Below are 102,729 nucleotides of genomic sequence, written 5' to 3'. Positions count from 1 at the left end.
ATGGCCGATGGCGGCGGGCCCACGGAGCAGGACCGGAGTGAGGGAATGCCGAGCCTAAGCGAGGCACCGTACGTCAGGGGCGCAAGCGCTTGGTTACTTGGCGCTTTTCCAAGTAACCCGCCGTCAGGGCGGAACCAATAGCCGCCGTTACCCCAAAAACGGATATGTCCCCAACCCCAACCCCAACCCCAACCCCACCCCCAAAACCGCCACCATTCAAGACGCCAGACTCTTGCGAAACCGCATCAACGCAATCGCAAAGAACAGCAGCCCGATGGCGCTCAATGCCAACAGGTCCGGCCAGACCACGCTCAGCCCGGCATCGCGAAACAGGATGGCGGCGCCGAGGCTGACAAAGTGCGTTGATGGTGACCCCTGCATCACCCATTGCAGCCATTGCGGCATGCTGTCGAGCGGCGTGCTGCCACCGGACAGCAACAGCATCGGAATGATCACCGGAATGGCCAGCAGGCCGAATTGCGGCGTCGAGCGAGCCAGGGTCGCGAGGAAAATCCCCAGCGCCGTGCTGGCGAACAGATAAACCGCGGTGACCATCAAAAACAGGCTCATGGAGCCCGCCAATGGCACGCCCAGTGCGCCTTTGACGATCACTTCCAGCGAAATCCAGGTGCACACCACCACCACCAGCATGTTGCTCCAGATTTTCGCCAGCATGATTTCCAGCGCGGTCAACGGCAGCACCAGCAAATGGTCGAGGGTGCCATGTTCACGCTCGCGCAGCAGTGCCGTGCCGGTCAGGATGATGGCCAGGATGGTGATGTTGTTGACGATCTGAATCACCGCCAGGAACCAGCCACCTTCCAGATTGGTATTGAACAGCGAGCGGGTGGTCAGCAGGACAGGTGCCTGATTGGCGGGATCGTTTTGCCCACCGTAGTTGAGCAGTTCGCGCTGGAAGATCCGCCCGATGTAACCCGCGCCCATGAACGCTTGGCTCATGGCCGTGGCATCAACGTTCACTTGCACCGCCGGTTGGCGACCGGCCAACAGATCCGCCTGGAAATTCGCCGGCACATTGATCACGAAGGTGTATTTCCCGCTGTCCATGACCTGATCGAGTTGCGCGTAAGGCAACAGCACCGGTCGCTGGAACTCCGGCGGTTGCAGGGCTTGCGCCAGTTGGCGGGACAGGTGGCTGTGATCTTCATCCACCATCGCGACGCTGGCGTTGTGCACGCCAATCACCGAGCCGGCGGCTGGCATATAGATCGCCACGGTAAAGGCGTAGAACAGGAACACCAGCAACACACTGTCGTGCCGCAGGCTGGTCAGCTCCTTGAGGCCCAGCCGAAAAATATGCGCAAGCTTGTGCATCAGGCCTCCTGCTTTTTCAGCATCACCAGGCTCAGCCCGGTGAAGGCAAGAAAGAACCCGAACAGCGCCAGGCATTGGGGCCATAACTGTCGCAGGTCGAGCGCTTTGGTGAAGGTGCCGACGGCGATATCGAGAAAGTAACCGGCCGGAAACAGCATGCCCATCACTGCGGCGGCGCCTTCCAGGGAGGAGCGCGGCACGATCAGTCCGGAAAACTGGATAGTCGGCAGGCTGGTGATGATCATCGTGCCGAGGATGGCGGCGATCTGGGTGCGGGTGAATGCCGAGATCAGCAGGCCCATGCTGGTGGTTGCCAGCACATACAGCAGCCCGCCGAAGGCCAGGGTCAGGCCGCTGCCCTTGAACGGTACGCCGAACAACCAGCGGTTCATGGCTGTCAGCACCGCCAGGTTGATCAGGCTGACCGCCAGGTACGGCGCTTGTTTGCCGAGCAGGAATTCCAGGCGTGTCAGCGGCGTGGCGTAGAAGTTGGTGATCGACCCCAGCTCTTTTTCCCGCACGATCCCCAATGCAGTGAGCATGGCCGGAATGAACGCGAGAATCAGCGCCATCACCCCGGGGCCGATGGCGTTGACGCTGACGACATCCTGGTTGTAGCGGAATCGGGTTTGCAGTGTGGCCGCGGCTTGTCGATTCAGTGCAGGGCTGCTCTGTTCGGCCAACTGTTCAATGTTGGCCTGATGCACCGCCTCCACGTAATTGCGGCTGGTCTCCGCGCGAAACGGCATGCCGCCATCAAGCCAGGCAGCCACGGCCGGTTGACGTCCGGCGTACAAATCCCGGCCAAAACCTGGCGGCACTTCCAACGCCAATTTGATTTCCGAGCGCTGAAGGCGTCGATGCAGCTCTTTGGTGTCGCGAATCGGCGCTTGTTCGGCGAAGTATCGCGAGCTGCGGAACGCTTCCAAATAGGTGCGGCTTTGCGGCGTCTGGTCCTGATCGAATACGGCGAACGCGAGTTTTTCCACGTCCAGGGAAATCCCGTAGCCGAAGATCACCATCATGAAGATCGCCCCGAGCAAAGCGAACGCCATCCGCACCTTATCGCGCAGCAACTCCTTGGCTTCGCGGCTGGCCACTGCCACCAGGCGAGCGACACTGAAACCACGTTGCTTCATCGGTGGAGGCGGTGCGACGGCTACTTCGGTGGGCACCGCAGGCGCCGGTGCTTCGCTTGTGCCTTGGGCCTGTTCCAGGCAAGTGACAAACGCTGCTTCCAGGGTTTCGCCCTCGAACTGTTGTTGCAAGGCCGCCGGGGTGTCACAGGCCAGTACCTTGCCGGCGTGCATGAACGAGATGCGGTCGCAGCGCTGGGCTTCATTCATGAAATGCGTGGAGAGGAAAATGGTCACGCCTTGCTCGCGGGACAGTTCGATCAGCAATCGCCAAAAGTCGTCTCGCGCGGCCGGATCCACGCCGGAGGTGGGTTCGTCGAGGATCAGCACTTCCGGGCGATGCAGCACCGCCACGGCCAGCGACAGTCGCTGACGCAAACCCAAGGGCAGGGCGCCGGACGGCTGATCGGCGACACTGTCCAGGTTGAAGCGATGGATGAGTTCGTCAATGCGCCGGGCGCTGTCGGCCTTGGGCAAATCGAACAGTCGCGCATGCAAGTCCAGGTTCTGTCGCACGCTGAGTTCGCCATACAGCGAGAAACTCTGGGACATGAAACCGACCCGTTTGCGGGTGGCCAGGTCTTTAGCGTTTACCGGATTGCCCAGCAGGGTGGCGCTGCCCTCAGTGGCGGGCATCAACCCGGTGAGGACTTTCATGGTGGTGGTCTTGCCGCAGCCGTTGGAGCCGAGAAAGCCGAAAATCTCACCGCGACCGATGGCGAAACTGACGTTATCCACCGCAGTGAAATCGCCAAAGCGCAACGTCAGGCCGTGGGCCTCGATGGCGATATCCGTGCTGGCGCCGGTCCTGGGTGGTATCACCAGCGGCAGGTTGTCGTGGCCGCTGGCGCCCTGAAAGTGAGTGAACGCTTCGTCGAGTTTGCCGCTGGGTGTCGCGGCGGCCAATTCGCTGCTCAGTCCCGTGGCAATCAGTTTGCCGCCGTCGAGCATCAGGCAATGTTCGAATTGCTCGGCTTCTTCCATGTAGGCGGTGGCGACGAGCAATGTCAGTTGCGGGCGTTGGCGGCGTACGTCGTCGACCAACTCCCAGAAGCGTCGACGGGACAAGGGGTCTACGCCGGTCGTCGGCTCGTCGAGAATCAGCAGGTCCGGTTCATGGATCAACGCGCAACACAGCCCGAGTTTCTGTTTCATGCCCCCCGAGAGCTTGCCCGCCGGGCGATCGGCGAACCGCAGCAAATCGGTGGCCAGCAACAGGCTGTGCATGCGCTCATCGAATTCAGCTTTCGACAGGCCGAACAGGGTGGCGAAAAAGTGGATGTTCTCGCTGATCGACAAATCAGGGTAAAGGTTGCCGCCCAAGCCTTGGGGCATGAAGGCGATACGGGCATAGAGACTCGTGCGGTGGCGGCGATCCTGGATCGAGCCGCCCAGCACGTTCAGTTGTCCGTTCTGCAGGGTTTTCACGCCTGCGATCAGTCCCAGCAAGCTCGACTTGCCGGCACCATCGGGGCCGATCAACCCGCAGCGGGTGCCCGCCGGCAGGCTGAACAGGATGTCACTGAGCGCGTGCTGCTTGCCGTAACGGTGGTTGATGCCGGTCGCTTGCAGCGCCAGGTTGGTCATTGCAGGTTGGCCGGCCAGTTGATCGGCGCCGTGCGCACGTAACCGGCACCCGGCATGCCCGGTTTAGCCTGGGGCAGGGCGCTCGGATCGGTCAGGCGCAACTTGACGCGGAACACCAGTTTTTGCCGCTCGTCGCGCGTCTCGACTTCCTTGGGGGTGAATTGCGACTTGGCCGCGACGAAGCTGATTTTTGCCGGCAGCGGATGGTCGGGCAGGGCGTCGAGAAGGATTCGCGCTTCTTCGCCGACCGCCAGGCGTCCGGTGATGGAGGCCGAGAGGTAAAGGTTCATGTATTGGTCGCTGGGGTCGATCAGCAACAGCACCCGTCCGCCGGCACCCAGCACTTCGCCGGGTTCGGCCATGCGCAATTGGATCACTCCGTCGATGGGCGCGCGCAGGCTGCTGTCATCGATTTCGCTGGTCAACATGGCGACCTGGGCCTGCGCCGCTCCGATCGCTGCGCCGACCGCCGAGACTTGCGCTCGGGCCGCTGCGACCGCAGCACCGCCGGTGTCCAGGCGTGCTTGCTGCTGATCAATGATCTGGCCGCTCACGAAACCATGTTTGAACAGTTCCTGAGACCGTTTCAGTTCCTGTTGAGCGAGCAGTTGTTCGCTCTGGCGCAGTTGCACGTTGGCCTGGGCGGCGGAGAGGTTTTCCCGGGCGCGCAACACCTCGGCCAGTGCCTGATCGCGCTGGGCTTCGAGGGTGCGCGTGTCCATCCGGGCCAGCAGTTGGCCTTTGCTGACCTTATCGCCTTCATTGACCAGCACTTCGGCCAGTCGGCCAGGGGTTTTGCTGGCGATCTGCACTTCCGTGGCCTCGAGCCGGCCGTTGCCGACATACAAGCCTTCGGGCAACCGGTCATGCATCGACTTCCAGTAACCGAAGCCCCCGGCGGCCAGCAGTAAAACCAGCAAAGCGCTGGCGAAAAGAATCGAAGAGCGGCTGTGAGTCGACATGCTGGCATCCTGCGGCTATTGCGTCCTAGTCTGGCAGAGCAAACGCCGGGGCGAGTTGATGCCAGTCAACTGGGACACAGGCTAACCCGGTTCTGCACGCAAAAGGGATGGCGAAGTGGTTTTGATTTTTTAGCGTAGATCGAGAACGGCCGCCCACTGCTCGGCTGTCACCGGCATGACCGACAATCTCGAGCCTTTCTGCACCAACGGCATCTGTTCCAACGCCGTTTGCTGCTTCAGATAATCGAGCTTCAACACCTTGGCAAACGTCTCGACATGCGCGACATCAATGGCGCTCCAGGCGTTTTTTTCTGCGCTGGCCTTCGGGTCGTAGTAATGGCTTTCAGGTTCCAGTGCCGTCGGGTCCGGGTACGCGGCTTCGACAATCTTGCCGATTCCGGCAATCCCGGGCTCGGGGCAGCTGGAGTGATAGAAGAAAAACTCGTCGCCCACCGCCATTGCACGCAAAAAGTTGCGCGCCTGATAGTTGCGAACCCCGTCCCAGCGCGCTCGACCCAGCTTCTCGAGGTCTTTGACCGAGAGCTCGTCGGGCTCGGATTTCATCAGCCAGTACGCCATCGTTTTTGCTCCTTGCGAGGTGGTTGGGCAAGTTATCGGGCGATTTTATGACAAACCGACGGTCGGTTGACGCCAGCGTTTGCGTGTCAGTTCACGTTGTCGCAAAATGCCGGCCTTCTAAGCTTGACGCTGCTGCACGGCCTACACCTACAACGGAAACCGCTGCTGTCATCGTATTGATGTGCCTTTGGGGGGCAATCGATGAAACGCAAACCGGATTTACTATGGATTTTGGTTATTTTGTTCGGCCTCGGCGTCGTGACCACTGGCTATGCCCAAAGCTTGTGGAGCAACAAGACCGACGCGCCAATCGAAATCGCCCAGCAAAAACCCTCGGCTTTCAAACGCTGAATCCGTCTTCGGACGCCGCTGATACCAGTGGCGTCTAGCCTGCGAAATACCACGCCCTGTCTGTCACCGTTCCTTGCAACGGCACATCCCAGCTCGCTTGAGCCAATCGTTCGACTTTCTGACATTCATGGGCCAGTCCCAGCAGCGTTGGCTTGCGCCAGGTTTGGCGGCGCGCCATATAGGCCAGGCTCCGGTCATAGAAACCACCGCCCATGCCGAGGCGTCCGCCGACGTCGTCAAACCCTACCAATGGCAGCAACACCAGGTCCAGCGCCCATACCTTGCGTTGCCGGGCGATGTTGGCCCGGGGTTCAAGAATGCGGAAACGGTTGGGTTTGAGTGTCTCGCCGGGACGGATCCGCTGGAACACCATTTTAGTCCGAGGCCAGGCACTGAGCACCGGCAGATACGTCGCCTTGCCCCGGCGTTGCGCGGCGCGCAGCAACAGGCGCGGATCGATTTCACCGTCGGTGGGCAGATACAGGGAGATGTGTTTTGCGCGGCGAAACAATGGCTGCTGGGCCAATTGCTTGTACAACCCGCGAGCAGCCTGGCGCTGCTGACTGGGCGTCAGTGCGCGGCGGGCCTTGCGCAGCATGCGTCGAAGTTGCGGGCGGGGTAGCTGCGCAGGTTCGTTCATGAATTCAGGCTTCTGCAGGACGAGTACATAAAGCGTACCCGTAAAAAAGCCGATGCCGGTAATTAAACCGGCATCGGACACAAATCAGGCTCCCCGGATGAACCGCTGCTGACTTAGCCCTTGAACCCGAAAGTTCAAGGTGGAAGATGCAGTAGGCTTTAAGGCTTTCCGTCTAGCGGACATGCACACCAGCCCAACGTGCAACTTCCAGGGTAGTGCGAATCGGCTCAGGGACGTGGTCAACTGGCAAGCACCCCAGGGAGTGATGCGAGTATAACCCAAGCCGCCAGCCGAATCAGCCCTTGGTGACGTCCGGATCAGTGGCGAGCACCAGATCGACGCGATCGAGCAGGTCGCGAACCTGCTCGCGAGTCGAACCGCTGGCCTGTACATCCGGGCGTTCTTCCTTGTGCAGAAGATCGTGGGTGATGTTCAGTGCGGCCATCACGGCAATACGGTCGGCGCCGATGACTTTGCCGCTGCTGCGGATTTCGCGCATCTTGCCGTCCAGATAACGGGCGGCGCTCACCAGATTGCTGCGCTCCTCTTGCGGGCAGATGATCGAATATTCTTTATCGAGGATCTGCACGGTAACGCTATTGCTTGAACTCATGAGTCTTGCTCCAGGGCCTTGAGGCGCGAAATCATTGATTCGACCTTACGCCGGGCGATTTCGTTCTTTTCAATGAGGTGAGCGCGTTCCTCGCGCCAGGTTTTTTCCTGAGCTAATAGGAGTCCGTTTTGACTCTTTAGTTGCTCGACCCGATTAATTAGCAGTTCGAGTCTTGCCATCAGCGCTTGCAGGTCGGTGTCTTCCATTGTGTCCACTGAATTCGGTCTGATGGAGGGTAGATGGCGGACAGCCTTTAATAGTCTTGGCGAGTCTGTCGATGTAGGATACAAGGCCTTCATTCTAGACATAGCGCCGTCTGGCGCCTAGCTGCCCATGCCCATTCAGAATTCCCCGTACCAAGCCTTCGCCACCCTGCTGACTTCCAGCGGTCATAACGTCTCGCCTGCCGAACTGCACGGCCTGTTGCTCGGTCGCAGTTGCGCCGGTGCAGGTTTCGACGCCGAAGGTTGGCTGGTTGATGCTGCCGAACTGCTCGAAAACGAGCCACAGGACAATGTCCGCAACGCCCTGATCGGCTTGCAGGAAATGGTCAAGGGCGAGCTCACCGGCGACGACGTGACCGTCGTTCTGCTGCTGCCGACCGATGACGAACCATTGGCTGATCGTGCCGTAGCACTGGGCCAATGGTGCCAGGGTTTCCTCAGCGGTTTCGGGCTGAACTGCCGTGACAGCAGCATGCTGAGCACCGAGGCCACCGAAGTGTTGCAGGACCTGGCGGCGATTTCCCAGGTGCAAGACGCCCTGGAAGAGTCCGAAGACGGTGAAAGCGACTACATGGAAGTGATGGAATACCTGCGGGTCGCGCCATTGCTGCTGTTTTCCGAAACCAAAAAAGCAGATGCGCCGGCCGCGGCCAAACCGTCGCTGCATTAATCGTTTGCCAGGGAAAGCCATCTGCCCATGATTCATATCCCGAAATCGGAATACAGCCGTCGCCGCAAGGCCTTGATGGCGCAGATGGAACCCAACAGCATTGCCATCCTGCCCGCCGCCGCGGTAGCCATCCGCAACCGCGACGTCGAGCATGTCTACCGCCAGGACAGCGACTTCCAGTACCTCAGCGGTTTCCCCGAGCCTCAAGCCGTCATCGTCCTGATGCCTGGCCGAGAGCACGGCGAATACGTGCTGTTTTGCCGTGAGCGCAACGCCGAGCGCGAGTTGTGGGACGGTCTGCGTGCCGGCCAGGAAGGCGCGATCCGCGACTTCGGCGCTGACGACGCGTTCCCGATCACCGACATCGACGACATCCTGCCGGGCCTGATCGAAGGGCGCGACCGAGTCTATTCGGCCATGGGCAGCAATCCGGAATTCGACCGTCACCTGATGGACTGGATCAACGTGATCCGCTCTAAAGCGCACCTCGGCGCGCAGCCACCGAACGAATTCGTTGCCCTGGATCATCTGCTTCACGACATGCGCCTGTATAAATCGGCGGCAGAAGTGAAGGTGATGCGCGAAGCCGCGCGGATATCCTCCCAGGCGCACATCCGCGCCATGCAGGCCAGCCGGGCCGGGCTGCACGAGTTCAGCCTCGAAGCCGAACTCGATTACGAATTCCGCAAGGGCGGGGCGAAGATGCCGGCATACGGTTCGATCGTCGCGTCCGGGCGCAACAGCTGCATCCTGCATTACCAGGAGAATGATGCGGTGCTCAAGGATGGCGATCTGGTGCTGATCGATGCCGGGTGCGAGATCGACTGCTATGCCAGCGACATCACCCGCACCTGGCCGGTCAACGGCAAGTATTCACCTGAACAGAAGGCGATCTACGAGTTGGTGCTGGCGTCCCAGGAAGCCGCATTCGCCGAGATCGCCCCGAACAAACACTGGAATCAGGCACACGAAGCCACGGTCCGGGTGATTACCGCCGGCCTGGTGAAGTTGGGCCTGTTGCAAGGCGAAGTCGACGAGTTGATCGCCAGCGAAGCCTATAAAGCCTTTTATATGCACCGCGCCGGCCACTGGCTGGGCATGGATGTGCATGACGTCGGCGATTACAAGGTCGGCGGCGAATGGCGCGTGCTGGAAGTCGGCATGGCGCTGACCGTTGAACCGGGGATCTACATCTCGCCGGACAATCAGAACGTAGCGAAGAAATGGCGCGGCATCGGCGTGCGCATCGAGGATGACGTGGTAGTGACCAAAACCGGTTGTGAAATCCTGACCAACGGCGTGCCTAAAACCGTCGCCGAGATCGAGGCCTTGATGGCCGCTGCACGGACGCACGCGGCATGAGCCGAGTCAATCTGGCGATTATCGGTGGTGGCCTGGTGGGCGCCAGTCTGGCGTTGGCCTTGCAGGCCGGGGCGAAGGCGCGCGGTTGGAAGATCGTACTGATCGAGCCGTTTGCTCCCGGCCATACTTATCAGCCGAGCTATGACGCCCGTTCTTCAGCGTTGTCCTACGGTGCCAAGCAAATTTATCAACGGTTGGGCGTGTGGCAGGAAATCACCCGTCGCGCTGAGCCGATCAAGCAGATTCATGTCTCCGACCGTGGCCGTTTTTCCACTGCGCGCTTGTCCGCGATGGAAGAAGGCGTTCCGGCCCTAGGCTATGTGGTGGAAAACGCCTGGCTAGGCCAATGCCTCTGGCAAGGCCTGGACAAGGACGTGGTCACTTGGCGTTGCCCGGCGGAAGTGACGCGGATGGAACCGTTGACCGATGGCTATCGCCTGACCCTCAACGACGAAACCACACTGGAATGCGACCTTGCGGTACTGGCCGATGGCGGCCGTTCCGGCCTGCGCGAGCAGTTGGGGATCGGCATCAGGAAGCGCCCGTACAACCAGAGCGCCCTGATCGCCAATATCACCCCGAGTGAAGCCCACAACGGCATGGCATTCGAGCGTTTTACCGACGACGGCCCGATGGCGTTGCTGCCGCTGCCGGAAAACCGCTGCGCCCTGGTCTGGACCCGCCTGGGGATGGACGCGCAACGGTTGGCGGCGCTCGATGAGCGCAGCTTTCTCAGTGAATTGCAGGGCGTGTTCGGTTATCGCCTTGGCACCCTGAAACAGGTGGGCGCGCGGCATCTGTACCCGCTGACGCTGATCGAGGCCGAAGAGCAGGTGCGCCCGCACCTGGCGATCCTTGGCAACGCCGCCCACAGCCTGCACCCGATTGCCGGCCAGGGTTTCAACCTGTCCTTGCGTGATGCCCAGGCGTTGGCCGATGCCTTGTTGGCCAGCGAGAAAGCGCCCGGCGACTTTGCGACTTTGCAGGCTTACCGCGAGCGCCAGCGCCTGGATCAGAACCTCACCGTGGGCTTCTCCGATCAAGTCACCCGATTGTTTGGCAGCACCCAGCCGCTGGTTTCGCTGGGTCGCAACATCGGCTTGCTCGGCCTCGATCTGCTGCCACCGGCCAAGCGCTGGTTCGCCCGGCAAGCCATGGGTCTGGGTACACGTCCCGATGCTTAAGTGGCTGACCGACACGTTCGGCAAAGCGCGGTTGATGCGCTGGGTCATGACCTTCTACCCGCCGTATCTGGGGGCCGGGGTTCGGGTTCAGCACATCAGCGATGATTTTCGCGACATCAAAGTGTCCATGGGCCTGAGCTGGTACAACCGCAATTACGTCGGCACCCAGTTTGGCGGCAGCCTGTATTCGATGGTCGACCCGTTTTTCATGCTGATGCTGATGGAAAACCTCGGTCACCGTTACATCGTCTGGGACAAGGCCGCCGACATCGATTTCATCAAGCCGGGCAAAGGTCCGGTGTTCGCCCGTTTCACGATCGACGACACCTTGCTCGACGAGATCCGCCGGCAGACGGCCAATGGCGAAAAATACCTGCCGCAGTTGCAGGTCGATATTCATGACGGCGCCGGTCACCTGGTGGCGCGGGTCGGAAAAACCCTTTACGTGCGGCGCAAGCCGCAAGCGAGACAGGCTTAAAGCATGGAAATGCGCGCAGATCTGCTGATTGTCGGGGCCGGAATGGTCGGCAGCGCCTTGGCGCTGGCGTTGCAGGACAGCGGGCTGGAAGTCCTGCTGCTCGATGGCAGCCCGATGAGCGTCAAACCCTTCGACGGGCAAGCACCGTTCGAGCCACGGGTGAGCGCCTTGTCGGCTGCCAGCCAGCGGATTCTGGAACGCCTCGGCGTGTGGGACGGCATCGCCAACCGGCGCAGCAGCCCGTACACCGACATGCATGTGTGGGATGGCAGCGGCACCGGACAAATCCACTTCTCGGCTGCCAGCGTGCATGCCGATGTGCTCGGGCATATCGTCGAGAACCGCGTGGTTCAGGACGCCTTGCTCGATCGTTTGCACGACTGCGACCTGGGGATGCTGGCCAATGCGCGCCTTGAGCAGATGCGCCGTTCCGGCGATGACTGGCTGCTGACCCTGGCCGATGGCCGCACGTTGCGTGCGCCGCTGGTCATTGCGGCTGATGGCGCCAACTCAGCCGTGCGGCGCCTGACCGGCGTGGCAACGCGCGAGTGGGACTATCTGCATCACGCGATCGTCACCAGCGTGCGCTGCTCCAGACCGCATCAAATGACCGCGTGGCAGCGTTTCACCGACAACGGTCCGCTGGCGTTTCTGCCGTTGGACCGCGACGGACAACAGGATTGGTGTTCGATCGTCTGGTCGACCACGCCGAGCGAAGCCGAGCGCTTGATGGCGCTGGACGATGAGGCGTTCTGCCGCGAGCTGGAGCGAGCCTTCGAAGGCCGGCTCGGCACGGTTCAAAGCGCCGATCCGCGTCTGTGCGTGCCATTGCGCCAGCGTCATGCCAAGCGATACGTGGCCGAGGGCCTGGCTTTGATCGGCGACGCTGCCCATACCATCCACCCGCTGGCCGGGCAGGGCGTCAACCTGGGCTTCCTCGATGCCGCCGTCCTGGCTGAAGTGCTGTTGCAGGCTGCGGAACGTGGCGAGCGGTTGGCGGATGTGAAAGTGCTCAGTCGCTATGAGCGTCGGCGCATGCCGCACAACCTGGCCTTGATGGCGGCGATGGAAGGCTTCGAGCGCTTGTTCCAGGCCGATCCGTTGCCGGTTCGCTGGTTGCGTAACGCGGGCTTGAAGATGGTCGATCAGATGCCCGAGGCCAAGGCGCTGTTTGTGCGTGAGGCGTTGGGGTTGATCGGGGATCTGCCGGCGCTGGCCAAGGCCTGATCACTTCATTGCGGCTGATGGCCCCATCGCGAGCAAGCTCGCTCCCACATTGGTTTTGTGAACACCGAAGATCCCTTGTGGGAGCGAGCCTGCTCGCGATAGGGCAGGAACATTCCACCGCCAATTTCGAGCGGTGCAACATCTGGTAACTCCTCCGCGAACTGTTTGATTGAGAAGCTAAATGTGAGTCCTTATCATTTGGCCTCATTTTTTCAATCGTGAGATCGCTCCCATGTTGGCACCGAAGCGTCTACTGACCGCACTCGCCCTGACCCTGATTGGCAGCACCGCTGCTCAGGCCGCTGACGAGGTGGTGGTTTACTCCTCGCGTATCGACGAGCTGATCAAACCGGTCTTCGATGCCTACACCGCGAAAACCGGTGTGCAAGTGAAGTTCATCACCGACAAGGAAGCGCCGCTGATGCAGCGCATCAAGGCCGAGGGCGAGAACGCCACCGCCGACCTGTTGCTCACCGTCGATGCTGGTAACCTCTGGCAAGCCGAGCAGATGGGCATCCTGCAACCTTTCACCTCCAAGGTGATCGACGCCAACATTCCGCTGCAATACCGCTCGTCCGCCCATGCCTGGACCGGCCTGAGCCTGCGCGCGCGGACCATCGCTTACTCCACCGATAGGGTGAAGCCGGGCGAGCTCACCACCTACGAAGGTCTGGCCGACAAGAACTGGGAAGGACGCCTGTGCCTGCGCACGGCGAAGAAGGTCTACAACCAGTCCCTGACCGCCACCATGATCGAAGTGCACGGTGCCGACAAAACCGAGAAGATCCTCAAGGGCTGGGTCAGCAACCTGTCTACCGACGTCTTCTCCGACGACATCGCGGTACTGGAAGCCATCAATGCGGGCCAGTGCGACGTCGGCATCGTCAACACTTACTACTACGGTCGTCTGCACAAGCAGAAACCTGATCTGGCGGTGAAGCTGTTCTGGCCAAACCAGGGGGATCGGGGTGTGCACGTCAATCTGTCAGGCATCGGCCTGACCAAGCATGCACCGCATCCAGAAGCCGCCAAAGCCTTGGTGGAGTGGATGACCACGCCGCAAGCGCAGCGGATCTTCGCTGACGTGAACCAGGAATTCCCGGCCAATCCTGAGGTTCAGCCCTCCGCGGAAGTCGCGAGCTGGGGCAAGTTTGTCGCGGATACCTTGCCAGTGGAAATTGCCGGCAAGCGCCAGGCCGAAGCGATTCGCATGATGGATCGGGCCGGCTGGAACTGAGACCCGCGCTGATCGTTCCCACGTCGAGGCGTCGAACCGTCTGCGTGGGAATGCGTCCCTCGACGCTCTGCGTCGAAGCGTGACGCAGAGCGTCACAAGATATGTGCCCACGCAGAGCGTGGGCACAATCATTTAACATTCTCTAGAGATCCCCTGTGGCCCACCCCGCCCAACGCCGCTGGTATCCCCTGGTCTTCGCCATCGCCGCGCTCGTCCTGCTGCCACTGAGCGTTCTGTTTCTTTCCTGGCAAACCATCGATCATCAAATCTGGTCCCATCTCTGGGACACCCAGATGCCGCGCTTGCTGGGCAACACGCTGACCCTGGTGCTTGGCGTCGGTGTCGGCGTAACACTGTTGGGCGTCAGCCTCGCCTGGCTCACCAGTCTCTGCGAATTCCCCGGCCGGCGCTGGCTGGATTGGGCGCTGATGCTGCCCTTCGCCATTCCTGCCTACGTGCTGGCGTTTGTCTTTGTTGGCCTGCTGGATTTCGCCGGCCCTGTGCAAACCCTGATGCGCGAATGGTTCGGCATCGGCCTGCGGTTGCCTCGAGTGCGCTCCACCGGCGGCGTAATCATCGTTTTGGTGCTGGTGTTTTATCCTTACGTTTACCTGCTGGCGCGCAGCGCGTTCCTGGCCCAGGGCAAAGGCTTGATGGAAGCGGCGCGGGTCTTGGGCCAATCCCCGTGGCAGGCCTTCTGGCGAGTCGCCTTGCCGATGGCGCGCCCGGCCATCGGCGCTGGTGTGGCGCTGGCCTTGATGGAAACCCTCGCGGATTTTGGTGCGGTGTCGGTGTTCAATTTCGACACGTTTACGACCGCGATCTACAAAACCTGGTACGGATTCTTCAGTCTCTCCAGCGCCGCACAACTGGCCAGTCTGTTGCTGTTGGTGGTGATGCTGGTGCTGTATGGCGAACGCAGGGCTCGCGGGGCCAATCGGGCGAGTAACGAACGGCCGCGGGTCAAGGCGCTGTATCACCTGCGTGGTTTTAAAGCCGTGGCGGCCATGAGCTGGTGCGGTCTGGTGTTCGCCTGCGCCTTCGTCATTCCGATGCTGCAACTGGTGGTGTGGTTCTGGCAGCGTGGGCGCTTCGATCTGGATGAGCGCTACGCCGGACTGATCGTCCACACCCTGTACCTGGGTGGCATGGCGGCGTTGATCACCGTCAGCGTTGCCCTGGTGCTGGCGTTTGCCCGGCGCCTGGCGCCGACCCGGGCGATCCGTATCGGGGTCAGCCTGGCCAATCTCGGCTATGCGCTGCCGGGTTCTGTGCTGGCGGTGTCGATCATGCTGGCGTTCAGTTATCTGGACCGGGAGCTGGTGATTCCGCTGTCGGGTTGGCTCGGCGGAGCAGGCAAGCCGCTGTTGCTGGGCAGTCTGTCGGCGTTATTGCTGGCCTATCTGGTGCGTTTCATTGCCGTGGCCTATGGGCCGTTGGAAAGCAGTCTGGCGCGAATACGGCCTTCTTTGCCCGAAGCAGCACGTAGTCTTGGGGTCAGTGGGCCACGACTGTTTTTCAAAGTGTATCTGCCGTTATTGCTGCCCGGCACGTTGAGTGCTGGGCTGCTGGTGTTCGTCGATGTGCTCAAGGAAATGCCCGCAACCCTGCTGATGCGCCCGTTTGGCTGGGACACGCTGGCCGTACGGGTATTTGAAATGACCAGCGAAGGGGAGTGGGCGAGGGCCTCGCTGCCGGCCTTGACGCTGGTTTTGGTCGGGCTTCTACCGGTCATCGGATTGATTCGACGTTCGGCGCATCGAAACGCCTAGGTGCCAGTCCTACACCTTGAGGCTACAATGCGCGGCATTCGGTGCGGTCCGTCCTTCGGGCCCGGTAGCTGAGATCGGCTGCAAGCCTTGTATTTAAAGGCTTTCAGTGGTCAAGCACCTTCCCGCACCTTCGCCACGCCCGGAAGGAGAAACCCATGGGACAGCGTACGCCTCTGTATGACCTTCATCTCGCCCTCGGCGCGAAGATGGTCGATTTTGGCGGTTGGGATATGCCTTTGCATTACGGCTCGCAGGTCGAGGAACACCATCAGGTGCGCCGCGATTGCGGGGTTTTCGATGTATCCCACATGACCGTGATCGATGTCAGCGGCGCCCAGGCCAAAGCCTGGCTCCAGCATTTGCTGGCCAATGATGTCGCGCGCCTGCACAGCCCCGGCCGTGCCTTGTACAGCGCCATGCTCAATGAGCGTGGCGGTATTGTCGACGACATGATCGTCTACCGGCTCGAGGACGGTTATCGGTTGGTGGTCAACGCCTCCACCCGCAATCAGGACCTCGCCTGGATGCAGGCTCATCTCGACGGTTTTGATGTGCAGCTCAACGAGCGCTCCGAATTGGCAATGCTGGCCATTCAGGGGCCCCAAGCCCGGCATAAAATCTCCGAACTGGTGACTCAGTCACGCAGCAACCTGATCCAGATGCTCAAACCCTTTGAAGGGCTGGCTGACGGTGACTGGTTCATCGCGCGTACCGGCTACACCGGCGAAGACGGGCTCGAAATCGTTCTGCCGGCCAATCAGGCACCGGGTTTCTTCAACGATCTGGTGGGCGCCGGGATTTCGCCAATCGGCTTGGGCGCGCGCGACACCTTGCGCGTGGAAGCCGGCATGAACCTGTACGGCCAGGACATTCATCAAGACGTTTCGCCACTGGCCTCGAACATGGCGTGGAGCATTGCCTGGGAACCGGCCACGCGCCAGTTCATCGGTCGCACTGCCCTGGAAGCCGAGCGGGCGGGTGGCGTTCAGCACAAACTGGTCGGTCTGGTCCTTGAGGAGCGTGGTGTTTTGCGCGCTCATCAAGTGGTCCGCATCGCCAATGTTGGCGAAGGAGAGATCACCAGTGGTAGTTTCTCTCCTACGCTTAGCAAGTCGATTGCACTGGCGCGCGTGCCGATGGCAACTGCCGACCGCGCAGAAGTGGAAATCCGTGGCAAATGGTACCCGGTCCGAGTGGTCAAACCGACCTTCGTACGCCACGGCAAAACCTTGATCTAACCTTTTTTGGCGGGCAATGACCGCTGACAATTTTCTTGAGGATACAGAACATGAGCGATATCCCTGCCGACCTGCGTTTTGCCGAAAGTCACGAATGGGCCCGTCTGGAAGCCGATGGCACCGTCACCGTGGGCATCAGCGATCACGCTCAGGAAGCCTTGGGCGACGTGGTGTTCGTTGAACTGACCGAAGTCGGCAATGTGTTTGCTGCCGAAGATCAAGCCGGTGTGGTGGAGTCGGTTAAAGCCGCCTCTGACATCTACTCACCGATTGCCGGTGAAGTGATCGCGGTCAACGAAGAACTGAGCGGTTCGCCTGAATTGCTCAACTCCGACCCGTACGGCGCCTGGATCTTCAAGCTCAAGCCAAGCAACGCGGCTGATCTGGACAAGCTGCTCGATGCCGCAGGCTACAAAGCCGCCATCGGCGAGTAAGCCCCAGACAAGCAAAAGCCTCGATCACTCGAGGCTTTTTTTGGGTTTTTTTCAGGCGGCTTGCAAAACCGTCTTCACCGCTGCCACCGATCGTTCGACGTCCGCTTTGCTCATGGCCGTAAACATCGGCAATGAAACAATCAGGCGTCCAACCCGTTCTGCTACCGGAAACATGCCTTCCTTGAATCCGCGCTCGCGGTAAAGGCTCAGCAGATGAATCGGCGGGTAGTGATAGCCAATACCGACACCCAATGCCTGCATCTGCTCCATGAACGTGGCCCGCGCCGGGAGACCGTCCTTGCGCTCCGGCAGCACCAGCTGGAATAAATGCCAATTGCTGTTCTCGAAATCTGCCGGGGGCAGTTGAGCGCCGTATTGGGCTTCGAAGTCCTCGCCAAAGCAGGCGAAATAGTGCTTGGCCAGCTCACGGCGATGAGCCGTAATCGCTTCGATGTGAGCAAATTGCCCCAGACCAATAGCCGCCGCGACATCGGTCATGTTGAATTTGCCGCCCAGCACATCCACGTCCAGCCCATCGAAACCGGTGCGGGTTACACCCTGTAATCGGTATTTTTCCGCCAGTCGGGTTTCTTCGGCAGTGTTCAGCACCAGGCAACCGCCCTCCGAAGAGGTGACGTTTTTGTTTGCCTGAAAACTGAAGGACACGAAGTCACCGGTTGCACCGATACGCTGTCCATTCCAGCTCGAGCCCAGCGCCTGGGCCGCGTCTTCCACTATCCGTAAACCGTGCTTTTTCGCCAGTGCGTAAAGGCGCGTCATGTCCACCGGCAGCCCGGCGAGGAACACCGGGATGATGGCTTTGGTGCGCGGGGTAATGGCGGCTTCAAGCTGATCCAGGTCGATGTTGCGAGTGACCGGGTCGATGTCGGCAAACACTGGCGTCGCGCCGACCTCCAGAATCACGTTGGCGGTGGCTACCCAGGAGATCGGTGTGGTGATTACTTCATCGCCCGGTCCGATCCCGGCGATGCGCAAGGCGATTTCCATGGTGCAGGTGCCAGAGTTGAAGGTGCGCACAGGGCGCCCACCGAAATATTCCGAGAGTTGCGCTTCAAAGGCCTGAACCTTGGGGCCGCTGGTAATCCAGCCTGAACGCAAGACATCGCCGACAGCAGCGATTGTGGTCTCATCAATGGTGGGTTTGGAGAAGGGCAGAAAAGGCAGTTGGCTCATAAGTATGGACACCGATCAGCGGACGTAAGGCATGCGCCGAACATGATGATGCGAATTGGCCAACCGCGCTACGCCCTCCGCATGTTTATCGACTGCTATGCTGCTTTGATCGTGTTGCATCGACGTTGAGCGCCAGTCAAGAGAGAGCCCGTCATGTCCCAGTTGCCGTCCTTGAGCCAGTTACGCGATCCCAATGCCTTTCTTCGCCGCCACTTGGGGCCCGATGCCGCCGAACAGCAGGCGATGCTCGATAGCCTCGGCCTGGGCAGTCGAGTGGAGCTGATCGAGCAAACTGTGCCGCCGGGAATCCGTCTGAACCGGATGCTCGATTTGCCGCCCGCCCTCGACGAAGAAGCCGCGCTGGCCAAGCTGCGTGGCTACGCCGAACAGAACCAGGTCTGGACCAGCCTGATCGGCATGGGTTACCACGGCACGCTCACGCCGAACGTCATTGCGCGCAACGTGCTGGAAAACCCTGGTTGGTACACCGCCTATACGCCTTACCAACCTGAAATCGCTCAAGGCCGGCTAGAGGCGCTGCTCAATTTCCAACAATTGACCATCGACCTTACGGGGCTCGAGCTGGCCAATGCTTCGTTACTCGATGAGGCCACGGCCGCCGCGGAAGCCATGGCCTTGGCCAAACGTGTCGCCAAGTCTAAGAGCAATGTGTTCTTCGTCGACGAGAACTGCCATCCGCAGACTATTTCCGTGGTGCAGACCCGTGCCGAAGGCTTCGGCTTCGAGTTGATCATCGATGCACTGGATAATCTGAAAACCCACCAGGTATTCGGCGCGTTGCTGCAATATCCCGACACCCACGGCGAAATTCGCGACCTGCGTCCATTGATCGATCACCTGCATGCCCAGCAAGCCCTGGCGTGCGTCGCAACAGACTTGCTGAGCCTGCTGTTGCTGACGCCACCGGGAGAACTGGGTGCCGACGTGGTGTTCGGTTCATCTCAGCGTTTCGGCGTGCCCATGGGGTACGGCGGTCCTCACGCGGCCTTTTTCGCCAGTCGCGATGAATACAAACGAGCCATTCCCGGGCGCATCATCGGCGTCTCGAAGGACGCTCGCGGCAACACCGCGTTGCGTATGGCCCTGCAAACCCGTGAGCAGCATATTCGCCGGGAGAAGGCCAATTCGAATATTTGTACCGCGCAAGTGCTGCTGGCCAATATCGCCAGTTTCTATGCGGTTTATCACGGCCCCGAGGGCTTGAAGCGGATCGCCCAGCGGGTGCACCGGCTGACCTGCATCCTCGCGACCGGTCTTGAACGCCACGGCATCACCCGGCTCAACAAACACTTCTTTGACACCTTGACCCTGGAGGTTGGAGGCACGCAGACCGCTATCATCGAAAGCGCCCAGGCTGCACAGATCAACCTGCGGATTCTGGGGCGCGGGCAATTGGCGCTCAGCCTCGACGAAACGTGTGACGAAACCACGGTAGCCAAGTTGTTCGATGTGTTCCTCGGTTCCGATCATGGACTTAACGTCGACGAACTGGACGCCGAAACGCTTGATTGCGGCATTCCTGTCGAGCTGCTGCGCACGTCGCCTTATCTGCGCCATCCAGTGTTCAGCACCCATCACAGTGAAACGGAGATGCTGCGCTATCTCAAACAACTGGAGAACAAAGACCTGGCGTTGAACCAGTCGATGATTCCTCTCGGTTCTTGCACCATGAAACTCAATGCCACCAGCGAGATGATTCCCATCACCTGGCCGAAATTTGCCAATCTGCACCCGTTTGCGCCGAGGGAGCAAGCGGTGGGTTATGCGCTGATGATCGAAGAACTGGAGCGTTGGCTGTGCGCGATTACCGGTTTCGATGCGATCTGCATGCAGCCCAACTCCGGCGCTCAAGGTGAGTACGCCGGGTTGCTGGCAATTCGCAAATACCATGAGAGTCATCAACAGGGGGCGCGGGATATCTGCCTGATCCCGTCGTCGGCTCACGGCACCAACCCGGCTTCGGCGCAAATGGCCGGGATGCGCGTGGTGATCGTCGAGTGCGATGAGGCGGGCAACGTCGATCTGGATGACCTCAAAGGCAAAGCCGCGGAGGCGGGCGACAAACTTGCCTGCCTGATGGCCACCTATCCTTCGACCCACGGCGTGTACGAGGAAGGCATCAGCGAGATGTGTGAAGTTATCCACAGTCACGGCGGCCAGGTGTACATGGATGGCGCCAACCTCAATGCCCAGGTCGGATTGGCGCGCCCGGCGGACATTGGCGCCGACGTGTCGCACATGAACCTGCACAAAACCTTCTGCATTCCCCACGGCGGCGGCGGGCCAGGCATGGGCCCGATCGGGGTGCGCGCGCACTTGGCGCCGTTTGTCGCCAATCACCCGGTGGTGCCCATCGACGGACCGCTGGCGCAGAACGGCGCGGTCAGTGCTGCGCCTTGGGGCAGTGCGAGCATTCTGCCGATCAGCTGGATGTACATCGCGATGATGGGGCCGCAACTGGCGGATGCGAGCGAGGTGGCGATCCTTTCCGCAAATTACCTGGCGCAGCATTTGTCCGGCGCGTTTCCAGTGCTCTACACCGGGCGTAATGAGCGAGTCGCTCACGAGTGCATTCTGGATTTGCGGCCACTGAAGGCGCTAACCGGTATCAGTGAAGAAGACGTCGCCAAACGTTTGATGGATTACGGCTTCCATGCGCCGACCATGTCGTTCCCGGTGCCGGGGACCTTGATGGTCGAACCGACCGAGAGTGAATCGAAGGCCGAGCTGGACCGGTTTATCGGCGCGATGCTGAGTATCCGCGCCGAGATCACCGAAGTGCAGAATGGCAATTGGTCAGCCGAAGACAACCCGCTCAAGCGTGCGCCGCATACCTTGGCCGATATCACTGGGGTGTGGGAGCGGCCTTACAGCATTGAGCAGGCGGTGACGCCGGATGCACACACCAAGGCGCACAAATATTGGCCGGCGGTGAATCGGGTGGATAACGTTTATGGGGATCGCAATTTGTTTTGTGCGTGTGTCCCGGTCGATGATTACCGCTGAATTACTGGCCAACACACATCCCCTGTGGTTTGCGGTGGGCAAAAAAATGCCGCTCATGTGAGCGGCATTTTCATTCAGCTGAACGGATTATTCCGAAGCCACGGCGTTCTTCGCCAGGATCGCGTTCGCCAGTTCCATGTCCGTGGCCTGAAGGCCCGGGTTGTCGGCGCGGACTTTCTGCATCGCGGCTTCCAGATAAGGACCGCGAATGCCGCCATCACTGGCAACAAAGCTGCCGGCATCGTCCTGGGCTGCGACGATCAGCTTGTGATCCTTGAAAGTCAGGTAGGTCGAGCCGGTGGTTGCACCGGACGAAATGACGTTACGCCAAAAGCTATCGGCCATCGCCGAACCGACTGGAAGGGACAACAAGGCGAGGGTAGCGACAGCAAGTTTGAGACGCATAGGGGTACTCCACTGGGTTAACTACGGGATTTGATTGCCATTCCCTCAATCGAGTTCCGTGACGCCCAGCCTACTTCTGCTCGCTCTGTGGTGTCACCCGTAGAACCTCCTCGACCGTGGTCAATCCGGCCGCCACTTTCTGGGCCCCCGACAATCGCAGACTGCGCATGCCTTCCTTGAACGCCTGTCGCCGCACTGCGAGCAAATCGGTATCGGGATTGATCAGCGCCTTGACGCCGTCAGTCATTTGCATGATTTCGTAGACCCCGGCGCGACCGCGATAGCCGGTGTCGCGGCATTCCAGGCAGCCGATGGCGCGCTGGGCATTGGTGGGCAGTGGCGCTTGCCAGGGTTTGGTCAGGGTTTGCCAGTCTTCTTCGCCCAAGGTCAGCGGGGCCTTGCAATCGGGGCACAAGGTTCGCACCAGGCGCTGGGCCATGACGCCGAGCACCGTGGCCTTGATCAGGTAATGCGGCACGCCGAGTTCGAGCAGGCGGCTGATGGCGCTCGGCGCATCGTTGGTGTGCAGCGTCGAGAGCACCAAGTGACCGGTGAGCGCGGCCTGGATCGCCATTTCAGCGGTTTCCAGGTCGCGGATCTCGCCGATCATGATGATGTCCGGGTCCTGTCGCATCAGCGCGCGCACACCGGCGGCGAAGGTCAGGTCGATGTTGTGCTGGACCTGCATCTGATTGAAGGCGGGCTCGACCATCTCGATCGGGTCTTCGATGGTGCAGAGGTTGACCTCCGGTGTCGCCAGCTTCTTGAGCGTGGTGTACAGCGTGGTGGTCTTGCCTGAACCGGTCGGTCCGGTGACCAGAATGATGCCGTTGGGCTGGCGGGTCATGTCCTGCCAGCGGCGCAGGTCTTCGGCGGAAAACCCCAGTTGATCGAAATCCTTGAGCAGCACTTCCGGGTCGAAGATCCGCATGACCATTTTTTCGCCGAACGCGGTCGGCAATGTCGACAGCCGCAACTCGACTTCGCCACCGTCCGGCGTCTTGGTTTTCACCCGACCGTCCTGAGGCTTGCGCTTTTCCGCGACGTTCATCCGCCCGAGGCTTTTCAGGCGACTGACGATTGCCATCGTCACCTGTGGCGGGAATTGGTAGACGTTGTGCAGCACGCCGTCGATGCGAAAACGCACGGTGCCTTGCTCTCGCCGGGGTTCGATGTGGATATCGCTGGCGCGTTGCTGGAACGCGTACTGGAACAGCCAGTCGACGATGTTGACGATGTGCGCGTCGTTGGCGTCCGGTTCCTGGTCGCTGGCACCGAGGTTGAGCAGTTGTTCGAAATTGCCCAGGTTGCTCGTTTTTTGATCGGTGCTGGTCGCGCCGCTGACCGATTTGGCCAAACGGAAAAACTCGACGCTGAAGCGCTGGATGTCCACCGGGTTGGCCACTACGCGTTTGATCGGCAGCTTCAACACGTGGGTCAGGTCGGCTTCCCAGCCGTTGACGTAAGGTTGGGCGCTGGCCACGGTCACCGCGTCGCGGTCGACGGACACCGCCAGAATCTTGTGACGCTGGGCGAAGGCATAGGACATCAGTGGTGTGATGGCCGCGACGTTGATCTTCAGCGGGTCGATGCGCAGATAAGGCTGACCGGCCTGTTGTGACAGCCACAGGGTCAGGCTTTCCAGGTCCAGGTGTTTACCGGGGCGGCTGAGGTCGTCCAGGTGCTGGCTGGCGATGAATTCCAGTGGGTGCATCTGGCCACTGGTGGCGTGGCGACGGCGGGCATTGAGCGCGTGCTCGGCCGAGTCCTGGCTGATAAAGCCTTGGGCGACCAGTTCGCGCAGCAAATCATTGAGATCCAGCCAGCGGTCCTGAATGGCAAGTTGAACGGACATGCGGGCTCCTCATGAACAACGGTGCGCAAAGGATAGTCGCGCAGCCACCGACCGCTGGGCCACTACTCGACGAAGCCGTGTCGAGGTTTGTCAGCCAGCCGCTTGAGCGGGTTCATTCCAGGCCGCATCAGCCGTTTGCAGGTCTACCGAAAACACGCTGATCAAGTTACGCAGTTTTTCCGCGATCACTTGGGCTCGATGCCAGCTCAGGCCGTCCATGACGATATCGATCGCCAACCGATCGTCCGTGCGCTGCACATTGACCTGTTGTGGTGTCAGGCACTGCAATGCAAAAAAGTTGAGTGCTCTGCACAGCAGGTCCGGCTCGGCTTCGGCCAGTAATTGGTAGTGGACGCGGCAGTGAGCGTTGCTGACGTTCCAGACATCGGCGCGGGTGGGCAGGGTGTTGACGGCTTCCAAAGGGGGCATGGTCGGTCTCCAAATTCTCTGGAGGAATTTTTACATTCGTCGCCGGGCATTTCTTATCTATGATTGGCTTTATTGGCGATTTATCGAATCGTTTAATTCAATACTGCGTCACTTAAAGGATTTGTTATGCACAGCGAGCTGGATGGCTACGACCGCAAGATTCTGGCGTTGCTGCAGGAGGACGCTTCACTTTCCAGCGCGCAGATCGCCGAACAGGTGGGGCTCTCGCAGTCGCCGTGCTGGCGGCGGATTCAGCGCATGAAAGAGGAGGGCATCATTCGCGGTCAGGTGACGCTGCTTGATCGCAAGAAGATCGGGCTTAACACGCAGATCTTCGCCGAGATCAAACTCAACGCGCACGGGCGTTCGAACTTCAATGAGTTCACCGAAGCGATTCGCGGTTTTCCCGAAGTGCTGGAGTGTTACGTGCTGATGGGGTCGGTAGATTTCTTGCTGCGGATCGTGACGGCGGACATCGAGGCGTATGAGCGCTTCTTCTTCGAGAAGCTGTCGATGGTGCCGGGGATACAGGAGGTGAACTCGATTGTGGCGTTGTCGGAGATCAAGTCGACGACGAGTCTGCCGGTCTGAAGCCTTGCGGGTGACTGTGCTTGATCGTTCCCACGCAGAGCGTGGGAACGATCAGCGCCGTGGATTACATGCGCAGCAGCATCTTCCACGCACGATTCTGATACACCGCAATCGCCTGCTGCTTACGCGCATCCAGCGATTCATCAGTGATTGGCTCGTTGGCCAGTTGTGCCAACAGTTTCAGCTCACCGTACAGGCGATCCATTTCCGGGATGTCCAGCACGTTGCGGGCGTGATGCAGCCAGGCCTGGATGCGCTCGATGCGCGGCAATTGTTCAGCCAGGTCTTCGGGCTGCTGCTGATAACGCTGCAATTGCAGGGACGTGGCTTCTTCACCCAGCAGGCGCGGCAGCCAGCTGCCCAATTGCGCAGCGCCCTGGCGATTGCCACGCACGTTACGGTCGGCTGCCCAGGTACGGGCCAGTAACCAGCGCGACGTGTTCAGCGAGAACAAGCCCCAGCGCGGGTCTTCCAGTTCTTCAAGGAACTGCTCCGGCGCGGCTTTGCGCACGTCTTCGTCGTCGATACCGGCTTGCACCAGTGGACGCCAGTCTTCGAGCAAGGCATCCAGCGCGACGCGCAGATCGTGAGTCGACTGACGCGGCGCGGCTTGGCCCAGGCTACTCAACAGTGCACGCAATTCCGCCAGGTTTTCGACCCAGTCCAGCAACAGGCGCCAATGGCCATTGAAGCGATACTGTTCGGCCAGACGCTGGCTGCTGCTCAGCAAGTGCCAGGCCAACGCAGCAAATGCGTCGTCCAGCGGGGTTTCGGCGGTGATCTGCGGCGCGGGCAGGCTCAGCGAGTAGCTGTTGGCGTCGTACAAGCGATAACCGCGCTCGGCCTTGCTGATGTCACACGGCATCAGGGCCAGGGTCGCGGCCAGTTCGGCGGCCAGTTCCAGCAACGCGGCGGGTTCGCCTTCGCGCAGTTCCAGTTCCAGCTCGCAGATTTCTTCTTTCTGCTTGCCCACCACCACGTGGCCCAGGTCCAACGCGGCTTCGATGACCACTTTGGTCTTGCCACGGCCCCAAGCGATTTCGGCGCGCTCGCGCACGAAATCGGTGGTGAAAATCGGCTTCAGGGTTTTCTTGTCCAGTTCGGCCAGCTCGACCGGCCAGCATTCGCCGTCGAGTTTCTTCACGTCGAGCTTGGCTTTGGGCAGGTTCCAGTCGTATTCGTTACGCTCGGACAGACCGGCGACGCTTTGGCCGCGGGTCTTGAGCGTTTGAATCACTTCTTCGCCATCCTTGCGCAGGCGCAGGGCAACCTTGGCGCGGGCCAGGTCGCGCTCAGGCGTGTCGAAGTATTGGTTCATCAACTCACGGCGTTCCCAGCCACTTTTGTTGCGTTTTTTCAGGAGCGGGTGCTCGCGCAGGGCGGCGAGGGTTTCGCGGCTGACGCGGAGTTTGATTTCAGTTTCTTTCTGCATGGCCGGAAAATCCAGGATCGGGAGCGCAGCCGGGGGGAATGTGTGGCTGCCAAGGTCGTGCAGTGTACAGGACTCGATCATCCTCCGCGCCGCGACGGTTTATTCCTGTCGCCAGATGGTTCTATGATGGACTTCAATTCGGGAGTGGGAGTCAGCGATGCCTTTGCCGTCCATGAAAGATCAGTTCGCTGCGCTGATCGCCGCACCGTCCGTCAGCTGTACACAGCCCAGCCTCGATCAGACCAACCGTCCTGTCATCGATTTGCTGGCGATGTGGCTTGGCGACCTGGGTTTTGCCTGCGACATCCAGCAGGTCAGCCCCGGCAAATTCAACTTGCTGGCCAGTTTCGGTTCCGGCCCCGGCGGCCTGGTGCTGGCGGGCCACAGTGACACCGTGCCCTTTGATGGCGCCCTGTGGCAGACCGATCCGCTGAAACTCACCGAAGTCGATGGCCGCTGGGTCGGATTGGGCAGTTGCGACATGAAGGGCTTTTTCGCCCTGGCCATTGAAGCCGTCATCCCGCTGCTCGACCAGCCGTTCAAGCAGCCGCTGCTGATCCTCGCCACGTGCGATGAGGAAAGCTCCATGTCCGGTGCCCGCGCGTTGGCCGAAGCCGGGCGTCCGTTGGGGCGCGCGGCGGTGATTGGCGAGCCGACCGGGCTCAAGCCGATCCGCATGCACAAAGGCATCATGATGGAGCGCATCGACATCCTCGGGCAGAGCGGTCATTCCTCGGACCCACGCCTGGGTCACAGCGCCCTTGAGGCCATGCACGATGCCATTGGCGAACTGCGTGGCCTGCGCCTGTTGTGGCAGCGCGAGTTCCGCAATCCACAGTTCGGCGTGCCGACGCCGACCCTGAATCTTGGCTGCATCCATGGCGGCGACAATCCGAACCGTATTTGCGGCCAGTGCTCGCTGGAGTTCGATCTGCGGCCGTTGCCGGGCATGGACCCCAAAGCATTACGGGCGGAAATTCTGCAGCGGCTCAAGCCGGTTGCCGAACGCCATCAGGTGAAGATCGACTACGCGCCGCTGTTCCCCGAAGTGCCGCCATTCGAGCAAGCCGAGGACGCCGAATTGGTCCGGGTCGCGGAGAAGCTCACCGGCCATCAGGCCGAAGCAGTGGCGTTCGGCACCGAAGCGCCTTATCTTCAGCGCCTTGGTTGTGAAACGCTGGTGCTGGGCCCGGGTGATATTGCTTGTGCACACCAACCGGGGGAATACCTCGAAATGTCACGTTTGCAGCCTACGGTGCATCTATTACGTTCATTGATTGAACATTACTGCCTGATGCCGGCCAAAACGCCGATGCCAGTCAGTTGAGCACAACCCCACAGGTTCTGTGCCTGACCGGGTAAACGGTATAAATTGCCAGTGTCCCAACCCGTATTCATGAGGAGAGCGCGCGTGTCGCCAAGCCTGTTCCGACGATAACCATCAGCCCGCTGTGCATTCCAGTTTCACCCATTTTTTGGCTGCTATTTATTACAGGCCCAGGTTCATGCCCGAATACGTTAATTGGCTTCGCCACGCTTCGCCGTACATCAATGCCCACCGGGATTGCACCTTCGTCGTCATGCTGCCCGGCGACGGCGTCGAGCACCCCAACTTTGGCAATATCGTCCACGACCTGGTGTTGCTGCACAGCCTGGGTGTGCGACTGGTACTGGTTCACGGTTCCCGCCCGCAAATCGAAACCCGTCTTGCCGCACGCGGCCTGATCCCCCATTACCACCACGGCATGCGCATCACCGATGCTGCAACGCTTGAGTGCGTAATCGATGCGGTGGGCCAACTGCGGATCGCCATCGAAGCGCGGCTGTCGATGGACATGGCCTCGTCGCCAATGCAGGGCTCGCGTCTGCGGGTGGCCAGCGGCAATCTGGTGACCGCACGGCCGATCGGTGTGCTTGAAGGCGTCGATTATCATCACACCGGCGAAGTGCGTCGGGTCGACCGCAAGGGCATCAATCGTTTGCTGGACGAGCGCTCCATCGTGCTGCTGTCACCGTTGGGCTACTCGCCGACTGGTGAGATCTTCAACCTGGCGTGTGAAGACGTCGCCACCCGCGCGGCCATCGATCTGGGGGCGGATAAATTGCTGCTGTTCGGTGCCGACCTGGGGCTGATCGATGAAAACGGTCGTCTGGTTCGCGAACTGCGCCCGCAACAAGTGCCAGCGCATTTGCAGCGCTTGGGCAGCAACTATCAGGCTGAATTGCTGGATGCCGCGGCAGAGGCTTGCCGAGGCGGCGTGGCGCGCAGCCATATCGTCAGTTACGCCGAAGACGGCGCGCTGCTGACCGAGCTGTTCACCCGTGACGGTGGAGGTACGTTGGTCGCTCAGGAGCAATTCGAGGTTGTTCGCGAAGCGGCGATTGAAGACGTCGGCGGTTTGCTGGACTTGATCAGTCCGCTGGAAGAGCAGGGCATTCTGGTGCGTCGTTCCCGCGAGGTGCTGGAGCGTGAGATCGAACAGTTCAGCGTGGTCGAGCGTGAAGGCATGATCATCGCGTGTGCGGCGCTGTATCAGATTGCCGATTCGGATGCCGGGGAGTTGGCCTGTTTGGCGGTGAACCCGGAGTATCGCCATGGCGGTCGCGGTGATGAGCTGCTGGAGCGCATCGAAACTCGTGCCCGGGAACAGGGGTTGAAAACCTTGTTCGTGTTGACGACCCGCACCGCTCACTGGTTCCGCGAGCGTGGTTTCGAGCCGAGCAGCGTCGAGCGCCTGCCGTCGGCGCGGGCTTCGCTGTACAACTATCAGCGTAATTCGAAGATCTTCGAAAAGTCCCTGTGACCTGATCGTTCCCACGCTCCGCGTGGGAATGCAGCCCGGGACGCTCCGCGTCCCAACAACCGAACGCGGAGCGTCCGTTGAGGCATTCCCACGCAGAGCACGGGAACGATCATAACGAGTGTTATTCAGCGACGAACTTTGCGCTGACATACGCCGAATAATCGGGCAGCACCGTCTCGACCTTCCCTTGCTCCTTCAAAAATTTCGCTGTCTCACCTATTGCCTTGGCCGTACCACCGTCCAGTAACGCGGTGGTCTGTTGCGCCTTGGCATCCGGGAACGCGGAACCGGCCAGCAGCTCCGGCACATCAGCGGCATTGGCACCGGTCAGTTTGGCGATTTTCTGCACGGGCACCGAGTCTGCCGTCCAGCTGTCTTTATGCGCGGCGTAGTCGGCGAAGGAGTCCAGGGTGACCTTGGCGAACTTGGCCACAACGTCTGGATGCTTCTGCGCGTAATCCTTGCGCGCCACCCACACCTCGAACGTCGGTGCACCCCATTGGCCGACCTGTGCTGCGTCGGTCAAGGTCTTGCCCGTCTTGCGGATTTCCCCCAGCGCCGGCGACCAGACAAACGCGCCATCAATGTCGCCACGCTTCCACGCCGCTGCGATTTCCGCCGGTTGCAGGTTCACCACTTTGACTTTGGAGGCATCCAGGCCCCAATGCTTCAGCGCGCCGAGCAAGCTGTAGTGAGAGGTTGAAACGAATGGTGTGGCGATGGTCTTGCCGATCAGATCTTGCGGTTTATCGATGCCGCTGCCGTTGCGCACCACCAGTGCTTCCGCGGCATTGATCTGGGCGGAAACGATAAACGCCACAATCGGCAGATTGCGCGAAGCGGCTGCCGCCAGCGGGCTTGAACCGAGGTTGCCGAACTGTACATCACCGGAGGCAATCGCCGTCACCACTTCCGGGCCGCTATTAAATCGGCGCCAGTCGATTTTCTGGCCTAAGGTTTGCTCGTAAACGCCGTCCGCCTGGGCGACTTTGCTGGGGTCGATGCCGGTTTGATAGCCCACCGTGAGGCTCTCTGCGTGAGCGCTTAAAGAAACCACTAGCAATACATAAACTGTAACAATTAAGCTGGATAGTGCGCGTTTGGTCGTCATGGCGCTGCCTTTCGATGGGTTTGATTGTGGGGTTTGATCAAAGCTAATCGATCTAAAAAAAGGCTAACAAATACCATTTAGGAATTAGCTTATGAGCCGGTGCCTCGCCTCGGCTCAAGGGGAAATCGCTGAGCTAAATTCCTAAAGGGTATGAAAAGAAATTGGGTAATTTCTTTTTGGGCGGACGTCCCGGCAGGAGCGAATTTAATGGGGGTTAGACGATGGTCGTAGACACACATGGTTACGATTGACTTGTGGGTCACGGTCTGGCGCTAATCGCGCACCTTAGGATCCCGGGCATTCGACTCAGGGCCAGGAACACAAGAATTAGAAACGAGAGGAGCTGAACAATGAACAAGTCCACCTTGGCCCTGGCCGTGGCAGTAGGGGTTATGGCGCAGCAGGCAGGCGCCGCGGGTTTCCTGGAAGACAGCAAGGCTTCCGTTAGCTCCCGCACCATGTATTACGACGCTGATATGCGTGAAGGTGCGAGCACAGCTGCTAACAGACAGCGCGAAACCGCTGAAGGGCTCAAGTTCGATTACCTGTCCGGTTTCACCCCGGGTACTGTTGGTTTTGGTATCGACGCCCAGGCGCTCGTTGGTATTCATCTGGATGGCGGCAAAGGGCATCACCCGGTGGGTAACGCCAACTCCTTCTTCCCTAGCGATGGCAATGCTTCGGCGGATGAGTGGAGCCGTTTGGATGGCAACGTCAAGGCGCGCTTCTCGAAGACCGAAGCCCACCTGGGTGGCGCTCTGGCACCCCAGTTGCCGATTCTGCTAGCGAACGACAGCCGTTTGCTGCCTCAGACCTTTGACGGTGGCACCATCACCTCGAAGGAAATCGACAACGTGACCTTCAACTTGGGTCAACTGGAGCACGCGTCGGGTCGCGCCTCCTCCAACAGAACTGGCTTGGCGGTAGCAGGCGGTACTCAGGACAGCAATCAGTTCCGTTACGCGGGTGCTGACTGGAAAGTGACCAAAGACCTGTTGCTGCAGTACTACTATGCGAACCTGGAAGACTACTACAAGCAGAACTTCCTCGGCCTGGTGCACGTTTACCCGATCGCTCCCAACCAGTCCTTCAAGACCGACATTCGCTATTTCGATAGCCGCTCTGACGGTAAGAATGGCGACGTCGGCTACCGCTTCAACAACAACAACGGTTTTGCGAAAACCCCGGGCGAGGTTGATAACAAGACCTGGAGCGCCATGTTCACGTACACCCTGGGCGGTAGCGCGTTCCTGCTCGGGCACCAACGTGTCAACGATGACGGCGGCTTCGTTTTCCTGAACCAAGGCAGTCTTGTTGATGACAAGGGTCGTCAAGAAGGTGCCGGCGGCGCCAGCTTCTACTCGTTTACTGATGCCACGGTTGGCAGCTTTATCCGTGCCGGTGAAAACACCACGTTCGGTCAGTACTCCTATGACTTCGCCTCACTGGGCGTCCCAGGCTTGAAAGCTTCGATTGCTTACTTGAATGGCCAGGACATCAAGGCTACCAACGGTGTTGGTAAAGACCTGAGTGAGCACGAGACCGACGCGCGTGTGGACTACGTGATTCAAACAGGCTTGCTTAAAGGGTTTGGTACAACGCTGCGTCACGGTACTTACCGTGGCAACACCAGCACCCTTGATCAAGACCAGACTCGCTTGATCTTCAACTACACCTACAGCTTCCTGTAAGCACCCTCCCAAAAAGAACCTCGCCTTCGGGCGAGGTTTTTTTATGCCTTGCAATATTCCAAAAAGTGCTTACTTAGTAATTTTTTATTCTTTTTGGCTTTTAGCGCAAGCGCCTAAAGTGGGCGGCAGTTGCGCCGATAGCCTGTGTCACGGCGCCTGTCTATATTCCTGAATGGCATGAAAAATAATGAAATAAATATTTTTAGGTTTAACATGCCGGCCCGAACCACGTGGGACAGACCACGACACTCGATACACGCAGTCCGGTGGACGTGCGGTCTGGCGCTAAATGCGCACTTCAGGATCCGGGGCATTCGACCCAGGACCAAAAAATTAGAAACGATAGGAGCGAAACAATGAACAAGTCCACCTTGGCCCTGGCTGTGGCCGTAGGGGTTTTGGCGCAGCAGGCAAGCGCCGCCGGTTTCATCGAAGACAGCAAGGCTACTTTGGGGCTGCGCAACTTCTACATCAACACCGATAACCGCGACTCTGACGCGGGTACCGCCAAGGTCAAGGCCAACGGCGTTCAAAGCAAGAACGAAGAATGGGGCCAGGGCTTCGACCTGCGCTTCATCTCCGGCTACACCCAGGGCACAGTCGGCTTCGGTATCGACGCAATCGGCCTGCTGGGCGTACGTCTGGATTCGGGTGGCGGCACCAACGGCGCCACTGCCACTTCTTACGGCGGCACGGTTTTCCCAAGCAAGTCCAACGGTGAAGCGGTTGATAACTTCTCCAGCCTGGGCCTGACTGCCAAAGCCAAGATCTCCCAGACTGAGCTGAAGCTGGGCACCCTGCAGCCAAAACTGCCGGTAATCGTGACCAACGATGGTCGCCTGCTGCCGCAAACCTTTCAGGGTGGCCAGATCACCTCGAACGAGATCAAGGACCTGACACTGGTTGGTGGTCAGATCGAGCACGCCAAGGGTCGTAACTCCAGCAACAATGAAGCGTTGTCGATTGCCGGTGCGAACTCGCCTACCTCTACGGGTCGTCGCAGCAACAAATTCATCTACGGCGGTGGCGACTACAAACTCACCAAAGACCTGACGGCCCAGTACTACTACGGCAACCTGGAAGACTTCTACAAGCAGCACTTCCTGGGTCTGCTTCACAATTGGTCGATCGGTCCGGGCGTACTGAAGTCCGATTTCCGTTACTTCAACAGCCGTAACGATGGCGCCAACGGCCATGACTCCGCCTACTACACCACGGGTGACTACGGTACTGGCATCACCAAAGGCAAAGTCGACAACAACCTGTACAGCGGCCTGTTCCTGTACTCGGTTGCCGGTCACACCTTCGGTGGCGGTTACCAGGTCAGCAGCGGTAACAGCGATTTCCCTTGGCTGAACCAGGGTGACGGCTCGTCGGCTTACATCACTACCGACTCGCAGATTTCCAAGTTCGCTCGCGCTGGCGAACGTACCTGGCAAGCTCGCTACTCGTATGACTTTGCCAAGCTTGGCCTGCCAGGCGCAACTGCCGGCATCGTTTACCTGCGTGGCGACGGCATCGACACCACCGGTAAAGTGGGTGCTGCTCAGACGAGCGTCAACGCAACCGGTCGTTCCGAGTGGGAACGCGACCTGACCCTGGCGTACGTAGTCCAGGCAGGTCCACTGAAAAACCTGGGTCTGACGTGGAAAAACGCCATGTGGCGCAACGATGTCCCAGGCCAGCGCGACCAGGACGAAAACCGTCTGATCGTCAGCTACTCGATCCCGCTGTTGTAATAGCGTGTGGGAGCGAGCCTGCTCGCGAAAACGGTGTGTCATTCAGCAAAATTTGTGACTGACACGGCACCTTCGCGAGCAGGCTCGCTCCCACAGTGGCTAATCGAAGTAAAAAAAGCCCCGCCCGGCATCTCGCCGGGCGGGGCTTTTACGTTTCAAGGCGAGGTCACCCCCGTAATCCCGCCTTGAATATTTCCCTCTTTGCAGCAACTCAAGGCCTTCTCGAACCTTGTGAGCGATAGTCTTCTCGATGTTCACCAAGGTCCAGTGAACAGATCTTTAATATTCATTTGTGATCTAAACAAATGGATATTTATTCTTTTTAATCCATAAAAAACTTAGGCACAGTTGAGCTCAACAGCACTCACCAGGAGCAGCACCATGAGCCTCAGACTGGGCGACATTGCCCCCGACTTCGAACAGGAATCCAGCGCCGGCACTCTTCGTTTCCACGAATGGCTGGGCGATAGCTGGGGCGTGCTGTTTTCCCATCCGGCGGACTTCACCCCGGTGTGCACCACCGAACTGGGTTTCACTGCAAAGCTCAAGGATGAGTTTGCCAATCGCGGCGTCAAAGCCATTGCCCTGTCAGTTGACCCGGTGGACTCGCACCACAGGTGGATCGAGGACATCAACGAAACCCAGAACACACGGGTCAATTTCCCGATCCTTGCCGATGCCGATCGCAAGGTCTCGGACCTCTACGACCTGATTCATCCGAATGCCAACGACACCCTGACCGTGCGCTCGCTGTTCGTGATCGACCCGAACAAAAAGATTCGGCTGACGATTACTTACCCGGCAAGCACCGGGCGCAACTTCCACGAAATCCTGCGGGTGATCGACTCGTTGCAACTCACCGACAACTACAAGGTGGCCACACCGGCCAATTGGCAGGACGGTGATGAAGTGGTGATCGTGCCGTCGCTTAAGGATGAAGACGAAATCAACAAACGCTTTCCAAAGGGGTATCGCGCGGTGAAGCCTTACCTGCGCCTGACGCCACAACCGAACCGGTAACTCGGCTAACTATCGTTCCCACGCTCTGCGTGGGAATGCCTCAAGGGACGCTCCGCGTCCAGTGACGCGGAGCGTCACGGGCTGCATTCCCACGCGGAGCGTGGGAACGATCACCATAAAGCAGGGGATTTAAGGCCGTTTCGACGGCCTATTTTTTTGCCCGGAAGAAGTAAAATTTCATATCTCTAAAGTGCATAACCAAATGAATAAATATGATTTATGGATATAACAATCACCTGTTAAGGTCACTTCCATCCAAGCGAGATTGCAAACCGCGAATCGCCAAGACCCTTCAAGGAATCATCTGAATGCTGGTTGTCTCACTCGGCGGCAGTCCCAGCCAACGCTCCCGTTCCGGGGTGCTGCTGGAGCGCTCCCAACGCTGGTTGCAGGAGCAAGGTGTGGAAGTGGTGAGTTACCAGGTACGGGACTTCCCGGCCGAAGACTTGCTGCACGCACGCTTCGACAGCCCGAAGGTGATCGACTTGCTGCAACAGATTGAAAACGCGGATGGCCTGCTGATCGCCACGCCGGTTTACAAGGCATCGTTCTCCGGCGCTCTGAAAACGGTGTTGGACCTGCTGCCCGAGCGCGCCCTGGCGCACAAGGTAGTCTTGCCGATGGCCACCGGCGGCAGCATCGCCCACATGCTGGCGGTGGATTACGCGCTCAAACCGGTGCTGTCGGCGCTGAAAGCCCAGGAAATGCTCCACGGGATTTTCGCCGTAGACAGCCAGATCGCTTACGGCGAAGGCAGCGCCCAGGCGCAGTTGGCGCCAGAGCTGGAACAACGACTGACTGAATCGCTGGAGCTGTTTTTCAGCGCCATGGCCCGACGGCCCAAGCCGCTCGATCCGAACTTGTTGAATGAACGTTTGTTGAGTGCTCGCTGGAGCATTTGACGCTTTTTAATTTTTTAGTTTGAAAAGTCGCCGAGCGAAGCTCAGGCACTTTTCGAACAAAAAATCACCTTACTCAGCCGCTAACGGCTTAGCAGGTGCAGCCAAAACCCTACTGCAAAAAGGAGAGCGCTATGCGCACTGTCATTTTGCGTCGTGGTCTGGTCGCTCTGTTTATTGCGGCTGTGTCCTTCGGCGCCATCACTCAAGCTCAAGCCGAAACGCTGCGAATCGGTTATCAGAAATACGGCACCCTGGTGCTGCTCAAAGCCAAAGGCACCCTCGAAAAGCGCCTCGCCGCCCAAGGCGTGGACGTGCAATGGACTGAATTTCCAGGTGGCCCGCAACTGCTCGAAGGCCTGAACGTCGGTTCCATTGACTTCGGTGTCACCGGCGAAACCCCGCCGGTATTCGCTCAAGCGGCGGGTGCCGATCTGCTCTACGTCGCCTACGAACCACCAGCGCCCCACAGCGAAGCGATCCTGGTGCCAAAGGACTCGACGATCAAGTCGGTGCAGGACCTCAAGGGCAAGAAAGTCGTCCTGAACAAAGGCTCCAACGTTCACTACCTGCTGGTTCGCGCGCTTGAAGACGCCGGCCTCAAATACACCGATATCCAGACCGTTTTCCTGCCGCCGGCCGATGCCCGCGCCGCGTTCGAACGTGGCAGCGTCGACGCCTGGGTGATCTGGGACCCGTACCAGGCCGCTGCCGAACAACAACTGCAAGCGCGCACCCTGCGCGATGGCCAGGGCATCGTCGACAACCATCAGTTCTACCTGGCAACCAAGCCTTACGCACAGAAAAATCCGGAGGTGATCAAGACCCTGGTGGAAGAAGTGCGCGCGGTCGGCGAATGGTCCAAGGCCAATCCTGAAGATGTGACCAAACAGGTATCGCCACTGCTCGGCCTGCCAGCGGACATCACCCTGACCTCGATGAAACGCCAAGGCTACGGCGCGCTGTTCCTCACGCCGGAAGTGGTCGCCGCGCAGCAGAAAATCGCCGACACCTTCTACCAGCTCAAGCTGATTCCGAAGCCGCTGAGCATCAAAGACGTGATCTGGACGCCCCCGGCAGCCGTTGCCAAAGCTCAGTAACCAAAAGCCCAGTCACTCGATTCCCTAAGGAGACCACTCCATGAGCCTCAATATCTTCTGGTTCCTGCCCACCCACGGCGACGGCCATTACCTTGGCACCGCCGAAGGCGCTCGCGCCGTTGACCACGGTTATCTGCAACAGGTCGCGCAAGCGGCGGATCGACTGGGCTTCGGCGGGGTACTGATTCCCACCGGTCGCTCGTGCGAAGACTCGTGGCTGGTGGCCGCATCGCTGATCCCGGTGACCCAGCGTTTGAAGTTTCTTGTCGCGCTGCGCCCCGGGATCATTTCCCCGACGGTGGCCGCGCGTCAGGCCGCGACGCTGGATCGCTTGTCTGGAGGTCGTGCGCTGTTCAACCTGGTCACCGGCGGTGATCCGGAAGAATTGGCCGGCGACGGTTTGTTTCTGACTCACGAAGAACGCTATCAAGCTTCGGTGGAATTCACCCGCATCTGGCGTCGTGTGCTGGAAGGCGAAACCGTTGATTACGACGGGCAGCACATCAGCGTGAAGGGTGCCAAGTTGCTCTATCCGCCGATTCAGCAACCGCGTCCGCCACTGTATTTCGGCGGCTCGTCGGAAGCGGCGCAAGACCTGGCGGCAGAGCAGGTGGAAATGGTCCTGACATGGGGCGAACCACCGGCCGCCGTTGCCGAGAAGATCGAACAAGTGCGCGCCAAAGCCGCGAAGCTCGGACGCACCGTGCGCTTCGGCATTCGTCTGCATGTGATCGTGCGCGAAACCAACGACGAAGCGTGGCAAGCGGCGGATCGGCTGATCTCGCACCTGGACGACGACACCATCGCGCGCGCCCAGGCTTCCCTGGCGCGCTTCGACTCGGTCGGCCAGCAACGCATGGCCGCGCTGCATGGCGGTAGCCGTGACAACCTGGAAGTGAGCCCCAACCTGTGGGCCGGTGTCGGTCTGGTACGTGGCGGGGCCGGTACAGCATTAGTGGGCGATGGTCCGACCGTGGCCGCTCGCGTGAAGGAATACGCGGACCTGGGCATCGACACTTTCATCTTCTCCGGTTATCCACACCTGGAAGAGTCCTATCGCGTCGCTGAATTGCTGTTCCCGCATTTGGACATCGAACGCCCAGAGCTGCCGAAAAGCGCCGGTTACGTCAGCCCGTTCGGCGAAATGGTCGCCAACGACATTCTTCCCAAAGCCGCGTCCCAGAGCTGAGGCGCACCATGAAGAAAATCATCCATAACCTCGCGCCCTGGGCGTTGCCGGTGTTGCTGCTGGCGGTGTGGCAGTTGTCAGTGTCGGCGGGCTGGTTGTCGACACGGATTCTGCCGGCACCCATCGCGGTCATCGAAGCCGGCGTGAGCCTGGTGCGCAGCGGTGAAATCTGGACGCACCTGGCAATCAGCGGCTGGCGCGCGGCGCTGGGTTTCACCATCGGTGGCAGCATCGGCCTGGCGCTGGGCTTCATCACCGGCCTGTCGAAATGGGGCGAACGCCTGCTCGACAGTTCGGTGCAGATGATCCGCAACGTGCCGCACCTGGCGTTGATACCGCTGGTGATCCTGTGGTTCGGCATCGACGAGTCAGCGAAGATTTTTCTGGTGGCGCTGGGCACGTTGTTTCCGATTTACCTGAACACCTATCACGGCATCCGCAACGTTGATCCGGCGTTGGTGGAAATGTCGCGCAGTTATGGCTTGTCCGGTTTCAGCCTGTTCCGTCAGGTGATTTTGCCGGGTGCGCTGCCATCGATTCTGGTCGGCGTGCGCTTCGCCCTTGGCTTCATGTGGCTGACGCTGATCGTGGCCGAAACCATCTCCGCCAGCACTGGCATCGGCTACCTGGCGATGAATGCGCGGGAGTTCTTGCAGACCGACGTGGTGGTGCTGGCGATTCTTTTGTACGCGGTGCTCGGCAAACTCGCCGACCTCGCAGCCCGTGGCCTTGAGCGCGTCTGGCTGCGTTGGCATCCGGCTTATCAGGTTGCCAAGGGAGGTGCGGCATGACGGCTCAACAACCTCCACGCCTGCTGCGCGGTATTCCGCTGGTAGTGCGCAAACTGCAGAAGACGTTTGGTTCGCGGCAGGTTTTGCGCGAGATCGATCTGCACATCCCGGCGGGGCAGTTTGTTGCCGTGGTCGGTCGCAGCGGTTGCGGCAAAAGCACCTTGTTGCGCCTGCTCGCCGGTCTGGACAAACCCAGCGGCGGCGAACTGCTGGCCGGTTCCGCACCGCTGAGCGATGCGCGGGAAGACACCCGATTGATGTTCCAGGAAGCACGCCTGCTGCCATGGAAAAAGGTCATCGACAACGTCGGTCTCGGGCTCAAGGGCAACTGGCGGCCGCAAGCGCTGGAAGCGTTGGAGTCGGTCGGTCTGGCGGATCGTGCCAACGAATGGCCGGCGGCCCTGTCCGGTGGCCAGAAGCAACGAGTGGCCCTGGCCCGCGCGCTGATCCATCAACCGCGCTTGTTGTTGCTTGACGAGCCGCTGGGCGCACTGGATGCCCTGACCCGGATTGAAATGCAGCAACTGATCGAACGGCTCTGGCAGAAGCACGGCTTCACTGTGTTGCTGGTGACCCACGACGTCAGTGAAGCGGTGGCGATTGCCGATCGGGTGATCCTGATCGAAGAGGGCGAAGTCGGTCTCGACCTGCACGTTGAGCTCCCGCGCCCTCGCGTGCGCGGCTCTCATCGGTTGGCGGCGCTGGAAACCGAAGTCCTCAATCGCGTGCTGTCGCTACCCGGCCAGCCGCCGGAACCGGAACCTGTTTCACCCTTGCCTACGCAACTGCGCTGGGCGCAATAACTCAAGCCTTATCCAACGACAGGAATCAACATCATGACTATCAAAGCCATCAACGTTCGTAACCAGTTCAAAGGCTCGATCAAGGAAATCGTGCTGGGTGACGTGCTGTCGGAAATCGACGTGCAGACCGCTTCCGGCATCGTCACTTCGGTGATTACCACACGCTCGGTCAAAGAGCTGGAACTGGTGGTCGGCAGCGAAGTGATCGCCTTCGTGAAATCCACCGAGGTGTCGATCGCCAAGTTGTAAGTCAGTCAGTGAGGTCGGCTGCCAGATCGTTCCCACGCTCTGCGTGGTAATGCCTCTTCGGACGCTCCGCGTTCGGTTTTTGGGACGCAGAGCATCCCGGGCTGCATTCCCACGCGGAGCGAGGGAACGATCATTACGAGGAGAAGGTGCGCTTGAGCAGATACGGCGGTAGATACAGCCCTAGATACGCATCGAATACCCGCATCCCTTCTTCCGCCATGCGCGGCGTGATCTGCCCATGCTGCTGCACCGAGCGTGCATAGACCCGATCACCCAACTCCATCGCCAGTGCAAACACGTCAACATCCGTCGGTAGCTTCGGCAATTCAAAGTGGTGGTTGAAGAGTTTGTGCATCAGGTCGCCCAACTCGATGTCGTGCTGACGGTCGGCCTGGGTGACTTCAGTCAGCCCGTGCTGGGCGAGAATGAGTTGGCGGGCGGCGGCGTCCTGATCGTAGATGTCGAGCATGCGCTGTTCCACGAGACGCGACAGGTCGCGCCAGCCTTTGAGCGCGCTGTGATCGATGGGCGCTTGCAGGCAGGCGCGAAACGCGGCGTGGACGTCGGCGGTCAGTGCTTCGAGCAGAGCCGGGACGCTGGCGAAGAAGTGGTAGACGGAGGAGGGCGGGATCTGCGCGCGTTCGGCGACGCTGTAGATCGACAGACTCGCCACGCCTTCGGCTGCCAGCAGCGTGCGGGCGGCATCGAGTATCGAGTCGATCCGGGCCTGACTGCGTGCACGGGGTTTGCGGATGGTGGCGGGGCGCGTCATTGAAGTCCTCCTGCGGGGCAGCGGGCATTGTACGAGCAGGCATCCATGTTGTCTGCCAGGACGCCATCGCTAGCAGGCTAGCTCCCACAGGGACTTCCGGTGTACACGGAATTGATGTTCACTGGAGATCAACTGTGGGAGCTAGCCTGCTAGCGATCCGCTGAAGGCGGCCATAAAAAAACGCCGCTGACTGTAAAGTCGGCGGCGTTGTTTTTTACTGCAACCGTTTACACGGTATGCAGGTACCAGTTGTACTCAAGGTCGGAGATGGAGTGTTCGAACTCCTCCAGCTCACTTTCCTTACAGGCCACGAAGATATCGATGTATTTCGGATCGATGTACTTGGCCATGACTTCGCTGTCGTCCAGCTCACGCAATGCGTCGCGCAGGTTGTTCGGCAGGCTTTGCTCGTTCTGCTCGTAGGAGTTGCCTTCCACGGGCGCGCCCGGCTCGATCTTGTTGGTCAAACCGTGGTGCACGCCTGCCAGGACCGAAGCCATCAGCAGGTACGGGTTGGCATCGGCGCCGGCCACACGGTGCTCGATGCGCACGGCATCGGAGGCTCCGGTTGGAACGCGGATCGCTACAGTACGGTTGTCCAGGCCCCAGCACGGCGAGTTCGGCACGTAGAACTGCGCGCCGAAACGACGGTAGGAGTTGACGTTCGGGCAGAGGAAAGCCATCTGTGCGGGTAGGGTCTCGAGCACACCGCCGATCGCGTGACGCAGTGCGGCGTTCTGCTCGGGATCCTCGCTGGCAAAAATGTTTTTGCCGTCTTTATCAAGAATCGAGATGTGGACATGCAGACCGTTGCCCGCTTGGCCCGGGTAAGGCTTGGCCATGAAGGTGGTGTCCATTTCATGGTCGTAGGCGATGTTTTTGATCAGGCGCTTAAGCAGGACCGCGTAGTCGCAGGCCTTGATCGGGTCAGCCACGTGGTGCAGGTTCACTTCGAACTGCGCCGGGGCACTTTCCTTGACGATGGCGTCGGCCGGGATGCCTTGCTCTTTCGCACCTTCCAGAATGTCCTGGAGGCAGTCGACGTATTCGTCGAGGTCGTCGATCAGGTAGACCTGTGTCGAATGCGGGCGTTTGCCGGACACTGGCGAGCGTGGTGGTTGCGGGCGACCGTTCACGTTCTCCTGGTCGATCAGGTAGAACTCCAGTTCGAACGCAGCGCAGATGGTCAGGCCCATCTCGTCGAACTTGCGCACGACATTGGCCAGCACTTCTCGCGGGTCGGCAAAGAACGGCTGACCTTCGAGTTCGTGCATGGTCATCAACAGTTGCGCGGTAGGGCGCTTCTGCCAAGGCTCGTTGCACAGTGTGTCAGGGATTGGATAGCAGATTCGGTCAGCATCACCGATGTCCAGGCCCAGGCCGGTGCTTTCCACCGTCGAGCCATTGATATCCAGAGCAAATAGAGAGGCCGGCAGGTTGATGCCTTTCTCGTAAACCTTGTGGAGGCTGGTGCGTTCTATGCGCTTGCCGCGCACCACACCATTCATATCCGCAATCAGAAGGTCAACGTACAGAACCTCAGGATGTTCCTTAAGGAACGCGTTCGCTTCGTTAAGCTGAACGGCACGCGGGGGTACCGACATGATGCAACACCTTTGTTGTTAAAAATATCAATCATTGATCTCTTCGGATTCCAGTCAACCCGAACGGCATGCCGAAGTCAAGCGAGGCCTTTTTTGCCCCAAAAAAGCGCTCGTAGAGCTTTTTTGAGGCAGTTTGGGGCGTTTTTATGCTGTTCAGCGCTTTGGCGACCGCAGGCTTGAGCGGGCCGTGTTGTATTTTTTACGGGGGTGTTGTGTAAAAAAATGAACAAGGCTAAGCTCGAATCAAACCCATAACAGCAATAATACCGGGGTGTTTCATGTCTCGCCTGCCGTTAATCGGCGTCGCCATCTGCTCTGGGCAGATCGGTCTGCATGCTTATCACATCAGTGGCGACACTCGCGCCCATGCCGTGGCCTCAGCGGTCCCGGGCTTCCCGGCAATCCTCCCGATGCTGATGGATGTCGCGTCCCCGTCCGATATTCTGGACATGCGCTATGACACCCCCATTACGGTTACTTCATTCAATATAGAACCGATTCACAATAGCAGCTCGGCGATTGCGCAGGGCCCCGCTCGTGATTCTGCACGCCTGGCATTTGTCGCACGGTCCGCAAAAAACACGATAGCTTGTCGTAGACACCCATTTCAACGCGACGCCGATGCGTCAAACATCGCCTGACTTGCAAGAGTCAGGAAACTCAAAGCCTAGAGGCATTTATGAGTCACAACCTCGACCAGCTCACCGATTGGTTGAAAGACCACAAGATCACAGAAGTCGAATGCATGATCGCCGATTTGACCGGGATCACCCGGGGCAAAATTTCGCCGACCAATAAGTTCATCGCCGAAAAAGGCATGCGTCTGCCCGAGAGCGTTCTGTTGCAGACCGTGACCGGCGACTACGTTGAAGACGACATCTATTACGAACTGCTCGACCCGGCCGATATCGACATGATCTGCCGCCCGGATGCGAAAGCCGTGTACCTGGTGCCATGGGCCATCGAGCCGACCGCCCAGGTGATCCACGACACCTATGACAAGCAAGGCAATCCGATCGAGCTGTCGCCGCGCAACGTGCTCAAAAAGGTGCTCAAACTCTATGCCGACAGAGGCTGGCAGCCGATCGTGGCGCCGGAAATGGAGTTCTACCTGACCAAGCGCAGTGACGACCCGGACTACCCGCTGCAACCGCCAATTGGCCGTTCAGGTCGTCCGGAAACCGGTCGTCAATCGTTCTCCATTGAAGCGGCGAACGAATTTGATCCGCTGTTCGAAGACGTCTACGACTGGTGCGAATTGCAGGAGCTGGACCTCGATACGCTGATCCACGAGGACGGCACGGCGCAGATGGAAATCAACTTCCGTCACGGCGACGCCCTGTCCCTGGCTGACCAGATCCTGGTGTTCAAGCGCACGATGCGTGAAGCCGCGCTCAAGCACGACGTTGCCGCCACCTTCATGGCCAAGCCCATGACCGGCGAGCCGGGCAGCGCGATGCACTTGCACCAGAGCATCATCGACATCGAGACCGGCAAGAACGTCTTCTCCAATGAAGACGGGACCATGAGCCAACTGTTCCTGCACCACATCGGTGGCCTGCAGAAACTGATCCCCGAGCTGTTACCGCTGTTTGCACCGAACGTCAATTCGTTCCGCCGCTTCCTGCCGGACACCTCGGCGCCGGTGAACGTGGAATGGGGCGAAGAGAACCGTACCGTGGGCCTGCGGGTTCCGGATGCAGGGCCACAAAACCGTCGGGTGGAAAACCGCCTGCCGGGCGCCGATGCCAACCCGTACCTGGCGATTGCCGCGAGCCTGCTCTGCGGCTACATCGGCATGGTCGAAGGCCTGAACCCGAGTGCGCCGGTGGTAGGTCGTGGCTATGAACGCCGCAACCTGCGCCTGCCACTGACCATCGAAGACGCGCTGGAACGCATGGAAAACAGCGCGACCGTCGAGAAATACCTGGGCAAGAAATTCATCACTGGCTACGTCGCGGTCAAGCGGGCCGAGCATGAAAACTTCAAGCGCGTGATCAGCTCCTGGGAGCGGGAATTCCTGCTCTTCGCCGTCTGATGCGCCGGGCGCCGTGCTGTCGACGGCGCTTTCACCTGATTTTTTTTAGGAGATTCGTATGACCAGCAACAATCCACAAACCCGTGAATGGCAGGCCCTGAGCAACGATCACCACCTGGCCCCGTTCAGCGACTTCAAACAGTTGAAAGAGAAAGGCCCGCGCATCATCACAAATGCCAAAGGGGTTTACCTCTGGGACAGCGAAGGCAACAAGATCCTCGACGGCATGGCAGGCCTGTGGTGTGTCGCCATCGGCTACGGTCGCGATGAGCTGGCGGACGCTGCCAGCAAACAGATGCGCGAACTGCCTTACTACAACCTGTTCTTCCAGACCGCTCACCCGCCGGTGCTGGAACTGGCCAAGGCCATCGCCGACATCGCGCCAGAAGGCATGAACCACGTGTTCTTCACCGGTTCCGGCTCCGAAGGTAACGACACCATGCTGCGTATGGTTCGTCACTACTGGGCGATCAAGGGTCAGCCGAAGAAGAAAGTCATCATCAGCCGCAAGAACGGTTATCACGGTTCCACCGTGGCCGGCGCGAGCCTGGGTGGCATGACCTACATGCACGAACAAGGCGACTTGCCGATCCCGGGCATCGTCCATATCGCCCAGCCTTACTGGTTCGCTGAAGGCGGCGACATGACACCGGAAGAGTTCGGTGTGTGGGCGGCCAATCAGCTGGAAGAGAAAATTCTCGAGATCGGCGTCGACAACGTCGGTGCCTTTATTGCCGAGCCGATCCAGGGCGCTGGCGGCGTGATCATTCCGCCAGAGACCTACTGGCCGCGCATCAAGGAAATCCTCGCCAAGTACGACATTCTGTTCGTGGCTGACGAAGTGATCTGTGGTTTCGGCCGCACCGGTGAGTGGTTCGGTACCGATTTCTACGACCTCAAACCCGACATGATGACCATCGCCAAAGGCCTGACTTCCGGCTACATCCCGATGGGTGGCCTGATCGTGCGTGACGAAGTGGTCGCGGTGCTCAATGAAGGCGGGGATTTCAACCACGGTTTCACTTATTCCGGTCACCCGGTGGCCGCTGCGGTGGCGCTGGAAAACATCCGCATTCTGCGCGAAGAAAAAATTATCGAGCGCGTTCATGCTGAAACGGCACCCTATTTGCAAAAGCGTCTACGGGAACTGAACGATCATCCGTTGGTGGGGGAAGTGCGTGGGGTGGGCCTGTTGGGGGCCATCGAACTGGTTCAGGACAAAGCCACACGCAAGCGTTACGAAGGCAAGGGCGTCGGCATGATTTGCCGTCAGTTCTGCTTCGACAACGGCCTGATCATGCGCGCCGTGGGCGACACCATGATCATTGCTCCGCCGCTGGTGATTACACCGGCAGAAATCGATGAGTTGGTGACCAAGGCACGCAAGTGTCTGGACCTGACCCTGAGTGCGTTGCAGGGCTAAGTGCTAGGCTCTGAGCGCAACTCATGAAACTTTCGCTCGGAGCAGTCTTGAAGGGCGGGCTTTCCTTGAAAGACCGCCTCGGATCTTGCCAGACTAGTCGCGGTTCCAGTTGTCCGGGTTCGGCCGCTGAACAAAGTGGTTCAAAAAAGAAAAATTTGGAGCATTACGAATGAAGGCATTAGGAAAAAAGTTTGCTGGCAAGACTCTCCTCGCCATGTCCCTGATGGGCATGATGGCGGGCGCGGTGCAGGCGGACGACAAGGTCCTGCACGTCTATAACTGGTCCGACTATATTGCACCGGACACCATCGCGAACTTTGAGAAAGAGTCCGGGATCAAGGTGGTGTACGACGTTTTTGACAGCAACGAGACTCTGGAAGCCAAGTTGCTGGCAGGCAAGTCCGGTTACGACATCGTCGTACCGTCGAACAACTTCCTGGCCAAGCAGATCAAGGCCGGTGTTTACCAGAAGTTGGACAAGTCCAAACTGCCTAACTGGAAGAACCTGAACCCTGACCTGCTCAAAGCAGTATCGGTGAGCGACCCGGGCAACGAACACGCCTTCCCTTACATGTGGGGTTCGATTGGTATCGGCTTCAACGCCGAGAAGGTCAAGGCTGCATTGGGTGCCGATGCCCCAACCAACTCGTGGGACCTGATCTTCAAGCCTGAAAACGCCGCCAAACTGAAGTCTTGCGGTATCAGTCTGCTGGATTCGCCAACCGAGATGATTCCGGCGGCGCTGCACTACCTGGGCCTGCCAACCGACAGCCAGAAGAAAGAAGACATCGACAAGGCTGAAGCGCTGCTGCTCAAAGTCCGTCCTTCGATCGCTTACTTCCACTCGTCCAAGTACATCTCCGACCTGGCCAACGGCAACATCTGCGTCGCAGTCGGTTATTCGGGTGACGTCTATCAGGCCAAGTCCCGTGCTGCTGAAGCCGGTGACAAGGTGAAAGTCAGCTACAACATTCCGAAAGAAGGTGCAGGCAGCTTCTACGACATGGTCGCCATCCCTAAAGATGCCGAAAACGTCGAAGGCGCCTACAAGTTCATGACCTACCTGCAGAAGCCGGAAGTCATGGCTGCAATCACCAACGCCGTGCGCTTCCCGAACGGTAACGCCGCCGCCACCGCACTGGTCAATAAAGACATCACCAGCGACCCGGGCATCTACCCGTCGGCGGACGTGCAGGCCAAGCTGTACGCGATTGCCGACTTGCCGGCCGCGACCCAGCGGATCCTGACGCGCAGCTGGACCAAGATCAAATCGGGTAAATAAGCCGGTTTGAGGCAATAACCTGCTGTCGTCGCCTGCGCGGTGACGGCAGCAGGTGTAATTAAATGACAGAAAGTTTTGCTGGAACGGTTTTTCGAGGGTAAGTTGCGCGCCGGTTTTGTTGCTGGGCAGCCATGACTGTCATGTAACGCGGGGCAACTTGGGCCCAACTAATTTTAGAGGACCTCCACTTGCCTATTTTTTCTTTGTTGCGCAATGCCGTGCTGGTCGGCGCCGGACTGACACTGGCTGTCAGCGTCCAGGCCGCGAGTACCGTGCATATTTATAATTGGTCGGACTACATTGGCTCGACGACCCTGGCTGACTTTCAGAAAGAATCCGGCATCAAACCGGTTTATGACGTTTTCGACTCTAACGAAACCCTGGAAGGCAAGTTGCTGGCCGGGCGCACCGGTTACGACGTGGTCGTGCCGTCCAATCACTTCCTGGGCAAGCAGATCAAGGCCGGCGCTTTCCAGAAGCTCGACAAGTCGAAGCTGAGCAACTATGCCAACCTCGACCCGGTACTGCTCAAGCGCCTGGAGCAAAACGATCCGGGTAACCAGTACGCCGTGCCGTACCTGTGGGGCACCAACGGCATCGGTTACAACGTCGACAAGATCAAGGCTGTGCTGGGCGTCGACAAGATCGATTCCTGGAGTGCGGTGTTCGAACCGGAAAACATCAAGAAGCTGCAAAGCTGCGGCGTGGCGTTCCTCGACTCCGCCGATGAAATGATGCCCACAGTCCTCAACTACATGGGCCTCAACGCCAACAGCACCAACCCCGAAGACTACAAGAAGGCCGAAGCCAAGTTGCTGGCGGTGCGGCCTTATGTGACTTACTTCCATTCGTCCAAGTACATCGCGGACCTGGCCAACGGCGATATCTGCATCGCGATCGGCTTCTCCGGTGACATGTTTCAGGCCAAGGCCCGGGCGACTGAAGCCGGTAAAGGCATGAATATCGCCTACTCCATTCCCAAAGAGGGCGGCGCGCTCTGGTTCGACATGCTGGCGATCCCCAAGGATGCGGCCAACGTCAAGGAAGCCCACGCCTTCATCAACTATTTGCTGAAACCCGAGGTGATCGCACAGGTCAGTGATTCTGTTGGCTATGCGAACCCCAACCCCGGCTCGGACAAATTGATGGAACAGTCCATCCGCACTGACGAGTCGGTTTATCCACCGCAAGCAATCCTCGACAAGACCTACGTGTCGGTCGAGTTACCACCAAACATTCAACGTTTGATGACCCGCAGCTGGACCAAGGTCAAGTCGGGTAAATAGCTGCAAGGCTCAAATTATCCAAGGTTGGCTCACCTTGAGCGAACTGCACTCTTTTTTTCTGGGAGTTTCGTAAATGGCAGTTGCCTCCGGCGCCTATAAGAAAGCCCTCGAGGGCGACCAGACACCTAAACAGGTGTTGGTCAAAATCGACCGGGTCACGAAGAAGTTCGACGAGACGATTGCCGTGGACGATGTGTCCCTGGAAATCAAGAAAGGCGAGATTTTCGCCCTGCTCGGCGGTTCGGGATCGGGCAAATCCACGTTGCTGCGCATGCTCGCAGGCTTCGAACGGCCCACGGAGGGGCGAATTTTCCTCGATGGCGTAGACATCACTGACATGCCGCCCTACGAGCGGCCGATCAACATGATGTTCCAGTCCTACGCCTTGTTCCCGCACATGACCGTGGCGCAGAACATTGCCTTCGGCCTCAAGCAGGACAAAATCCCCTCCGCTGAAGTCGATGCCCGTGTCGCGGACATGCTCAAGCTGGTTCAGATGACGCAATATGCCAAGCGCAAGCCGCACCAGCTGTCCGGCGGCCAGCGCCAGCGTGTCGCCCTGGCGCGTTCCCTGGCCAAGCGTCCAAAGCTGTTGCTGCTCGATGAACCGATGGGTGCACTGGACAAGAAGTTGCGTTCGCAAATGCAGCTCGAACTGGTCGAGATCATCGAGCGCGTCGGCGTAACCTGCGTCATGGTGACCCACGATCAGGAAGAGGCCATGACCATGGCCGAGCGCATTGCGATCATGCACCTGGGCTGGATCGCCCAGATCGGCAGCCCGATCGACATCTACGAAACCCCGACCAGCCGCCTGGTCTGCGAATTCATCGGCAACGTCAACATCTTCGACGGTGAAGTGATCGACGACGCCGAAGGCCACGCAACCATCACCTGCAAAGACCTGGATCGCCAGATCTACGTGGGCCACGGCATCAGCACCTCGGTGCAGGACAAATCCGTGACTTATGCAATCCGTCCGGAAAAACTGCTGGTGACGCCGACCATGCCGACCTGCGAATACAACTGGTCCAGCGGCAAGGTGCACGACATCGCCTACCTCGGAGGCCACTCGGTGTTCTACGTCGAACTGCCGAGCGGCAAGATCGTCCAGTCTTTCGTCGCCAACGCCGAGCGCCGCGGCCAGCGTCCAACCTGGGGTGACCAGGTGTACGTGTATTGGGAAGATGATAGCGGCGTGGTGCTTCGCTCATGAACATGCGCAAATTGAAACGCCGTCTCAATCGAATAATTCCCGGTGGCCGTCAGATGGTCATCGGGGTTCCATTCCTCTGGCTGTTCATGTTCTTCATGTTGCCGTTCTTCATTGTCTTGAAGATCAGCTTCGCCGAAGCCGACGTGGCCATTCCGCCGTACACCGAAATCTACAGCTATGCCGAACAGAAGCTGCAGTTGCTGCTCAACCTGAGCAACTACGCGATGCTGGCCGGCGACGAGTTGTACATCGCCGCTTACCTGGGCTCGTTGAAGATGGCGCTGATCAGCACCGTCCTCTGTTTGCTGATCGGCTACCCGATGGCCTACGCCATCGCCAGTGCCCGTAAAGAGCTGCAAACGGTGCTTGTGCTGCTGATCATGATGCCGACCTGGACCGCGATCCTGATCCGCGTCTATGCGTGGATGGGCATCCTCAGCAACAACGGTCTGCTCAATGGTTTCCTGATGACCATGGGCTGGATCAACGAACCGCTGCAGATCCTCAACACCAACCTTGCGGTGTACATCGGCGTCGTTTATTCGTACCTGCCATTCATGATCCTGCCGCTTTACGCCAACCTGGTGAAACACGATGCCAGCTTGCTGGAAGCCGCGTCAGACCTGGGTTCGAGCACGTTCAACAGCTTCTGGAAAATCACCATTCCGCTGTCCAAGAACGGCATCGTCGCCGGTTGCATGCTGGTGTTCATTCCGGTGGTGGGCGAGTTCGTGATCCCGGAACTGCTGGGCGGTCCGGAAACCCTGATGATCGGTAAAGTGCTCTGGCAAGAGTTCTTCAACAACCGTGACTGGCCGGTGGCGTCTGCCCTGGCGGTGGTGATGCTGGCGATCCTGATTGTGCCGATCATCCTGTTCAACCGTAGTCAGGCCAAAGAAATGGAGGGCAAAGAATGAAGCGCTTCAGATTCTCAAGCTTGATGCTGGTGTTGGGTCTGCTGTTCATCTACGCACCGATGCTGATCCTGGTGATCTACTCGTTCAACGCCTCCAAACTGGTAACGGTATGGGGCGGCTGGTCGATCAAGTGGTACGTCGGCTTGATGGACAATACTCAACTGATGGGCTCGGTGGTGCGCTCGCTGGAAATCGCCTGCTACACGGCGGTAGCAGCGGTGGTGCTGGGTACCTTGGCGGCGTTCGTCCTGACGCGAATTACTCGCTTCAAGGGTCGCACGCTGTTCGGTGGACTGGTGACTGCTCCATTGGTGATGCCCGAAGTGATCACCGGTCTGTCGCTGTTGCTGTTGTTTGTGGCCATGGCGCAGATGATCGGCTGGCCACAGGAACGCGGCATCGTCACCATCTGGATCGCCCACACCACGTTCTGTGCGGCGTATGTGGCGGTGGTGGTATCGGCGCGCTTGCGTGAGCTGGACCTGTCCATCGAAGAAGCGGCCATGGACCTCGGTGCGCGGCCATGGAAGGTGTTCTTCCTGATCACCATCCCGATGATCGCGCCATCGCTGGGCGCCGGCGGCATGATGTCTTTCGCCCTGTCGCTGGATGACCTGGTGTTGGCCAGCTTCGTGTCGGGCCCGGGCTCGACGACCTTGCCGATGGAAGTGTTCTCGGCGGTGCGCCTGGGCGTGAAACCTGAGATCAACGCCGTGGCCAGCCTGATTCTGTTGGCGGTTTCGCTGATGACATTCATGGTCTGGTTCTTCAGCCGCCGCGCCGAAGAAAGTCGCAAGCGTGCAATCCAGCAAGCGATTGAAGAAGGCGCTGCCGACTCCTGGAAACAACCGGACGTGCGTCGCGCCCCGGCGCCGGAAGCGGCATAAAGGTTGGCCACAATTACGTGGCCAACCCGATCCAATGTGGGAGCGAGCCTGCTCGCGATAGCGGTCTATCAGTCAACATCTTTGTCGACTGACATGGCCTCATCGCGAGCAAGCTCGCTCCCACATTTGTTTTAGGAAACCCAAGGGGATTTGCGGATGATCTCGACGAAGTTCATCGGCTTGAACCCCGGCTCGCTGTCCACCAGCACGTCGGCATTCACGGTGCCGAACGTGGTGTCCGGTTTGTGCTTGAAGCCATTGGCGAACGCACACAGGATGCATTCCTTGAAACCCTCTCCCCGTGGATGCGCATGCACCACTGCCTCACGCTGTGCAGTCGGGAACGCCGCGTAATCGATACCCAGCACGTCCATCTCGACGCCGGCAGTCACCAGCGCAACGTTAGGCCGCAAGTGTTGCGGCACGCCCGGTGTCGTGTGCAGCGCGATTGACAGCCACACCTGCTCGATATCGTCGTCGGACAAACCATACGGTTTGAGAAATGCCTTGGCGGCGTTGGCACTGTCGACTTCGAAGCGCTCATCGTCAGTGCGATGGCCTTCCACCAGGCCCAGGTCATGGAACATCGCGCCGACGTACAACAACTCTGGATCGTAGGCCAGTTGCTTGCGTTCACCGCTCAAGGCGCCAAACAGAAACACCCGGCGTGAATGGTGGTAAAGCAGGTCAGGCTCTGCGTCGCGAATGTATTCAGTGGTGGCCCTGGCTAATGCGCTGTCGGGGATATGGATACCGGCGATGGTGCTGCTCATGGGTACTTTCCTCGTGGGGAACGCCGTGGCGGCGCTGATGGAACAAGTCTGTTCCGGCCCCCCAGGCCGGACAATCGATCCATGGCTGCGATCCCGGCCAATGAGCATGCATATCGCGCCAACCTCGCTTGTTGCGCGCGGATTGGCTAGGGTTGGAAAGTAATTGCGGTCCCTGTGGGAGCGAGCTTGCTCGCGAAAGCGCTGTATCAGTCGACATCTCTTTCGACTGACACGGCCTCTTCGCGAGCAAGCTCGCTCCCACAGGTTTTGTGTTTGCCGTCATTGCGGCATCCACCCTTGAGGGCGTTTCCTGCCATGAGTAAAACCGTTGCCATCGTGGTGTTCGCGGGTGTCCAGTCGCTGGACGTCACCGGGCCCATGGATGTGTTTAGCGAGGCCAATCGCTTCCTTGAGCCACAAGACCATTACCGGTTGGAGGTGATCGGTGTCGAGCACGGGGTGATGCCGTGCTCCAACGGCTTATCACTCAATGCCCATCGGCATTTCAGCGAAGCGCTGGAGGCTTATGACTTGCTGCTGGTGGCCGGCGGCCCGCAGTTACCCTTCATGGATTTCGGCGTGGCGTTCGATGCCTGGTTGCGCGATGCGTGTGGGTCGGCGCGGCGCTTTGGTTCGATCTGCAATGGCGCATTCATGCTCGCCCGCGCCGGGTTGCTTGAGGGGCGAACCGTCACCACGCATTGGAACGATGCCCCAGCGTTGGCCGCGTCATGCCCGTCGACGCAGGTAGACGCTGATCGGCTGTACGTGCAGGACGGCGAGCTCTACACCTCGGCGGGGGTCACGGCCGGGATCGATTTGTCGTTGTACCTGCTGGCTCAAGACTACGGGCCGGAAGTGGCCTTGAGCGTGGCCAAGCGCCTGGTGGTGTTTACCCAGCGTTCGGGCGGGCAATCGCAGTTCAGCCCGTTTCTCACCCCGCACGCCGAACCGACCTCGGCGGTGGCGCTGGTTCAGCTTTACGTGCTGGCCAACCTCACTGGCGACCTGACCATCGCCGATCTGGCGAACGCAGCCAACATGAGCGCCCGCAACTTTTCCAGGGTGTTCGCCAAGGAAGCGAAAGTCACCCCGGCGGAATTCGTCGAGCAGGCGAGGGTGGATGCCGCGCGGGTGCTGCTTGAGAGCACCCGCTCACCGCTGAAAACCGTGGCGTACCAGTGCGGATTTCGCGACGCCCAGCACATGCGCAGCGTGTTCAATCGCAGGCTTGGTGTGACGCCGCAGCAGTTCAGGCAGAATTTTGCGGCGATGGTTTAGCGCAATTTTGTGTCGCCTGTCAGGGCCCCATCGCGAGCAGGCTCGCTCCCACATTGGAATGCATTTCAATTGTGGGAGCGAGCCTGCTCGCGATGGGGCCAGCCCAGCCAACAAAAATCTAAGGTGCTGCCCGCGCCGGCAAAAACTTCAACGTACTGCGCGTATTGGCCGTCACCTCTTCTTCATTGAAATGCGCCTGGTAGTAAATCCCTTCGACATACGCCTCGGACTGATCCTCATAGTGGCTGTCGAACGGCACGCCGCTCTGGCCGACCGGGTTGATGGTCAGGCTGTGGGCCGGATCGGAAAAATCGACCAGGCGCCGAGTTGATGGTCCGTAAGTCACCGGCCATGGTGCCGGGCCGATCTTGGCGGAGAGGTTGTTTGGCACTTCGTGGGTGCCGGGCGCCGCGAACGGGCCGACGTTGAAAATCCGGTCCAGCGGCTTTTGCGTCCCCAGCGGATGGCCATGCGTCAGGGTGTGGGCCTTGCCCCATTGCCATTGGGTGAAGTCAGGTCCCAGGACGGTCTTGAGATGGGCGATGCTCGCCTGCCACGCGACCTTGACCGTGTCGGCGCGGGTTTCCTTGCCGAGGGTGTTGCGGTTGTCCCACCAGGGCGAATCGGGGTTGGCCGCCAGTCGCGGCAACGCGGCATCTATCACTCGGGTCGAAAGCAGGGTTTCGAAAAAATCGTTGCCCAGTTCATCGTGCATCGTTGCGTCGGCCAGATTGAACAGGAACTGGTTGAACAACGTGGCGCTGGTCGACTCAAGCGGGTAATCGCCTCGCCATTGGGCCAGTTGCTCGACCAGTTTGAGTTCGGCCGGATCGCTCACCACTTCACGCAGTACCGGCAACAACGGCGCCAGCAGGCGAGGGCCATAGGCGGTGGTGGTGCCCAGTTGCAGTTTCTGGTTGGCGTCGTTGTCCCACTTCACGCTCTTGTCGCCGAGCTGGCGATTAAGTTGCTGGCCGCGATCGGCGAGGTTGTAGTAACCGGGAATCTCCATGCCGGTTGGTGACACAGGCTGGAAGTTGGCCGAAACGATATAGCCACGCGCCGGGTTTTCTTCCTGGGGGTTGGCGCTGAACGGGTAGAAACCTTCCTTGTCCGCCTGATTGGTGCTGCCATCGAGGATGAAACCGGGCTTCACTCCAGCCGCACGCTTGGGCAGCAGCGCCGAGGCCCACCAGCCAATATCGCCCTTGGCGTTGGCATAGACGATGTTCAACCCCGGCGCCTGAACCTTGGCCGCTGCGGCGCGCGCCTTGGCCAGGGTGTCGGCGCGGTTGAGCTGGTAGAAGCCATCGAGGATCGGGTTGGGTGTTTCAAGGAACGCCCACCACATGGCGATCGGTGTCTTGCCGGCGGCAGTGCCGAGTACATCATTGATGATCGGGCCGTGGGGTGACTGGCGCAGCGTCAGCGTGACCGGCGCCTGACCTTTCACTGCGATCTGTTGCTCGGTGTTGACCATGTCCACCCAATTGCCGCGATACCAGACCTGGTTCGGGTTGTCCGGGTTGATCTTCTCGGCAATCAGGTCGAGGTCATCGTTCTGGAACATGGTCAGGCTCCAGCCGAAATCCAGGTTGTGGCCGAGAAAGGCGAACGGCACCAGCGCCTGGTGATGTCCGTATAGCTCAAAGCCCGGTGCCGACAATTGCGCTTCGTACCACACCGACGGCACCGAGAAGCGAATGTGCGGATCACCGGCCAGCAGCGGCTTGCCGCTTTTGCTGCGGTTACCGGAAATCACCCAGGCGTTGCTGCCCTCGAATTGCGGCAAGCCGTTTTCGGCCAGGGCCTGTTCACTCAGGCGGGCGAGGGCGTTCAGGTCTTTCCAGTCACCGGCGGCAAGCGCGGGGGCGGTAGTTGGACGGGTCTTGGCCAGCACTCCTTTGGGCTGCCAGTCGAGGTCAAAAATGTTCAGGTACTCGGCGCCCAGTTGATCGCGCACGTAGGTCAATAACGGTTCGGTGCGAAACGCTGCGGCAAAGCTGTAAGCCATGTAGCCGGCAACACTGATGCTGTCTTGCGCCGTGAAAGGACGCTTGTGGATGCCCAGCACATCGAACTCGATGGGCGCTGCGTGAGTGTCCTGATATTGATTGATGCCATCCAGATAGGCTTCCAGCGCCTTCCACGCCGGTGACTGATGATCCAGGGCGGCCACGTAGCTTTCGGCGCGTTCACGAATGCGCAGGCTGCGGAACAGTTTGTCGGTGTCCAGCAGTTTCGGGCCGAGCACTTCGGCCAGTTCGCCCCGGGCGAGGCGGCGCATGGCTTCCATCTGGAACAGCCGGTCCTGGGCCTGCACATAGCCGAGTGTGCGGTAAAGATCGGTTTCGTTTTCGGCGCGGATGTGCGGCACGCCGCGCTCGTCGTAGCGCACCGTTACCGAACCTTGCAGGCGCTGAAGTTCCACTTGGCCCTGGCGCGTCGGCTGCTTGATGTACACGTACCCGCCAACCCCGATGACGAGCGTGACGATCAGCAATACAAGTACGGTCAGGACGCGTTTCATGGAGACTCCTTGTTCTTCGGGATTGCCGCCCTCGCGGGCAGCAACATGTAGCACAGACCTCCTGTGCCGGGCATCGCGGTCCTGGAAAAGTCAGGAATGCCTTACTTCACATCCGCTTGCCAAGGGCAGTAGCAACCGACGGCCAGCGTATGGGTGGCGCCCACCGCGCGACCTTCGCTCAGTGCTTGCAGAATGGGTTCGATAAAGCTGTTGTTCGAATTGCAGGTCAGGCCTTCGCTGTACGGGCCGAAATACGCCAGTTTGCCGCTGCGGTCCCAGATCGCCACCGCAGGGCTGGCGGGGATCTGTTCGGAGCCCGGGAGCACGGTGATGGGTTTCAGGCGGCTCAGGGTGCTGGGCAACTGACCATGACTGCCGGGCTTTTGTACCGAATAAAACTCGACGCCGCGCGACGCATACTGCTCAACCAGTTCGGTCAGGTGTTGTTGGTTGCCGACATTGCACGGGCAGGCAGGGTCCCAGAAATGCACCAGGCGGATGGGGCCGGGGCCGGCGAGGTCGTCGGGCAGGCGCAGCGGATCGCCAGAGAAGACGGCGGTGTGTGAGCTGAACGCGCGCAGGTAGCGACCCTGGAACCAGTCATACGCAGCCCACAATACGCCGGCACACACGAGGGCGAGCAGGCTGGCAAGCAGTGTGGTGCGAAAGGCCGGGCGCATGGGTTTCAATCCTCGAAGGTCGGCTAGCTTGCCATGCTTGCCGCGACAGATGAATATCGCAGGCCCATAAAGTCTGTTTAGCGTCTGGAATAGTACATGCCTGCCACTTTCGACCCCGATCATCTGCGCGCCAGCTTGAGGCCATTGGCCGAGTGGCAGCCGCTTTCGGCAGAAGCCCTGGTGTACCAGCGTTTCTACGGGCTCGAATTCGCCGGGCGAACGCTGCGTCGGGGGCTTGGGCGTTTCGAGGTCGATGGCTATCAGGTGGTCAGCCAGGTCTGGTGGCCCGAGCGAGCGAAAGCGACGCTGTTTCTGTTCCACGGCTTTTACGATCACACCGGGCTCTATCGGCATGTGATCGAGTGGGCACTTGATCAAGGCTTTGCGGTGATTGCCTGCGACTTGCCAGGCCATGGTTTGTCCAGTGGCGAGCGGGCCAGCATCAAGGATTTCGCCGAGTATCAGCACACCCTGCAAGGGTTGTTCGCCGACGCCGTGGCCCTCGATTTGCCGCAGCCGTGGCACTTGTGCGGGCAAAGTACCGGCGGGGCGATCGTGATCGATCATGTGCTGAATCAAGGAGCGAGCAGTCCGGCCCAGGGGCAGCTGATTTTGCTCTCGCCACTGGTTCGGCCACGCGCCTGGGGCTGGTCGCAGCTCAGCTATTACCTGCTCAAACCCTTCGTCAAAGCGATCGCCCGACGCTTCAGCGAGAACTCCAACGACCCTGACTTCTTGCCTTTCCTGCAAGCCGATCCGTTGCAACCACTAAGGTTGCCGACTGCCTGGGTCGGTGCGCTGGCGCGGTGGATCAAACGCATCGAGGCCGCGCCAAACAGTCCGCGCCGGCCACTGATCGTGCAGGGGCAATCGGACATGACGGTGGATTGGGAGCACAACCTTGAGGTGTTGAAGGCCAAGTTTGATCGGCCGCAGGTGCTGATGCTGCCTGAGGCGCGGCATCATTTGGCGAACGAGACGCTGGCGTTGCGGGAGGAGTATTTCGGGTTTCTGAGCAAGCGGATCAAAGGGCGGAATCTTTAGCGACTGTCAGGGCCTCATCGCGAGCAAGCTCGCTCCCACATTAGACCGAGTACGTCTGGACAACTCGGTCAACTGTGGGAGCGAGCTTGCTCGCGATAGCGATTTATCAGGCGCCAAAGATTACTGGGAAAGACTCGACGTCTCCTGCCCCACCGCCAGCCCCGCCCGAATCGCCGCCAACGCTGCCTGATAATAAGCCTTGCCCTCGGCGGACTCGGCAAACGTGGCGAACTCTTCCAGTTCTTCATCCGACAGATCGCGATAGACATACAGCAGCGTGTTGTTCAAGTCAGCGCCGATCTGGTCCATCAAGCGCTGGCGCTGACCATTGAGCATGCCTTGCGCCTGACCATTGCCGAGCAAACCGGGAATCATCGAACTGAGGCTGTCCGCTGCGACGCCAGCAATCGCCAGGCTGACTTCTGCACCGGCCTCGCGGGCGGGCAGGGCCTGGGCCAGATGGCCGATGATCAGCGTGCGGCTGTCACTGGCTTGAATCTTGGGTAACCCCTTGGCATTTTTCGCCAGCTGATCGCGACGGGTCGCCAGCAGTTCGGCGGCGACGATTTTTTTGCCCAAGGGGGATTGAAAGAAGGTCAGTGCGGGATTCGGATCGGTGAGGCTTTTGCGCAGTTGTGCTTCGGCGCGTTGATCCACCGCCTGAGGAGCGAAACGCTGATTGCTGTTGTTGACCAGGGCCTGAAACACCGCCGGTGGCAGGCTGTTCTGGTAGCGCTGCTGCGCCGCCGAGAGCGCGTCGTTGAAATGCGCGCGCTGATCTGGCCAACCGGCGACCTTGTACAACTGGTCGTGGCCGTCTGCCCATGCGGGCAAAGCACAGAGTATCAGCAGTGAAAAAAGCAAACGGCGCATAGGGACTCCTGTCAGCAGGCGACTATTCTCCGTGCGGCTTTCGTACTTGTCGAGAATTCGTATCAGTAATCCGATAAATCCTCCGCTGCGCGGCTCTGTCGGATTTGCAGGCACAGGAATACTATGCGCGCCATGCAAATATCCTCTGATCAACCGCTGCTGTTACGTATCGTCGACGACTTGGCCGAACGCGGCTGGTCGCAGCAGAATATCTTCCTGCCTCTGGATCTGACCCGAGTGTTGGCGGCTGAGTGCCGTAAACGTGCTGCCGAAGGCGAGTTGGCCCCTGCAGCGGTCGGGCGCGGGCCGACGTCGGAAATTCGCGAGGGGATTCGTGGCGACCATATTCAATGGCTTGAACCCGGCGAGGCTGAAGCCTGCGACCGTTATCTGAGCTTGATGGACAGTCTGCGCGAGGCGATGAATCGCGGGTTGTTCCTGGGCCTGGAAGACTTTGAAAGCCATTTCGCGCTGTATCCGCCCGGCGCCTTCTACCTCAAGCATGTCGACCGTTTTCGCGATGACGATCGGCGCATGGTGTCAGCGGTGATCTACCTCAATGATGCCTGGTTGCCCGAGCACGGTGGTCAGCTGCGCATGTACCTGGAGGGCGGCGTCGAGCACGATGTGGTGCCCACTGGCGGATGCCTGGTGGTGTTTCTGTCGGGTGAGGTGCCCCATGAAGTCCTGCCCGCGACCCGGGATCGCCTGTCATTGACGGGCTGGTTCCGGCGCCGTGGTAACGAGCCGTTCTGAGCATGCAGAAAATTCTGGTAAGCCGCTGCCTGTTGGGCCACCGCGTACGTTACGACGGCGGGGCGAGCGGGCCGTTTGATCAGCTTCAACAGTGGCTCGACGAAGGTCGCGTCGTGCCGTTGTGCCCGGAAGTCGCTGGAGGCTTGCCGACGCCCAGAGCGGCGGCCGAAATCCCGGGCGGGCAGGGCGGTGAGGTGCTCGATGGCCAGGCGTCAGTGATCACGACCGAGGGCGAGGATGTCAGTGCGGCGTTTTTGTCGGGCGCTTATCAGGCGTTGGAGTTGGTGCAAAAGCACGGCATCCGCATTGCGGTGCTCAAGGCCAACAGCCCGTCTTGCGGGAATCTGTTCACGTATGACGGGACGTTCAGCGGCGTGAAGGTCCGTGGCGAAGGGGTAACGGCGGCGTTGCTCAGGCGCCATGGCGTTCAAGTGTTCAGTGAGCTGGAGCTGGCCGAAGCGGCTGCTGCCTTGGCAACCCTGACCTGACGTCCTGCATAGAACCCCTGTGGGAGCGGGCTTGCTCGCGAATGCGGTGTGTCAGTCGACATCTCTATCAACTGACACACCGCATTCGCGAGCAAGCCCGCTCCCACATTAGATTTACAGCGTCTTATGGTTTGGACTCTTCGCTCGCCTGCGCACCAAACCATTTCTTCTCCAGCTTCTGCAGTCGCCCATCCGTCTTGATCCGCTGCAAGGCGTTTTCCAGGCTGGCGTGGAACGCCGGGTTACCCTTCTGAAACGGAATCGCCAGGCTCACGGCCGGGGCGACTTTGGGTTTTTCTTCCGTCAGCGACTGCACCAGCAGGATTGAACGCGGTGTGTCGTCTTTCTGCGCGATCAATTGCGCATGGGTGCGAATGTAAGGTTCGGTGAAGTCGAAACGATCCTTCAAATCCGGGGTCATTTCTATGTGGTTGATGGCGATGTCGTACTTGCCGGTTTCAACTCCGGACAACAGGTCGCTGGAGTCAGTCACGACGAAGTCCGTTCGCACATCCAGTTCACTGGCCAGCATTTGGCCCAGTTCGACTTCGAAGCCTGTGAGTTTGCCGTCGTCCTTGAAATTGAACGGCGGTGTATTAGCCTCAAGGGCAATGCGCAGCTCGCCACGGTCATTTATATCGTCAATCAGTTCGGCATGAGCCAGAGGGCTCAAAAGGGGTAGCAGGCAGATCAGGCCAGGCAAAAGGCGCATGGTCACTCCTTTGAATACATTTATTGCGATGCTCTGAGTCAGGCTCGCTTTGCTATGGTTGTCGAGTGCCTTCGACAACAAATGGCCGTGAAGTTGTCATGGCCACGCCGATTTTACGGAAAAACTGGAGAAGAGAATGAAAACGTTTATGTCACGAGCAGCATTCGCCGGGCTATTGCTGAGTGCTTCGATGCTGGCGACGGCGGCTACGCCTGCCCCCAAGGGTGCAGAGGTGTTCATCGTATCTCCCGCAGACGGCGCCACGGTCTCGGAAACCTTCACCGTCAAATTCGGCGTCAAGGATATCGCGCTGGCTCCGGCCGGCGACGTGACCAAGAACACCGGTCACCACCACCTGCTGATCGATGTCGACAAGCTGCCTGCCGCCGGCGCGCCGATTCCGAATGATGCCAACCACATGCACTTCGGCAAGGCGCAGACCCAGGCTGAAATCAAATTGACGCCGGGCAAGCACACCTTGCAGCTGGAGTTGGGCGACAGCGGCCACATGCCGTTCGATCCGCCAATCGTGTCGAAGCAGATCACCGTCAACGTTAAGTGACAGTGTAGCGCCTATGAAAAAGGAGCCCCGAAGGGCTCCTTTTTTTTGTCGCTCAAGCCGCTATCAGAACAACACACGGCAACGGATGGTGCCGATGATGTGCTGCAGCTTCTCTTGCGCCATTTCCGAGTACTCGGCGTCGACGTCGATTACCACATAGCCGACTTTCTAGTTGGTCTGCAGAATCCACCAAAGAATTTCTGCCGGAAATCGGATTTTTTGATGTAAGACTTTTTACTATAGATAGTAGTTGTATTGAGTTTTACGTAATTTTTAATCACGGAATATGCAGTAAAAATTTTACTGTTGATAGGGTGCCGTTGTTGCGGCATAACTTAGGTGTTTTTACCAAAGGGAATTCAATTTATTGCAAGGGATGCTGCATGCAAAAATCTATCACTTTTCCTCCGCCTTTGAAATCGTCGGGCGATTTGCTCAATGAAGACAAAAAATATCCAGGATATATTTCAGGTTTAGACAGCGCTCTAAACTGGGACGGAACTCTCCCGGAAGTCACTGTGGCTTACCGTATTGAAACTATCGATAGAGAGCGCGACGCATACTCAAAGTTGGTAGCCATAGGGCACTCGGTGCAAGATCAGATAGGAAGCGTTTTTTCGAATAGCACGGCGAGTGTGCGAAGTGAAATAGAGGAGCGCTTAAGTTCAGCTGTTGACACCCATCCATTTAATGATCTGGAGGGTACTTTAAAAAAGAAAGTGGTTGTTGTCGAGCTTCTGCAACAAATCAAAATGAATAGAAGTTGGTATGAGGCGAATATATTTGCTGGCGTAGATTTATTGTCATTGGGCAGTATGGAAAATGCCGAGGCATTCGCCGCTAGTTTGGATACGGCAGAAGACGAGGAAGAACGCCGAGGCTATTACGAAAATTTTCTGAGATCGCTGACAGCCGCCTACGTTAAACGAATCCTTGCCGAAGCTGTTTCCATTTTAGAGGACGCTTCGCCAGCAATAGATGCTGCGATCCATTCTGCTTTGGCTAGAGGTGAAACTGCCTACAGCTTCAATTTAACCTTTAGTCAATCCGCACAGGTGGTAACTGTGGCGGGTGCCGCCACTCTCCAAAACACGGACGGTTGGACCTTCGAGGCCGCGATCCGTAAAGGCACTCTGTTGTTGACAGGTTTGGGAGAAGCACTTCTCAGTCGAGCGACGGCGATCGGGATCGGCACTTTGCTCTATTCACCGGCTCTGGGTAACGGCGAGCGATATCCTCAAACGGTTCTCAAATTATCGGGTAGTGCAGTCTTGCCAGGTGCACCGACTAACCTGAACGAAATCGCCGCTGTCGAAGGAACCATTGATCTTCCCTATCGGATTTATGGTGACCTTGGCCAATACACGCTCGTTGCAACACCGAAGGGAGGAAGCGTTTCGCCAGCGGTACCAGTTCGAGCGCTGGAGTTCGACCTGAAGACGAACAGCTACAGTTTCACCTCCGCCGACACACCGCCCATCACCCTCAGTTTTCCAATTATCCACTGGGGTAACAGTTCGACAACTTCACCTGCCAGGCCCGTGGAAGTGCCGCGTTACACGGGTGTTGAGCTGTTGCCACTACTCGTGCAGCCGGAACCATTGCCTGCGTCCGAGTTACCGGATTTCAGGGATTGTATTTATTGCTTCCCGATCAACAGCGGCTTGCCGCCGATTTATGTTGTTTTCAATAGCCCTTATGAAGGGGCTACCACGAGAGGGAAGTACAGCGGCCGACTTTTCAATCCTGCCAAAGCGGGAGGTCCAATTCTGGATCTCGATTGGACGAGTGCGACCGTAACTCAAGCGGGTATCGACCTAGTGAAAGTGCATACGGGCCGATTCGGTCCTTCGGATGCCAATGCCATCATGATTGATCGCTTGGAAAAAATTCACCAAGGTAAATTGGTAGTCACGTCCATGGACAAACGTTTCTATACTCATGAGTTGAGAGAGCTTGAACGTTTCAGAACATTAGGGGTGGCTGACGGTGTAAATCCGAATGATGAAGGTGCCATTTGGAATAACACCCACGCAGCGACACTGGAGGATTACAAACTAAAAGATAGTTTCGAGTTGCTCTATACGCTTGAAGCTTTAGAGGCGCACAGAAAGCAAGCGGATAGAGAGTACGAACAACTGGGAGGAATATAATAATGAGCGTTATAGAAAAAGCTGTTCTCAACGAGAAGCCTGAAGAGGTAATTCTATTTCTTACCAAGAATGAATTGGGCATCTCTTTTCCTCGGCTTGATGGTCTCTACAACCAGGCTAATTGGGCGCATGTGGCGGATAATATGGGGCTATTGAAAATCGTCTGGGAAATGTGTGACGCGGGCTTTATAAAATCTAATGGCACCGGAATTGTCAGGGGCATCAACTGGAGAGAGCCGGCATTCATGCTAGAGGGAAAATATACTTTTGATTGATATTGCGAAGCGTCTGTCGACTTTAGGGGGCGATAAACAATATCTATTGTTTCGAGGACGTCCGGCTTCCTGATGTTGGTGATTGGATTCTGTCTAGTTTAGAGATAGGTTTACGATTGTTCGGGACAAGTGCATGAAAAAGGGAGCCCTAAGGCTCCCTTTTTTTGTCGCTCAAGTCGCTATCAGAACAGAACGCGGCAACGGATGGTGCCGTTGATGTGCTGCAGCTTCTCTTGCGCCATTTCCGAGTACTCAGCGTCGACGTCGATTACCACATAGCCGACTTTCTCGTTGGTCTGCAGGAACTGACCGGAGATGTTGATGCCGTTTTCGGCGAAGACCTTGTTGATCTCGCTCATCACACCCGGGATGTTTTCGTGGATGTGCAGCAAACGGTGCTTGCCAGGGTGAGCCGGCAGGGCCACTTCCGGGAAGTTAACCGACGATACCGACGTACCGTTGTCGCTGTACTTGACCAGTTTTTCCGCCACTTCCAGACCGATGTTGGCTTGCGCCTCAGCGGTGGAGCCGCCGATGTGCGGGGTCAGGATCACGTTGTCCAGGCCACGCAGCGGGCTTTCGAACTCTTCGTCGTTGGAGCGAGGCTCCACCGGGAACACGTCGATGGCCGCGCCGATCAGGTGCTTGTCCTTGATCGCGTCCGCCAGGGCTTGCAGCTCGACCACGGTGCCGCGCGCAGCATTGATCAGGATGCCGCCCTTCTTGATGGCGCGGATTTCCTTCTCGCCGATCATCCACTGGGTCGCCGCGGTTTCCGGAACGTGCAGGGTGACGATGTCGGACATGCCCAGCAGTTCGTGCAGGTTGCCGACCTGGGTGGCGTTACCCAGTGGCAGCTTGGTCACGGTGTCGTAGAAGTACACCTGCATGCCCAGGCCTTCAGCCAGGACCGACAATTGAGTACCGATCGAACCGTAACCGACGATGCCCAGCTTCTTGCCGCGGATTTCGAAGGAGTTGGCAGCGCTCTTGATCCAGCCGCCACGGTGGCAGGAAGCGTTCTTCTCAGGGATGCCGCGCAGCAACAGGATCGCTTCGGCCAGCACCAGCTCGGCAACGGAGCGAGTGTTGGAGTACGGCGCGTTGAATACCGCGATACCGCGTTCGCGAGCAGCGTTCAGGTCGACCTGGTTGGTACCGATGCAGAAACAGCCGACAGCGACCAGTTTCTTCGCGTGATCGAAGATCTCTTCGGTCAGTTGAGTACGGGAGCGAATGCCGATGAAGTGCGCATCAGCGATCTTTTCCTTGAGCTGGGCTTCCGGCAGAGAACCTGTAAGGTACTCGATGCTGGTGTAGCCCGCCGCCTTGAGGACGTCGACAGCCGATTGGTGGACGCCTTCGAGAAGAAGGAACTTGATCTTGCTCTTATCGAGAGAAGTCTTGCTCATCTGCGTAAACCTGTATCCCGGAGAAAAATGGCAGGAAGCCAGCAGACGCTGACCCGGACGGCAAGAATGCCGTCGCCGCAGAAGGCCGTTGGGCACTATGCTGCGGGGTCGGTATGCTAGCATATGCACCCCGCTAAACACTCATTCCTGCGACGTGAAGCGTTCTCAGGATGACCATGAATTGTTCGAGAGTTCTGTCGATGACCAATCCTGCCTTGATTGAAGAGCTGAAGACCCTGGTTGAGCCTGGCAAGGTGCTGACCGATGCCGACTCCCTGAATGCTTACGGTAAGGATTGGACCAAGCATTTCGCCCCGGCCCCGACCGCCATTGTGTTCCCCAAGACTACCGAGCAGGTCCAGGCCATTGTGCGCTGGGCCAATGAACACAAGGTGGCGCTGGTGCCATCCGGTGGTCGCACCGGGCTTTCCGCCGCAGCGGTCGCCGCCAATGGCGAAGTCGTTGTGTCCTTCGACTACATGAACCAGATTCTCGAAGTGAACATGACCGACCGCACCGCGGTCTGCCAGCCTGGCGTGGTCACCGAACACTTGCAGAACGTCGCCGAAGAGAAAGGCCTGTATTACCCGGTGGACTTCGCTTCGGCGGGTTCCAGCCAGATTGGCGGCAATATCGGCACCAATGCCGGCGGGATCAAGGTGATTCGCTACGGCATGACCCGCAACTGGGTGGCTGGCATGAAGGTCGTCACCGGCAAGGGCGATCTGCTTGAGCTGAACCGCGACCTGATCAAGAACGCCACCGGCTACGACATGCGTCAGCTGTTCATCGGCGCTGAAGGCACCCTCGGTTTTGTGGTCGAAGCGACCATGCGCCTGGACCGTGCCCCGAAAAACCTCACCGCGATGGTGCTCGGCACCACCGATTTCGACTCGATCATGCCGGTTCTGCACGCCTTCCAGAGCAAGCTCGACCTGACCGCCTTCGAATTCTTCTCCGACAAGGCCTTGGCCAAGGTCATGGCGCGCGGTGACGTGCCAGCGCCATTCGAAACCGGCTGCCCGTTCTACGCGCTGCTGGAATTCGAAGCGACCACCGAAGAAGTGGCCAACCACGCCCTGGAAACCTTCGAACACTGCGTCGAGCAGGGCTGGGTGCTGGACGGCGTGATGAGTCAGAGCGAAACCCAACTGCAGAACCTGTGGAAGCTGCGCGAATATATTTCCGAAACCATTTCGCACTGGACGCCGTACAAGAACGACATTTCGGTCACCGTATCGAAAGTCCCGGCGTTCCTGAAGGAAATCGACGCGATCGTCGGTGAACACTACCCAGACTTCGAAATCGTCTGGTTCGGTCACATCGGCGACGGCAACCTGCACTTGAACATCCTCAAGCCGGATAACCTGAGCAAGGACGAGTTCTTCGCCAAGTGCGCCACCGTGAACAAGTGGGTGTTCGAAACCGTCGAGAAGTACAACGGTTCGATCTCCGCCGAACACGGCGTGGGCATGACCAAGCGTGATTACCTGACCTATAGCCGCTCGCCGGTCGAGATCGAGTACATGAAAGCGGTCAAGGCGGTGTTCGACCCGAATGGCATCATGAACCCGGGCAAAATTTTCGCTGTTTGACTTTCGAACTTAAGCGCTACGAACCAGGAGTCGGTCAATGAGCTATCAGCACCAGTATGTCGACGGCACGCGAATTCATTTCCCGCTGGGGAAAGTGGTGTGCATCGGCCGCAACTACGCCGAACACGCCAAGGAACTGGACAACCCGGTGCCTACCGAGCCACTGCTGTTCATCAAGCCGGGCAGTTGCGTGGTGCCGCTGGAAGGCAGTTTCAGCATTCCGACCGAGCGCGGTTCGGTGCATTACGAAGCGGAAATTGCCGTGTTGATCGGCAAGCCTTTGTCGACCAAGCCAAGCCGTGAAGAAGTGCTGGATGCGATTTCCGGTTTTGCCCCGGCCCTGGACCTGACCCTGCGCGACAAGCAGGCCGAGCTGAAATCCAAAGGCTTGCCATGGGAAATCGCCAAGTCCTTCGACGGTGCGGCAGTGATTGCGCCGTTCGTGGCCGGCAGCACCTTTGCCGACCTGACCGACATCGGTATCCGCCTGACCATCAACGGCGAAGTGCGTCAGGATGGCAACAGCAAAGACATGCTCAACCCGATCGTGCCGATGATCCAGTACATGGCCGGCTGTTTCTCGCTGCAGGCCGGTGATGTGATCCTGACGGGCACTCCGGTGGGCGTGGGTCCGTTGAATGTTGGTGATGACATCGTGCTGGAATTGCCGGGTGTCAGCAGCTTCACCAGCAGCGTGCGCTAACCGAAACACCGCAAACCCTGTGTGGGAGCGGGCTCGCTCTCACATTGGTTTCTTGTGGTATCAGGTCTAGCGGCGGAAGGGTCATCCGCCATTTGCCGTTTTTTTCACATCGTCTCTGGATAATTCCGCGGATCCGGGCCTCCCAGCCGGCCCACTTGTGCTATTACCTTTAGCCTGAATTTCTGGAACGGAACCTGAATGGCCACCCAACCGCTGCCCACTTTCAAAACTGCCCGTCGCTCACGGTTCGTCTTGCGTTGGTATATCTGGCTGCTGGTGGCGGCCGTCGCATACGGCGTCGCCTTTGCGATGCATTGGGATGATCGCGGCGTGCTCTGGGTGAAAGAGCAATTCAAGAGCCCGGCCGAGCGTCAGGCCAGTGTCTGGCTACCGGATTACCGAGCGGTGATCGACGGTAAATTGCTGCCGGGTATGGAAAAGGACGAAGCCTCGGACCTGGCCTACGATCCACAGACCAAGACTCTGTTTTCGGTCATGGGCAAGAACCCGTTCCTCGTCGAGCTGACCCTGCAAGGCGACGTGCTGCGCAAAATGCCCTTGGTGGGCTGGAGCAACCCGGAAGGCGTTACCGTACTGGGCAATGGCCTGCTGGCGATTGTCGATGAGCGCTCGCACTTGATTACTATCGTCAAGGTCGATGCCGACACCCGTGAATTGAACATCGCCAATTTTACGAAGTACGATCTTGGGCCTTCGAAAGACCAGAACAAGGCCTTTGAAGGTGTCACCTGGGATTCTCAAAACCAGCAGCTGCTGCTGGGCGAAGAGCGTCCGCCGGCATTGTTTGCCTGGAAAGGTGACGGCCGAGTCCTTACCGGTGACAAGCTGAAGCTGGCCAGCCATGCGCTGGACATGCGCAACTTGTCGGCCCTGGCCATCGACCCGCGCACCGGCCACATGCTGGTGCTGTCCGCCGACTCTCACATGTTGATGGAGCTGGACAAAAAGGGCGAACAAGTCAGTTTCATCGCCCTGTTGGGTGGCTTCAACGGCCTGAAGAACACCATTCCACGCGCCGAAGGCGTGACCATGGACGAGGCGGGTAACTTGTATATGGTGAGTGAACCGAACCTGTTTTACCGCTTCGAAAAACAGAAGTAATCGCCACAATCCTGCTGTTGTGGTCGCAAGCCACTGGCCATTAAGCTTGAGTTCACACGGGCGTGATATTTCATCCGCCCGTTTTGTTTTCGAGCTCGCCTGAATGCGTCGACTTGCGCGTCCCAAACCCCTCCTTTTGATCCTGTCAGTGATTACGCTGATCGCTCTGGTTGCGGTCGGCCAATACATGCGCTTGTTCGAGCGTGCGTGGTTCAACCTGAATACGCTTTGGCAGCCGCAGAGCAGCGAATCCATCGGTCTGGATCAATTCCGAGTGGACATTGACGCGCGGGTGATCGACGGGCTGGACGATAATGTCTCCGCGCTGACGTTTGATCCGGTGCGTAAAAGCCTGTTTACGGTCACCAACAAAAAATCAGAGCTGGTCGAGCTGTCCCTTGAAGGCAAAATCCTGCGGCGCGTGGCGTTGATTGGTTTTGGCGACCCGGAAGCGGTGGAATTCATCAGCGCCGACACCTACGTGATCACCGACGAGAGCCAGCAACGGCTGATCAAGATTCACCTTGAGAAGGACACGGCGTTCCTCGATGCTGCGGATGCCGAGCAGATGATCCTCGGCGTGCACATGGGCAGCAACAAGGGCTTCGAAGGCCTGGCTTACGACTCGGTGGGCAAGCGTCTGTTTGTGGCCAAGGAGCGCGACCCGATGTTGATCTACGAGGTGCAGGGCTTCCCGCATTACAACCCGGAGAAATCCTACGCCGTGCACGTGGTCAACAACCCCAAGCGTGATGCCGGAATGTTCGTGCGAGACCTGTCGAGCCTGCAATACGACAAGCGCAGCGGCCATTTACTGGCGCTGTCCGACGAGTCGCGATTGATTCTGGAGCTGGATGTCGATGGGCGACCACTCAGCACCCTGTCCCTGAGCAAGGGGCGTCAAGGGCTGGAAAACTCAGTGCCGCAAGCGGAGGGCATCGCCATGGACGACGACGGCAACCTGTACCTGGTGAGCGAACCCAACCTGTTCTACGTCTTCAAAAAACCAGCACAGCCCTGAGCAACACCCCAAAACCACTGTGGGAGCGGGCTTGCCCGCGATGAGGCCGTGTCAGTCGATAAAGATTATGACTGATAGGCCGCCATCGCGGGCAAGCCCGCTCCCACAGGTCATTCATTCGCCGATGAATCCAGGCGATTTCACTTATTGGGCGCGCAGGGTTTTCACGCCTTCGCTGGTGCCCAGCAGCAGCAGATCCGCCGGACGTGCCGCGAACAAGCCGTTGGTGACCACGCCAACAATGGCGTTGATCTGCTTCTCCAGCTCTACCGGGTTGGTGATCTGCATGTTGAAGACGTCGAGGATGATGTTGCCGTTGTCGGTCAGCACGCCTTCACGGTAAACCGGGTCGCCGCCAAGTTTCACCAGTTCGCGGGCCACGTGGCTGCGGGCCATCGGGATCACTTCGACCGGCAGCGGGAACGCGCCGAGTACCGGTACCAGTTTGCTGGCGTCGGCGATGCAGATGAAAGTCTTGGCCACGGCGGCCACAATCTTTTCGCGGGTCAGGGCTGCGCCGCCGCCCTTGATCAGGTGCAAGTGCTCGTCACTTTCGTCGGCGCCGTCGACGTAGAACTCCAGGTCGCTGACGGTGTTCAGTTCATACACCGGAATGCCGTGGCCCTTGAGGCGGGCGGCGGTGGCTTCGGAGCTGGCGACGGCGCCATCAAACGCGCCCTTGTGCTGGGCCAGGGCATCGATGAAGCAGTTGGCGGTGGAGCCGGTGCCGACCCCGACGATGCTCTTGTCGTCGAGTTTCGGGAGGATGAAGTCGACGGCGGCCTGAGCCACTGCCTGTTTGAGTTGATCCTGGGTCATGCGGGCTCCGAAGCGGGCAAGGGGAACGGAAAGGCCGGCATTATAGCCCCTTGCCCGGCTAAAACCTCTGGATTCGTGTGGTCGCCCGGCCGAAAGGCGGGTTAGACTCGTTGGCCCTGCCCAACCCGCTCAGTGATGCTTTCCGATGCTCGAACAGTACGTCAAAAAGATCCTCACCTCGCGCGTTTATGACGTTGCCGTAGAAACCCCATTGCAGACTGCCCGTCAGCTCTCCGAGCGGCTGGGCAACAGTATCTGGCTCAAGCGCGAAGACTTGCAGCCGGTGTTCTCGTTCAAGATTCGCGGCGCCTACAACAAGCTCACGCAGCTGAGCGATGAAGAGCGCGCACGCGGCGTGGTCACCGCATCGGCGGGCAATCACGCGCAAGGCCTGGCCCTGGCGGCGAAAGTGCTGGGCGTGAAAGCCACCATCGTGATGCCCAAGACCACCCCGGAAATCAAAGTCGAAGGCGTGCGCTCCCGTGGCGGCAAAGTGGTGCTGCACGGGGATTCATTCCCCGAAGCCCTGGCCTACTCGCTGAAACTGGTCGACGAAAAAGGCTACGTCTACATCCACCCGTATGACGATCCGCATACCATTGCCGGGCAGGGCACGGTGGCGATGGAAATTCTGCGTCAGCACCCGGGGCGTCTGGACGCGATTTTCGTTCCGGTCGGTGGCGGCGGCCTGATCGCCGGCATCGCGGCGTATGTGAAATACCTGCGCCCGGACATCAAGATCATCGGCGTCGAGCCGGATGACTCCAACTGCCTGCAAGCCGCCATGGCAGCCGGTGAGCGCGTGATTCTGCCGACCGTGGGTATCTTTGCCGATGGCGTTGCGGTGGCCCAGATCGGTCAGCACACCTTCGATATCTGCAAAGACTATGTCGATGATGTCATCACCGTCAGCACTGACGAGATCTGCGCGGCAATCAAGGACATCTACGACGATACCCGCTCGATCACTGAACCTGCCGGAGCGTTGGGCGTGGCGGGGATCAAGAAGTACGTCGAGCTCAATGGTGTCACCGGGCAGACCTTCGTGGCCATCGACTCGGGCGCCAACGTCAACTTCGACCGCTTGCGCCATGTCGCCGAGCGCGCCGAGCTGGGCGAGGGCCGTGAAGCCATTATTGCGGTGACCATCCCTGAGAAACCGGGCAGTTTCAAGGCGTTCTGCGAAGCCATCGGCAAGCGCCAGATCACCGAATTCAACTACCGCTACAACACCGGCAGCGAAGCGCACATCTTTGTTGGCGTGCAGACGCATCCGGAAACCGACCCGCGCAGCGCACTGATCGCCAGTCTCGGCGAGCAGGGTTTCCCGGTGCTGGACCTGACCGACAACGAACTGGCCAAACTGCACATCCGCCATATGGTGGGCGGTCGTGCGGCCCACGTGGTCGATGAAGTGATTCTGCGCTTCGAGTTCCCGGAGCGTCCGGGTGCGCTGTTCAACTTCCTCAACAAGCTGGGCGGGCGCTGGAACATTTCAATGTTCCACTACCGCAACCATGGCGCTGCGGATGGTCGTGTGGTCGCGGGTCTGCAAGTGCCGCACGATGAGCGTCACCTGGTGCCGGCAGCACTTGAGGAAATCGGCTACCCGTACTGGGACGAAAGCGACAACCCGGCCTATCAGCTGTTTCTCGGCTGAGCGGCTACGCTGATGGGCAGCCCATAAGGAAATCGAACAATGGAAACGTTAACCGCCCTGAAAGTGGCTCACGTCGTGTCGACGGTCGTGTTGCTGCTGTGTGCACTGGGCATGGGGATCTGGGTCTGGCGCACGCGGCGTAATGGCGATCCGACGGCTCCCGCGCGCGCATTGCAGCGGCCGCAAGGGCTTATCTGGCTGCTGATGGGGCTGGCATTGCTGAGCATGCCGGTCACGGGATGGTGGATGGTGCACCTGGTGGGCTGGCCATTGGGACAGACCTGGTTGCTGGCGTCCAGCGTGCTCTACACCGTGGCGGCCTTGGGCTGGTTCTGGCTGCTGGTGCGGCTTAACAAGCTGCGCAAGGCGCAGGGCGGTAATGGCAAGTTCACTTTCGCCCTCGCGCTGCTCAGCTTTGTCTGCTTTATCGCTATTGCCGGATTGATGGGTGCCAAGCCTGTTTAAGGCTTGAAACCGAGTCGACCCAATCGCGAGCAGGCTCACTCCCACATTGGAATGCGTTCCCCTGTAGGAGTGAGCCTGCTCGCGATAGCAGTTTCAGTCGCGCAACGAAATTACCGGCCAGCCACGCTTTTCGGCTTCAGCGCGCAGATTCGGATCAGGATCGACCGCAACCGGATTCGCCACTTCCTCCAGAAGTGACAAATCATTCATCGAGTCGCTGTAGAAGTAACTGTCTTCCAACGAATGCCCGGTCTCTTCCAACCAGCGATTGAGCCGCGTCACCTTGCCTTCGCGAAAGCACGGAACATCGGTGCTGCGCCCGGTATAACGGCCATCGACCATTTCGCATTCCGTGGCGATCAAGGTTTCGACGCCCAGTCGCTGGGCAATCGGCCCGGTCACAAAGCGGTTGGTGGCCGTGATGATCACCAGTTTGTCGCCGGCCTCACGGTGTTTGGCCAGCAGTTCGATGCCCTTGGGCAGCACGATCGGTTCGATGCAATCGCGCATGTAATCCAGGTGCCATTGGTCCAGCGTGGCCATCTCGGTGCGGCCGAGGACCTCCAGGCAGAAGTTCAGGTAAGCGTCGTTGTCCAGCTTGCCGGCCAGGTAATCCTGATAGAACTCGTCATTGCGAGCCTTGTAGGCCACGGCGTCGAGAAAGCCTCGCTCACACAGGTAATCGCCCCAGGCGTGGTCGCTGTCGCCGCCCAGGAGGGTGTTGTCCAAGTCGAATAAAGCCAGGCGCATTGCAGTTACTCGCTGAAAAGTCTGTAGAAAGGTGCCCAGAATACGGACTTTTCACAAGAGTGCACATAAGCTCGGTCGGCTCGTTGCTGCCTTCACAACCTTTGTGGAACAATGCGGCGACATGCGTTTGCGAGGTTGTTGCCGTGATCGACCCCGATGGTTTCCGCCCCAATGTCGGGATCATTCTCACGAATGATGCCGGACAGGTGCTATGGGCTCGCCGTATCAATCAAGATGCCTGGCAGTTTCCACAGGGTGGAATCAACCCTCAGGAGACGCCAGAAGACGCCTTGTACCGCGAGTTGAACGAAGAAGTGGGGCTTGAACGAGAAGATGTTGAAATTCTCGCCTGCACCCGGGGCTGGTTGCGCTATCGTTTGCCGCAACGTCTGGTCAGGACGCACAGCCAACCGTTGTGCATCGGCCAGAAACAGAAATGGTTTCTCCTGCGCCTGATCTCCAACGAGCAGCGGGTGCGGATGGATTTGACCGGTAAACCGGAATTCGATGGCTGGCGCTGGGTCAGCTATTGGTATCCGTTGGGCCAGGTGGTGACATTCAAGCGCGAGGTGTATCGACGCGCTCTCAAAGAGCTTGCCCCGCGCCTTTTAACGCGCGACTGACGACGGAGTTCGACCCCGAGCCATGCTCAATACGCTGCGCAAGATCGTCCAGGAAGTTAACTCCGCCAAGGATCTCAAGGCGGCGTTGGGCATTATTGTATTGCGCGTCAAAGAGGCCATGGGCAGCCAGGTCTGCTCGGTCTACCTGCTTGACCCTGAGACCAACCGCTTCGTGCTGATGGCCACCGAGGGCTTGAACAAGCGCTCGATCGGCAAAGTCAGCATGGCACCCAACGAAGGTCTGGTCGGCCTGGTCGGCACGCGTGAAGAACCCCTGAACCTCGAAAATGCCGCGGATCACCCGCGCTACCGTTACTTCGCCGAGACCGGTGAAGAGCGCTACGCTTCCTTCCTCGGGGCGCCGATTATTCACCACCGCCGCGTCGTCGGCGTGTTGGTCATTCAGCAAAAGGAACGCCGCCAGTTCGATGAAGGTGAAGAAGCCTTCCTCGTGACCATGAGCGCGCAGCTCGCCGGTGTAATTGCGCACGCCGAGGCCACCGGTTCGATCCGTGGCCTGGGCCGTCAGGGCAAAGGCATCCAGGAAGCCAAGTTCATCGGCGTACCGGGTTCGCCGGGTGCGGCGGTCGGTACTGCGGTGGTCATGCTGCCGCCGGCCGATCTGGACGTGGTGCCGGACAAGACCATTGCCGACATCGACGCCGAACTGGCGTTGTTCAAGACCGCCATCGAAGGCGTACGCGCCGACATGCGAGCGTTGTCGGCCAAATTGGCCTCGCAGCTGCGTCCCGAAGAGCAGGCCTTGTTCGACGTCTATTTGATGATGCTCGACGATGCCGCGCTGGGCAACGAAGTCACGACCGTGATCAGGACTGGCCAGTGGGCCCAGGGTGCGTTGCGCCAAGTGGTCACTGAGCACGTCAACCGTTTCGAATTGATGGACGACGCCTACCTGCGTGAGCGCGCCTCGGACGTCAAGGATCTTGGCCGGCGTTTGCTGGCGTATCTGCAGGAAGAGCGTCAGCAGAATCTGGTTTACCCGGAAAAAACCATTCTGGTCAGCGAAGAGCTGACGCCGGCAATGCTCGGCGAGGTGCCGGAAGGCACGCTGGTCGGTCTCGTCTCGGTCCTCGGCTCGGGTAACTCCCACGTCGCGATACTCGCCCGGGCGATGGGCATCCCGACGGTGATGGGTCTGGTCGACCTGCCGTACGCCAAGGTCGATGGGATCGAATTGATCGTCGATGGCACCCGCGGCGAGGTCTATACCAACCCAAGCGAAGTGTTGCGCAAGCAATTCGCCGAGGTGGTGGAAGAAGAGAAACAACTGGCGCTCGGTCTCGACACCCTGCGCGACCTGCCGTGCGTGACCCTCGATGGCCACCGCATGCCGCTGTGGGTCAACACCGGCCTGCTGGCGGACGTGGCGCGGGCGCAGAAGCGCGGTGCCGAAGGCGTCGGTCTGTACCGCACCGAAGTGCCGTTCATGATCAACCAGCGGTTCCCCAGCGAAAAGGAGCAGTTGGCGATTTATCGCGAGCAGCTCGCCGCTTTCCACCCGCAACCGGTGACCATGCGCAGCCTGGACATCGGCGGTGACAAGGCGCTGTCATACTTCCCGATCAAGGAAGACAACCCGTTCCTCGGCTGGCGCGGCATTCGCGTCACCCTCGACCACCCGGAGATCTTCCTGGTCCAGACCCGCGCGATGCTCAAGGCCAGCGAAGGCCTGAACAACCTGCGGATTCTGCTGCCGATGATCTCCGGCACTCACGAACTCGAAGAAGCCCTGCACCTGATTCACCGGGCCTGGGGCGAAGTCCGCGACGAAGGCACCGACGTGCCGATGCCGCCGATTGGGGTGATGATCGAGATTCCGGCGGCGGTGTACCAGACCAAGGAACTGGCGCGGCAAGTGGACTTCCTGTCCGTGGGTTCCAACGACCTCACCCAGTATTTGCTGGCCGTGGACCGCAACAACCCGCGAGTGGCCGACCTCTACGATTACCTGCACCCGGCAGTGCTTCAGGCGTTGCAGAACGTGGTGCGCGATGCCCACGCCGAAGGCAAGCCGGTGAGTATCTGCGGTGAGATGGCCGGTGACCCGGCAGCTGCCGTGCTGTTGATGGCGATGGGTTTCGACAGCCTGTCGATGAACGCCACCAACTTGCCGAAAGTGAAGTGGATGCTGCGTCAGATCAATCTGAGCAAGGCCAAGGAATTGCTGGCGGAGCTGATGACCATCGACAACCCGCAAGTTATCCACAGCTCGCTGCAACTGGCGCTGAAGAACCTCGGGTTGGCGCGGATGATCAATCCGGCGTTGGTCAAACCCCTTTAAAAGGCTGATGGCCCCATCGCGAGCAAGCTCGCTCCCACATCGATCTTCAGTGAACACATTATTTGTGAACACCAGAGACCAATGTGAGAGCGAGCTTGCTCGCGATGGGGCCAGTCCAGTCACCAACGATCTAAACCCTGATCTCCACTTCCCCCAAGTGCCCGCCGTACGGCCCGAAGCTTCTTTCGACCATATGCCGCGTCCCGTCCGCCTGAACAATTAACGCCGTACTCGCCCGCGTCCCATAAGTTGGACTGGCAATAAACACACTCGACAACAACGTCTCAGTCGCCAAACCCACCCCGGTATCCGGCAAATCGGCATAGGGCGCTGTCTGCGGATCATTCAGCAAGGCCAACAAAGCCTGGGGCTGCGGATCTTCCAGCGCTGTCTCCAGCGCCGCTCGCGCCCTGAGCAGTTTTGGCCAGGGCGTATCCAGACCGGCGTTCGACAACCCATAGACGCCCGGTGGCAGCATCACCGCCTCAGTCTCCCGGGCATTGAAGTGCCACAACTCATTGGAGTTGCCGATCAGCAGGTTAAATCCGGCGTATTCCAACGAACGCCTGACAACGTCGTTTAAGTAGTCATCAATCGACAGGTCACCCAACAGAAAACCCGCCACCAGCTCACCCCGCGATTTGCGTGACGGCGGTTGGTGCGGATCGCGAATATTGGTCAGCGCCGCGAAGCGTCCATTGGCGCCGATGCCGAGCCAAGTGCCGCCAGCCTCCAGGTCGCGACCAGCATAGACATGAGGCGCATGCGGCCATTGCGCCAGCGGCAGGCTGGGACGGGCATAGAACTCGTCGCGGTTGGCCGCGACGATCAGCGGTTGGGCATGACTCGGTCGCCAGGCGAAAACAATCAGGCACATAAGGTGGTCCTTGTGTGTTTTTTGCTCACTCTACGCAGACATCGCTCATCGATCCATCGCCTTACACAGTGGAGCCTTAGCCCCCGCATCCGTTACCATGCGTCACTAATTTTGGGATACGGCCATGGAATTTCTGCTCTATCTGGCGCTGGGCGCCTGTGCAGGTGTGCTGGCCGGGCTGTTCGGGGTTGGCGGCGGGATCATTATTGTCCCGGTGCTGGTGTTCAGTTTTACCTTGCAAGGCTTCGATCCATCGATCCTGACCCACCTGGCGGTTGGTACGTCCCTGGCCACGATTATCTTTACATCGGTCAATGCGGTGCGCGAACACCATCGTCGCGGCGCCGTGCGCTGGCCGATTTTTGTCTGGCTGACCGTCGGTATTCTGATTGGTGCCGGTTTCGGCGCGCTGACGGCGCAAGCTATCTCCGGCCCGAACCTGCAAAAGATCATCGGCGTGTTCGCCTTGATCATCGCCGCGCAACTGGCCCTGGATGTCAAACCCAAGGCCAGCCGAACGGTGCCGGGTAAAGTGGGTCTGACCGTGGCCGGCAGTGTGATTGGCTGGGCCTCGGCGATTTTCGGCATTGGCGGCGGCTCGCTGACCGTGCCGTTCCTGACCTGGCGTAGCGTGCCGATGCAGCAAGCCGTGGCGACGTCATCGGCCTGCGGGCTGCCGATTGCCCTGGCCAGTGCGTTAAGTTTCATGATTCTTGGGTGGCACGATCCATTGCTGCCGGCCCATAGTCTCGGTTTCATTTATTTGCCGGCGTTGTTGGGGATTGCCCTGACCAGCATGTTCTTCGCCCGCATTGGCGCGCGACTGGCCCACAGGCTGTCGCCGAAGTTGCTGAAAAGACTGTTCGCCGTTTTGCTGTTCTGCGTGGGCCTGAACTTTCTGCTCTGACGTCTACCGCAATCCTGGCTTAATCCTGGCGTGACAGCGTCGCCCGGGAATTTTGAAGGTTTCAACTCTAACAAGGAGTCGCAATGCTGCCTTACCCGCAGATCGACCCGGTGGCCCTGGCCATCGGTCCGCTGAAAATCCACTGGTACGGTCTGATGTACCTGATCGGCATTGGCGGTGCGTGGCTGCTGGCGTCACGCCGGCTCAACCGCTTCGACCCGACCTGGACCAAGGAAAAGCTTTCCGACATGGTCTTCTGGATGTCGATGGGCGTCATTGTCGGCGGCCGCCTCGGTTATGTGCTGTTCTACGATCTGCACGCTTATCTCGCCAACCCGACACTGATTTTTGAAGTGTGGAAGGGCGGCATGTCGTTCCATGGCGGGTTTATCGGCGTGATGCTGGCAGCGTTGTGGTTCGGGAGAAAGAACGGCAAGTCGTTCTTCCAGCTGATGGACTTTGTCGCGCCGATGGTGCCGATTGGCCTGGGCGCCGGGCGTATCGGCAACTTCATCAATGCCGAGTTGTGGGGCAAACCGACCGATGTGCCGTGGGCGATGATCTTCCCGCCGTTCAGCGATCCGGCGCAGTTGCCGCGTCACCCGTCGCAGTTGTATCAATTCGCACTGGAAGGTGTGGCGCTGTTCCTTATCCTCTGGCTGTTCTCGCGCAAGCCGCGACCAACCATGGCCGTGTCCGGGATGTTCGCGCTGTTTTACGGCATCTTCCGTTTCATCGTCGAATTCGTCCGCGTGCCTGATGCGCAACTGGGCTATCTGGCCTGGAACTGGCTGACCATGGGCCAGGTGCTCTGCGTTCCGATGATCGTCGGCGGGCTGTTCCTGATCTGGCTGGCCTATCACCGCGCACCGGCGGCCCCAGCGGCGGCAGTATAAATTCGATCCCGGGGCGTTGGCCCCGGGTTCAAGGACACAGGTAACTCATGAAGCAATATCTCGAACTGGTCGCCCACGTCATCAAGAACGGCACCAAGCAGGCCAACCGCACTGGCGTAAACACCATCAGCTTCCCCGGCGCGATGCTGCGCTATGACCTTAAGGAAGGTTTCCCGGCGATCACCACCCGCAAAATGGCCTTCAAGTCGGCCATCGGCGAGATGTGTGGTTTCCTGCGTGGGGTGAACAACGCCGCCGAATTCCGTGCGCTGGGCTGCAAGGTCTGGGATCAGAACGCCAACGAAAACGCCCAGTGGCTGGCCAACCCGTTCCGTCAGGGCGAGGATGACCTCGGCGAGATCTACGGCGTGCAATGGCGCAAATGGCCGGCGTACAAACAGATCCCGGTCAGCAATAAAGCCGCCATCGAGCAGACCCTGAGCCAGGGTTATCGTCAGATCGCTGAAGGCGAAGAAAACGGTCAGGCCTATGTGGTGCTGTACAAGGCCATCGACCAGATTCGCCAGTGCGTCGACACCATCATCAAGGACCCGGGCAGCCGGCGCATCCTGTTCCACGGCTGGAACGTTGCGCAGCTCGATGAAATGGCCCTGCCGCCGTGCCACTTGCTCTACCAGTTCCACCCGAATGTCGAGACCAAAGAGATCTCTTTGACGCTCTACATCCGCTCCAACGACCTGGGCCTTGGCACGCCGTTCAACCTCACCGAAGGCGCTGCGCTGCTGAGCCTGATCGGTCGCCTGACCGGTTACACGCCGCGCTGGTTCACCTATTTCATCGGTGATGCCCACGTTTACGAAAACCACTTGGACATGCTCAACGAACAGCTCAAGCGTGAGCCGTTCCCGATGCCGAAACTGGTGATCAGTGATCGTGTGCCGGAATTCGCCAAGACCGGTGTTTATCAGCCGGAGTGGCTGGAGTTGATCGAACCGGGCGATTTCTCGCTTGAGGGTTATCAGCACCACGCGCCAATGACCGCGCCGATGGCGGTCTAAAGCTCTGACGCGATGATCGTTCCCACGCTCTGCGTGGGAATGCCGCCATGGACGCTCCGCGTCCACTGTGACGCAGAGCGTGGGAACGATCATGCGGTGTTTTAGTGCCCGTGGCTGCGGCCTACATGGGAGTGCTCCACTTCCGTCGATACAACCCCGCCGCTCACCTCCAGCCGCTGCAAAATCCCGCATTGATCGATGTCCGGCCCTTCGCCACAGCGTTGGCGCAGGTCGAGCAATTGCGCCTGCAATGCCAGCAGCCCGTCGATCCGCAACTTGACGTGATGAATGTGTTCGTCGATCAAAGCGTTGACGTTTTCGCACTGATCCTGCGGGCTGTCGCGCAGGGCCAGCAGGCTGCGGATTTCCTCGAGCGTCATGTCGAGGGTGCGGCAATTGCGGATAAAGGTCAGGCGCTCGGCGTGGGCCTGGGTGTAGACGCGGTAGTTGCCATCGCTGCGGGCCGGCTCCGGCAGCAGGTTTTCACGCTCGTAATAGCGGATGGTTTCGACAGCGCAGTCGGTCAGTTTGGCCAGTTCTCCAATCTTCATCGCGACAATCTCCAAATGGTTGCTTGACCCTATAGTGGCTACAGGGTCTTTACTTGGCAACAGGCACCTTTATGGACGCGACCAATGAGCGATTCCCTTCACACCCACAAATCCGAGGCTGATCACGATCACGATCACGATCACAGCCACAAGCTGCAGCCTGTGCAAAAGCACGAGCACGGCGGCCACGGGGACGCCTGCTGTTCAGCCAAAGTGGCAGCACCGTCGCGGGTCTTGCTGAGCGAAACCCCGACCGCCGGCGCGCGGCTGAGCAGTTTTCGCATCGACGCGATGGACTGTCCGACCGAACAGACGCTGATCCAGAACAAACTGGGCAAGCTCTCGGGTGTGCAGCAACTGGAATTCAACCTGATCAACCGGGTATTGGGCGTCACCCACGACCTGCCGACCACGGCGCCAATCATCGAGGCGATCAAGTCGCTGGGCATGATCGCCGAGCCGATGGATCAGGGCACCGAAACGCCGGCACCCATTCCTGAGAAAAAACACTGGTGGCCCCTGGCGCTGTCCGGTGTCGCTGCGCTCGCCGCTGAAGTTATCCACTTCACTAACGCGGCGCCGACCTGGGTCGTAGCAATCATCGCGCTGATCTCGATCCTCAGTGGCGGCCTGACCACTTACAAAAAGGGTTGGATCGCGCTCAAGAACCTCAACCTGAACATCAACGCATTGATGAGCATCGCGGTGACCGGTGCGATCCTGATCGGCCAATGGCCCGAAGCGGCGATGGTGATGTTCCTGTTCACCGTGGCCGAGTTGATCGAAGCCAAATCGCTGGACCGGGCACGCAACGCCATTGGCGGCCTGATGCAAATGGCGCCGGAACAGGCCACGGTGCTGCAGGCCGACGGGAATTGGATCGCTCAAGACGTCAAAACCATCGAGCTGGGGGCGCGGGTGCGAGTGCGTCCCGGCGAGCGGGTTGGCCTGGATGGCGAAGTGGTGTCGGGCAGTTCAACCATCGATCAGGCGCCGATCACCGGCGAAAGCCTGCCGGTGGAGAAAACCGTCGGTGACAAAGTCTTCGCGGGCACCATCAACCAGTCGGGTTCATTGGAATACACCGTGACCGCTGCGGCCAATAACTCGACCCTGGCGCGGATCATCCACGCGGTGGAGCAGGCCCAAGGCGCGCGGGCACCGACCCAACGCTTCGTCGATCAGTTCTCGAAAATCTACACCCCGTCGGTGTTCATCCTGGCCTTGGCTGTCGCGGTCATCCCGCCGTTGTTCATGGGCGCCCTCTGGTTCGACTGGATCTACCGGGCGCTGGTGTTGCTGGTGGTCGCCTGCCCATGTGCACTGGTGATTTCCACGCCGGTGACCATCGTCAGCGGCCTCGCCGCGGCGGCGCGTAAAGGCATTCTGGTCAAGGGCGGCGTCTATCTGGAGGGCGGTTACAAGCTCGATTACCTGGCCTTGGACAAGACCGGCACGATCACCCACGGCAAACCGGTGCAGACCGATTACCTGTCACTTGATCCGACCGCCGAGGAAACCGCCCCGGCGATTGCCGCTGCGTTGGCCGGTCGCTCGGATCACCCGGTGTCGTTGGCCATCGCCAACGCGGCTGTGGATAAACAGTCCATGCCGCTCGTTGTGGATAACTTCGAGGCTCTGGCCGGGCGTGGTGTACGGGGCGAGATCAACGGCCAGGTCTACCACCTCGGCAACCACCGCTTGGTAGAAGAACTGAACCTGTGCTCACCCGCGCTGGAAGAAAAGCTGTTTGCGCTGGAGAAACAGGGCAAGTCCGTGGTGTTGTTGCTCGACAAGTCTGGCCCGCTGGCGCTGTTCGCCGTGGCCGACACTGTGAAGGAGTCCAGCCGCGAGGCGATCCGGCAACTGCACGACTTGGGCATCAAAACCCTGATGCTGACCGGCGACAACGTCCACACCGCGCAGGCGATTGCCGAGCAAGTGGGCATTGATGTGGCCAGAGGCGATCTGCTGCCGGCTGACAAACTGCAAGCCATCGAAGCGCTTTATGCCCAAGGTCACCACGTCGGTATGGTCGGCGATGGCATCAACGATGCGCCAGCGCTGGCCCGGGCCGAGATTGGTTTTGCCATGGCTGCCGCGGGCACCGATACCGCCATCGAGACTGCTGATGTCGCCCTGATGGACGATGATCTGCGCAAGATTCCGACGTTCATCCGCCTGTCGCGGCAAACCTCGAGCATCCTCAAACAGAACATTGCCCTCGCGTTGATCATCAAGGTGATCTTTCTTGGGGTAACCTTCGCCGGGATTGCCACCATGTGGATGGCGGTGTTCGCCGACATGGGCGTGAGCCTGTTGGTGGTGTTCAACGGTTTGCGCCTGTTGCGCAAATAAACGATGGGGGAAGGGTGTGCTGAGTGCCGAGCTGAAGGCGTTTTACATGGTGGCCCGCCTGGGCAGCATCACTTTGGCGGCGAAAAAGCTTGGTCTGAGCCAACCCACCGTGACAACGCAGATCCGCAACCTGGAAAGCCAGTACTCGGTTGAGCTGTTCTACCGGGGCGGCCGCCGCCTCAGCGTCAGCGACGAAGGCGCGCGGCTGCTGCCGATGGTCAAGGCGCTGTTGCAACAGGAAGCCGACATCGAGTTTTTCCTGCGCAACAGCGGCCAGGTCCAGGGCACGCTACGTATCGCTGCCACCGCGCCGTATTACATCCTCGATCTGGTGAAGACCTTCCGCGAGCGTTTGCCGCACGTGGAAGTGTCGGTGGAAATCGGCAACTCCCAGCAAGTGCTCGAAGCGCTGGAGGAATACCGCGTGGACGTCGCGGCGTCTTCGCAATTGCTCGACGATGCGCGCTTGATTCGTCGGGTGCTCGGCAGTGATCCGCTGGTGCTGGCGGTGCATCGCAATCATCCGCTGGCGGTGCATGACCATGTGCCGCTCAGTGCGTTGGCCGGGCACACGTTGTTGATGAGGGAGCCGGGCTCCACCACCCGGCGCCTGACCGAGGAATTGCTGGCCAATGCAGGCGTGAGTTTCGGGCCACTGCTGGAGATTGGCAGCCGTGAATCGATTCGTGAAGCGGTGCTGCGCAACATCGGCATCAGCATCATCGCCCGGCAGGAAGTGCCTCACGACCCGCAATTGCGCGTGCTGACCCTCGAGAATGCGCCGCAGATTCCTGAGTATCTGTATTGCCTCAAGGAACGAAAAGGCGCGCGGTTGCCAGCGGCGTTTCTCGGGGTGGCGCAGGAAATGGCGCCTGCCTGATATCTCGGTTGCCTTGTCTGGCCTCATCGCGAGCAAGCTCGCTCCCACATTTTGAAATGCGTTCCCCTGTGGGAGCGAGCTTGCTCGCGATGGCGTCAGTTCAGGCGCCACCTGACCTGAACCCAAATCCCTGAATACCACTATCAGCCGTTTTTGCCTCACTGCCACATGACGGACGCATTACATCCCTAGGATGGCCTTCATCTGCTTGATGAGGCCTGTCCATGAACCACTCGATCGCAACTGCCTTGACCAACCCCGGCGCCCCGATGAAGGTGCGTGGCGTGCAGAAACGCTTTGGCGCGTTCACCGCGCTGGATAACGTTTCCCTCGACGTGGCGGCCGGTGAACTGGTGTGCCTGCTCGGCCCGTCGGGCTGCGGCAAAACCACGTTGCTGCGGTGCATCGCCGGTCTGGAAAAACAGGACAGCGGCGAGTTGTACCTCGGTGATCGCGACGTTTCCCACCTGGCGCCGCAAGCCCGTGACTACGGCATTCTGTTCCAGTCCTACGCGCTGTTCCCCAATCTCACCGTCGAAGCGAACATTGCCTACGGCCTTGCCGGCAGTGGTCGCGATGAAGTGCGTCAGCGTGTCGGTCAAATGCTGGAACTGGTCGGCCTGATCGGCAGTGAGAAAAAATACCCGGGCCAATTGTCCGGCGGCCAACAGCAGCGAGTTGCACTGGCCCGCGCCTTGGCGCCGGCACCGTCCTTGTTGCTGCTGGACGAACCGATGTCCGCCCTCGACGCCCGGGTCCGCGAGCACCTGTGCACCGAACTGCGCCAACTGCAACGCAACCTCGGCGTCACCACCCTGATGGTCACTCACAATCAGGACGAGGCCATGCTGATGGCCGACCGCATCGCCGTGATGAACAACGGCAAGGTCGAGCAATACGCCACGCCACAGGAAATTTATGATCGTCCGGCCACACCGTTTGTGGCTGAGTTCGTGGGTCAGGGCAACTGGTTACCTTTCCGGCGCAGCAGCGACAGCCATGCACAGGTCGGCGGGATGAACATGCGCCTGGCCGATGGCAGCGCCAAAACCGCGTCGGGCCGTTTGTTCTGCCGTCCGGAAGCCATCAACGTCAACCCGCCGGTGCATGAAGAGAACCTGTTCCCGGCCAAGGTTCGCGAAATTACGTTCCTCGGTAACCGCTGCCGCATGAGCTTCGAGCTCGATCAATTGCCAGGCCATGCACTGCTGGCGGAATTGGCGCCGCAAGACATGCCGCGTCTGGGCGCGCAGCAGATCATGGTCGCCTTGCCGCCACGCAGCCTGCAGGTGTTTGCCTGATGAGCGCGAACATCGCGCTGCCGATACCGCACAAGCAGGTTCGGCAGACCTCCCGTGCCGAGATTGGCGACCGGGTGTTCGTGGTCGGCGGCAAGGTGCTGTTGCTGGTGCTGCTGGGCGTTGCGGTGTTGATGCCGTTGCTGGCGATCTTCTGGCGCGGCTTCAGTTCCGAAGCCGGGCAGGGCGGAGGCATGGTCGCCGCCCGTGAGCTGGTGACCAGTGCGAACTTCCACTGGTTGCTCGGCAACAGCCTGAAAGTTTCCCTCAGTGTCGCAGCCATCGTCGTACCGCTGGCGTACCTGTTTGCCTACGCGCTGCAACGCACATTGATCCCCGGCAAGGGCATCTGGCGCGGCATGTCGCTATTGCCGTTGATGGCGCCGTCGATGTTGCCGGGCATTGCGCTGGTGTATCTGTTCGGTAATCAGGGCCTGTTGCGCGGTTTGCTCTCGGACAACATCTACGGGTTCTGGGGCATTGTGCTCGGTGAAGTGATCTACACCTTCCCACACGCCTTGATGATTTTGCTGTCGGCGTTGTCCCTGGCGGATGCGCGACTGTTCGATGCTGCCTCAAGCATGGGCGCCAGCCCGGCCAAAGCCTTTCGCAGCATCACTTGGCCGGCCACCCGTCAGGCCGTGTTCGCCGCATTCTGTCTGGTGTTCACCCTGACCATCACCGACTTCGGCGTGCCCGTGGTGGTCGGTGGTGACTATCAAGTCCTGGCGCTGGAAGCCTACAAAGCCGTGGTCGGCCAACAACAGTTTGGTCGCGGCGCGTTGATCGGCATGGTCTTGTTGCTGCCGGCACTGTTCAGTTTCGGGGTCGATGCGTGGTTGCGCCGGCGTCATGGCGACGCCATGAGCGGCCGGGCGCAAGTCTTCCAACCGGCACCGTCGAAGCTGCGCGACGGTTGCTACCTGGCCATCGTGCTGCTGATCTGCGCGGTGTTGCTGCTGGTGTTCGGCATGGCGGTGTTTTCTTCGCTGGTGAAATTCTGGCCGTACAACCTGTCGCTGTCGCTCAACCATTACCAGTTCAACGACACGGCGGGCGGCGGTTGGCTGGCCTACGGCAACAGCGTGAAGATGGCCGTGTGCACGGCGTTGATCGGCAGCGTGCTGATCTTTACCGGCGCCTACCTGATGGAAAAAACCAAGGGCCAGCGCGGGCTGAACCTGGCGCTGCGCATGCTCAGTTTCGTACCGATGGCAGTGCCGGGTCTGGTGCTGGGCCTGGGTTACGTCTTCTTCTTCAACCTCAACAGCAACCCGCTGCATGTGCTCTACGGAACCATGACGCTACTGGTGGTCTGCACCATTGCGCATTATTTGACCACCGCGCAAATGACAGCCACCACCGCGCTACGTCAACTCGATGCCGAGTTCGAAGCCGCCGCGCTTTCGCTCAAGGCGCCGCTGTATCGGCATTACCTGCGCGTCACCGTGCCGATCTGCCTGCCAGCGCTGCTGGACATCGTGCGCTACCTGTTCGTCTCGGCCATGACCACCGTCTCGGCGGCGATCTTTCTCTACAGCCCCGACACCATCCTCGCGGCGGTGGCGGTGCTGAACATGGACGACGCCGGCAACGTCGGCGGCGCGGCGGCGATGTCGACCCTGATTCTCTTCACCTCGGCGGGCGTGTCCTTGCTGCTGGCCTGGGCATCGCGCGGTTTGCTGCGTCGCTCCCAGGCCTGGCGGCAGACCGCGCCCGGTCATTGATTCCGTACACCCCCTCAACTCAAAAACAGGAAAAGATCATGTTCAAGCCCCTGGCCCTGGCCGCTGCTGTCCTCACCGCTTTCAGCCTGAACGCCTTCGCGGCGAAAACCGAGTTGACGGTGTACACCGCCCTCGAAGCCGAACAACTGAAGACCTACAAGGATGCCTTCGAAAAGGCCAACCCTGACGTCGAGATCAAGTGGGTACGCGATTCCACGGGGATCATCACCGCCAAGCTACTGGCCGAGAAAGCCCGCCCACAAGCCGACGCCGTCTGGGGCCTGGCCGCGTCGAGCCTGGCGATTCTCGACCAGCAAGGCATGCTGCAAAGCTACGCGCCGAAGGACCTCGGCAAGATCGGCGGCAACTACCGCGATGCCGCCAATCCGCCGGCCTGGGTCGGGATGGACGTCTGGGCCGCCACCATCTGCTTCAACACGGTCGAAGCCGAGAAGCAGGGCCTGAGCAAACCGGTCAGTTGGCAGGACCTGACCAAGCCTGAGTACAAAGGCAAGATCGTCATGCCCAACCCGGCCTCGTCCGGCACCGGTTTCCTCGACGTCAGCGCTTGGCTGCAAACCTTCGGCGAGAAGCAGGGCTGGGCGTACATGGACGGTCTTCACCAGAACATCGGCCAATACGTTCACTCCGGTTCCAAGCCTTGCAAACTGGCAGCGGCGGGTGAATTCCCGATTGGCATTTCCTTTGAATACCCGGCCGTTCAGCTCAAGCGCCAAGGCGCGCCGCTGGACATCATCCTGCCGAAAGAAGGCCTGGGTTGGGAGATCGAAGCAACGGCTGTGATCAAGGGCACCCCCCATGAAGACGCCGCGAAAAAACTCGCTGACTTCTCGGCCAGCCCGGCGGCGATGGAGCTTTACAAAGAGAACTTCGCCGTCCTCGCGCAGCCAGGCATTGCCAAGCCGCAGACCGAATTGCCGGCCGACTATGAGCAGCGCCTGATCAAGAACGACTTTGCCTGGGCCTCGAAAAACCGCGACGAGATCCTGACCGAGTGGCGCAAGCGCTATGACGGCAAGTCCGAGAAAGTAGTCGCCAAGTAAGCTCTTCATCGGCTGACAGGGCCCCATCGCGGGCAAGCCCGCTCCCACAGTGGATCTCCAGCGGATGGAGATTTGGGGTTATCCCCAATCAAGTGTGGGAGCGAGCCTGCTCGCGATAGCGGTCTTGAATTCAAGGCAAAACTCCATGACACAACACAACGACATGTTGATCGTCGGTGCCGGCATCCTGGGCCTGTCCCACGCTTACGCCGCCGCCAGACGCGGCCTCAAAGTCAGCGTTTTCGAGCGCAGCGAGACACCCTTGGGCGCCTCGGTTCGCAACTTCGGCCAGGCACTCGTCACCGGCCAACCTCCGGGCGTTATGCTCGAACTGGCCAAGGCCAGCCGTGAGATCTGGGGCCAATGGGCACAACTCGCGGGCCTGCAACTCAAGCGCAATGGCTCATACCTGTTCGCCCGAACCGAAGCCGAGGAACACCTGCTGCAAGCGTTTTGCAATGGCCGCGCCGTGGAGCACAGCTACAACGTCGAACTGCTGCGCGGTGCCGCGCTGCGCGATTTGTACGGCGGCCAGTTCAGCCATCACCGCGCGGCGTTGCACGGCATGGACGATCAGCAGCTGTATTCGCGCGAAGCGATTCCGGCACTGATCGACTTCCTGCGCCGCGAACTCGGCGTCGAGTTTCACTTTTCCACACTGGTGCGCGACATCGAGCCGGGCTGCCTGCACAGCACCGCCGGCAGCTTCAGCGCCGAGCAGATTATCGTCTGCTCCGGCCACGATTATCAGACCTTGCTGGCCGACCCGATCGCCGAGCTCAATCCACAAATCTGCCGCCTGCAAATGCTCCGGGCCCGTCCGAAAATTAACCTCAATCTGCAACACGCGTTGCTCACCGGTTTGAGTTGCGTGCACTACGGCGCCTTCGCCGATCTGCCGGAAGCGGCGGCCGTGCAGGCAAACATCTTGCGAGACGAACCTCACCTGCATGAACACGGCATCCACCTGCTGATCAGCCCGACGCCTCACGGTGAGCTGATCATCGGCGACTCCCACCACTACGGCAGTGATCCGTCACCGTTCAATGCCGAGCAAGTGGACAACTGGTTGCTTGAACTGGCCGAGCAGACATTGGGCTGCAAGGTGCAAGTGGTCGAGCGCTGGCAGGGCGTCTATGGTTCACGGGGCCCGGGACCGTTCTCGTTTTTGCGTCCGCTGCCGGGTGTGAGCGTGGCGCTGATGCACACCGGTGTCGGCATGAGCGTCGGGCCGGCGATGGCTGATCGCAACATTGCACAGTTGTTGGGGGAAGGTTGATGGCGCGTCATGAACAAATAATCGCCGACGTCTTCGGACTGTACGAGCGCTTTGGCGACAGTGATTACATCGGTGAACCGGTGTCGCAGCTCGAGCACATGTCCCAGGCCGCCGAACTGGCGATGGCCGAAGGCTTCGATGATGAAGTGGTGCTGGCCGCGTTTTTCCACGACATCGGGCATATCTGCACCGAGAGCGCCGAGAGCATGGAAGGCTTCGGCGTGGTCAGTCACGAGCGTCTTGGCGCCGATTACCTGCGTCGAGCAGGATTCAGTGAACGCTTGGCGCGGCTGGTGGAATATCACGTGCAAGCCAAGCGTTATCTGACACTCAGGGAGCCCGGGTACTACGAGCGCTTGAGTGAAGCCAGTCGCCGCACGCTGGCATATCAGGGTGGAGTGATGACCGAATCCGAGGCCGAGGCGTTCGAGAAAGATCCGTTGTGTGCCGTCAGTCTGCGGATGCGCCAGTGGGATGAACGGGCCAAGGAGATGTGGGTGCCGGTGATTGATCTTGAGATCTTGAAGCGCAAGGCCGTCATGCTGTTGTCTGGCGAGGCGCGCTGAGTTGTCTCACACCGGATAGGGAAACGGTTGATGGAGCCGCCTGCAACAAGGGCTCAGTCTGGACGTTTCGAACAGGAGCGCATGGATGCGTTATTTGAAAGTGATCGCACAGGATGTAAGCGGGAAAGGCCAGGCAGACACGCTTCATTTTCGGTTTCACGAAGATGAACACGTACTGCGCGAGGCAACGGAGACTGATCGTCACCGGCTCAAGGCCTTCGGCAAAACGTATTTGAAATGTGCCTGGTTCAACGCCGGGGAAAGTGAAGAGCGGCATTTGCGGATCTTTGCTGAAAACACGACCGGAGACGGTACGCCGGAAGCTGTACGACTGCATTTTCATGAAGGACCGACGATTGCCTACAAGGCAGCGGCTCGTGATCTTGATAACGATGGGGATTTCGAGCTGATGTTGAGCTCGGATGTCGACAATGACGGGCGTGCGAATCGCACCGATCGCCATCGGGTCAGGTCGTTGGCGCGAGAGTTTTTGAAGCTCGGCTGGTAATGTTCCTCTCGATACCGAGTCACGGCCATCGCGAGCAAGCTCGCTCCCACAGGGGGTTTGCGTCGCTCGTAGTTCTAATGTGGGAGCGAGCCTGCTCGCGATGGGGCCAGTCCAAACACCACAGTCACCAAGGTTGATCGTTCCCACGCTCTGCGTGGGAATGCCTCAAGGGACGCTCTGCGTCCAGTGACGCGGAGCGTCACGGGCTTCATTCCCACAATCAGGCTCAGAGCTGTTGCGCCAACACCTCGATTTGCTCCTGCCGTTCAGCCTGGCTTAACCTGGACGGCTTGTTCAGCGACGACCACTGCGGATGTGCCCGGGCCTTGTTCAGCGCTTCGGGCAACTTGCCTTCGCGCCAGGTCTTGTCCTGGGGCGTGGCGAGCTTGATGCTGTCCATCGCGGCATGGCCGCGCGCGTTCAGTGCCTGCAAAAGCTGTCGCTGACGCAACGCCAACAGGCGCAACACGCTGTCGTCAACGGTCAGCTCCCGCTGGCCCTTGATCTTGCCCATCAACCGACTGCCATAACTGCGTGCGGTTTGCAGGGCGCCGCCAGCAATCGCGCCGGCCAAGGCTGCCGCGCCGAGGGTCAGGCCACCCACCAGCAAATCGACGCCAGCGCCGGCTGCCGCACCGGCCGCGATGCCTCCGCCGACCCGAACGCCCAGCTGCTTGAGGGTTTCGGGGTTGAACAAGTCATCGCCCCAACGGCCATCGAGCAGTGGCAGGTCGCTGGCCGCGGCGTCCTGTTGACGAAAGCCGTACAGCTTGAGCAGCGCTTCGACGCAGCGTTGTTCCCGTTGTCGAACGGCTTTGCGCAATTCGCTGATGGCGTGTTGTTCTTGCTCGGCATCGCTGACCACACTACGCCGGCACGCCGCGCAATCGATCAATAATTCGGCAATCAGTCGCGCCGCACTTTGCTGCCGGGCCAGGCGCTGGGCCTGTTGATCGGCGATCAAGCGCTCCAGTTGTTCCCGTGAACCTTCCAGCAGCAGCGCGAGGCTTTCATAGAGGCGACGTTCGCCATCTTCTGGCGGTGCCACGCTGTCGAAACGCACCAAGGCGTGCAGGCCCAGACGCGCGAGCGCTTCACGCCAGTCCGGCTCGCGGTGGTTGGCACTGCTCACGAAATTCAGCACCGGCAGCAACGGTTTGCCGCAACTGGCCAACACTTCCAGTTCGTCGCGGTACTTGGCCAGCACCGGCTCCCGGGCATCGATCACGTAGAGACCGGCGTCGCAGGTGAGCAGTTGTCGCAGCACCTTGGCTTCCTGTTCGAACCGTTGCCGCGCTTCGCTGCCGTCAAGGAAACGCGCCAAGCGTGCCGGGCCGTCGAGGCGTTCGCCGGGACGTTCCAGGCGTTCGAGGTAGTCGAGCAGGGCGATCGCGTCCTCCAGGCCCGGCGTGTCGAAGAGGTCGAGCAAGGGCTCGCCGTCCACCGACAACCGTGCGCCTTCGACATGGCGCGTGGTGCTGGGGCGATGGGACACTTCGCCGAACCCGACATCCCGGGTCAACGTGCGCAGCAATGAGGTTTTGCCGACATTGGTGTGGCCGACCACGGCGAGCTTCAACGGCGCTTTCCACGGATTAGTCATGGCCGCTCTCCAGCCAATTCATCGGCGCACAGTCGGCGAAAGGCAAATTCAGCTGTTGCAATGCCACGTGCCAGTCGCCCAAACGTTCGGAATCCAGCGCTTCACCATCGGGCGCTTGCAGCAACCAGACTCGCGTCGCGGCCGCGTTGCGCGCCAGTTCGGCAATGAGCGCCAGGCTGCCACGGTCCGGCGAACGCCGTGGATCACAGGCGATGGCTAACCGCTCGGGCGGGAAGCGACTCAGCTGTTCGAGGAGTTTGTGGCGAGATTCACGACTGTCGAGAATGCCGGCGTTGTTCACGTTTTTGGGCAGTTTCGGCGGCCACGGGCGTTGATTGTCCAGCTCGATGGCCACTAGCAGCGCGCCATCGCTGTGCAGTTCGCGGGCGCTGCTTTCGATCTGATGAAGGTTGTCCGGCGCGGCATCGCTGATGCCCAGGCGTTCGCTGGTGGGCATCAGGCGTTCACGCAATTGGGCATAGCCGGGCAGGTTCAGGTCCAGGCGCAAGGCGGCTTGCCCGGTTATCCAGCGCCACAGGCAAAACAGCGCGAGCAGCAGGCGCGGCAACACACCGTAAACCACCAGCACACCGACCAGCCATGTGGCCCAGGCCTGGCGGGCACTTTCTATATTGAGCGCGGTGTCGCCGCTGGCGCGGATCATTTCCACCGTCGGGACGTTGAAACCGAGCATGGAAGGCAGAGTGCCGAGGGCTTGGGTCATGGCCACGAAGGTGTCGGCGCTGAGCAGGGTAGTTTCCCAGACGAAACCGTAGCGCCGGGTCGCCATCAACGTCAGCAGAATCGCCAGGGCGCTGAGCATCGCCAGCGACCACAGGCTGTTGACCAGCACGCCTATTGCCCAGCGATTGAGTTTCTGGCGTTGTAATAACAAGAGCAGGGCCGGCGCCAGTTGCGCTGCTTTGGCGTCGCGGGCGAGTTTTTCGCTGAGCCATAACCACAAGCGCCCAAGGGTGTCGCCGTGTTCGCCAGCGAACATCAGGCCCAGCGCCCAGCTCAACAAAAGAATCAGGTTCAGCCCGAGCAGACTGCCCAAGGCCCAGAACACATTGACCGGCGTTTGCCCGTCGCCCAGCGCGGCAAACGCCAGGCCGGCGCCGCTGACCACAGCGAGCACTGCCAGGGCGATCAGCGCCAGTCGCGCGCCTTGCAACCAGTGTTTGAGGGCTGCGGCCAGGCCGTCGCGTTCAGCCAGCCACAGGGCCCGATGCTGAATCCGTGTCGGCAGGTCGCCGCCAGCGCTGCGGGCCAGTCGGTTGGCTTCCAGATCCTCCAGGGGCCCGGCATGTTCTTCACGCAGGCGCACGGTTTCGGTCAACCAGAGGTTTTGCAGTGGCGTCAGTTCAGTCACGCGACATTCCGTTGCTCAATTGAGCTGTGAGCATAACCGCTGTGGCGCTTATCGGGGTACGGGAGGCTCTGGTATCCTCGCCGACATGACTAAATCACTCCCCCTCAGCCTGATCGCAGCCCTCGGTGAAAACCGTGTGATCGGCGTCGACAACAGCATGCCCTGGCACTTGCCGGGGGACTTCAAATACTTCAAGGCCACCACCCTGGGCAAGCCGATCATCATGGGTCGCAAGACCTGGGATTCCCTCGGTCGTCCGCTGCCAGGCCGCTTGAACATCGTGGTCAGCCGTCAGGCGGATCTGGTGCTGGAAGGCGCGGAGGTTTATCCGTCGCTGGAGGCCGCGGTAGTTCGCGCCGAAGCCTGGGCGAAGGAGCAGGGCGTCGATGAGTTGATGCTCATTGGCGGGGCGCAGTTGTATGCGCAGGGATTGGCTCAGGCGGATCGGCTTTATTTGACGCGCGTCGCCCTCAGCCCGGAAGGGGATGCGTGGTTTCCGGAGTTTGATTTGAAGGCGTGGAAGTTGGTGTCCAACACACCGAATCCAGCTGTAGATGACAAGCCGGCATACAACTTCGAGGTGTGGGAGCGCACCTGAGATCGTTCCCACGCTCTGCGTGGGAATGCAGCCCGTGACGCTCCGCGTCACTGGACGCGGAGCGTCCCTTGAGGCATTCCCACGCGGGAGCGTGGGAACGATCAGTACCGGTCAAGCGTGAGCGAGCTCTGCATGCTCATCCGCATCCAGCAATTCTTTATCGGTCTGCTGCATGATCTGGCTGGTAATCGCCCCGGCCGTGATTGAGCCGCTCACGTTCAACGCCGTGCGACCCATATCAATCAGCGGCTCTACCGAAATCAGCAATGCCACCAATGAAACCGGCAAGCCCATTGCCGGCAGTACGATCAGCGCCGCAAAGGTCGCGCCACCGCCCACGCCCGCCACGCCCGCCGAACTCAGCGTCACAATCGCCACCAGCGTTGCGATCCACAATGGGTCCAGCGGATTGATGCCCACGGTCGGCGCCACCATCACCGCCAACATGGCCGGGTACAAGCCGGCGCAACCGTTCTGGCCAATGGTCGCACCAAACGAAGCGGCGAAACTGGCGATGGACTGCGGGATGCCCAAGCGACTGGTCTGCGCTTCGATGCTCAGCGGGATCGTCGCCGCGCTTGAGCGGCTAGTGAAGGCAAAGGTCAGTACCGGCCAGATCTTGCGGAAGAAGCGCAGCGGATTGATCCCGGCCGCTGACACCAGCAGGCCATGGACCACAAACATCAGGCCCAGGCCGATGTAAGAAACCACCACGAAACTGCCAAGCTTGATGATGTCTTGCAGGTTGGAACCGGCGACCACTTTGGTCATCAACGCCAATACGCCGTAAGGCGTCAGCTTCATCACCAGGCGTACCAGGCGCATCACCCAGGCTTGCAGCGTGTCGATGGCGTTGATCACTTTCTGACCTTTTTCCACGTCATCTTTCAACAGTTGCAAGGCGGTGACACCGAGGAACGCCGCGAAGATCACCACGCTGATGATCGAGGTCGGCTTGGCGCGAGCGAGGTCGGCAAACGGGTTTTGCGGAATGAACGACAGCAGCAGCTGCGGCACATTCAGGTCGGCCACCTTGCCGGCGTAGTCGGTCTGAATGGTTTGCAGGCGGGCCATTTCCTGAGTGCCGGCCACCAGGCCTTCAGCGGTCAGGCCGAACACGTTGGTCAAGCCGATGCCGATCAGCGCCGCGATGGCAGTGGTGAACAACAAGGTGCCAATGGTCAGGAAACTGATCTTGCCCAGCGACGACGCGTTGTGCAGCCGCGCCACGGCGCTGAGGATCGAGGCGAACACCAGCGGGATCACGATCATTTGCAACAACTGTACATAACCGTTGCCCACCAGATCGAACCAGCCGATCGAGGCTTTCAGCACCGGGTTGCCAGCGCCGTAAACGCCGTGCAGGGCAACGCCAAACACCACACCCAACGCGAGTGCGAGCAGGACTTTTTTCGCCAGGCTCCAGTTCGTGTGACGGGTTTGCGCCAGGCCCAAGAGCAGGGCGAGGAACACCAGCAGATTGAGGATCAGCGGCAGATTCATGGGAAAGCTCCGATAGGGCATGTGCCAGTCACCTTCCGGGGTGACTGCGACCGGCAAGCCTAACAGCTTGATTTGCAATGAATTAATATCAAAAACGTATGTAATCCGTCGTTTTTGGAATAAGCACGCGTCGCTCTCAGGGATGCAGCTGGCGCAATAGGGACGTGAGCGGTCGCTGACAGACGAGGACTGTCACACTTATTTGTTAGCGTCGATGCCTCTACATCAGGATCTTTTAATAAGGGAATCATGCCGATGAAGTTCGCACCGAAATTTCTGGCTGCTGCGTTGGGATTGAGTTTTGGCCTTGGCCTCGCCGGTCAGGCTTTCGCCACGGATTTGAAGCATTGGCCTGCGGATCAGGCCAAGGCACTGGACGCGATGATTGCGGCCAACGCCAACAAAGGTAATTTCGCGGTGTTTGACATGGACAACACCAGTTACCGCTACGACCTCGAAGAATCGTTATTGCCGTTCATGGAAAACAAGGGCCTGATCACCCGCGAGAAACTCGACCCCTCCCTGAAACTGATCCCGTTCAAAGACACCGCCGACCACAAGGAAAGCTTGTTCAGCTACTACTATCGCCTCTGCGAAGTCGACGACATGGTCTGTTACCCATGGGTCGCCCAAGTGTTCTCCGGCTTCACCCTCACCGAGCTCAAAGGGTATGTCGATGAGTTGATGGCCTCCGGCAAGCCGGTGCCCACCACGTATTACGACGGCGATGTGGTCAAGACCCTCGACGTCAACCCGCCGAAAGTCTTTACCGGCCAGGCTGAGCTCTATAACAAGTTGATGGAGAACGGCATCGAGGTCTACGTGATGACCGCCGCCTCCGAAGAACTGGTGCGCATGGTCGCAGCCGATCCGAAGTACGGCTACAACGTCAAACCGCAGAACGTGATCGGCGTGAGCACGATGCTCAAGGATCGCAAGACCGGCGAGCTGACCACCGCGCGTAAGCAAATCACCGCGGGCAAATATGACGAGAAGGCCAACCTGGGCCTGGAGCTGACGCCGTACCTGTGGACACCTGCTACCTGGATGGCCGGCAAGCAAGCCGCCATCCTGACCTACATCGACGAGTGGAAAAAACCGGTATTGGTCGGCGGCGATACCCCGAGCAGCGACGGTTACATGCTGTTCCACAGTGTTGACGTGGCCAAGGGCGGCATCCACTTGTGGGTCAACCGCAAAGACAAATACATGACCCAGATGAACGGTATGATGGCCAAAAACGCGGCAGCCCAAGCCAAGGAAGGGTTGCCAGTGACGGCGGACAAGAACTGGGTGATCGTCAAGCCGGAAGAGATTCAATAAAGGCCACGATAATCGCCCCCGCACAGTGTGTGGACGCGACAGGCCCCGCCAATGCGGGGCTTTTTTTGTTCGCAACAGCGACGCGCAGTAGCGGTCTGCTGCCTATATTCATTGGTTAATCACTGGGTGATATGGCGCTGGGCAGTTCGCTCGGGCGACGACCGAAGGAACCGGGGCATGGGACGATTACACCGGGTCTTTATCGCGTGGATGATCGCCACGCTGAGCGGATTTGGCTGGCTTTGCACGAGTGCGGCTGCTGAGTTGATGCCGGGTAATGATCACGTCATTTCACCAGGTGTGCCTCAAGGGGCTGCGACCCTGAACTTGAGTAAGCTGGTGGGCAAACTAAAGGCCTCGCGCAATACGTCGATCAGTATTGTGCAACTGGGCGACTCTCACACGGCTGCCGATTTGTTCACAGGCGAAATGCGTCGCCTGTTCCAGAAACAATACGGCGCCGGCGGCATAGGCTTCATCGCGGCGATGCCTGTACCAGGTACTCGTTACGATCAGATTGTTTTGTCGACGGTAGATGGGCAATGGCGTCTGGTTTCCAGTCGCAATCAGTACAGCGACGAGTTTCCATTGGGAGGTTATCTGTCGCTACCCGTGGGCCCGAAGGCAGGGATACATATCGAATCACGCGCGTCGAATGACGGCGTATATCGAATTTCGGCGCTGTACCGTGCGCTCTCCGATAATCGACTGACCGCCAGTGCTGGAGGGAGCTCTGCCAGTGTCGAGTTGTTGCCGACATCTGGACAGTGGCGTTTCAGCCCGGCTATCCAGCCCGTAAACCTGCCGATGGACCTGATGATAGCCTCGAATCAGGACGTAGAACTGGGAGGCTGGAACATCGAGTCTTTGACGGAGAATGGCGTCACGTACTCTGCACTAGGTGTTAATGGTGCGATGTTGAAGATTCTCGACAAGTGGCAAGACGGCTGGCTAAGCACGCTGCAAGCCTTGCGCCCGGACTTGCTGGTACTCGCGTACGGGGGTAATGAAGCATTTGATGACGATCTGGACCTGACACTTTATGAGGCTGACCTGAGCGAAAAGCTTGCCCTGTTGCGACGCGCCTTGCCTGATACCGTGATCTTGCTGGTCGGGCCAGCAGACTCGATAAAACAACGGTCCGCTGACTCATGCGCCGGGCGCCAGCCGGCAAAACTGGCTCAGATCATTCAAATTCAAAGACAAGCAGCACTGAAGGCCGCGGCCTTGTTCTGGGACTGGCAAGGTTACATGGGCGGCGCCTGTTCAATTGAGCGCTGGCAGGCAGCGCATCTGGCTCAAAATGATCTGATTCACCTGAATGCTGAAGGTTATAAAAAAAGCGCCGGCGAACTTTACGAGTATCTGCAATCCCTGCTGCTGGGGCCTTAAAGCGAGATCTCATCATCATAAAAAAGCCCCGCACTTGGCGGGGAATGATCGGCAAAAAAAATACCCCGCCAAGTGCGGGGTATTTTTTTGTTCGACGGTTAAGGGTTACAGCCCGTCGAGCATTGCCTTGTTACGCACAGCACCTTTGTCGGCGCTGGTCGCCAGCAGGGCGTAGGCTTTCAGTGCCGTGGTCACTTTACGCGGACGTTTTTCCACTGGCTTCCAGCCTTTCTGGTCCTGCTCGGCACGGCGTCCCGCCATCTCTTCGTCGCTGATCAACAGGTTGATCGAGCGGTTCGGAATGTCGATCAGCACTTTATCGCCGTCCTGCACCAGACCAATCGCGCCGCCCGCCGCCGCTTCCGGAGAAGCGTGGCCGATGGACAGGCCTGAGGTGCCGCCGGAGAAACGGCCGTCGGTGAGCAGGGCGCAAGCTTTGCCCAGGCCTTTGGATTTCAGGTAAGACGTCGGGTACAGCATTTCCTGCATGCCCGGGCCGCCTTTCGGGCCTTCGTAACGAATGATCACGATGTCGCCGGCCTTCACTTCGTCAGCGAGGATGCCGCGTACGGCGCTGTCCTGGCTTTCGAAGATCTTCGCGTTGCCTTCGAAGACGTGGATCGATTCGTCGACGCCGGCGGTTTTAACCACACAGCCGTCCAGCGCGATGTTGCCGTAGAGAACGGCCAGGCCGCCTTCTTTCGAATAAGCGTGTTCGACACTGCGGATGCAGCCGTTTTCACGGTCGTCATCCAGGGTTTCCCAGCGGGTCGACTGGCTGAACGCGGTCTGCGTCGGAATGCCCGCAGGACCGGCCTTGAAGAAGTGATGCACCGCTTCGTCGTTGGTCTGGGTGATGTCCCACTTGGCAATGCCTTCGGCCAGGGTCTTGCTGTGCACGGTCGGCAGTTCAGTGTGCAGCAAGCCGCCACGGGCCAGCGAGCCGAGGATGCTGAAGATCCCGCCGGCACGGTGCACGTCTTCCATGTGGTACTTCTGGATGTTCGGCGCGACTTTGCACAGTTGCGGCACGTGACGGGAGAGACGGTCGATGTCGCGCAGGTCGAAATCGATCTCCGCTTCCTGGGCTGCAGCCAGCAAGTGCAAGATGGTGTTGGTGGAACCGCCCATGGCGATGTCCAGCGTCATGGCGTTTTCGAAAGCCTTGAAGTTGGCGATGTTGCGCGGCAAGACCGACTCGTCGTTCTCGCCGTAGTAACGCTTGCACAGCTCGACGATGGTGCGGCCGGCCTGCAGGAACAGCTGTTCGCGGTCACTGTGGGTGGCGAGGGTCGAACCGTTGCCCGGCAATGCCAGGCCCAGGGCTTCAACCAGGCAGTTCATCGAGTTGGCGGTGAACATGCCGGAGCACGAACCGCATGTCGGGCAAGCGCTGCGTTCGTACTCGGCGACTTTCTCGTCGGACGCGCTGGAGTCGGCGGCGATCACCATGGCGTCGACCAGATCGAGGCCATGGGAGGCGAGTTTGGTCTTGCCGGCTTCCATCGGGCCGCCGGAAACGAAGATCACCGGGATGTTCAGGCGCAGGGCGGCCATCAGCATGCCGGGGGTGATCTTGTCGCAGTTGGAGATGCAGACGATGGCGTCGGCGCAGTGGGCATTGACCATGTACTCGACGGAGTCGGCGATGATCTCGCGGCTCGGCAGCGAATACAGCATGCCGTCGTGGCCCATGGCGATGCCGTCATCCACGGCGATGGTGTTGAATTCCTTGGCGACACCGCCAGCGCGTTCAATCTCGCGGGCAACCAGTTGACCGAGGTCCTTGAGGTGGACATGGCCCGGTACGAACTGGGTGAAGGAGTTGGCAATGGCGATGATCGGCTTCTTGAAGTCGTCATCTTTCATCCCCGTGGCGCGCCAAAGTGCGCGGGCACCGGCCATGTTGCGGCCGTGGGTGGATGTTTTCGAGCGGTAATCAGGCATGAAGCACTCCGGGCGGCTAATCAGGTATCAAAAGGGAAGTGAGCTTCTATTGACGTCTGGAACACCCAGAAATGGCCGTGTGTCCGGAAGTTGCCGATAACTTTGCGGGATCGCCGCGCGCTTCAGCTTGAGCTCATAAACCCGCCGGGGGATGACTGGCGATGAATGTCGCGATTCTACACGGCTGGCGTCAGGAGGGAATGCCAGGAAGCGTTGTTCTGGCGGTGACGAGGCGTGCGGGATGACGACTGGCGGGTATCAGCCGGTACTCATAGCCTGATGCCGTCGGCTGATCAGCGCATTGAGGCCTATCCCCACGCTGCTCAACAGGAGAAAACTGAAGGCAAGCGTCACCTGCAGATGACTTGCGCTCAAGTTGATCAGTGCGCTGACCAGTCCACCGAAGACAAATACCAGGGTGTTGCCGACCGAGGCCGAAGTGCCGGCGTTGCCGGGGAATATGTCCATGGCTTTGGACGTCGCAACCGGACGGGCGATGGTTGTGCCTGCAGTGCAGACGATCATCGGGATGAGTATTGTCTGGGTCGAAAGCCCCATCGTTGCCGATAGCCAGAGCATCAAGATCCCCGACAGGAAGATCAGGCCAAGACCCACAATGATTTGCGTGTTAGGTGCGATCCGGTTGGCAAGCACTCGAGCGATAACTCCGCCGAACAGGTAGGCCACGCCGTAGAACAGCAGGGTCAGGGAGAATTCGTACGGAGAAAGCTGCAGCTGCTCCATGAAGATCAGCGGCGAGATGACAATGAAGGAAAAGTGGCAGGTGAAGGCAATGGCGGCGATCAGCCAATAGCCGAGGAAACCGGCGTCGGCACAGATCATTCGGTACGACTGGAACATGCCTTGGCTGGGTGCGGTAGCGGGGCGCAGGTTTTCAAGAAAGAAACAGGCCTTGAGGAACACCGCGGCGGCCAACGCGATAAAGGCGATAAAGCTCCCCGGCCAGTCCATGGCATGTTGCAGCACGGTGCCTGCCAGTGGCGAAACTGAAATGAAGATGCCGCTGGCAGTGACCATGAGAATTCGCAGTTGATCGCGTTCCTTGCCGTCGAACAGGTCCTGAACCAGCGCCTGCGAGAGAACAAAACAGCCACAGCCGATGGCCTGGACTAACCGGAACATCAGGAACCAGGCGTACTCGGTCGACATCACGCAACCCAGTGCGCCAATGATGGAGACCACCATGCCCGCCAGCAGTAAGCCCTTGCGCCCGATGACATCCGAGAGCGGTCCGATCAGCAGTTGAGACAGCGAGATGCCGATCGCGAACAGGCTGATGGAGAGGGCGATGTCGGCTGGCGTGGTCCGGAAATGGTCAGCCAGCGCCGGGAAGGAAGGCAGCAATACATCGAGTGGAAATACACCGAGCAATACCATCGTCAGCAACAGAATGACCGCCGCTCGACGTTTTTTTATACCCACGCTCGCTTTGCCTTCACTCATCGAAAAGCCCTGCCCTGGAGAACAGCTGACGGTTGGCGGGCAAGTCGAAGAATCCCGCTTTGTTCAATGCGTTCAACGTGGCGCCAGCACCTGATCGAGCACGGCGCTGGCAGGCGGACGGTGACGTCAGCTCGCGCAGTATCTCTACGACAAACGCCTCACCGAGACCGGTGCTGCGCAGGCTTTCGCCAAGCCAGCGTTCATCCGCTTCAAAGAAAACCAGCAGGATTTCCAGGAGCAACCTGGCGGTGAACGTGCGTTGGCCGCTGCTGAGTTGCAACCACAGGTAATGAAACACTTCACAAAAATAACGGCTGTGTCGCGCCTCGTCGGCGAGGTGGTCTCTAAGCATTGCCTGAACGCTGCACACCAGTTCGTCTCGACAAACCTCGAGCAATTCCTTGGCAATGATCGTCTCCGAAACGAACCCGACGAGAAACCAGGCCAGCGCTTTGTGTTTATCCGGTGCGCCATCGATGAGGGTGTTCAACCGGGCTATCCGGTGAGGCATGACCGGTCGATCGGTGATGCCGTAGCAGTCGGCAATTTGTTCGGCGAGTTGATTGGAAAACAGTGCGTGATAACCCTCGTCCGTGTAGAGCTGCAGCGCGGCCGTTTTCATTCGGGGAGCAATGGTGACGCCGAGTTCATTGTGGATGATGGTTTCAACGGATCGGTTGACGATCCGGTGCTCAAGCAAGGTGGTGTAGTCGAGGAAATACACCAAATGGTTGGCGGACAGGCGATGAGCAAGCGTTTTACCGGCTGCCTTGATCTGCGGGTGGTTCAGGTAAGGCAGAAAGGCTGGTGGAAACCAGTGGCGGGTTTCCAGTTGTTGCGCCAGATCCAGAGGTAACCGGTAGTTGTGTTCGCTGGTTCTTACCGAGGCTCGGGTATTCCAGTCGCCCAGGGTGAAACGCTGTGCCCACGAGGTGGGGGCGTAGGCCGGCGCGTTAAGGGCGCCGGTCATTGTTCCTGCCCCGGGACGCTCAACAGCGCTTTTAGCTCCATGCACATCACCTGCCCGTCGCTCTGGCCACAGCCGACAAAAAACAGCGGCTGCTCCGCGCTGTCTTCAAGTCCCAGCAGTGCTTCGACCTGATTGTCCGTCAATGCGCCCGTTAACCAGGTGTGCAACCCCAGCGCAGTGGCCACCAATTGAAACGTCTGGGAGATATGACCGGCCTCGACGTAGGCCATTCGGTAGGCGCGCGAGTGTTCGTATTTCCACCACAGCTTGTCGAAGCGGCTGGTGATGAACAGCCCGACGGGCAGGTTGTTGATGAAATGTTGGCCGCAAAGCAGCTGCCCCAAAGCCTGAACAGGCAATGGTTTGATGAAGCTCAGCGCGTGTTCGGCGGGGCGATAGGCATAGAGGCCAGGTTCGAGGCCAATGACGTTTTGCACCAGAAGAAAACCTTCGCAGGCATTCAGCCCGCCGCCGGAGGGGCTGCTTCGCCGTGCGCCGAGGCCTTCGATGACGCTGTCGTCGATGTCGTTTTCACGTTCATGCAGGTAGCCAAGAGACAGGTATAAAAGCGTGCTGACTGCCTCCAGGGAAACGGCTTCACCGCTGAAGGCGCGACAGGTCTTTCGCTCGATCAGAGCTTCTGCCAGCGAGCCTCGCGGCAGGCTGCAAGGTTTTGGCAGGACCGTCAGCGCGTCTGCCGAGCGTTCGCAGGCCCGGGCCTGCGGTGCGGGTGTGGTCAACACCTCGGTGCAATGGTCGAGATACTGTTTCGACCATTCATGAATATCCTGTGGAACATGATCGCAAGGTATGTTCTTGGTGCCGATATGAAATATCTTCGACAGTTCATCCCAACCCCATTCAATAGTGATGGGCGCTACCGTTGATACGATGCCTGCACTTAGAAGTTGTGCATCAATAGTATGTTGGTCATTGAAGTTGTTCGGGTTGTCGATAAGTTCGGCGAGTCGGGTTGAATACTTAAGGTCAAGTTCAAATTGTTTGTGATTCTTGTAATCCCAGACAATTTGACCGGGCGTGCGCGGAAGTATGAATAGATGAGGGTTTATATACATGTGGATCGCGCTCTCTCTGGACACTGCGTCGGAAACGCTGGGTAGCCGGCACTCCCCAGCGCTTTATCTACTTAGCGGGCTTTTGGAGCAACCAGAAAAGCCAGGTTGGCGATTTTGTTAGCTTCCAGAGTAATTGCTTTCATGTTGGAACTCCTTGTAATTGAAAGTG

General features: G+C 59.4%; 92 protein-coding genes, 1 other RNA gene and 1 pseudogene. 60 read left to right on the top strand and 34 right to left on the bottom strand.

All coding sequences use genetic code 11. The features are described from left to right. Positions 1-216: 216 nt before the first annotated feature. From QRN31_RS15835 to QRN31_RS15820, 4 genes are all read right to left on the bottom strand, one after another. Entirely contained in the window at positions 217-1,335 is a 1,119-nt protein-coding gene (locus tag QRN31_RS15835) for an ABC transporter permease (RefSeq protein WP_285432997.1), read from the bottom strand. Then, entirely contained in the window at positions 1,335-4,058 is a 2,724-nt protein-coding gene (gene rbbA, locus QRN31_RS15830) for a ribosome-associated ATPase/putative transporter RbbA (protein WP_285432996.1), read from the bottom strand. Before rbbA ends, QRN31_RS15835 begins: the two co-directional genes overlap by 1 nt. Continuing rightward, on the bottom strand, positions 4,055-5,020 hold the full coding sequence (locus QRN31_RS15825) for an HlyD family secretion protein (RefSeq protein WP_285432995.1): 966 nt from the start codon (positions 5,018-5,020) through the stop codon (positions 4,055-4,057). Before QRN31_RS15825 ends, rbbA begins: the two co-directional genes overlap by 4 nt. A gap of 129 nt (positions 5,021-5,149) precedes the next feature. Beyond that, the gene (locus QRN31_RS15820; RefSeq protein WP_285432994.1) at positions 5,150-5,599 is read right to left on the bottom strand and encodes an EVE domain-containing protein; all 450 of its coding nucleotides are present in this window, start codon (positions 5,597-5,599) and stop codon (positions 5,150-5,152) included. Between the two features lie 201 nt (positions 5,600-5,800). On the opposite strand from QRN31_RS15820, the gene QRN31_RS15815 reads away from it, so the two are divergent. Further along, positions 5,801-5,950 (top strand): hypothetical protein, encoded by a 150-nt coding sequence (locus tag QRN31_RS15815; protein ID WP_285432993.1) that lies wholly within the window; start codon positions 5,801-5,803, stop codon positions 5,948-5,950. A gap of 34 nt (positions 5,951-5,984) precedes the next feature. Here the strand turns inward: QRN31_RS15815 and QRN31_RS15810 are convergent, their stop codons facing one another. The 4 genes from QRN31_RS15810 to QRN31_RS15795 form a co-directional block, all read right to left on the bottom strand. Beyond that, on the bottom strand, positions 5,985-6,590 hold the full coding sequence (locus QRN31_RS15810; RefSeq protein ID WP_285432992.1) for a 5-formyltetrahydrofolate cyclo-ligase: 606 nt from the start codon (positions 6,588-6,590) through the stop codon (positions 5,985-5,987). 86 nt (positions 6,591-6,676) lie between these two features. Then, positions 6,677-6,855, bottom strand: a non-coding RNA gene (ssrS, locus tag QRN31_RS15805) — 6S RNA. A gap of 30 nt (positions 6,856-6,885) precedes the next feature. Beyond that, positions 6,886-7,203 carry a cell division protein ZapA gene (locus QRN31_RS15800; RefSeq protein ID WP_007942435.1) on the bottom strand — a complete coding sequence of 106 codons (318 nt, stop codon included), beginning with the start codon at positions 7,201-7,203 and terminating at the stop codon, positions 6,886-6,888. After that, a complete protein-coding gene (locus QRN31_RS15795) occupies positions 7,200-7,409 on the bottom strand; it encodes a TIGR02449 family protein (RefSeq protein WP_003213954.1) in 210 nt (69 codons plus the stop codon). Before QRN31_RS15795 ends, QRN31_RS15800 begins: the two co-directional genes overlap by 4 nt. Before the next feature lie 127 nt (positions 7,410-7,536). On the opposite strand from QRN31_RS15795, the gene QRN31_RS15790 reads away from it, so the two are divergent. The 9 genes from QRN31_RS15790 (at position 7,537) to gcvH (ending at position 17,029) form a co-directional block, all read left to right on the top strand. Then, positions 7,537-8,097 (top strand): YecA/YgfB family protein, encoded by a 561-nt coding sequence (locus tag QRN31_RS15790; protein WP_090178283.1) that lies wholly within the window; start codon positions 7,537-7,539, stop codon positions 8,095-8,097. Between the two features lie 27 nt (positions 8,098-8,124). After that, positions 8,125-9,459 (top strand): Xaa-Pro aminopeptidase, encoded by a 1,335-nt coding sequence (pepP, locus tag QRN31_RS15785; protein ID WP_285432991.1) that lies wholly within the window; start codon positions 8,125-8,127, stop codon positions 9,457-9,459. After that, on the top strand, positions 9,456-10,643 hold the full coding sequence (gene ubiH, locus QRN31_RS15780; protein WP_285432990.1) for a 2-octaprenyl-6-methoxyphenyl hydroxylase: 1,188 nt from the start codon (positions 9,456-9,458) through the stop codon (positions 10,641-10,643). Before pepP ends, ubiH begins: the two co-directional genes overlap by 4 nt. Further along, positions 10,636-11,121, top strand: a complete 486-nt coding sequence (locus tag QRN31_RS15775) for a DUF4442 domain-containing protein (protein ID WP_285432988.1) — start codon at positions 10,636-10,638, stop codon at positions 11,119-11,121. Before ubiH ends, QRN31_RS15775 begins: the two co-directional genes overlap by 8 nt. 9 nt (positions 11,122-11,130) lie before the next feature. Next, entirely contained in the window at positions 11,131-12,348 is a 1,218-nt protein-coding gene (locus QRN31_RS15770) for a 2-octaprenyl-3-methyl-6-methoxy-1,4-benzoquinol hydroxylase (protein WP_285433004.1), read from the top strand. 232 nt (positions 12,349-12,580) lie between these two features. Further along, positions 12,581-13,585: an extracellular solute-binding protein gene (locus QRN31_RS15765; RefSeq protein ID WP_285432987.1), complete on the top strand. Its 1,005-nt coding sequence runs from the start codon at positions 12,581-12,583 to the stop codon at positions 13,583-13,585. Between the two features lie 155 nt (positions 13,586-13,740). After that, positions 13,741-15,357 (top strand): ABC transporter permease, encoded by a 1,617-nt coding sequence (locus tag QRN31_RS15760; RefSeq protein ID WP_285432986.1) that lies wholly within the window; start codon positions 13,741-13,743, stop codon positions 15,355-15,357. A 155-nt stretch (positions 15,358-15,512) separates the two neighbouring features. Next, complete coding sequence (gene gcvT / locus QRN31_RS15755) at positions 15,513-16,595, top strand: glycine cleavage system aminomethyltransferase GcvT (RefSeq protein ID WP_285432985.1); 1,083 nt, start codon at positions 15,513-15,515, stop codon at positions 16,593-16,595. A gap of 50 nt (positions 16,596-16,645) precedes the next feature. Continuing rightward, positions 16,646-17,029, top strand: coding sequence for a glycine cleavage system protein GcvH (gene gcvH / locus QRN31_RS15750; protein WP_285432984.1), 384 nt, complete (start codon positions 16,646-16,648; stop codon positions 17,027-17,029). Between the two features lie 51 nt (positions 17,030-17,080). Here gcvH and QRN31_RS15745 read toward each other — a convergent pair whose 3' ends face one another. Continuing rightward, the gene (locus tag QRN31_RS15745) at positions 17,081-18,223 is read right to left on the bottom strand and encodes a DegT/DnrJ/EryC1/StrS family aminotransferase (RefSeq protein ID WP_285432983.1); all 1,143 of its coding nucleotides are present in this window, start codon (positions 18,221-18,223) and stop codon (positions 17,081-17,083) included. 153 nt (positions 18,224-18,376) lie between these two features. Between QRN31_RS15745 and gcvP the strand changes: the two genes are divergently transcribed. Next, on the top strand, positions 18,377-21,250 hold the full coding sequence (gene gcvP, locus QRN31_RS15740) for an aminomethyl-transferring glycine dehydrogenase (RefSeq protein ID WP_285432981.1): 2,874 nt from the start codon (positions 18,377-18,379) through the stop codon (positions 21,248-21,250). An 87-nt stretch (positions 21,251-21,337) separates the two neighbouring features. Here the strand turns inward: gcvP and QRN31_RS15735 are convergent, their stop codons facing one another. From QRN31_RS15735 to QRN31_RS15725, 3 genes are all read right to left on the bottom strand, one after another. Further along, positions 21,338-21,655 carry a DUF2388 domain-containing protein gene (locus QRN31_RS15735; RefSeq protein WP_007951791.1) on the bottom strand — a complete coding sequence of 106 codons (318 nt, stop codon included), beginning with the start codon at positions 21,653-21,655 and terminating at the stop codon, positions 21,338-21,340. A gap of 70 nt (positions 21,656-21,725) precedes the next feature. Continuing rightward, positions 21,726-23,510: a type IV pilus assembly ATPase TfpB gene (gene tfpB, locus QRN31_RS15730; RefSeq protein ID WP_285432979.1), complete on the bottom strand. Its 1,785-nt coding sequence runs from the start codon at positions 23,508-23,510 to the stop codon at positions 21,726-21,728. A gap of 90 nt (positions 23,511-23,600) precedes the next feature. Beyond that, positions 23,601-23,939 carry an ACT-like domain-containing protein gene (locus QRN31_RS15725; RefSeq protein WP_285432978.1) on the bottom strand — a complete coding sequence of 113 codons (339 nt, stop codon included), beginning with the start codon at positions 23,937-23,939 and terminating at the stop codon, positions 23,601-23,603. Between the two features lie 126 nt (positions 23,940-24,065). Here QRN31_RS15725 and QRN31_RS15720 point away from each other — a divergent pair, with 126 nt between their 5' ends. Continuing rightward, positions 24,066-24,530, top strand: a complete 465-nt coding sequence (locus tag QRN31_RS15720) for an Lrp/AsnC family transcriptional regulator (protein WP_285432977.1) — start codon at positions 24,066-24,068, stop codon at positions 24,528-24,530. Positions 24,531-24,594: 64 nt separating this feature from the next. On the opposite strand, the gene QRN31_RS15715 is transcribed toward QRN31_RS15720, so the two are convergent. After that, positions 24,595-25,962, bottom strand: coding sequence for a CYTH domain-containing protein (locus tag QRN31_RS15715; protein WP_285432976.1), 1,368 nt, complete (start codon positions 25,960-25,962; stop codon positions 24,595-24,597). A gap of 157 nt (positions 25,963-26,119) precedes the next feature. On the opposite strand from QRN31_RS15715, the gene argE reads away from it, so the two are divergent. Both argE and argA read left to right on the top strand, forming a co-directional pair. Next, positions 26,120-27,289, top strand: a complete 1,170-nt coding sequence (argE, locus tag QRN31_RS15710; protein ID WP_285432975.1) for an acetylornithine deacetylase — start codon at positions 26,120-26,122, stop codon at positions 27,287-27,289. A 178-nt stretch (positions 27,290-27,467) separates the two neighbouring features. Next, positions 27,468-28,766 (top strand): amino-acid N-acetyltransferase, encoded by a 1,299-nt coding sequence (gene argA, locus QRN31_RS15705; protein ID WP_285432973.1) that lies wholly within the window; start codon positions 27,468-27,470, stop codon positions 28,764-28,766. Between the two features lie 121 nt (positions 28,767-28,887). On the opposite strand, the gene tauA is transcribed toward argA, so the two are convergent. Further along, positions 28,888-29,877, bottom strand: a complete 990-nt coding sequence (tauA, locus tag QRN31_RS15700; protein WP_285432972.1) for a taurine ABC transporter substrate-binding protein — start codon at positions 29,875-29,877, stop codon at positions 28,888-28,890. 350 nt (positions 29,878-30,227) lie between these two features. On the opposite strand from tauA, the gene QRN31_RS15695 reads away from it, so the two are divergent. The 9 genes from QRN31_RS15695 (at position 30,228) to QRN31_RS15655 (ending at position 39,358) form a co-directional block, all read left to right on the top strand. Beyond that, on the top strand, positions 30,228-31,568 hold the full coding sequence (locus QRN31_RS15695; RefSeq protein WP_285432971.1) for an OprD family outer membrane porin: 1,341 nt from the start codon (positions 30,228-30,230) through the stop codon (positions 31,566-31,568). Positions 31,569-31,924: 356 nt separating this feature from the next. Beyond that, positions 31,925-33,307 carry an OprD family porin gene (locus QRN31_RS15690; RefSeq protein WP_285432970.1) on the top strand — a complete coding sequence of 461 codons (1,383 nt, stop codon included), beginning with the start codon at positions 31,925-31,927 and terminating at the stop codon, positions 33,305-33,307. Between the two features lie 381 nt (positions 33,308-33,688). Further along, on the top strand, positions 33,689-34,327 hold the full coding sequence (locus QRN31_RS15685; protein WP_285432969.1) for a peroxiredoxin: 639 nt from the start codon (positions 33,689-33,691) through the stop codon (positions 34,325-34,327). A 308-nt stretch (positions 34,328-34,635) separates the two neighbouring features. After that, the gene (ssuE, locus tag QRN31_RS15680) at positions 34,636-35,229 is read left to right on the top strand and encodes an NADPH-dependent FMN reductase (RefSeq protein ID WP_285432968.1); all 594 of its coding nucleotides are present in this window, start codon (positions 34,636-34,638) and stop codon (positions 35,227-35,229) included. 131 nt (positions 35,230-35,360) lie between these two features. After that, positions 35,361-36,326, top strand: coding sequence for a sulfonate ABC transporter substrate-binding protein (locus QRN31_RS15675; RefSeq protein ID WP_285432967.1), 966 nt, complete (start codon positions 35,361-35,363; stop codon positions 36,324-36,326). Between the two features lie 40 nt (positions 36,327-36,366). Next, complete coding sequence (ssuD, locus tag QRN31_RS15670) at positions 36,367-37,515, top strand: FMNH2-dependent alkanesulfonate monooxygenase (protein WP_150657605.1); 1,149 nt, start codon at positions 36,367-36,369, stop codon at positions 37,513-37,515. Positions 37,516-37,523: 8 nt separating this feature from the next. Then, positions 37,524-38,306, top strand: a complete 783-nt coding sequence (ssuC, locus tag QRN31_RS15665) for an aliphatic sulfonate ABC transporter permease SsuC (protein WP_285432964.1) — start codon at positions 37,524-37,526, stop codon at positions 38,304-38,306. Beyond that, the gene (gene ssuB, locus QRN31_RS15660; RefSeq protein ID WP_285432962.1) at positions 38,303-39,109 is read left to right on the top strand and encodes an aliphatic sulfonates ABC transporter ATP-binding protein; all 807 of its coding nucleotides are present in this window, start codon (positions 38,303-38,305) and stop codon (positions 39,107-39,109) included. Before ssuC ends, ssuB begins: the two co-directional genes overlap by 4 nt. Before the next feature lie 33 nt (positions 39,110-39,142). After that, positions 39,143-39,358 carry a TOBE domain-containing protein gene (locus tag QRN31_RS15655; protein ID WP_003229256.1) on the top strand — a complete coding sequence of 72 codons (216 nt, stop codon included), beginning with the start codon at positions 39,143-39,145 and terminating at the stop codon, positions 39,356-39,358. Positions 39,359-39,491: 133 nt separating this feature from the next. On the opposite strand, the gene QRN31_RS15650 is transcribed toward QRN31_RS15655, so the two are convergent. Beyond that, positions 39,492-40,130 (bottom strand): TetR/AcrR family transcriptional regulator, encoded by a 639-nt coding sequence (locus tag QRN31_RS15650; RefSeq protein WP_285432960.1) that lies wholly within the window; start codon positions 40,128-40,130, stop codon positions 39,492-39,494. Between the two features lie 227 nt (positions 40,131-40,357). Then, positions 40,358-41,734, bottom strand: coding sequence for a glutamine synthetase family protein (locus QRN31_RS15645; protein ID WP_259153858.1), 1,377 nt, complete (start codon positions 41,732-41,734; stop codon positions 40,358-40,360). Positions 41,735-42,012: 278 nt separating this feature from the next. Between QRN31_RS15645 and QRN31_RS15640 the strand changes: the two genes are divergently transcribed. The 8 genes from QRN31_RS15640 (at position 42,013) to QRN31_RS15605 (ending at position 50,783) form a co-directional block, all read left to right on the top strand. Next, on the top strand, positions 42,013-42,375 hold the full coding sequence (locus QRN31_RS15640) for a glutamine amidotransferase (RefSeq protein WP_285432958.1): 363 nt from the start codon (positions 42,013-42,015) through the stop codon (positions 42,373-42,375). A gap of 38 nt (positions 42,376-42,413) precedes the next feature. After that, on the top strand, positions 42,414-43,772 hold the full coding sequence (locus QRN31_RS15635) for a glutamine synthetase family protein (protein ID WP_285432957.1): 1,359 nt from the start codon (positions 42,414-42,416) through the stop codon (positions 43,770-43,772). A 58-nt stretch (positions 43,773-43,830) separates the two neighbouring features. After that, on the top strand, positions 43,831-45,195 hold the full coding sequence (locus tag QRN31_RS15630; protein WP_285432956.1) for an aspartate aminotransferase family protein: 1,365 nt from the start codon (positions 43,831-43,833) through the stop codon (positions 45,193-45,195). A 169-nt stretch (positions 45,196-45,364) separates the two neighbouring features. Next, entirely contained in the window at positions 45,365-46,477 is a 1,113-nt protein-coding gene (locus tag QRN31_RS15625; protein WP_285432955.1) for a polyamine ABC transporter substrate-binding protein, read from the top strand. Between the two features lie 188 nt (positions 46,478-46,665). Next, positions 46,666-47,763, top strand: a complete 1,098-nt coding sequence (locus QRN31_RS15620; RefSeq protein ID WP_285432954.1) for a polyamine ABC transporter substrate-binding protein — start codon at positions 46,666-46,668, stop codon at positions 47,761-47,763. A 73-nt stretch (positions 47,764-47,836) separates the two neighbouring features. Continuing rightward, complete coding sequence (locus QRN31_RS15615; RefSeq protein WP_285432953.1) at positions 47,837-48,979, top strand: ABC transporter ATP-binding protein; 1,143 nt, start codon at positions 47,837-47,839, stop codon at positions 48,977-48,979. Positions 48,980-49,014: 35 nt separating this feature from the next. After that, positions 49,015-49,896: an ABC transporter permease subunit gene (locus tag QRN31_RS15610; protein WP_285433002.1), complete on the top strand. Its 882-nt coding sequence runs from the start codon at positions 49,015-49,017 to the stop codon at positions 49,894-49,896. Beyond that, positions 49,893-50,783, top strand: a complete 891-nt coding sequence (locus tag QRN31_RS15605) for an ABC transporter permease subunit (RefSeq protein ID WP_285432952.1) — start codon at positions 49,893-49,895, stop codon at positions 50,781-50,783. The genes QRN31_RS15610 and QRN31_RS15605 overlap by 4 nt, the downstream gene beginning before the upstream one ends. Before the next feature lie 131 nt (positions 50,784-50,914). On the opposite strand, the gene QRN31_RS15600 is transcribed toward QRN31_RS15605, so the two are convergent. Then, the gene (locus QRN31_RS15600) at positions 50,915-51,556 is read right to left on the bottom strand and encodes an HD domain-containing protein (protein ID WP_285432950.1); all 642 of its coding nucleotides are present in this window, start codon (positions 51,554-51,556) and stop codon (positions 50,915-50,917) included. Between the two features lie 315 nt (positions 51,557-51,871). On the opposite strand from QRN31_RS15600, the gene QRN31_RS15595 reads away from it, so the two are divergent. Next, positions 51,872-52,837 carry a GlxA family transcriptional regulator gene (locus QRN31_RS15595; protein WP_285432948.1) on the top strand — a complete coding sequence of 322 codons (966 nt, stop codon included), beginning with the start codon at positions 51,872-51,874 and terminating at the stop codon, positions 52,835-52,837. Between the two features lie 118 nt (positions 52,838-52,955). On the opposite strand, the gene QRN31_RS15590 is transcribed toward QRN31_RS15595, so the two are convergent. Both QRN31_RS15590 and QRN31_RS15585 read right to left on the bottom strand, forming a co-directional pair. Next, positions 52,956-55,367, bottom strand: coding sequence for a penicillin acylase family protein (locus QRN31_RS15590; protein ID WP_285432946.1), 2,412 nt, complete (start codon positions 55,365-55,367; stop codon positions 52,956-52,958). A gap of 101 nt (positions 55,368-55,468) precedes the next feature. Then, positions 55,469-56,047 carry a DUF6436 domain-containing protein gene (locus QRN31_RS15585; RefSeq protein WP_285432944.1) on the bottom strand — a complete coding sequence of 193 codons (579 nt, stop codon included), beginning with the start codon at positions 56,045-56,047 and terminating at the stop codon, positions 55,469-55,471. A 96-nt stretch (positions 56,048-56,143) separates the two neighbouring features. Here QRN31_RS15585 and bipL point away from each other — a divergent pair, with 96 nt between their 5' ends. Continuing rightward, positions 56,144-57,091, top strand: coding sequence for a phospholipase BipL (gene bipL, locus QRN31_RS15580; protein WP_285432943.1), 948 nt, complete (start codon positions 56,144-56,146; stop codon positions 57,089-57,091). 120 nt (positions 57,092-57,211) lie between these two features. Here bipL and QRN31_RS15575 read toward each other — a convergent pair whose 3' ends face one another. Continuing rightward, complete coding sequence (locus QRN31_RS15575; RefSeq protein ID WP_285432941.1) at positions 57,212-57,964, bottom strand: DUF2059 domain-containing protein; 753 nt, start codon at positions 57,962-57,964, stop codon at positions 57,212-57,214. Between the two features lie 123 nt (positions 57,965-58,087). Here QRN31_RS15575 and QRN31_RS15570 point away from each other — a divergent pair, with 123 nt between their 5' ends. Together QRN31_RS15570 and QRN31_RS15565 are read left to right on the top strand one after the other, a co-directional pair. Further along, entirely contained in the window at positions 58,088-58,720 is a 633-nt protein-coding gene (locus tag QRN31_RS15570) for a 2OG-Fe(II) oxygenase (protein ID WP_285432940.1), read from the top strand. Positions 58,721-58,722: 2 nt separating this feature from the next. After that, positions 58,723-59,208 (top strand): 2-thiouracil desulfurase family protein, encoded by a 486-nt coding sequence (locus QRN31_RS15565; RefSeq protein ID WP_285432939.1) that lies wholly within the window; start codon positions 58,723-58,725, stop codon positions 59,206-59,208. Between the two features lie 124 nt (positions 59,209-59,332). Here QRN31_RS15565 and QRN31_RS15560 read toward each other — a convergent pair whose 3' ends face one another. Continuing rightward, positions 59,333-59,920 carry a transporter substrate-binding domain-containing protein gene (locus tag QRN31_RS15560; protein WP_285432937.1) on the bottom strand — a complete coding sequence of 196 codons (588 nt, stop codon included), beginning with the start codon at positions 59,918-59,920 and terminating at the stop codon, positions 59,333-59,335. A gap of 136 nt (positions 59,921-60,056) precedes the next feature. Between QRN31_RS15560 and QRN31_RS15555 the strand changes: the two genes are divergently transcribed. Beyond that, the gene (locus tag QRN31_RS15555; RefSeq protein WP_285432936.1) at positions 60,057-60,482 is read left to right on the top strand and encodes a DUF4399 domain-containing protein; all 426 of its coding nucleotides are present in this window, start codon (positions 60,057-60,059) and stop codon (positions 60,480-60,482) included. A gap of 63 nt (positions 60,483-60,545) precedes the next feature. On the opposite strand, the pseudogene QRN31_RS31570 reads toward QRN31_RS15555, so the two are convergent. Then, positions 60,546-60,650, bottom strand: a pseudogene (locus QRN31_RS31570) (hypothetical protein); the annotation flags it as partial. 215 nt (positions 60,651-60,865) lie between these two features. Here QRN31_RS31570 and QRN31_RS15550 point away from each other — a divergent pair. After that, on the top strand, positions 60,866-62,635 hold the full coding sequence (locus tag QRN31_RS15550) for an S-type pyocin domain-containing protein (protein WP_285432934.1): 1,770 nt from the start codon (positions 60,866-60,868) through the stop codon (positions 62,633-62,635). 2 nt (positions 62,636-62,637) lie between these two features. Then, positions 62,638-62,910 (top strand): hypothetical protein, encoded by a 273-nt coding sequence (locus tag QRN31_RS15545; protein ID WP_285432932.1) that lies wholly within the window; start codon positions 62,638-62,640, stop codon positions 62,908-62,910. Positions 62,911-63,092: 182 nt separating this feature from the next. Here QRN31_RS15545 and serA read toward each other — a convergent pair whose 3' ends face one another. Then, positions 63,093-64,322 carry a phosphoglycerate dehydrogenase gene (gene serA / locus QRN31_RS15540; protein WP_285432930.1) on the bottom strand — a complete coding sequence of 410 codons (1,230 nt, stop codon included), beginning with the start codon at positions 64,320-64,322 and terminating at the stop codon, positions 63,093-63,095. Between the two features lie 200 nt (positions 64,323-64,522). Here serA and QRN31_RS15535 point away from each other — a divergent pair, with 200 nt between their 5' ends. The 4 genes from QRN31_RS15535 (at position 64,523) to QRN31_RS15520 (ending at position 68,763) form a co-directional block, all read left to right on the top strand. After that, a complete protein-coding gene (locus QRN31_RS15535) occupies positions 64,523-65,917 on the top strand; it encodes a D-2-hydroxyglutarate dehydrogenase (RefSeq protein WP_285432929.1) in 1,395 nt (464 codons plus the stop codon). Positions 65,918-65,954: 37 nt separating this feature from the next. Further along, positions 65,955-66,620 carry a fumarylacetoacetate hydrolase family protein gene (locus QRN31_RS15530; RefSeq protein WP_285432928.1) on the top strand — a complete coding sequence of 222 codons (666 nt, stop codon included), beginning with the start codon at positions 65,955-65,957 and terminating at the stop codon, positions 66,618-66,620. 198 nt (positions 66,621-66,818) lie between these two features. Beyond that, on the top strand, positions 66,819-67,742 hold the full coding sequence (locus QRN31_RS15525; RefSeq protein WP_285432927.1) for an SdiA-regulated domain-containing protein: 924 nt from the start codon (positions 66,819-66,821) through the stop codon (positions 67,740-67,742). A 103-nt stretch (positions 67,743-67,845) separates the two neighbouring features. Next, positions 67,846-68,763, top strand: coding sequence for an SdiA-regulated domain-containing protein (locus QRN31_RS15520; protein ID WP_285432925.1), 918 nt, complete (start codon positions 67,846-67,848; stop codon positions 68,761-68,763). A gap of 144 nt (positions 68,764-68,907) precedes the next feature. On the opposite strand, the gene rpiA is transcribed toward QRN31_RS15520, so the two are convergent. After that, positions 68,908-69,582, bottom strand: a complete 675-nt coding sequence (rpiA, locus tag QRN31_RS15515) for a ribose-5-phosphate isomerase RpiA (RefSeq protein WP_285432924.1) — start codon at positions 69,580-69,582, stop codon at positions 68,908-68,910. 145 nt (positions 69,583-69,727) lie between these two features. Between rpiA and ilvA the strand changes: the two genes are divergently transcribed. Both ilvA and QRN31_RS15505 read left to right on the top strand, forming a co-directional pair. Continuing rightward, complete coding sequence (gene ilvA / locus QRN31_RS15510) at positions 69,728-71,242, top strand: threonine ammonia-lyase, biosynthetic (protein ID WP_285432923.1); 1,515 nt, start codon at positions 69,728-69,730, stop codon at positions 71,240-71,242. Positions 71,243-71,281: 39 nt separating this feature from the next. Beyond that, a complete protein-coding gene (locus QRN31_RS15505) occupies positions 71,282-71,707 on the top strand; it encodes a DUF2269 domain-containing protein (protein ID WP_285432921.1) in 426 nt (141 codons plus the stop codon). 93 nt (positions 71,708-71,800) lie between these two features. On the opposite strand, the gene QRN31_RS15500 is transcribed toward QRN31_RS15505, so the two are convergent. Further along, the gene (locus QRN31_RS15500) at positions 71,801-72,457 is read right to left on the bottom strand and encodes a histidinol-phosphatase (RefSeq protein ID WP_285432919.1); all 657 of its coding nucleotides are present in this window, start codon (positions 72,455-72,457) and stop codon (positions 71,801-71,803) included. Between the two features lie 143 nt (positions 72,458-72,600). Between QRN31_RS15500 and QRN31_RS15495 the strand changes: the two genes are divergently transcribed. Then, on the top strand, positions 72,601-73,080 hold the full coding sequence (locus QRN31_RS15495) for an RNA pyrophosphohydrolase (RefSeq protein ID WP_007945562.1): 480 nt from the start codon (positions 72,601-72,603) through the stop codon (positions 73,078-73,080). A 22-nt stretch (positions 73,081-73,102) separates the two neighbouring features. Next, the gene (gene ptsP, locus QRN31_RS15490) at positions 73,103-75,382 is read left to right on the top strand and encodes a phosphoenolpyruvate--protein phosphotransferase (protein ID WP_285432918.1); all 2,280 of its coding nucleotides are present in this window, start codon (positions 73,103-73,105) and stop codon (positions 75,380-75,382) included. 130 nt (positions 75,383-75,512) lie between these two features. On the opposite strand, the gene QRN31_RS15485 is transcribed toward ptsP, so the two are convergent. Beyond that, the gene (locus QRN31_RS15485) at positions 75,513-76,259 is read right to left on the bottom strand and encodes an NRDE family protein (protein WP_285432917.1); all 747 of its coding nucleotides are present in this window, start codon (positions 76,257-76,259) and stop codon (positions 75,513-75,515) included. A 124-nt stretch (positions 76,260-76,383) separates the two neighbouring features. On the opposite strand from QRN31_RS15485, the gene QRN31_RS15480 reads away from it, so the two are divergent. The 3 genes from QRN31_RS15480 to QRN31_RS15470 all read left to right on the top strand — a co-directional run bounded on the left by QRN31_RS15480 (position 76,384) and on the right by QRN31_RS15470 (position 79,081). Continuing rightward, positions 76,384-77,166, top strand: a complete 783-nt coding sequence (locus QRN31_RS15480) for a sulfite exporter TauE/SafE family protein (RefSeq protein ID WP_285432915.1) — start codon at positions 76,384-76,386, stop codon at positions 77,164-77,166. 83 nt (positions 77,167-77,249) lie between these two features. After that, entirely contained in the window at positions 77,250-78,062 is an 813-nt protein-coding gene (gene lgt / locus QRN31_RS15475; RefSeq protein ID WP_285432898.1) for a prolipoprotein diacylglyceryl transferase, read from the top strand. A 47-nt stretch (positions 78,063-78,109) separates the two neighbouring features. Further along, positions 78,110-79,081 carry a thymidylate synthase gene (locus QRN31_RS15470; protein ID WP_222588884.1) on the top strand — a complete coding sequence of 324 codons (972 nt, stop codon included), beginning with the start codon at positions 78,110-78,112 and terminating at the stop codon, positions 79,079-79,081. Positions 79,082-79,182: 101 nt separating this feature from the next. On the opposite strand, the gene cadR is transcribed toward QRN31_RS15470, so the two are convergent. Further along, on the bottom strand, positions 79,183-79,632 hold the full coding sequence (gene cadR, locus QRN31_RS15465; protein ID WP_285432895.1) for a Cd(II)/Pb(II)-responsive transcriptional regulator: 450 nt from the start codon (positions 79,630-79,632) through the stop codon (positions 79,183-79,185). Between the two features lie 84 nt (positions 79,633-79,716). On the opposite strand from cadR, the gene QRN31_RS15460 reads away from it, so the two are divergent. From QRN31_RS15460 to QRN31_RS15425, 8 genes are all read left to right on the top strand, one after another. Further along, positions 79,717-81,990 (top strand): heavy metal translocating P-type ATPase, encoded by a 2,274-nt coding sequence (locus QRN31_RS15460; protein ID WP_285432893.1) that lies wholly within the window; start codon positions 79,717-79,719, stop codon positions 81,988-81,990. Between the two features lie 16 nt (positions 81,991-82,006). Then, complete coding sequence (locus QRN31_RS15455) at positions 82,007-82,870, top strand: LysR family transcriptional regulator (protein ID WP_090178475.1); 864 nt, start codon at positions 82,007-82,009, stop codon at positions 82,868-82,870. A 224-nt stretch (positions 82,871-83,094) separates the two neighbouring features. Beyond that, positions 83,095-84,171, top strand: a complete 1,077-nt coding sequence (locus tag QRN31_RS15450) for a putative 2-aminoethylphosphonate ABC transporter ATP-binding protein (RefSeq protein ID WP_285432891.1) — start codon at positions 83,095-83,097, stop codon at positions 84,169-84,171. Then, positions 84,171-85,895 (top strand): putative 2-aminoethylphosphonate ABC transporter permease subunit, encoded by a 1,725-nt coding sequence (locus tag QRN31_RS15445; protein ID WP_285432889.1) that lies wholly within the window; start codon positions 84,171-84,173, stop codon positions 85,893-85,895. Before QRN31_RS15450 ends, QRN31_RS15445 begins: the two co-directional genes overlap by 1 nt. A gap of 38 nt (positions 85,896-85,933) precedes the next feature. After that, entirely contained in the window at positions 85,934-86,959 is a 1,026-nt protein-coding gene (locus QRN31_RS15440; protein WP_285432887.1) for a putative 2-aminoethylphosphonate ABC transporter substrate-binding protein, read from the top strand. Positions 86,960-87,104: 145 nt separating this feature from the next. Further along, positions 87,105-88,238, top strand: coding sequence for a TIGR03364 family FAD-dependent oxidoreductase (locus QRN31_RS15435; RefSeq protein ID WP_285432885.1), 1,134 nt, complete (start codon positions 87,105-87,107; stop codon positions 88,236-88,238). Next, a complete protein-coding gene (locus QRN31_RS15430) occupies positions 88,238-88,804 on the top strand; it encodes a phosphonate degradation HD-domain oxygenase (RefSeq protein ID WP_285432883.1) in 567 nt (188 codons plus the stop codon). Before QRN31_RS15435 ends, QRN31_RS15430 begins: the two co-directional genes overlap by 1 nt. Positions 88,805-88,889: 85 nt before the next feature. Then, positions 88,890-89,312 (top strand): hypothetical protein, encoded by a 423-nt coding sequence (locus QRN31_RS15425; RefSeq protein ID WP_285432881.1) that lies wholly within the window; start codon positions 88,890-88,892, stop codon positions 89,310-89,312. A 226-nt stretch (positions 89,313-89,538) separates the two neighbouring features. On the opposite strand, the gene QRN31_RS15420 is transcribed toward QRN31_RS15425, so the two are convergent. Both QRN31_RS15420 and QRN31_RS15415 read right to left on the bottom strand, forming a co-directional pair. Continuing rightward, entirely contained in the window at positions 89,539-90,915 is a 1,377-nt protein-coding gene (locus QRN31_RS15420) for a GTPase/DUF3482 domain-containing protein (protein WP_285432879.1), read from the bottom strand. Continuing rightward, a complete protein-coding gene (locus QRN31_RS15415; RefSeq protein ID WP_285432877.1) occupies positions 90,908-92,287 on the bottom strand; it encodes a DUF2868 domain-containing protein in 1,380 nt (459 codons plus the stop codon). Before QRN31_RS15415 ends, QRN31_RS15420 begins: the two co-directional genes overlap by 8 nt. An 85-nt stretch (positions 92,288-92,372) precedes the next feature. Here QRN31_RS15415 and QRN31_RS15410 point away from each other — a divergent pair, with 85 nt between their 5' ends. Next, positions 92,373-92,885 (top strand): dihydrofolate reductase, encoded by a 513-nt coding sequence (locus QRN31_RS15410; protein ID WP_285432875.1) that lies wholly within the window; start codon positions 92,373-92,375, stop codon positions 92,883-92,885. A 111-nt stretch (positions 92,886-92,996) separates the two neighbouring features. Here QRN31_RS15410 and QRN31_RS15405 read toward each other — a convergent pair whose 3' ends face one another. Beyond that, on the bottom strand, positions 92,997-94,388 hold the full coding sequence (locus tag QRN31_RS15405; RefSeq protein WP_285432873.1) for an L-cystine transporter: 1,392 nt from the start codon (positions 94,386-94,388) through the stop codon (positions 92,997-92,999). 255 nt (positions 94,389-94,643) lie between these two features. On the opposite strand from QRN31_RS15405, the gene QRN31_RS15400 reads away from it, so the two are divergent. Both QRN31_RS15400 and QRN31_RS15395 read left to right on the top strand, forming a co-directional pair. Continuing rightward, the gene (locus tag QRN31_RS15400) at positions 94,644-95,711 is read left to right on the top strand and encodes an HAD family hydrolase (protein ID WP_285432871.1); all 1,068 of its coding nucleotides are present in this window, start codon (positions 94,644-94,646) and stop codon (positions 95,709-95,711) included. A 177-nt stretch (positions 95,712-95,888) separates the two neighbouring features. Then, positions 95,889-97,103 (top strand): SGNH/GDSL hydrolase family protein, encoded by a 1,215-nt coding sequence (locus QRN31_RS15395; RefSeq protein WP_285432870.1) that lies wholly within the window; start codon positions 95,889-95,891, stop codon positions 97,101-97,103. A 105-nt stretch (positions 97,104-97,208) separates the two neighbouring features. Here QRN31_RS15395 and ilvD read toward each other — a convergent pair whose 3' ends face one another. The 4 genes from ilvD to QRN31_RS15375 form a co-directional block, all read right to left on the bottom strand. Continuing rightward, complete coding sequence (gene ilvD / locus QRN31_RS15390) at positions 97,209-99,050, bottom strand: dihydroxy-acid dehydratase (RefSeq protein ID WP_285432868.1); 1,842 nt, start codon at positions 99,048-99,050, stop codon at positions 97,209-97,211. 258 nt (positions 99,051-99,308) lie between these two features. Continuing rightward, the gene (locus QRN31_RS15385; RefSeq protein ID WP_285432866.1) at positions 99,309-100,514 is read right to left on the bottom strand and encodes an MFS transporter; all 1,206 of its coding nucleotides are present in this window, start codon (positions 100,512-100,514) and stop codon (positions 99,309-99,311) included. Further along, positions 100,507-101,484, bottom strand: a complete 978-nt coding sequence (locus QRN31_RS15380) for a diiron oxygenase (RefSeq protein ID WP_285432864.1) — start codon at positions 101,482-101,484, stop codon at positions 100,507-100,509. The genes QRN31_RS15385 and QRN31_RS15380 overlap by 8 nt, the downstream gene beginning before the upstream one ends. Next, positions 101,481-102,560, bottom strand: coding sequence for a SagB family peptide dehydrogenase (locus tag QRN31_RS15375; RefSeq protein ID WP_285432863.1), 1,080 nt, complete (start codon positions 102,558-102,560; stop codon positions 101,481-101,483). Before QRN31_RS15375 ends, QRN31_RS15380 begins: the two co-directional genes overlap by 4 nt. Positions 102,561-102,729: the final 169 nt, after the last annotated feature.

Source organism: Pseudomonas sp. fls2-241-R2A-110 (assembly GCF_030209165.1).
Lineage (GTDB): Bacteria > Pseudomonadota > Gammaproteobacteria > Pseudomonadales > Pseudomonadaceae > Aquipseudomonas.
Note: the sequence above shows the minus strand (reverse complement) of the source record. Positions and strands in the feature narration are given on the sequence as shown.

Coding starts and splice junctions, on each gene's coding strand:
- QRN31_RS15380 (WP_285432864.1), bottom strand. CDS start 101,484: ATGACCGGCGCCCTTAACGCGCCGGCCTACGCCCCCACCTCGTGGGCA.
- QRN31_RS15645 (WP_259153858.1), bottom strand. CDS start 41,734: ATGTCGGTACCCCCGCGTGCCGTTCAGCTTAACGAAGCGAACGCGTTC.
- QRN31_RS15430 (WP_285432883.1), top strand. CDS start 88,238: ATGGCGCGTCATGAACAAATAATCGCCGACGTCTTCGGACTGTACGAG.
- ptsP (WP_285432918.1), top strand. CDS start 73,103: ATGCTCAATACGCTGCGCAAGATCGTCCAGGAAGTTAACTCCGCCAAG.
- QRN31_RS15400 (WP_285432871.1), top strand. CDS start 94,644: ATGAAGTTCGCACCGAAATTTCTGGCTGCTGCGTTGGGATTGAGTTTT.
- gcvT (WP_285432985.1), top strand. CDS start 15,513: ATGGGACAGCGTACGCCTCTGTATGACCTTCATCTCGCCCTCGGCGCG.
- QRN31_RS15505 (WP_285432921.1), top strand. CDS start 71,282: ATGGAAACGTTAACCGCCCTGAAAGTGGCTCACGTCGTGTCGACGGTC.
- QRN31_RS15550 (WP_285432934.1), top strand. CDS start 60,866: ATGCAAAAATCTATCACTTTTCCTCCGCCTTTGAAATCGTCGGGCGAT.
- QRN31_RS15565 (WP_285432939.1), top strand. CDS start 58,723: ATGCAGAAAATTCTGGTAAGCCGCTGCCTGTTGGGCCACCGCGTACGT.
- QRN31_RS15525 (WP_285432927.1), top strand. CDS start 66,819: ATGGCCACCCAACCGCTGCCCACTTTCAAAACTGCCCGTCGCTCACGG.
- QRN31_RS15450 (WP_285432891.1), top strand. CDS start 83,095: ATGAACCACTCGATCGCAACTGCCTTGACCAACCCCGGCGCCCCGATG.
- QRN31_RS15770 (WP_285433004.1), top strand. CDS start 11,131: ATGCGCGCAGATCTGCTGATTGTCGGGGCCGGAATGGTCGGCAGCGCC.
- QRN31_RS15800 (WP_007942435.1), bottom strand. CDS start 7,203: ATGAGTTCAAGCAATAGCGTTACCGTGCAGATCCTCGATAAAGAATAT.
- rbbA (WP_285432996.1), bottom strand. CDS start 4,058: ATGACCAACCTGGCGCTGCAAGCGACCGGCATCAACCACCGTTACGGC.
- QRN31_RS15650 (WP_285432960.1), bottom strand. CDS start 40,130: ATGACGCGCCCCGCCACCATCCGCAAACCCCGTGCACGCAGTCAGGCC.
- gcvH (WP_285432984.1), top strand. CDS start 16,646: ATGAGCGATATCCCTGCCGACCTGCGTTTTGCCGAAAGTCACGAATGG.
- QRN31_RS15500 (WP_285432919.1), bottom strand. CDS start 72,457: ATGCGCCTGGCTTTATTCGACTTGGACAACACCCTCCTGGGCGGCGAC.
- QRN31_RS15395 (WP_285432870.1), top strand. CDS start 95,889: ATGGGACGATTACACCGGGTCTTTATCGCGTGGATGATCGCCACGCTG.
- QRN31_RS15720 (WP_285432977.1), top strand. CDS start 24,066: ATGCACAGCGAGCTGGATGGCTACGACCGCAAGATTCTGGCGTTGCTG.
- QRN31_RS15575 (WP_285432941.1), bottom strand. CDS start 57,964: ATGCGCCGTTTGCTTTTTTCACTGCTGATACTCTGTGCTTTGCCCGCA.
- argA (WP_285432973.1), top strand. CDS start 27,468: ATGCCCGAATACGTTAATTGGCTTCGCCACGCTTCGCCGTACATCAAT.
- QRN31_RS15590 (WP_285432946.1), bottom strand. CDS start 55,367: ATGAAACGCGTCCTGACCGTACTTGTATTGCTGATCGTCACGCTCGTC.
- QRN31_RS15615 (WP_285432953.1), top strand. CDS start 47,837: ATGGCAGTTGCCTCCGGCGCCTATAAGAAAGCCCTCGAGGGCGACCAG.
- argE (WP_285432975.1), top strand. CDS start 26,120: ATGCCTTTGCCGTCCATGAAAGATCAGTTCGCTGCGCTGATCGCCGCA.
- gcvP (WP_285432981.1), top strand. CDS start 18,377: ATGTCCCAGTTGCCGTCCTTGAGCCAGTTACGCGATCCCAATGCCTTT.
- QRN31_RS15560 (WP_285432937.1), bottom strand. CDS start 59,920: ATGCGCCTTTTGCCTGGCCTGATCTGCCTGCTACCCCTTTTGAGCCCT.
- QRN31_RS15820 (WP_285432994.1), bottom strand. CDS start 5,599: ATGGCGTACTGGCTGATGAAATCCGAGCCCGACGAGCTCTCGGTCAAA.
- QRN31_RS15725 (WP_285432978.1), bottom strand. CDS start 23,939: ATGCCCCCTTTGGAAGCCGTCAACACCCTGCCCACCCGCGCCGATGTC.
- tfpB (WP_285432979.1), bottom strand. CDS start 23,510: ATGTCCGTTCAACTTGCCATTCAGGACCGCTGGCTGGATCTCAATGAT.
- QRN31_RS15810 (WP_285432992.1), bottom strand. CDS start 6,590: ATGAACGAACCTGCGCAGCTACCCCGCCCGCAACTTCGACGCATGCTG.
- QRN31_RS15600 (WP_285432950.1), bottom strand. CDS start 51,556: ATGAGCAGCACCATCGCCGGTATCCATATCCCCGACAGCGCATTAGCC.
- QRN31_RS15535 (WP_285432929.1), top strand. CDS start 64,523: ATGACCAATCCTGCCTTGATTGAAGAGCTGAAGACCCTGGTTGAGCCT.
- bipL (WP_285432943.1), top strand. CDS start 56,144: ATGCCTGCCACTTTCGACCCCGATCATCTGCGCGCCAGCTTGAGGCCA.
- QRN31_RS15405 (WP_285432873.1), bottom strand. CDS start 94,388: ATGAATCTGCCGCTGATCCTCAATCTGCTGGTGTTCCTCGCCCTGCTC.
- QRN31_RS15685 (WP_285432969.1), top strand. CDS start 33,689: ATGAGCCTCAGACTGGGCGACATTGCCCCCGACTTCGAACAGGAATCC.
- QRN31_RS15470 (WP_222588884.1), top strand. CDS start 78,110: ATGAAGCAATATCTCGAACTGGTCGCCCACGTCATCAAGAACGGCACC.
- QRN31_RS15545 (WP_285432932.1), top strand. CDS start 62,638: ATGAGCGTTATAGAAAAAGCTGTTCTCAACGAGAAGCCTGAAGAGGTA.
- QRN31_RS15695 (WP_285432971.1), top strand. CDS start 30,228: ATGAACAAGTCCACCTTGGCCCTGGCCGTGGCAGTAGGGGTTATGGCG.
- QRN31_RS15715 (WP_285432976.1), bottom strand. CDS start 25,962: ATGCAGAAAGAAACTGAAATCAAACTCCGCGTCAGCCGCGAAACCCTC.
- QRN31_RS15440 (WP_285432887.1), top strand. CDS start 85,934: ATGTTCAAGCCCCTGGCCCTGGCCGCTGCTGTCCTCACCGCTTTCAGC.
- QRN31_RS15520 (WP_285432925.1), top strand. CDS start 67,846: ATGCGTCGACTTGCGCGTCCCAAACCCCTCCTTTTGATCCTGTCAGTG.
- QRN31_RS15835 (WP_285432997.1), bottom strand. CDS start 1,335: ATGCACAAGCTTGCGCATATTTTTCGGCTGGGCCTCAAGGAGCTGACC.
- QRN31_RS15825 (WP_285432995.1), bottom strand. CDS start 5,020: ATGTCGACTCACAGCCGCTCTTCGATTCTTTTCGCCAGCGCTTTGCTG.
- QRN31_RS15775 (WP_285432988.1), top strand. CDS start 10,636: ATGCTTAAGTGGCTGACCGACACGTTCGGCAAAGCGCGGTTGATGCGC.
- ilvD (WP_285432868.1), bottom strand. CDS start 99,050: ATGCCTGATTACCGCTCGAAAACATCCACCCACGGCCGCAACATGGCC.
- QRN31_RS15765 (WP_285432987.1), top strand. CDS start 12,581: ATGTTGGCACCGAAGCGTCTACTGACCGCACTCGCCCTGACCCTGATT.
- QRN31_RS15605 (WP_285432952.1), top strand. CDS start 49,893: ATGAAGCGCTTCAGATTCTCAAGCTTGATGCTGGTGTTGGGTCTGCTG.
- QRN31_RS15460 (WP_285432893.1), top strand. CDS start 79,717: ATGAGCGATTCCCTTCACACCCACAAATCCGAGGCTGATCACGATCAC.
- ilvA (WP_285432923.1), top strand. CDS start 69,728: ATGCTCGAACAGTACGTCAAAAAGATCCTCACCTCGCGCGTTTATGAC.
- QRN31_RS15625 (WP_285432955.1), top strand. CDS start 45,365: ATGAAGGCATTAGGAAAAAAGTTTGCTGGCAAGACTCTCCTCGCCATG.
- QRN31_RS15790 (WP_090178283.1), top strand. CDS start 7,537: ATGCCCATTCAGAATTCCCCGTACCAAGCCTTCGCCACCCTGCTGACT.
- lgt (WP_285432898.1), top strand. CDS start 77,250: ATGCTGCCTTACCCGCAGATCGACCCGGTGGCCCTGGCCATCGGTCCG.
- pepP (WP_285432991.1), top strand. CDS start 8,125: ATGATTCATATCCCGAAATCGGAATACAGCCGTCGCCGCAAGGCCTTG.
- QRN31_RS15480 (WP_285432915.1), top strand. CDS start 76,384: ATGGAATTTCTGCTCTATCTGGCGCTGGGCGCCTGTGCAGGTGTGCTG.
- ssuC (WP_285432964.1), top strand. CDS start 37,524: ATGAAGAAAATCATCCATAACCTCGCGCCCTGGGCGTTGCCGGTGTTG.
- QRN31_RS15485 (WP_285432917.1), bottom strand. CDS start 76,259: ATGTGCCTGATTGTTTTCGCCTGGCGACCGAGTCATGCCCAACCGCTG.
- QRN31_RS15555 (WP_285432936.1), top strand. CDS start 60,057: ATGAAAACGTTTATGTCACGAGCAGCATTCGCCGGGCTATTGCTGAGT.
- QRN31_RS15385 (WP_285432866.1), bottom strand. CDS start 100,514: ATGAGTGAAGGCAAAGCGAGCGTGGGTATAAAAAAACGTCGAGCGGCG.
- tauA (WP_285432972.1), bottom strand. CDS start 29,877: ATGACGACCAAACGCGCACTATCCAGCTTAATTGTTACAGTTTATGTA.
- ssuD (WP_150657605.1), top strand. CDS start 36,367: ATGAGCCTCAATATCTTCTGGTTCCTGCCCACCCACGGCGACGGCCAT.
- ubiH (WP_285432990.1), top strand. CDS start 9,456: ATGAGCCGAGTCAATCTGGCGATTATCGGTGGTGGCCTGGTGGGCGCC.
- QRN31_RS15735 (WP_007951791.1), bottom strand. CDS start 21,655: ATGCGTCTCAAACTTGCTGTCGCTACCCTCGCCTTGTTGTCCCTTCCA.
- QRN31_RS15655 (WP_003229256.1), top strand. CDS start 39,143: ATGACTATCAAAGCCATCAACGTTCGTAACCAGTTCAAAGGCTCGATC.
- serA (WP_285432930.1), bottom strand. CDS start 64,322: ATGAGCAAGACTTCTCTCGATAAGAGCAAGATCAAGTTCCTTCTTCTC.
- QRN31_RS15795 (WP_003213954.1), bottom strand. CDS start 7,409: ATGGAAGACACCGACCTGCAAGCGCTGATGGCAAGACTCGAACTGCTA.
- QRN31_RS15570 (WP_285432940.1), top strand. CDS start 58,088: ATGCGCGCCATGCAAATATCCTCTGATCAACCGCTGCTGTTACGTATC.
- QRN31_RS15425 (WP_285432881.1), top strand. CDS start 88,890: ATGCGTTATTTGAAAGTGATCGCACAGGATGTAAGCGGGAAAGGCCAG.
- QRN31_RS15435 (WP_285432885.1), top strand. CDS start 87,105: ATGACACAACACAACGACATGTTGATCGTCGGTGCCGGCATCCTGGGC.
- ssuB (WP_285432962.1), top strand. CDS start 38,303: ATGACGGCTCAACAACCTCCACGCCTGCTGCGCGGTATTCCGCTGGTA.
- QRN31_RS15640 (WP_285432958.1), top strand. CDS start 42,013: ATGTCTCGCCTGCCGTTAATCGGCGTCGCCATCTGCTCTGGGCAGATC.
- QRN31_RS15375 (WP_285432863.1), bottom strand. CDS start 102,560: ATGTATATAAACCCTCATCTATTCATACTTCCGCGCACGCCCGGTCAA.
- cadR (WP_285432895.1), bottom strand. CDS start 79,632: ATGAAGATTGGAGAACTGGCCAAACTGACCGACTGCGCTGTCGAAACC.
- QRN31_RS15635 (WP_285432957.1), top strand. CDS start 42,414: ATGAGTCACAACCTCGACCAGCTCACCGATTGGTTGAAAGACCACAAG.
- ssuE (WP_285432968.1), top strand. CDS start 34,636: ATGCTGGTTGTCTCACTCGGCGGCAGTCCCAGCCAACGCTCCCGTTCC.
- QRN31_RS15690 (WP_285432970.1), top strand. CDS start 31,925: ATGAACAAGTCCACCTTGGCCCTGGCTGTGGCCGTAGGGGTTTTGGCG.
- QRN31_RS15630 (WP_285432956.1), top strand. CDS start 43,831: ATGACCAGCAACAATCCACAAACCCGTGAATGGCAGGCCCTGAGCAAC.
- QRN31_RS15585 (WP_285432944.1), bottom strand. CDS start 56,047: ATGCGCCCGGCCTTTCGCACCACACTGCTTGCCAGCCTGCTCGCCCTC.
- QRN31_RS15410 (WP_285432875.1), top strand. CDS start 92,373: ATGACTAAATCACTCCCCCTCAGCCTGATCGCAGCCCTCGGTGAAAAC.
- QRN31_RS15745 (WP_285432983.1), bottom strand. CDS start 18,223: ATGAGCCAACTGCCTTTTCTGCCCTTCTCCAAACCCACCATTGATGAG.
- QRN31_RS15595 (WP_285432948.1), top strand. CDS start 51,872: ATGAGTAAAACCGTTGCCATCGTGGTGTTCGCGGGTGTCCAGTCGCTG.
- QRN31_RS15675 (WP_285432967.1), top strand. CDS start 35,361: ATGCGCACTGTCATTTTGCGTCGTGGTCTGGTCGCTCTGTTTATTGCG.
- QRN31_RS15445 (WP_285432889.1), top strand. CDS start 84,171: ATGAGCGCGAACATCGCGCTGCCGATACCGCACAAGCAGGTTCGGCAG.
- QRN31_RS15530 (WP_285432928.1), top strand. CDS start 65,955: ATGAGCTATCAGCACCAGTATGTCGACGGCACGCGAATTCATTTCCCG.
- rpiA (WP_285432924.1), bottom strand. CDS start 69,582: ATGACCCAGGATCAACTCAAACAGGCAGTGGCTCAGGCCGCCGTCGAC.
- QRN31_RS15815 (WP_285432993.1), top strand. CDS start 5,801: ATGAAACGCAAACCGGATTTACTATGGATTTTGGTTATTTTGTTCGGC.
- QRN31_RS15420 (WP_285432879.1), bottom strand. CDS start 90,915: ATGACTAATCCGTGGAAAGCGCCGTTGAAGCTCGCCGTGGTCGGCCAC.